Raw genomic sequence first — 90905 nt, forward strand, 5'->3', positions numbered from 1 at the left:
GGCCGCTACCGCTGCTTTTTTGTCATCAACAGGGGCATCAGTTTGTGGCTCTTCACTCACGGTTTGCTCAGCGCCATCTAATGCTTTAGCCGCTTTTTTAGCTTTTGCACGAGCAATGGCCGCCGCTACCGCTGCTTTTTTGTCATCAACAGGGGCATCGCTTTGTGGCTCTTCACTTACTGTTTGTTCAGCGTTATCTAATGCTTGTGCTGCTTTTTTAGCTTTAGCGCGAGCAATGGCTGCAGCGACTGCTGATTTTTTATCATCAACGGGTGCAGTCTCGGCCGATTCATCTGTTTGAGATTTTTGCTCTTTATATTTACGCGCTTGTTCTTTACGTAGTGCGCGCTCTTTTGCTACTTCGCTATTGTCAGGTTCTAATTCAGCAGATTGATCGCCTAGCTTTTTAGCTTTAGCGCGTGCAATAGCAGCTGCAACAGCTGATTTTTCATCGCCGTTATCTGATTTATTTTTAACGCGGGCTAGTGCCTCTGCTACTTTTTGCTTTTCGTCAGAAGATTTAGCGGCAGGTTTACGTTTATGGCGGTTTTGACGTTCTTCTTGCTCGCGATCTAAACGCTCTTTTCGTGCATCAAAACGCTCTTTTGCTCTGTCGGCTTTAATTTTGTCAGCTTGTTGTTCTTTAATTTCAACTTTGGCTATACGGTAGTACTGTACAAGAGGGATTTCGCTTGGGCACACATATGCACAAGCACCACACTCAATACAGTCAAATAAATTATGCTCTTGTAGTTTGTCGTACTCTTTTGATTTAGCAAACCACTGCAATTGCTGTGGTAATAAAGAAGCAGGGCAGGCATCAGCACAAGCGCTACAACGTATACAGGCTTTTTCAGGGCCGGGCTCCGCTAGCTCTTTATGATCAGGCGCTAAAATACAGTTAGTTGTTTTAACTATGCCAATACGCACTGTGGGTAGCGTAAAGCCCATCATTGGGCCGCCCATTACAACACTTTGCTGCGGTACAGGTGAGAAACCTTGGCAATCAAGTAAATGCTTTATTTCAGTGCCAAGTAGTGCCCATACATTCCCAGGCTTATGAATAGTGTTACCTGTTACCGTAACTATACGTTCAATGAGTGGTTTACCTTCATAAACGGCTTGTTGTACGGCAAACAAAGTCCCGGTGTTATGCACTAAAATACCAATATCGGCAGGAATACCAATGCTAGGAACTTCACGGTTAGTAAGTAATTTAATTAATTGCTTTTCACCGCCAGATGGATAAATAGTTGGCACCGTTTGAATAATAATTTTTGAGTTATGCTCAGCTGCTTGCTTCATTGCTGCAATAGCTTCAGGCTTGTTATCTTCTATACCCACAATGCACAGTGTTGGGTTTAAAAGTTGCTGCATTATTTCAATGCCTTGGATAACTTCTTTAGCGTGTTCGCGCATTAAAACGTCATCGGCAGTAATATAAGGTTCGCACTCAACAGCATTTACAATCAAAAATTCGATAGGTTGCTTGGTATCTGCTTTTACATAAGTAGGAAAACCAGCACCACCCATACCGCTAATACCGGCTTGGTGAATAATATTTATCAGCTCATCATGACTAAGCTCAGCAGGATTTTTATTTTTATTTAGAGCTACCCATTCGTCTTTGCCGTCTGGCTCAATAATAACACTTAGTTCAGGTAGGGCCGATGGATGTGCTGATGGCATAGGTGCAATATCAGTAACCACACCAGAGCTCGGTGCATGCACAGGTACCGACCAGTTAGCAGCAGGGGCTGTAAGTGGTTGGCCTTTTAAGACGTGTTGGCCTTTTTCTACCAGTAACTTACCGTTTGCGCCTATGTGTTGCTTAAGCGCAACAATGAGTTTGTCGGGCAAAGGTAGGCGAGTGATACTCGCACTATTAGAGAGTGATTTTTGTTGTGGTGGGTGTATGCCGCCAAGAAATGCCCACACGGTGCCTTTTTTTATTTGTTCAAGTAACTTGTCCACTCAAACCTCTAATCTATTTGTGTAACAGGAATAGCATCTAGCTGCCATTTCCAGTTTTGTTTAGTTTCGGCTACAGGTAGCATATCAATGCAATCTACAGGGCAAGGCTCAACACATAAATCACAGCCAGTACATTCATCAATTAACACAGTGTGCATTTGACGAGTAGCGCCTAAAATAGCGTCAACCGGGCAGGCTTGAATACATTTGGTACAGCCAATACATTCATCTTCGCGAATATAAGCCACTGTTTTTATAGGTTCTGCTTGCTCGCCACCGGCAAGTGGTTTTTCATCAACACCCATTAAGCCGGCAAGCTTTTTCATGGTTGATTCGCCGCCCGGTGGGCATTTATTTATTTCATCGCCATTGGCTATGGCTTCGGCGTAAGGGCGACAACCCGGGTAGCCACATTGTCCGCATTGAGTTTGCGGCAAAATAGTATCAATTTGCTCAACAATAGGATTACCTTCAACGCGAAAGCGAATTGCTGCAAACCCTAAAATAAGTCCAAAAATGAGTGCTAGCGAACCAATCGCTATCAAGGCATAAAACAAGGTCATATTAAAACTTCACTAATCCAGTAAAACCCATAAACGCCATCGACATTAAGCCTGCAGTGATCATTGCAATAGAGGCGCCTTTAAAAGGCGTAGGAACGTCAGCAGCTGCTAAACGTTCTCGTAGTGCTGCAAATAATACAAGCACTAAAGAAAAACCAACCGCAGCACCAAAACCATACACTGCAGATTGTAAAAACGAATGATCTTCTTTGATATTTAATAAAGCCACACCTAATACCGCACAGTTAGTGGTGATCAGCGGTAAAAATATGCCTAATAAACGATATAGAGTAGGGCTTGTTTTACGCACAACCATTTCGGTAAATTGCACTACAACGGCAATCACTAAAATAAAGCTCATGGTGCGTAAAAAGGCGATATCCAGAGGGATTAAAATATATTGATTAACTAAATAGCTAGTTACAGAGGCAAGGGTAAGCACAAACGTGGTTGCCAAAGACATACCAATCGCCGTATCAAGCTTACCTGATACGCCCATAAACGGACATAAGCCTAAAAATTGTACTAATACAAAGTTATTAACCAGAACGGTTCCAATCAATAACAAGACATATTCTGTCATGTGTGCCTCACGCTATAATAAACGTGGGTATTATCCTTTTTTCTTTATCGATTAACAACACATGAGAAGAAAATAAACGACTCAATCAGTAATGATATTAAAGTGACTTAAGATTTCAGGTGTAATTAGAATAGGATCGATATTATATGGCTTTAAAATATCTTTAAATTGATCGTGTTCTTGGTATAAATCTAATAGTGCTTTATTAAATAGGGCAATTTGTTCAGGAGATAATTGAATTTTATTAAAACCAATAAAATAGGGGGATTCGCTTTGTAAAAAGGCCAAATTAACATGATGTAAGTTAAATTGTTTTAGCCTAGCGCGTGCTTGTAAAGTATTGGCAAAGTACCCATCTATACGATTGTTTTCTATCATTTTTACACCCGTACCATTGGCATCGGTGAGTAAAACAATATCAAATTCCCTCAATCCGTCTTTAATCATTTGTTGCTGTATTTTGATTAGTTGAAAAGATGCATTTGAAGGGCCAAAAACAGCAATTTGCATTTTTTGTAGATCATTGAGGCTTTTGATGGTTTTTTTTGCACCCTCAGGTTGAAAAAAGGCATATTGCATTTTCATAAGCGGGATCGAAAAATAAAGCCATTCGTTGCGGTCAAGATTCCAGCCCATAGGAAAGTTTCCTTGAGCTTGCAGGTTTTTTAACATGAGCTTAGAGCGACGATTTGGTACGCTGACAAACTCACATTTATAATTGAGGCGTTTACACGCTAAAGTAAGTATATCAACAAAGGGGCCAGCGGCATTATCGTGTTCATCAACAAATGAAAATGGAGGATAGTTATGAGTGCTAAAAACTAATTCTTTTTGCGGGGCGTTTGCGTACAAACTCAAAGGCATAATAAAAAGTATAATAAAGGTAATTACTCTTTTCATGATGCCTCCAATAGACTATATGTCTTTAGGTTTTTCTATGTAATAACCTTGAACGCCATCTAAACACAACGTTTCTATAATGTGCTTTTCTTCTTGGCTCTCAACGCCCTCAGCAAATACACTAACACCAATGCGGTGGGCTAAATCGACCATTAAGCGCATAAAGTACTGATTGTTTTTATCGTCTTCGAGGCCGCGAGTATAACTTGCATCCATTTTAATAAAATCAGGTTTTAAATCGCGGAAAAACTTAAATGAAGTTAAGCCAACACCAAAACGTTCAACTGTAACGCGTGCGCCAACACGGTGAACCATGTCGATAAAGCGCTTACTAGCCTTGATGTTTTGCTGTAAACCAAACTCACTTACTTCAAATACTAGTTTAGATGCAATATGCGTATCTTTCAATAATCGGCGCTCTAGCCAAATTACAAACTGATCGTTGTGTGCACTAGAAGCTGTCACGTTTAAACCAAAAAACTTTTCAGATAAATTACGGCTTTTAACCTTTTCAAGAGAAGAGTCTATGATCAGGCGATCAATTTCTATTGCCATATCAAGCTTTTCGGCCATCGCTAAAAAAGAAGCGGTAGGCAGTACTTGATTGTCTTCTGTTTTAAATCGAACTTGTACTTCAGCGTAGGCTTTTATGCTTTTACCAAGCGGCATAATGTTTTGCATTACCAAATGCACACGCTTAGATTCAATAACTTCTTTAATAACCTTACGCCAGTTTTGATTACCAAACCCCGCACTTACGTTATTAACTAAATCGGTTTCGCGTTGTACGTGCCATGCGTTTACTTGTTTTGATTGCGCCATGCTCATTGCGTTATCAACAACAGAAAGCAATTCGCCTAACGGCTTACCTTTTTCGTAACCTACAATACCCGTATTAGCTACCGAGCTTAACTCTTGGTTTTGTTGGTACTGCGTGAAGCGCGATTGCAGGTTTTCACCAAAGCGCTCAGCTTCTTTTAAAGGAATGTGGGGTAGTACGACAGCAAAGTCAGAGCTGTTTAATCTAAATACTTGGCTGCCAGTGTAAGTGCCGCTTATGTGCTTAATAATATCGGCAACGCCTTTAACGTACTCATCACCTTTTTGATAACCACGGCTTTGGTTTATAGCTTGTAGTTCGCTACAACGAACCATAGCTAAAGAACCAAATGTACTTTGCTCAGTGTTTTCAATATTTTTTTCGTAATACTCAACAAACATATTACGATTACCAAGGGAGGTAATTACATCTTTGTACGCTTCATGCTTAATAGTCATAGCAGCGCTTTGTATGTCTTCGTTTTTGTTTTTTAAGAAATGTGATAATCGATTAAAGCTAGGTACTAAATCTTTTCCCATTTTTTTCAATCGAGTGCCATCTAGTGCTGTTTCTAAATCATTATCAACTTGGTTTTGATTGATATAAATATCGATAATGTCAGCAACTGTTGTACTTATGTTTTTATTTAAATGGTAAAAAATAGATTTCATTAGAATTATTGGAATAATAACTAAAATGGCAGAAATCAAAATAACAATAAAAAGGGAGGTTTGTAGCTGCGACGCTAAATGCTCAATGTTAAGTACAAATTCAACTTTTATATCTGAGGCGTCATTTACAGCAAATTGAGGGCGCACTGAGTTAAAGTTAGAGAGTACAAAATCAGCAAACATTGGTAATTGAGTAGGGGGGTTAATGCTAAATATTTCAGCCCCTTGGTAATCTCTTAGGGTGAAGCTTGAAAACGTTTTACCATCTGCAATTGATTGTTTTAAATTTTGAGCAGAAATATCGTCTAAAGAAAGGTCATTAATATACTTAGTAACAGTAGTTTGCGCACTTTTTTGTGCATCACTTACCGCAGTATCAAAGCTTATAGATATGAAGTAGCTTCCTGCTGCAACACACAATAACCAAGAGATAATTTGTATAAAAATAAGTTTTTTAAATCCAGCCATGTTTTCAGTCTTTTAATAATTCAAAAGGGAAGGAATCAAGTCCTTGATTAATAAACTAAGTACAGCGCATTAAGGAATAAACTAATGCTTTAGTTATATAAGGAAGAGTAGTGGAATTAGCTTGAGATGTCTATGAAATTCTTAGAATTGGCTCCCCCTCCCCGACTCGAACGGGGGACCTGCGGATTAACAGTCCGTCGCTCTAACCAACTGAGCTAAGGGGGAACTAAAGTAGTGATATTATTATGATGATTTGGCTCCCCCTCCCCGACTCGAACGGGGGACCTGCGGATTAACAGTCCGTCGCTCTAACCAACTGAGCTAAGGGGGAACTACATCATAAACATAAACTTGGCTCCCCCTCCCCGACTCGAACGGGGGACCTGCGGATTAACAGTCCGTCGCTCTAACCAACTGAGCTAAGGGGGAATCGTTTATGGTTGAAAAACTTGGCTCCCCCTCCCCGACTCGAACGGGGGACCTGCGGATTAACAGTCCGTCGCTCTAACCAACTGAGCTAAGGGGGAAGCGTCTTGCCTTTCAACGGGGCGAAATATTAATGACCGCGCCGCAAAGTGTCAACATATAAAAGTCATAAATTGAAAAAAGAGGTTTATTCGTTGTTTTTGTGTTCGATCTGCGTGTTTTATAGCTCTATTAAAGTTACTTTTTTAAAAATTTAAGAATAACAATGTGACTTTTATTATTGCTGAGTCTTCAAATTGGTTAAATTAAACACGGTATTAAAGTGGCTTGTTATTAAAAAACAACTCAAAAACATAAAAACTCATTTTTTACTTAGCGATATTTTTCGTATTTAATTTGTTTTTTGTTTTAATTTTCTAAAAATATACCTATGTGTATATTCGCAGAAATATTTTTTGATCTAAATTGTGATCTAATCACTATGTATAAAATGAGTATTTGTTTTATCCGTTCAAAAATAGAGCAATCAATAACTTAACTTTGTATTAAACGTTTTTTTATACCTAACGTACAACTATGTTAAGAAGAAAAATTGGTGAGCTACAGTTTTTAGCGTGAGTTTATAAAAATGCCACAATTAACAAATGGTCAATTGGTTGGATATCACCGAAAATGGAGGCTCTCTCAAAGCCTTTATAAATGCGGGTTTGAATGAGTTATCCACGGTTTCTGTGGATAACTCTGTTTATGAAACTTTAAGAACATCATCGGCACCAATGGTTTAGGGTGCTACAACGATTTCAAGCTTTTAAATCACTATTTTTAATTCAATATAAAACAATGGGTTATGATTTGATGCTGAATGTATGCAACTCGATGAGGGAATTTTTTCGTAACGATAAACCAAGCAGTACCTTTGTGTAAAAAAGCATCATATATCACTGGGTGTTTGTAATAAAAGTTATAAAAATGTGTTTTAATTGGTTTTTGGTGTGTTTAGGCTCTATTTTAACAAAAAGATGCAAAAACTAAGTTTTACTATTTTTTCGAATCTTTACTTCTTTAATTACTTCAATTGTAGTGATAAATCCGTGGCTTGAACTGCCTTGATGCTTTAAAATGATTCGTTCAGTAAAAGAGGCCTATTTATTTCATGCGCGCAATTTCAAAATCCCAGACTCGCCCAGATTTACTAAACGATCCCATCTTGCCCACATTAAAGACGATGACCATCCCGATGATATTCGGCATGATCACGCTAATGATGTTCAATATTGTCGATACATTTTTTATAAGCTTACTAGGCACTGAGCCGCTTGCAGCGGTGAGCTTTACATTTCCGGTTACCTTTACCGTTATTAGCTTAGCAATAGGGCTGGGGATCGGTACATCGGCAGTAATAGCAAAAGCGCTCGGTAGTAATAAAATAGATGAAGCGCGTTTTGACGCCAGTATTTCTTTAATGGTTGGTGTGGTTCTGGTTATTGTGTTGTCATCCGTTGGGTATTTACTGATTGACCCCATATTTACTTTGCTAGGAGCGGGCGCACAAGTATTGCCGTTAATACACGAATACATGAATATATGGTTTATCGGTAGTGTATTTTTAATAACCCCAATGATTGGTAACTCGGTACTGCGCGCCAGTGGCGATACAAAAACGCCAAGTATAGTAATGGGTGGAGCAGGGCTCATAAACGCCGTACTCGACCCTATATTGATATTTGGTTTTGGGCCAGTACCAGCGTTAGGTATTCAAGGCGCGGCCATAGCAAGCGTTATTGCATGGTCGGTTGCTGTGGTTATTATTTTATATATATTAGCGGTTAAAAAACGCTTGTTGAGCCTAAAAGCAGGCAAGCAAACAGTGACGGGCGCTATTCGTAAAATATTAAAAATTGGTTTGCCTGCTGCCGGCGCAAACATGCTTACACCGGTTGCAATGGCCGTAATGACCGCTATGGTTGCGCATCACGGGCCAGAGGCCGTAGCTGCATTTGGAGTGGGAAGTCGAATAGAATCTATTGCAAGTATATTAGTGCTTGCACTATCGATGACATTACCGCCATTTGTTAGCCAAAACTTTGGCGCTGGCAAATTATGCCGCGTTAAAGAAGCGTATACCGGCACACTAAAATTTGTAATGGTATGGCAATTTGCCATTTACGTATTACTCATTGCATTTTCAGGTGTTATAAGCCAATTATTTGGTAAAGAACAAGCTGTAATAGATGTAATTAAACTCTTTATTTATACCATCCCGCTAAGTTATGGCTTACAAGGGGTGATCATATTATCAAATTCATCGTTTAATGCTTTACACAAACCAATGTACGCATTGGTATTAAGTGTCATTCGGTTATTCATATTTTATGTACCATTTGCTTATGTAGGCAACGAAATAGCCGGATTATTAGGGCTATTTATTGGCGCTGCTTTAGGTAACTTATTTACAGCAATAGTGGCATACAAATGGTTTATGAAAAAACTAGAAGCGCTGAGCGGCGAATCGTTACAGGAGTGCAATAATTGAGCGACCATTTTCAGTTAAAATCACATTTTAAACCAGCAGGCGATCAGCCCACAGCGATTAAGCAGCTATGTGAAGGATTAGAAGCAGGCCTTGCACACCAAACTTTATTAGGTGCCACCGGTACAGGTAAAACCTTTACCATGGCTAATATTATTAACGATTTAAACCGTCCAACAATAATAATGGCGCACAATAAAACGCTTGCCGCGCAGCTATACGGCGAAATGAAAGAGTTTTTCCCTAAAAATGCGGTTGAGTATTTTGTATCGTATTACGATTACTACCAGCCAGAAGCCTATGTTGTATCTAGCGACACATTTATTGAAAAAGATGCCTCGATAAACGAGCATATAGAACAAATGCGTTTAAGTGCAACCAAAGCACTGCTTGAGCGTCGCGACACCATTATTGTGGCGTCGGTATCGGCTATTTATGGTTTGGGCGACCCTAAATCATACATGAAAATGATGCTACTTTTAAAAGTGGGCGAAAAAGTAGACCAACGCGACATGCTGCGTCGCCTAGCTGAAATACAATACACCCGCAACGATATAGATTTTAGCCGTGGTACATATCGTGTACGTGGTGAAGTGGTTGATATATTTCCTGCAGAATCTAGCACCTTCGCAATTCGCGTAGAAATGTTTGATGACGAAATAGAGCGCTTGAGTATTTTTGATCCGCTTACAGGCGCCGTCGAAAAGCATATAATACGCACCACTATCTATCCAAAAACACACTATGTTACCCCGCGTGAAAAAATACTCGGTGCTATCGATAAAATACAAGAAGAACTAAAAGATCGAAGAGCCCAGTTACTCAGTGCTAATAAATTAGTAGAAGAGCAACGCGTAACGCAGCGTACGCAATACGATATAGAAATGATGCGGGAGCTAGGTTATTGCTCTGGTATAGAAAACTACAGCCGCTATTTATCGGGCCGTACGCCGGGCGATCCGCCACCCACATTACTTGATTACCTCCCAGACGACGCATTGATGATTATTGATGAATCGCACGTAACCGTATCGCAAATTGGCGCAATGTATAAAGGCGACAGAAGCCGAAAAGAAAACTTAGTTGAATATGGCTTCAGAATGCCCTCAGCAATGGACAACAGGCCGCTGCGCTTTGAAGAATTTGAAGCTATTTCACCACAAACAATTTATGTATCGGCAACGCCAGGCGACTTTGAGTTAGACCGTTGTGTGGGCGCAATCGCAGAGCAAGTAATTCGTCCAACAGGGCTGCTTGATCCACTTATTGAAGTGCGCCCGGTGGGCGATCAGGTTGATGACTTACTTTCAGAAATTTATAAAAGTGTAGAGAAGGGCGAACGCGTACTTGTAACCACTTTGACCAAACGTATGTCTGAGGATTTAACCGATTACTTAAGTGAGCACGACGTAAAAGTGCGTTACTTACATTCAGACATAGACACGGTTGAACGGGTTGAAATTATTCGTGATTTACGTGCGGGCGTGTTTGATGTGTTAGTGGGTATTAACTTACTTCGGGAAGGCCTGGATATGCCAGAAGTGGCGCTAGTAGCCATACTTGATGCCGATAAAGAAGGCTTTTTACGCTCAGCGCGTTCAATTATTCAAACCATTGGTCGTGCTGCACGTCACTTAGATGGTCGCGCTATTTTATACGGTGATAAAATTACAAAATCGATGGCTAAGGCCATGGACGAAACAGCGCGCAGACGCGAAATTCAGCATGCTTATAATATTGAACACGGTATTGAACCGCATTCACTAGCCAAAAAGATTCTTGATGCGATGGATGTAGGCGAAGAAGCCGGCCCTAAAGATAACCTTAGACTTGTTCGTAAAGACTCTAAAAAGGTACTTAGCGCGAAAGAAATTACCGTGCAAATTAAGCAGCTTGAAACCAAAATGCATGCATACGCAAGCGACCTAGAATTTGAAAAAGCGGGCTCTGTTCGCGATGAAATACATGAACTACAACAACAGTTGATTAATTAAAAATGACAGCAAACTTTACTCCTCTTATTACTGCGCTTGAAGATGCGCCAATTTTAAAAAATGAACTGTGCCGTGTTTTTCATGGCCGTGGCCATAGTGTTGAGGCGTTAAGTCATATTAATTTAGACTTTTATCCGCCAAGTTTGTTTTTGGTTTCGTACGACGAAATTGACGAGCAAACACTAAGCGAGCTTACCGATGTTGTGTGGCAGTGGGTGCAAAAAAACCAGCCAGAGCTTATTAGCTCACTTGTGTATCAGCAACGCGCTGGCGTGCAAAGCCAAAACACCGTGGTTTATGGGCAATTACCTAACCCGCATGTTGTAACCGAAAACGGCATTCGTTTTTTGGTTGATTTACAGAGCCGTCAAAATACCGGAATATTTCCCGATATGCGCAGCGGCCGTGAGTTTGTAATGGCTAATAGTAAGCATGGCAAAGTGCTTAATTTATTTTCGTACACGTGTGGGTTTTCGCTTGCAGCAATGCAAGGCGGAGCAGATCATGTAATGAATATGGATATGAGCAAAGGTGTACTTAAAGTCGGCAAGCAAAACCATCAATTAAATGGTTTTGAGCGTGGCGTAAGTTTTTTACCTCACGATATTTTAAAGTCGTTTGGAAAACTAAAAAAAGCAGCCCCGTTTGACTTAATAATAGTTGATCCGCCAAGCTTTCAAAAAGGCAGCTTTATATTAACTAAAGACTATCAAAAAGTGCTGCGCAGGTTGCCAGAGCTACTTTGTGATACCACACAATTGTTATTGTGCGCTAATAGCCCAGAGCTTAGCGAAGAGGCGTTTAAGGCGTTAATAAACGAGCACACCCAAGGCGCAATTGAATTTGTTGAGCGCCTAGCCCCTACCGAGCGTTTTATTGAAGTAGACAGCGACAGAAGCTTAAAAGCACTTATCTACAAAACGTCACAATCTGCTGATTAAATGAAGCTCAGCAAACGCCTAACTGCCATTGATACATTAATTTCGCAGCATCACGATATTATTTGGGATTGCTGCTGCGACCATGGTTATTTAGGCATGGCGCTATTAAAACGCGCAGCTGCAAACCAGGTTATTTTTGTAGATATAGTCGCCACTTTAATGAACGACCTAGAAGCGCAATTATCATCTATTAATAAATTACAAAAAACCTGTAATAAAAATCCGCAGTGGCAGGTCTTATGTCAGGATGTAGGCAAAATTGAAATTGCTCAAAGTAAAAGCCAAGTAGTTGTAATAGCAGGTGTTGGCGGTGAGCTGTTGTTAAGTTTAATACAACAAATTATTGCTAATAATGCAGTGGAGCATTTAAATAATGTTCGGTTTATTTTATGCCCAGTGCATCACACTTATAAGTTGCGAGTGGGTTTAAAGCAATTAGGTTTAGGGCTTGTAAGTGAGCAAATAGTTTACGACAACAAACGTTTTTATGAAGTGATTGAAGTGAGCTTTAGTAGCAATAATGAGATTAGTCACACCGGTAATAAAATGTGGGATTTTAGTAGTGCAGAGCACGCTATGTACCAGCGGCAACTCATAAATCATTATAATAAAATGCTCAATAAAGATAAGCCATACTATCAAAAAGTTATAACAGACTATCAAGAACTCACCGATAGTTAAAAAAGCCCGAAAGTAGGGCGTACATGTGATCTAATTACGACATTGACGACGTAATGTGTTCATAGTTTATATCGCACAACGCGAGTTTATTTGGTTTATTTATGTCAGATAACAAGAGTCACATTAATCATTTGCTTAGCAATGAGCAAAAATGGCAACACAGCTACGAGCAACCTATTTCTTATGCACCCCTTGTGCAATTGGCTAATAGCAGCTGGGTGGTGCCACAACATTTTTTACGTTACAAGCACACGCTTGAAAGCGTAAACGAAGTGCTTGAGAGTATTGAGTTTTCGGCTCACTTTAGAGTGCTTGCTGCACAAAAAGGTGAAGAAATTTACCTGCAAGTAGCAGTGCTGAGCCCAGATAACTATCAAAAAAGTGCATCTGCAAATGAAGGCAAAGCCAAAAAGCTATTATTTGGCAGACGCTGGATAGTAGAGGAAAACTTACCTACTTCAGAACTTATCCAAACTGCATTTTTAGCGTTAAAAGTAGCGCGTGAACATGAAGTAAGAGAGCTTTTTCAGTTAATGCAAAGCGGCGCAACAAGTACGCCATTTAATAACCATCACGACTTACCGGTAATGGCGCAAAACCCTGAGCTTGTTAAAAGTGAAAGTGCTGAAAGCCGTGTTGATGAAGTGCTTAAACGTATTGTATTTGCAGGAAAAAGTATTGAGCTTAAGAGCCAGCAGCAAATAGCCGAGCAACATTTATATACTGTTGAGCTGTTGTGTGAAGATTGCCAACTTAGCGAGTTTAATAAAAAAACAATCGCGTTTTTAACAGCAGATCCATCCGCTAATAGCTTTTTACACGCCTTAATTACAGCATTAGTAGCCACAAGCAATGATTACGTAAACGAGCAATTTAAGTACAAAGGTTTTGCCCGCTTTAGTAAACACGTTGTGGTTGAGCAAATAGGTAACTTAAGTATCGCTATGCGCTCGCCAAGTACTGTAGGGCTTTGCTCTATGGGTAAGCAACATGCTAACCAGTTAAATTTTGAGATAGACAGCGGGCGAGCGCCACAGGGCTGCGGGCAAGCTATTGGTGGGTTTTTAGCTGCTCATGGCATTGAGCAGCCAGAAAATGCACATTTATATCCAAATTACTTATAACAATTTAAAGCTTATTAATTTCATCTTTAACGCTAAAGCTTGAATCGGTAACAATAGCCTCAAGTGTTTGTACACGCTCTTTTAATGCAAGCACTTGTGCGTTAGTTTCAGCTAATTGTTTATGGGCATCGCTGTTGTTGTTTTGCATTTTATGCTTAAACTCAAGATGCTTTTTATACATATCGTAAACCACTCCTGAGCCAACCGAAATTAGCACAATAAGTACAATCATCGTAGTTCCAGACATAATCTCATTCCTTATCATTTTATTATTCGTTTATGGTTAAAGTATAACCTTTAAGCGCTTATGATAAAGCTGACAATTGTAACTTAATTTGTATACTTTACTTAAGCTCAGATTTGAGCGTGTTCATCATTTATACACTTCAGATATTGTTTAATGGCTGCATAGCCACCATATAATAAACATACTTTAGCCAATACAGTGAGTTGCCATGTTAAATAATAAAATACCTCCCGTTATTGTTGTGCTGTTTTTTGCAGGCATAATGGCGCTTATTGCGCATTACAGTGTTATTGATTTCACCGCATTTATTACCTACTTAGCAGCAAGTTTGGTCATTATAGGGTGTGTTTTTTGTATTGCAGGGGTGGTTAGTTTTAAAATAGCAAACACCACTGTAAACCCTAATAAACCTGAGCAAGCGTCAAAACTTATTACTAGCGGCATTTATCGGATTTCGCGTAACCCAATGTATGTAGGTTTTGCATTTATTTTAGCAGGGTGGGGTATTTGGTTAAGTTCCTTGTGGGCACTTTTATGTATTATAGGGTTTGTTGCATACTTAACGTTTTTTCAAATAATACCCGAGGAGCGTGCGCTCACTAAATTATTTGGCGAAGAGTTTACCGCCTATAAAGCGCGCGTAAAACGCTGGTTGTAATCTCTACGTTAAAATTAAACAAACAAAAAAAGGCTATCGATGATAGCCTTTTTTTGTTTACAGCAATTGTATTACTAATTAATTGGTGCTTATTCGTATTCTAACGGGTCTGTAATGTTATTTAGTGCAAATGCTTCAAGGCGTTCTTGGCACGCGCCACATTTACCACAGGCCTTTTCACGGCCGTTATAACAAGTCCACGTTTGGCTGTAATCTAAACCCATTTCAATACCGTCGGTTAAAATACCAATTTTAGTATTGTTTAAGTATGGGCTAAAAATTTCTACAGCGTCGTAGTTAGCAATACGACACACATCATCCATTTTTTGCACAAATTCAGGACGGCAGTCAGGGTAAATAGCATGATCCCCAGAGTGAGCGCCGTAATAAACTTGGCCAGCTTTAAGTGATACCGCGTAACCAACAGCAAGCGAGAGCAAAATCATATTACGATTAGGTACAATCGTACTTTTCATGCTCTCTTCTTCGTAATGGCCTTCAGGCACATCAATGTCATCAGTAAGTGATGAGCCACCAATAAGTTGGTTAATCGCCGAAATATCAACAATTTTGTGTGGAACGTTTAATTTTTCACACACACTTGCCGCCACTTTAAGCTCTTTTACATGACGCTGACCATAGTCAAATGATAGGGCATATACATCATGGCCTTGTTGCAGGGCTTTATTTAATACGGTAAATGAGTCCATACCGCCGGAATAAATAACAACTACTTTTTGCGTCATATCTGTTTTGCTCTTAGTTTTAATAGAGGTTTATATCAGGGCGCGATATACTACACGGCCGCAGCTTAAATAACAATTTTTGCACAGCGCTTTTTGGTTTTTTAATAGTAGCAATTTGGCTGCTAGGTAGTAAGTGAGATCTCTTTTGTACAAAATTAATGAAGTGTTTGAAACCATTCAAGGTGAAGCTAGCTTTACTGGCACACCCTCAATATTTTTACGCCTGCAAGGCTGCCCAGTAGGCTGCTCTTGGTGCGACACCAAGCAAACGTGGGATGTTGATAATGTATATAAAGTATCACTGGACGAAACCGTAGAAAAAAAAGCCGACTCAGATCATTGGGCTAACGCCAGTGCAGAGCAAATTTTAGCGTTGTTTCAATCACGAGGTTATACCGCAAAACACGTAGTTATTACTGGTGGTGAGCCATGTATGTTTGATTTAAATCCAGTATGTAATTTATTGCACGAGCACGGCTTTAGTACACAAATAGAAACCAGCGGCACGTTTGAAATACTCGCCCCAGAGCAAACATGGGTAACGGTATCGCCTAAAATAAACATGCGCGGCGGTTATGAAGTACTTACCAGCGCAATGAAGCGTGCCAACGAAATTAAACACCCCGTTGCTATGCAAAAGCACGTAGAAGAGCTAGAAGCGTTATTTGCTAAAACAGGCGTTAATCCAAAGCTTGTTTATTTGCAGCCAATTAGCCAAAAAGTATCAGCAACCAAATTAGCAATCGACACCTGCATTGCCAAAAACTGGCGCCTATCAATACAAGTACATAAGTATTTAGGAATTAGTTAAAGAGCAGCTTAAAGTTATAGTACGTAGGTTGGGTAGAGCGTAGCGAAACCCAACAAATCTTCAATTTCACACCGTTTTACAACAACGCTCTATGATATTTAAATACGTAGGTCGGATAAGCGAAGCGCCATCCGACAACCCTGTACTTTATAGCCTGAACTTTATAGCCTTAAATTACATCTATCCTAAAGCTCATATCTTCTTCGTTAATTGTGCTAATTAGTTTACTATGCGCGACTTAAAAATATTCTACTACTTACCACTAGGCTTATATGTCCGCAAACGCGCTTTACACCGACCTTTCTGATTACTACGACTTAATGTGCGCAGATATAGATTATCAAGCCCAAAGCAATTCTATTCACAGGCTGCACCAAATTTTTGGGAATGGCGCAAATACCCATCTCGATTTAGCATGTGGCACCGGCCCGCATGTACGCCACTTTATTGATTACGGCTATAAAAGTAGTGGGCTTGATTTAAACCAGCCAATGCTCGATAAAGCAAAAGTTCGTTGTCCAGAAGCGCAATTTTCGTTGCAAAACATGAGTGAGTTTAAAGTAACCGAGCCCTTGGATTTAATTACCTGCTTTTTGTATTCAATCCATTACTGCGACGGTATTAATAAGTTAAAAGAATGCCTTGCCAGCGTACACAGTGCGTTAAACGTAGGTGGAATATTTTGCTTTAACACGGTTGATAAAAACAAAATCGACAGCGATTCATTTGTAGAGCACACAGCAACAAGCGAAAATAGCTTCTTCACATTTCGCTCTGGTTGGCATTACAGTGGCACTGGCAGCAAACAATTATTAAAACTCAGCATAGAAAAAACCACCGCAGATAAAACACTCGTATGGCACGACGAGCACCCAATGGTTGCTTTTAGTTATACCGAGCTTAAAGAAGCCCTGAAGCCGTACTTTGAAATTCACATATTTGAACATGACTACGACAAAATAACCCCATGGGCAGAGCGCTCAGGCAACGCCATTTTTGTCTGCGTAAAAATTTAAGGCAAACACGTAGGTTGGGTAGAGCGCAGCGAAACCCAACGAACCTCCAATACCCACGGCCAATACCCACACCCAATAAACCCGCATTATATATTTGAAAACGTAGGTCGGATAAGCGAAGCGCCATCCGACGATGCACCGTATTTGAGTTTCGGCGCGTAAAATTCTGTATATTAATTTCAGTTTCATCGACTCAAAAATATATGCTACCTTCAAATAGTGGATTTAATAATGATAAAAGGAATTTAAAATGGAACACTCTGCATCAATTCTCCTCCTAATAATTACCATATTGATTTGTCTTGGTTGGTACAACCATACAAAAAATTTAAAAATACAGTTTAAAAAAAATATTAAGGCATTAAATGATTCTTTAGCTTTAGCGCGAGAAGAAGCTAAAAAGCAATCATTGAAAAATAAAGAGCTAACTGAGAAATATAGCCCAATCATTCAAGCCGAAGCTTACTCTCAAGCTTTATTAGATGAAGCGAAACTAAAAGCAAATGCTATAAAGCAAACTGCTGAAAATTTAGCTAATGAAGTAAAAAATGAATCTATTACTGTAAGTGAGTCATTAAAGGAACAAAGAATAGAGGGGAGCCTAAGACTTCGAGAAGCGAAGGAGAAAGCTGAAAAAATTAGGTCGGATGCTAATCAAGAAGCTGACCGTATTACTTTATTCGCAGAGCAAAGGGCTAAAGAGATTGCGGGTGATGCGTATGAAGCAAAAGAAAAAGCTAATACCTACGAGCAAGCAATAAAAGCAATGCGAAATACTATCGAAGGCTATAAGGACGACTATATCATTCCTAATCACTCAGTTTTAGATGACTTAGCTGAGGATTTTGGTCACAAAGAAGCTGGAGCAGAGCTAAAGTCAATACGTCAAAATATTAGGCAAATGATAAAAGAAGGATTTGCTGGGGATTGTGACTATGTTGAACAACATAGAAAAACATATGCAATCCATTTTGTAGTTGATGCATTTAACGGTAAAGTAGATAGTGCATTATCTAAAGTAAAACACGATAATTTTGGGAAAATAAACCAAGAAATATTAGATGCGTTCGCATTAGTTAACCACAATGGCGTTCCTTTTAGAAAAGCTAGAATTAATGAAAAATATCTTAATGCACGTTTAATTGAACTAAAGTGGGCTGTAGCTACAAGTGAATTAAAAAGAATCGAACGTGAAGAGCAAGCAGAAATTAAGGCTCAAATTAGGGAAGAAGAAAAGGCTTTAAGAGATATTGAGAAAGCAAAGAAAGAAGCCGAAAAAGAAGAACGCTTACTTCAGAAAGCTTTGAAAAAAGCACGAGAAGAACTTTCTACTGCAAATGATGAGCAGCGAGCCGACTATGAAGCGAAATTACTTGATCTAGAAAAGCAATTAAAAGAAGCAGAAGATAAAGGTCAAAGAGCTATGTCGATGGCACAACAAACCCGAAGAGGGCATGTATACGTAATAAGCAATGTAGGCAGTTTTGGTGAAGAGGTATTCAAAATTGGTATGACCCGAAGACTTGAGCCTATGGATCGTGTCAAAGAACTAGGCGATGCATCTGTTCCTTTTTCCTTTGATGTTCATGCGATGATATTTAGTGAAGATGCGCCATCTTTAGAAAAAGAACTTCATCGCCGTTTTGATATTTACTCAGTGAATAAAATAAATTCAAGGAAAGAATTTTTCAAAACTACAATATCAGAAGTTAAGAAAGCTGTAGAGGGCAATGGGATTAAAGATGTTCATTGGACTTTAAAAGCTGAAGCTTCTGAGTATCGTGAGAGTTTAGCAATAGAGAAAAACTTACAATGTAATGCGGTTGCTTAACTCTTTCTTATTTAGTTTCATGTATTAAGACAAAGTAGGTGAATTAGTTTTTTTCATCAATTTCTTTCCCGCAATTATAACAATCGTTAGTGGGAAGCTTATAACTAGAAATAGAGCGCATTACTTGGTTTTTCTTACAGGCAGGGCAGACGTAATTAATTACAGAGATTATAAGCGCAATAGCAAAAACAAAACTACCGATATAAAACGGGTTTGAGTAAAATTGCATACTTGGTTCTGAAAAGTTAAAACCAATAATACAGATGATTAATGCAGTTAAATAAAGTTTAAATTTTAGGCTTTTATTCAAGGTTTAAATATCCAATTGGCAAGGTGCTAATAATAAGTGCTTTGGCAGTTTTAACAAATTATTTACTCAATTACTATTTAAGTTTTTATATAGGCAAATGTATAGGCATAAAAAAAGAGTTGCCCTTGAGCAACGCTTTTCTGTATTTGTCTAATAGCTGGTAGCTAACTTACTTAGCCGCTAGCTTATTCTGCCACAAACTTATTCTGCAGCTAAATAATCTAACACTACTTGATGGTGATCTTTAGTTTTAAACTTATCAAATAGGTGTTTAATTTTACCGTCTTGGCCTACTAAAAACGTTAGGCGGTGTTGGTTTATACCCCATTTTAAATGCACATTCAATTTGAAATAATAGCTTAAGCTTAAATTTATTGACTGTGCAATTCGATTTTTGCACAAACTTTTAATTTTATGAACGCTTTTGTTTTAGGGCTATTTAATATATAAACCAGTTGATAAGTTTAAGAAGTTTTTAAGTTACTCTTGTTTATTAAAAGTTACTGATTCCGCTCGATTTATATGTTAAAAAATAATATTGTATATGTTTTTAAACCTTAGTCGCAGTAGCTCAAAATTTCTGGGGGAGGTTTATTTTCCTCACACAGTGAAAACCTTTTGACTACATTTTGTTCACAATCCCACTAAAATAGTTGATATGTATTATTATGGAAAATCCTGAATTAGATAGCTTTTTCACTAAAAGAAAGAGTAGAAAAGGAATGTATTACCTGCTTGGTATATTCTTATTATTGTGTTCGCCCATACTTCTGTTTATAGGTAACTTTAATTTGGGTTTTTTTGAAAGTGTATCTGATTGGGCTGATGTAGGGTCATTTTTTGGAGGAATATATTCACCCATATTAAGCTTTTTCACACTTTTCATTCTAGTATTCCAGTCTTCAATAATGAAGTCTCAAATGAAATTAATGGAGACTCAAACACAATTGCAAGTAACACAGCTAGAAATCCAAAAAACTATGCAAGAAAAAGAAGATGCTGCACAACGCTCTACAAGAGCTTTAACTTCTTCGTCTAGGATTGATTCAGCGTTACAGCTTGAAATCAATGTTAAAACAGGATTACCTAAAAATACTCGGGAATATTTAATAAGTGCTGTATTGTTATTTGAAAATGCCCCCCAAAAGTTTAATGTAGAGAAGAAAAAGCACCAGAAAGCACTACATGCTGTTTACACGAATTGGGTTTTAGTTCTAGCAAATATTTGGGATATTGATAATGTGGTCAGTGATGAGAATTTAAGGAAGAATAATCAAGAGTCAATCTGTTTAGAGGTTGTTACCTTATTGGGGTTTGAAACATGCCTTTATTTAGATAAGTTTCTTTTTGCTATAGGGCATCCCTATTCAAATAAAGAAAAATACCCTCCTTTTTTTTGGTCCAAGAACTAGTTAAAATTACTGATATTTAATATTAATTTTTAAAACAAAAGTAGAAAGGGATTTCATTGTATGAAATTAGATATATCAGCTTACTCAATAACATATATATTTATTATGCCTGAGATTGAAAAGTCAGATTTAGGCTCACAATCTCCATTCCAAGGTTTCTTATTCGATTTAGTTAGTTCTCCTTATGCAGCTATGATTAGTAAGTTGCTGATTTGCCCACATAGCATTGATGAGGTCACATTAAATAAAGAAGAGCTTTTATCAAAAAGAAAAGGGGCTGTTGAGCAACTTGTTTTTTTGCTTTCACCCTCAGCAATAGAGAGTAAAGAAATGTTATTTCAAAACCCTCTCACGGTTATTGCTTATGATAAAAAGTACCAAAGTTTTTATGAAGGTATTCGCTCTCGATTTGTGTATGAGCCCATAGTTATTACAAATAACACTAAGATGAATCAAGCATTCCAGTTTGATCAGATAGTTGATGCATACAGTATAGATCATGTTTTGTATGAGCGTTTTATTAATTTTTTAAATAGTGTTGGTAATTTAGATTTGAAAGGTAGATTTAAGGCTAAAAAGCTTCGATTAAAGTATCAATATAAAGACGCACCTATTTATAATCATGGTGTAACAAATTCTAATGACTTAGTGCTGTCTAGCTTAGGCGTTGTTGGTAAGTTAGAGGATCTTGAGAATGCGAGTAAAGAAAAGTTTATTAGTTCTCTAATAGATGGCGCTAATTATATAAGTAAATTAAAGGTATCAGAAAGGTCCGGTAATACAGATATGATCTTATTTGTACCAGCCATGTTTTCTTATCTATATGATATTAAAAATAATATATGGAATAAGTTATTTAGGGAAGTTAAAAGTAAAAATGCCAAAGAGTTTATAATAAAGTCAATTATAAGGAATCCAGACTATTCATCATTTACATTTAAAGCTACGGGAGATAAAGGTCTTAAATCTATACTTAGTCATAAATTTACTCAATCAGCTGTAACCATAAGAAGGCAAGAGCTACACCTTTCAACTTTAGCAACAGCTTTGATATCCGTAGCTCACTTTATACCAACTATCAGATTACCTAATAATTTAAACTTCTCCTATAGCTTATTAAATGAAATTGAAAGTCACTCTAAACGTGGTGATCTTAAGGGAAGGTCACTGTTAAAGAAGAGGGTTAAAGAATTAATTATTGAATGGAAATCTATAATTGGTAAAGATTTGCTTACCTATATAAATAGTGAAGCATCAAACTTAAAGCTTTGTACTGATATCCCGTTGGAGTGGATTACATTAGACTGTGTTCCGATAATGATAAGTCATAAAATATCTAAGATTCCTGTCACACCAGGTAATTTATTTTTAAATCAAAGCTCATTTAACATTGATGTGTTAACAAGTGCTACTGAGTTGCGTAAGATATTAATTATTCGTTCCTTTTCGCCACATGATCCTATAAAACCAGAGTTAGAAAATACTATTAAATCGTCAGTTAGTAATATTGAATATATCGAAGTAGTTGACGTAAGTAGTAGTGCAGAGCTTGTAGATGCAATTAACAATTTTAGTGGGCATATAGTGATATTTGACTGTCATGGTAACCACGGAGGCCGGTCATCAAACGGTTGGCTACAAATAGGTAAGGAACAAGTAGATGTTTGGTCATTACCAATTACTTCTCCATTGATTGTTATATTGAGTGCATGTATGACCTCCTCGATTGCTGGTTCACATGCGTCAGTTACTAACGGCTTTATACAAAAAGGTAGTTATAGCGTCTTGGGTACATATCTTCCTGTTGATGCGTACAAGTCGGCCTCGCTAGTCAGTAACTTAATAACGAATATATTCAAAACTTTAAGTACTTTAAAGCAATTTGGTGTAGTAGAAACCACTTGGCAAAATATACTATATATGGCAATTTGCGAAAGTTATATGGTAGAAGTATTTAATGAGTTATTGAAAAAATTTGGTGATGTAGATAGCGAAAGTTTAAAAAAGGTACTTGAACTTGCAAGGACAAAAATATATTCGCTAGAACAAACTTGGCATATATCTTATTTTAAAGAGTTGTCCCAGCTTTTTTCGATAGAGTTAGATTGTTTGCATGAGTTTATACATGATGACTTAGTAATTGTTGAGTCGATGTATTACTCTCAATTTGGGAAAGCAGAAAACATAAGAGTAATTTTGTAGATATTCCTCTTCGATCAACATATATCTCCGATTTGTAAATATAGTAATACCTGAATTAACCTTCTTTAGTTGAATCGAGTGGTTCTCTATTCAACTTTAGGATTAAATCCGCTTTCTCTTTTTCACTCAAATTATCAATTAAGCAACTCAGTTTTGCTGATAGATCTGATTCACAAAAAAAATAAGCTAAAGGGACTCCTAATTCATCCGCCACTCTCTTAAGGGTTGGAATATCAGGGGTATGCCTACCTTTCTCATAGTGGTTCATACGACTGCTCGCAGAGCTTTGGTCAAGCCCAATTCTAATGCCGAGTTCTTTCTGAGAGACTCCCCTAGAAACTCGTGCCTGTTTAATTCGCCCAGGGACTGGGTTAATTGCAATTTCCAAGAATTCATCTTAATTTACAATAATAATACTTAGATTCTCTAAGTTTAGCCTGATAATGTATACTTAGGAATACTAAGTTTATTAAAGGTTGCATTATGAGCAAAAAATATAGTTTTAAGAAGAGAAAGCTAGCGATAGATAAAGTTTTGATTTCTGACCAGACTGTAGCGGAAGTTGCGAGTGAATTGCAGATTTCCATGAGCTCAATATACCGTTGGCTTAAAGAAGAACGAATGGTCAAACCCCAAGATAGATCTTTGTATGAAAAAAATAGTCTTAGGGTACAAGAGGCTTATGACGAGCGTGAAATTTTACTGAAAGCCCTAACAATTTTAGTTCGAGATTTTTCGTGTTAGGGCTCTAAGCATACAACACGCGAGCTTATTGTTCGTGAGTTGTGCGTTAAAGTGACTAATCGAGCTAGCTTATTTAAATATTAGGGGTATTTTGCAGTGTTTAAAACTGAAAACTCGAGCTGATGCCAAGCTCATCTTTGCAGCCATCATTTATACGTTTAAAGCTTTTGTTTAAAGCACTTAACGCTACAGAATACTCATTCTTCGAATGCAACTTAACGATATTGTCAATGGGTAACTGGTTCACTTGAAGAAGTTTTCTTATTTTTATGTTGTCATCACCCAGTAAAATTAAGTTAGCTAAAGCTTTTGTTTCATTCGTTGCTACATCTGGTTTGGACTGACCAACTACAATAAGTGGACGATTATATTTTAAAATTTCTCGTGAGGCGTGGAGGCTCCCTCCTTTCTCGCCACTCTGAGTAAGAAAAACACCAGCGGATAAAGCTGCTTGGATTTTATCTCTTTGAACTAGCAAAGCCCCCCTAACTGATGTTCCATATGAATATTCTGAGATCAAAGCTCCACCCGAATTAATAATATTTTCGGCTAAGCCAATATTTTCCTTAGGGTAGACCTTTGTATCTAGTCCTTGTGCCAAGACAGCAGTCGTTCTCATTCCTAATTTCAAGCAAGTTGTGTGGGCTATGGTATCTATACCTTTAGCTAACCCACTTACTATATTCCACTTATTTTCACATAGCCATGAAGTTATTCTTTCAGCAATTTTTGCTCCATGGATAGTTGGATCCCGAGTTCCTATGACAGCTGCATTTTTTTCGTTTATATAATCAATATTACCAGCGATATACAAGATCAAGGGGCTTGAATTTAGAGTTAAAAGGCTTATTGGATAGCAAGAGTCAAAAACAGAAATAATTCTATGACCAAGTCTATCCGCTATCTCTAGCTCTTTTTTAGCTAAACTTTCTGCATCTGAGTAACTACTTTCATCGATATTATGGTATGTCCTGTTAATCATTTGAATCATATCTTTCTTATCGAGTATAACAAACTCAAGTACATCTCTCAGTGTAGCTGGTCCAACACCCTTTATAAATCTGAGGGCTAAAAGTTTATATGTTAAAACAGACGTATTATTTATCACTCCAATTACCCAACGTTTTCTGTATAGTTACACGTCTTACCATGTAAGTTCCAATCGTGGGATAAGAAATAACCATATGGGCCATTTTTTTTTACCAATCCCATTCCACAGCGGCGACATTTTTTCACTTCAAAAGATAACGAGTGCGTACACCGGTTAGAATGTTCATGATACCCACTACAACTCCAGAAAGGTATATCCTCGTTATTCTGTAATACCCTCATAGGGCGATGACAATTAAAGCAACTCTTCTGAGGCCCAATTGCCTGTACAGTTTTAGCAAGAGATACGCCTACAATACGCTCAACCTTTTCATCATTAATAAGTTCATTCACCCTTTTAAAGGTTGCACCTGTGGTCATTACATCATCAATAACCAGTACTCTTTTGTTACATAACCTATTCGCGTACTTTTCATGATTAAAATGGAGGCTCCGCTTAATTTCTACATTTCTTTCAGCTGCATGACCTTTAGTTTTAAGGCTTGCAGCATCTTCCAAAAAGTAAAATAAATCAGGTATAAACTCATATTCTAATTCACCTCTAAGTTCGACTTTTTTTAGTAATTCTTCTAATCTAGGAGGCTTATTTGGCTTTGATGGAATTACTGTCACAATATCAAAATCTCCATCTTCTTTGTAGATAAACTTCCCTAAGCGGCCCAAAATAAATTGCAATAAATCAGTCCAATATTCAGGTACAGAGTAGGATTCTTGATTTTCTTCAGCATCTTTAGCACTGATGTCTCTCGAAAGCTTGTGCGAAGCTCTCAATGTAGATGTTATTTCTGATTTGTTTGTAAAGTAGCGACCAAAAGTAACCACATCCAACTTATCTCGACCAGGCATAACTACTTCACCATCTAAATTTAAAGGAATGAAATAAAATTCTCGTCCCTTTATCGCATTTAAATTTTCATTATCTGCTGCTGCTTCAGAAAGTAATTTTAGTTCGTGTGGTGAGTCAAGTTTTTCAACGAGTTTACTGGTGCTGATAACACATGCTGGGACTTGCATAATTTTCGTTTTTGCCCAGGTTGGAGCTAATGGAATTACACCTGCAGCATATGAAGCTTCTATATCGACTTGATCATCTCCAACATACAATACGGACTCTTTATTACTTATATTTAAAGCCCCACAAGCCATGTTTATGCCAAGTGCATTGGGTTTTTTACCCGAGCTTCCCACATCATCATAAGTAATTAATACTTCGAAAAAGTGGCTTATTTCGAAGTATTCTAAAACCCGCTCTGCGTACCATCTTTTTGAATTTGTAACAATACCCATCTTGATTTTTTTATCTTTAATACCTTCAAGGATGCGAAGGGTTCCTCGAAAAAGCTTCACTTTTGGGATTAGCTCTTCCAGCGTTGAGGAGCTGCCAGTAATTCGAGCTAGCTCTAATTTGGAGGAGCCCAGTAATGTATTATCTAAATCAAAAAGAACTGCGGAGACCTTGTTCATTATATGTTCCTTATAAATGAAGTTTAAGCGTATGTACCGTGGCACATGGTTATTTAAAGAGTAATTGAAGCTACAGCAGTAAACCTTAATTTAAGTTACCACTTATACACTCTAATATTCAATCCAAAAATGTTTACTTAATTTACTCTGATTTACGAAAAGTTATATGAGTTCAGTACATCTTGAAAGTTTGGTTTATTGTATGTCTAAACCAGAGTTTCTGGTACGATGAACTCAATTTTTCATAGTATCGTTCGAATAATGCAAATAGTTTTACCTGAGATTGAAAGTAATTTGGATTCCTTGGCTTGGGGAGCCTCAGATCAAGAAAAAGGCGAGGTTTTTACAAACCCTCAAATTGTTAACTTTATGCTTAAGACCTCTGGGATTGTTAACGGCATTAAATCAAGGAACGCTCGCATATTAGAACCAGCCTGTGGGCAAGGTGAATTTATTATCGCAATTGCTAAGTTTTTGGTTGAACATATAAAAGATGATCAGGAATGCAATACTATAGAGTTTATTAAAGATCTTGTTAAGGCTTTTGATATTTCAGCTAAAAATATAGCAATAGCTAAGCAGAAAACCAACGAAGTGTTAAAGAAGGCCTTTACGCCTGAAGAGGCTCACGCAATTGTTGAAGGCTGGTTTTATCACGGTGACTTTCTTTTAACTGATTTCACTAAATGCTTCAGCCATGTTATCGGTAACCCGCCATATGTTCGGATTGAGAACATCCCATCACCTTTACTTTCAGCATATAGAGCTCGTTACCACACAATGAAAGAAAGGGCAGATCTATACATTGCTTTTTTCCATAAATGTTTAGAACTACTGGAAAAAAAAGGGGTATTGTCTTTTATCTGCACAGATAGATGGACTAAGAATAGCTACGGTTCATCGTTACGTAAATTTATATCAGCTAATTATCAGCTAGATCTTTACGTAGACCTTTATGGCCAATCTGTATTTCAATCCGAAGTGTTAACCTATCCAGCGATTACTCAGATTTCAAAGAATAAGCATAATTCAACGAAAATATTACATAACCCAAAGATTGACTCTGAGCTTTCCGAGTCAGTATATTTAATGCTCACAGGACAAAAGTTGTGCACGAATGAACTAATCGAAAGAAAAGATATTATCGATGATGAGAAGCCTTGGTTATTTGGCTCTGCAGATGAGCTGAATCTAATAAAAAGACTTGAGAGAGACTTCCCTACGATTGAAGAAGTCGGTTGTAAGGTTTACATAGGGGCTGCAACGGGAAATAATAAAGTATATATTGTTGATGATAATGTGGCTCTAGAGCCTGACCGGAAAGTGCCTTTGGTTACTGCGACTGATATTCGTTCAGGCACATTGGTACCTTCGGGTAAGTTTGTCGTGAACACATATGACGAAAATGGAGTAATCCAACTTACAGACTTTCCAATGCTTGAAGAGTACCTAACTCAGTATCAAGAAGTTTTACAAAAACGACATGTAGCAAAGAAAGTGCCACACCACTGGTTTAAGACAATTGATCGAGTTTATCCAGAACGTGCGACACAAGAAAAACTATTGATACCTGATATCAAGTCTAAATTGACCACTGTGTATGACTCTGGTGTCTATCACCCAAATAACTCCATTTACTATATCTGTTCATCTAGTTGGGATTTGAGGGCTTTACAAGGTGTTCTAATGTCAGGAATTGGACAACTTTTCGTTGAGAATTACTCAACAAAAGTTGCTGGAGGAAATTTGCGGTTTCAAGCTCAACATTTAAGACGAATTTGCTTACCGCGGTGGAAAGAGGTTGATTCTGATTTGGCAGCAGCTTTCTCCGAAGCAGCGATAAATAATGATATTGAGAAATCAATTCTTTTAACCTCCAAACTTTTTAATTTAAATGAACAAGAAATACAACTACTAGGTTAACAAATGAACGAATTAATAAGGGAAGCTGTTAGGCATTTCTGGGCAGTAAGAAGTGATGGTACTGGGGTATTGGGCGGAAAAACGCTTGATGGGTTTGTTTCTGTAATTAGTCAAGTTGTTCAGTCTTCGCATCTTGAGAACTATCAAATCCATACGGGGAAAAACACTTCTCAGTTACCAGGGTATTTCAGACCTCATAAGTCATGGGATATAGTTGTCACTTCGAACGGGTACTTAGTTGCAGCCATTGAGTTGAAGTCTCAAGTAGGCTCTATTGGTAATAATTTCAATAACCGTACAGAAGAAGTTCTAGGTAGTGGGTTGGATCTTAGTACCGCAATCGAAGAAAATGCATTCTTGCCAAGTGTACGGCCATTTATGGGCTACATTATTTTAGTTGAAGACTCAGATGATTCGAGGCGCTCAGCTCGAATCAGTATGGATAACTTCCCTGTGATGTCTGGCTTTTTAGCAGATGAAAATAGTAGACAGGTAAACTATCAACCAGTAAATGGAAAATATCCTCAGACTGTAGGCGTCTCTTATTTAAAACGCTATGAAATTTTGTGTCGTAAACTTATGGCAAGACGTATTTATGATGCGGCTTCGGTTTTGGCTGCATCAATTCAACATAGTGATTCAGGTCACTACCATGATTTAAGCGGTTTAACTAGCGTTGACGCATTTATTCAACAATTGACAAACCACTGTAACTTATTCGCAGAGTTTGGCGATTAAAGTTATCTAGCTCATTAGAGGTTGTAAACCACAATATCTAAGCCTTGCATACGCATGGCTTTCATTCATACCTAAGTGCATGAGATAGATAGCCTACTAGATAAGAAGCTCTCAATATCTCTGGTAACCCTTCGCATGCAAGTACAGACTAAAAGAGAGAGAGGCCTAGCGTCGGCTTCTCGCTTAAATCGAAATATACTGAGTTATAAACTGTCTTATGAAAGTGGAGAGATTTAGTCCAAAATGTAGTGGGTTATTATAACTCACTACATTATTTTTTAAATTTATTGGTTTAAGTAGTTTAAAACCACTTCATGGTGATCTTTGGTTTTAAATTTATTGAAGATATGTTCTATTTCGCCATTTTCATTAACTAGAAATGAAGTACGCACTACCCCCATATTTTCACGGCCCATGAACTTCTTTAGTTGCCAAACACCATAAGCTTCACAAACAGCATGATCTTCATCGGCAAGTAAAGTGAAATTAAGCTCTTGTTTGTTAGTGAAATTAGTCAGCTTTTTGGGTGAATCGGGGCTAATACCCAAAACAACGACATTTAAGTCATTAAGCTCTGATTTAGAGTCTCTTAATGCACATGCTTGAACTGTACAGCCAGGAGTCGATGCTCTTGGGTAAAAATACACTAATACCTTTTTACACTTAAAAGAGGCAAGTGAAACAGATTCATCGTTTTGATCTTGTAACGTAAACTCTGGGGCTTTTTGGCCAACTTCTATCATATTCTTATCCTTCTTTATTTTGCTAAACTTCTTAAGACATCAATACTAAGTAGTATTTAATAGTTGATCTTATGCTAGTAGGAATTTTAATTAGCTCTATGATAACAAGTCACGCATAATATTTAACTGTTTTGTTAGCTCAGTTGTTTTATCACGTTCTTGTTTTAACATCGTTTCATAGTCATTACGGGCTAACGACATTCGTTCTAAGTTTATTTCTAGTTGTTTAATTTGCTTTTCGTTATCAAGATTTTTATTAAACCAATACACAAGCTCATTTTTTGCATTGTCTAATTTTTCTTCCAAAACTTTTATAGGGTTTTTATTTATAGTTGGTTTGGTTTCAGCCTGTTTTTGGGTTTTTCTTTTTTCTTTTATAAGCTTAAGTTTTTGATTTGGCCAGCCTCTATTACTTATAGCATTACGGTGAAGGCCTGTTAATCTAGAAAGCTCAGCTATAGTTGCTGGTAGGGAAGGCGCATTATTTATTTTATCTATTGCAGCAACTAGCTTTTGTGTATTTTCATCAAAGGTACGTTGATTTTTGATGTCAAAGGGATTACTCATTGGGGACTCCATGACCAAGTAGTGTTAAAACACCTTTAGCTTCATTGATGACTTCTTTGATTTGCTCTTTATTGTCTGCAAAACTAGGGTTGTTAAGGTTAGCTAAATTGGTTGAATAAACTTCTCTCCAGTGTGGTGCGTTTGCTTCACTGACTATGGCGTTTGAACACCTTATAGGGTTACATTTTAGTGAGCCTATACAGGGAAGGCTATCATTTGTACTTTCTGAACCATAACAGTAACCTAATCCAACATTTATTACACCGAGTCCTTGCTCAGCCATCGCTTCAAAAATTTCTTCTTTTGAATATCCGCTTGCCATGTAACCTTTAAATGCTAATTTTAATCGCTCTTTATGTTCATTAGCCTTACCACCAAGATAATTACCGTCTGGGTCTGCTGTTGCTTTAATAACTTCAATCTCTGATTGTTTTCTAAGGCTTTGCGCCGTTTGGCTTTCCACAAGGATGTCAGCAATTCCACCATAACCCATTGTTACATCACTTGTTGAACCTCTAGACAAAAATTTGTCTACGGTATTGACTAAATGCTTAAGCTGAAATGAGATTAACGGTAAGCCAGCTTCTAATCTATAAAGTTGATATGCAAGCGTGTGACGCATCATATAATTGCTAAATTCAAGGTTATTATCTGGCAAAGCGAACTTTATAAATATTCTTAACTGATGACTTATCATAACCGAGGTTTGCTGGATTTCTGTCTCGTTTGTTTTCTTTGTATGAACAGAGCTAAACATTAAACTTCTTTGTGTTATTGAGCTTAAAATTTTTAACGCTTTTATTGCATCTTCAATTATTGGAATAGCGACCCACTTATCATCGAAAAGGCCTTTCGAAAAAGTACCTTTACCCTTGAAAACATGAGAGCGCAGAAGCTTTATGCCATTTTCTTCGATGAGACAAGTATTTAAATCTATCACTGATAATTCAGAAGGACGCATTCCGGTATACTGACCTATTAAGTATTTAGCCGCGTAACTTATAAGTGCGGTTTGATTATTGATATTCGTCAGTGTGATTTTTTTGCCTTTCCCTTTATTGACGAATGCTGTCATGTCTTTTAGGTTATATTTATTTTTAGAGTTAATTAGTTCTTCTGGTATACCGTATTTGGATTCTATATATACTTCTGCATAATTTGCGCTTAAAAGACGGTGAGCTCTATAAAGTTTAAATGTATCTTTGGTAATCCCGGCTTTGCTACAGTATTGAGTTTTACTTTGTGATTCATATCTGCTCACATAAGAGTCCAATACTTCTTCTTCCATCGTTTTTAGGAAGTCGTGTACTAGCAAAGAAGCGGTTCTAATGAGTTTCTCAAAAGCCCAGTTCGGCATTACTTGATTTGAGATTTTCTTTTCATAACGCTCTTTCCAACTAAACTGATCGGGATCAAAGGCTGAAATATTTTCACCAAATATATGCTCTGAAGTATATGGGTTTTGAATATAGGAAAAAAATTGTTTCAAGTCATCATTGTACGTATTGGTATGAACTTTTGCGGTTTCTTTGTAATCGATAATTTGGATTTGAGTAAGGGACAAATATATTTTTTCAATATGCTCTTTCCCTAACTTAACTTCCAAAACTGTAAAAAGAGTGTCTAAAAATCGGAGTCCAGACTTAACATGGGCCAAGACTGTACTGGTAGCAAGCCTGTTAGTTGACTTTTTTTTTGCTTTTTTACGATTGTTAATGAATACCTCAGGAGTTAGCAGAATACTCAAGAGCAAACATTTTATTTCAATAATAACCTCTTCAGGAATGCTTTTATATTTTTTGAAATTTATTTTTAGTTTACTACCTCTGATATTTGCAGATACGTTAGGATTTTCTGAGTTGAAATCCCATTCAGTGTCAGAAAAAACAGAGCTAATAGAGGCTGGAAGGCTTAGCAGTTTGGTCAAATATGTCGTGCTTTCATTAGTTGCCACCTTTTTGTGTTCAGCATTTGAGAGGTCTAACTTATATTTTTTGAGATCAGCAATAGTACTTAGCACACTGTAATGTTTTGGTAATCTTTCCATTTTATCTTCCTAAATAAGCTCAGTAGTTTCTATATAGAGAGATAACCCTTCAGCATCGTCAAGCTCACTGAAGCTGAACTCTGAAATTTCAGGATCTAGGATCGAGTTCAACAGCGTTAGGTTACTTTTTATAACATGTCCAAATGGAGTATCTAAGATTCTACTATTTTGAATTTTGACGAGGTAATCACGTTTCATCGCAAAGAGCTTCGGTAAATCTGTTTTGGTTATGATCACATTTGGACAACTGAGACACATATTATAAGTACTACACGGCTTGCCTGGCGTGTAGTTAGGGAGGGCTTTCACAGATTCTGGTGGATCAAAAATATTCTTACACGTTGCTAATGGAGTTGATATGGGAAGTGATTCTTGGCTATTTACCTGGTTTACTTTTTTACGATTTTTTTTACCCACCGAAGAACTTAAATTGCTATGAATTTCTAGCAATTTATCTCTTATTTTTTTTCTTGCTGTCTGCCCAAAATCATGAATATCGAGGTAGCGCATTGTTGTATATAAATTTCTATGACCCATTAATAACTGTATTTCTCTAATTGAAATCCCTTCTTCTACTAGGTCGCTTACAAATGTAGGTCTAAACCTAGTTGTCTCTAATATTTTTTCACCGTTTGTCTGGTCTAACAGTTGATGCTTTTCTCTAAAAGCCTTTAAAGCTTTTGTTACATGACTTTTATGAGGGAGGCTTTTTATTAGTCCATTGTAAGTTTCAAACAACCAAAGTTTGTTTTTATGTTCGGGAGTTGCTTTTTCTCGAATTGTAGATGTAAGTTTAGTAACAGTACTAAAAATATCTTTTACATGAGTGCCTTGGCTATGGGTTAGCCATTGAAGATTAGCTTTAAAAATATCTAAGTGATATAACTTTTGACCATCAGAACGTTCTTTCCAATATCTAAGACAAGGTTTGCCAGTTGCAGGGTGCTTATCTACCAGATCATCCAGTTCAAGAGCATAAATTGACTCTACATTCATACCTGTTATTTGCATGAGTTTGAGCAAAAATGGAAGTAAGTGGTTCATCGTAATTTTGGGTAAAATACCCCAAGACTCATATACATCCTGATAATTTTCATCGTTACTATTGATTATTTTGTAGAAAATACTACCTGCGCGCGTGAGGCGAAAATCATATGAGGTAGTTAGGGGGATACAAGCCATCTTGTTTTCAAAAAGCCAACGAGCATCTTCTAATGTAAGATTGTCGCAGTTCTCTACAAGAAGCTTATCGTTTTCATCAAGAATTTCTCTACCTTTTCCTGATTTTTTATAAGGTTGGAGAAAATTAGAAACTTGGTTAATTTCACTTTCTATTGCTTTTGTGATTTTTTCTTTATCATCTTTATTGTAGGGTTTGTAGCGTTCTGTGACTCTTGTGTAATAACAAAATGGGCTGGGTAAGTAAAACCTTTCAAAATTTGGAGTATTAATATCAATAGCTTTATTTAAAACGTTCTTGTAAGTACTCTGTAAAACGTTTGCATAACGATTATGTATTTTTTCTTCTAACATGCAGTGTTTTAAATAAGCATGAAACTCATCTAATGAAAACTCATTCAACACTTTGGAAAGACATATAGGCTGTTCCCCCAGCTTTTCGCTAATCTGTTTTGAAACATGTTTAAAAGTGGACTTTATATCATTACGATAAGAGTCACTTATTTTAACTTTAAACACTGATGTGAATAAGTGCATTAATTGTCGGTGTGGAGAAGCTTTAGTTGGCTGAACTAAGTCATTAAAGCTATTTAATGGTATGGCGAGTAACTCATCCCACTCTTCGTTAAACCACAAATCATAGGCGCGGTTCATTTTTTGTCCTTAATAGATATTTTGAGTTGTGTTTTCTTTACTAGATGTTCCATTTTTTCCGCTTTCGTAAGTAACTCACCATCGCTATCGGTCATTGTCTTATAAAGTTCTAAAGGTATTTTTGTGTAAATCTCAGTACTGCTTAAGAATGCATGCCCAAGTGACTTTTGTACAACAGCAAGCCTGTCCACATAGGTCGGTCCAATGTCCGGTGATTGAAGCAAATCATAGGCGTAACCATGCCTTAATTTGTGCGGCGACATAGCCTTAGATAGCATACCTCTTTTTAATGCACGCTCTGATAGTCTATCTAATAGTTTAGACAGGCCTTTGGGTGTAATAGGGCCTCCTTCAGCATTAAAGAATGCAGGGGTTTCTGATAAGGATGAGTATTTTCTTGAATACTTTTTGTATAGGGGGGAGGCATGATACTTTATTATACGGTTTAAAACGGCTCGACTTACCAAGGTCATTCTTTGCTTTGTATTGTTATGCCGACCTTTCACACCTTGTATCGAAAGAGGGGCGTAGGGGGATAATACTGGCATATCAGTGTTGTCATATATCAATTTTTGACTATTAAATTCTATAGCATCTTCTATATCTTGTTTAGTTATGTTTTGTAATTCTGATCTTCTAATCCCAGAGTCAAAAATAAATTGAAGAATTAGCCTTTCACGCTCTGAGCTACTTTGTAAAATTAGTTTTGTTAACTCATCTAGCGAACATGATAGAACAAGTTTTTGCTTTACGGGGCCACTGATCAGCCCATTTGCATACGGACTTTGTTCAATGTATGCGGCTCGAAATTCTTGTTCTTGGTATAGAAATTTGTGGATGAATGCTTGAAATGTTGCATCTCTATTTCTAATTGTTGCCGTAGATAAGTTATATGTAGTTCTTAATTCAGCTAAATATTCTTCAATAACAAATTTTGAAACTGAAAGGAATACTTCATCAAGGGATGTATTTTGAAATTCTGGGCGTTTTTTCAGATAAGCCAAAAAGTAAGTCAGATTCTTAGCATATGTTTTTGCTGTGTGCCGGCTTATTTTGTTATTTCTCAGGCCATAAGACAGAAACTCAGAGATTAATGGGAGTATTCTCATTCGATTATTTAATGCAACGACACCAGTATGAAGCTTGTTTATAGACAAACAAACACCTTCATCTTCATTTAACAAAGACTTTGATAGGTCAACGGTTTCGTTAGCAGAAACATAAGAACTGAATTGATCCATAAAAACATGCTTTACTTATTAGGACTGTGCAGTTTTTAAGCGTAGTAGTAAAATGAGGTTTTGAAAAGGAGGGAGTAACTTATTTAAAATGTAGTGTGCAAAGTGTTAATGGGGGTATAAATGAATACCATCGTACTCTTTACCCATAAACTTTTTGTAGCCCCATACGCCAAATGCTTCAGCAATGGCGTGGTCTTCATCGGCTAATAAATCAAAGTTAAGCTCTTTTTTAGTTTCGAAGTTTTTAAGGCGCTTAATTGGGTCTGGGCTAATACCTACAACGCGGGTGTTAAATTTAGCAAGATGTGCTTGCTCATCGCGTAGGTTTTCGGCTTGTACAGTACAACCCGGTGTTGACGCTTTGGGGTAAAAGTACACAAGCACTTGTTGCTCTTTTAACAGTTCGCTTAATGTTACTGTTTCGTCGTTTTGGTTTTGTAGGCTAAAAGCGGGTGCAGTATTGCCAGCTTGTAATGGACTAATTGTGTTCATGTTTAGCATCCTTAACGAATTCGTTTAAAAATATAATCTACGTTTAGCGTGTGAGAAAGGCTCTCAAAACTAATTTTAAATTGATCTATATCTACATCAACAGGTATGTTGAATTCAAGTTCACAACGCATTTTAATGTTGTCTTCTTGGGAATAAGTGTCTGACTTAAGTGAGCAAATACTAATATTATTGTCGGCAAAAAAGCGCGTTACTTTGCTCAATGTGCCTGGGGTGTCTATGCCTGTGTATTCTAGGGTGTAACCTGCACAAAATTCGCTAGGAGTATGACTCGCTGTGCGCTTCATCATGGTTAGCAGGCCAAGTTCCATGGCTTTAGTTGGTAGTACGTGCTCTATGCGGCTTATTGCCGACATGTCGCCGCTAAGTAGCATTATGAAGGTGAATTCGCAGCCTAAAATAGCAATACGGCTGTCAATAATGTTGCAGTGGCAATCGCTAACCAGTTGGGTTAGTTCACTTACAATACCGGGTCTGTCTTCGCCAATCGCTGTTAAAACAATTTGATGATTTGAAAATGCAGTCATGAGTTCAAATACCTTGTTACTTGGATTATATCAACCGAGTTGGCAACACCAAAAATACACACGAGAAGTTGCACGGCGGCGAAGTTTAACACAAAAAGGGCTCTAAACTACAGCACACGCTAATTAAGCGCTTTTAAAGTGCGGTGTTTCTTGTTTTTACTGGCACGGGAAAGTACCATAGCTAAAATTTGCTTATTTGCGCTTAGTTTTATTGCTAAGTTGAAGTGCTGAACTTTATTGCATTTAGGCAGCCAAATAATAAATGTAAAGTTAATATTGATTTTACACTGAACCAAATCGGCATTACCCACTCATATATTTGTTAAAACAATTAAAGGGTATGCTAAGGAGAAATATCTGTGCAGTATTGGATCCCAAAAGCACTTGCAGTAAGTGTATTGGTAAGTTTATCAGGGTGTAGTGTATTTATTAATAAGGCACATGACGAACGTAACTATCGTACGCATGAGCCTGTAAAAGCACCAACGTCGTTATCTCAACCAGCTCAAGACCCAGTTTATAAAATGGATGTAGGTCAATACGACAACAATCCTGAAGCTACAAATTACCGCCCACCGGCACAAGTATTAACAATTGCTAAAGGCAGTTGGGTAGAAGAGACAGATAAACAAGCGCGTATTTATTTTGATAAAAACGATGGCATTGCTGATTTAGATGAATTTCTTTGGGACACGATTCAATCAGTCCTCGCTGATAACAATGCAGGAACCACTAAAGAAGACAAGCTACTAGGTACTATTGAAACTGATTGGTACTCAATCATTAAAACCGAAGAAGGTTTTTGGTGGTGGGGCGATGAAGTTAACGATGACTTAGAAAAATTTAGATTCACTATTGAAGAAAAGTCACATCAGCGTACTGCGTCTTTACGTGTAGAGCTGATTGATTTTAAAGGCGACCATACGCTAACTGATTTGTTAAAACAGCAGTTAGAAGTACGTGCGCTTAACCAAGTAGTGAGCGAGTTTGATTACCGTTACCGTCAACTTGAAGTTGATATGCGTAAACGCCAAGGTATTATTTCTCTTGAAATGGGCTTTGATAACAAAGGTAATGCAGCACTTGTAACTGAGCAATCTTACGAAGCTGTGTTTGACCGTTTCTCTGGATTTTTAGAGCGCTTGTCGTTCACTATTGTTGAAATTAACCCAGATACGGGCTTAATTACTGCTGATTATACTAAACCTGAAACAAGTGTTTGGGATTCAATTTGGGGTGATGACGTAGCTCAACTACCTATTGATGAAGGCCAATACCAAATTTTAGTAAGTAAAACTAAAGAAGGCGGTACTAGCTTAACGTGGATGGATGACAAAGGCGAAACGCTTGAGCCAGGTACTATGAATGGTTTACAACAAGCATTAGAAGCAGCACTCATTCAGCGCGGCATTAAAATTTAAATAATAATAAGTTTTACCACAAAAAGAGCGCTATGCTCTTTTTGTGGTTTTTATAGGTTAATAAATATGTCTCAGCTACCTCATCGTTCACACTACACGTGGCGCACTTGGTTTACTTTTTTGGTTCCTTCGTTAATTGGTGTGTTTTTATTTATGACACCCATTAGTACCTCGCAAGGGATGACCATTCCTATTGCCGTTATGGCAAAAGCGGTTCAAGCAATGATGCTTGGCTCTGCTCAAGCAATTATTACTCTCATTATTTGTATTACAGGGGTTATTTCTGTAATTACTAAAGTGTTTAAACCCGCCGCTATATGTAACTCACCTTTGTTAAAGCATTTATTTGATGTGAGCTGGACATGGCTGGTGGTGCGTTTATTTGGTATGGCGTTTGGTTTAATGACGTACTTAAGCCTAGGCAGCGAGATGATTACCTCGGCCAATACTGGCGCGCTGGTATTAAATGACTTATTGCCAGTGTTGTTTTCGGTATTTATTTTAGCGGGCTTATTACTGCCGCTATTAATTAACTTTGGTCTACTAGAGCTTGCTGGTACGTTAATGACTAAAGTAATGCGCCCTGTATTTGGTGTACCTGGTAGAAGCGCGGTTGACTGTACTGCATCGTGGTTAGGTGATGGTAGTGTGGGTATTTTGATGACTGCAAGGCAGTACGATCAAAAGCACTATACACAACGCGAAGCGGCTATTATTGGTACTACGTTTTCAGCGGTTTCAATTACGTTTAGTTTAGTGGTGCTTGGGCAAGTTAAACTTGAATACCTATTTGCACCGTTTTACGCAACGGTATGTTTAGCCGGTATTGTTGCCGCTATTATTGTGCCGCGATTACCGCCACTGCGCTTTAAAAAAGACTTATTGATTGATGGTACTGAGCCAGATAGAGACGCTGAAACAATTCCGGGTCATAAAACCTTATTTGGTCATTCGTTAGATGTTGCATTAGCTAAAGCAGATAACTCAACGGGTGTTAAAGGTACAATAAAAGAGGGCTTACATAACGCGCTTGATATGGTGTTTGGTGTATTGCCTGTAGTTATGGCGGTAGGTACATTTGCACTGATCATTGCCGAGCATACGCCTATATTTCAGTATTTAGGTATGCCGTTTGTGCCATTTTTAGAGTTATTACAAGTACCCGAAGCGGCAGCAGCGTCGCAAACTATTATGGTTGGTTTTGCTGATATGTTTATTCCGTCAATATTAGCAGCAGGTACAATTGAAAGTGATGTAACGCGCTTTATTATTGCCGCAATGAGTGTAACTCAGCTTATTTATATGTCTGAGGTGGGCGCACTTTTACTTGGCAGTAAAATACCGGTAAATATTTTAGAGTTGTTTATTATATTTATTTTGCGAACGCTAATTACTTTACCTGTTATTGCGCTAATGGCGCATTGGTTAGTAGGCTAAATTAACGAAAATATAATTAAGCGAATCGGTATTGTTAAAAAAGCCCTGATTAATCAGGGCTTTTTTGTGTCTGTTGTATTTTTAATATTGGCGTTGGGCTTTTTAAACTCCGTTTTTGCAGAGAGTCTAATCAGCGCAATATTACCAATGACAATAGCAAAAACAACGGCGACAATAATTACAATATGCCAAGTTTGCATCGCAGTATCACTTAATATTTAGTACGTTTAAGTGTGACCGTTTTACGCTATAACAGCAATTAAATTACTCAAAACATAATCAATAACTTTAAACACAATCAATAACGTTAAACACAATCAATAACCTTAAAAACGTCTAGCTACCGAAAGCGTTAAAAAGTTAAGCCCTGGGTTTGGCTCTTTAAAGCCTGCGTTTGAATAGTGAATAACTCTAAGGGCAACATTAGTATGACCAAAGTCGGCAACAAGGCCTATGCGGTCTTCAAACTGGTAGTGAGTACTTATGTTTTTACCGGCAAACTGCGTTTCATCAATCAGTGATACACCAATGCCTGCTTCTACATAAAATGGGGTGTTGTTAAAACTAAAAGCAGGAAATTGCAGCACAGGTGACATAGCAAGTACTAGGTTTGATTGTGTTTCATCGCCGTGGCGGTATTCCCACATATTTACGCTGGTTTCAAAGTAAAAGCGTGCATCACCAATTATATTTTGCATGCTAGGTGCATGATACTGATACGCAAGCTTAACGCCGTTTACGTTACCTTCGCCTTTGAGAAAATCAACGGCATAACCGTGGTTCGATTGAGCAAAAGCAAGTTTGCCAAAAAGTGAAGCTACTAATACAAAAGAGATAATAAGTGTTTTAAGTGACGTTTTCATAGGTGCCAAATGTTTGTCTGATTCAAGTGATAACTAAATGATAAGGGCGACCTATTAACAATTACAATGAGGACAAAATGCCGGTTGTATATGACCTGTTAATGGAGGTTTCTAACTGCTTGAATTTATTTTAGTTATTTTATTGGTGCGATTTGGGCATTAATAAGTTGCTTATTTGTGCCTTTTTTATTGCGTATAGTTCGCGTAAATTACAGCCATCTTAATCACACAGACATATACAATTATGAAACTCTTTAAACTATTCGTTTTAGCCACTGCTTTTTTTAGTAGTTCGTTATTTGCACAAACTCAGCAATCGCCAGATCAGTTACTTGAATCAGTAGCCGATAAGCTATTTGCAGACATTGGCCAAGTAAATTCAAAAGGCACAGCAAGCAAAGAAGCGATGGCTGCCATTGTTGAAAAACGTTTAATGCCACATATTGATGTTAAGTTTGTGTCGTTTAAATTATTAGGTAAACACATTAAAGGCATTGAGCGCGAGCAGGCTGTTCAATTTATAGATGCAGTAGAGCATTACTTAACAGGCACATACGCTGGTGCACTAATGAAGTACACAGGTCAAAAAGTAGTATTTGAGCGTAATAACGCAAAAAGTGACTCTGAGTACGCAACAGTTAATACACAAATTATTGAGCCAAATGCGCCTACAATCGACTTAAGTTTTAAACTTCGTTTAGGTAAAAATGATGAGTGGAAAGTATACGATATTGTTGCCGAAGGTATTTCACTATTAAGTGCTAAGCAAAAAGAGATTATTCAACGTATTTCTGAAGTGGGTTTAGATCAAGTTATTAGCGAGTTAAAAAGTAAATAGACTATTTGTCTGGCTCTGATTAAGCCCAACTCCAACCTCAAAAACGGCCAATTACTTATGTACTTGGCCGTTTTTATATTTGTAAGTAAAGGATTGTTGTTATTGCGTAATTTTGCGCTAGCAGCAAAACAAAGGTGTGCTAGAATATCGACACTTTGATTAAGCGTGGTGTCAGCTAAAAACTGATATAACTTACCACCCCCAAGCCACACTGGAGTTGTGTTGTTTTAATGGAAAATGTACTGATTTGGCCAAAGGAATACCCATTACTTATTAAAGGACTGGTAGAACAAAACGGTGCCTTTATTTTAGATGCTTTGGAAGCTTGGCCTGCTTGTCGTTCTACAAATGAAGACGATGGTGTATGCACCACCGTGTTACCGCCTATTTATTATTTGGCATGGCTAACCCCGCTAGAACCATTTGAAGAATGTTACTTTCAACATATCTCTGAATATGACGAAGACGCACAAGCGTATATTAGTGCGGTTAAAAGCCATTACTACGATAATGAATACACCCCTGAAAGCTTAGTGCTTATGCTATGCCAACGCCTTGAAAAATACGCAAGTGTGGCGGCACAAAATACCATAGATACGCCACTGTCTTTAGTCGATTTGTTTTTTAGTAAACGCTATTTCACCTTAATTGAACATGCGCTAAATAATAAAAGTAAACTTTCGGCAAAAGATACATTAGCCCTTTGGAAAGAAGTTGATTTTAGAGAGCGCTTAAGTGCGTTTATTCCAGAGTCTATTGCTGATTTAGATACTCTTTCTGAACTTGCCAGCGAAAAAGTAGCAGCGGGTAAAGACTATTTTACGTTGCTTACACAGGTTTCTCCTGATGTTGACTCTGTTGTACTGCTAGAAAAAGCATTATTAACGCACCTGCGTAAAAAAACAGCCAAGCAAACAATGGCAATGCGTTTTATTGAGCAAGGCGCTACAGGTGCTCTTGCTGATGAAAACAATAAAACAGCTTTTATGTGGGCCGCCGAAAAAGGCTTTGTAAATGTGGTTGAAACGCTACTTGCAAAGCAAGACAAAAAAGCGGTTGATAATTTAGGTAACACAGCACTTCATTACGCTGTATTTGCTAAAAATGAATCGTTAATGGTGCTGCTGATTAAAGCGGGCTATAACTTTAGAGCGCGCAATAAAGAAGGTTTAAGTTGTTACCGTTTGGCGGTTAGTATTAAAGCTAATAACTTGGTTAAATGTTTAGAGCGTGACTTTGGTATTAAAGAGCTTTCGCCGGAAGGACAGTTTGATCGTATTAAAAAAGTACATGTGCTGCACGCTATTGTCACTATATTGCTGCCTTTGCAGTTGTTCTTCTTTTTTGATGAAACACTCTCTATTAAAAGTGAGCTGACGCTGAGTTTAACTATGGCGGCAGTGATTTGTTTTTTCTTTGCGACCACTTTAAAACGCTGTGCGTTATATCCACATATTAAACACCCTTGGGGTTTATTTGTGCTTAGAGGCTTTTCGTTTATTAGCTTGATTGCTCAAATAGGGTTGGCGAGTATTGTGGTGCTAGCTGCCTTAAGTGATTTAGTTTAGTCACTTTTAAACAGCTAATAAAAAACGCGCTTAAAGCAATTTAAGCGCGTTTTTTGTATTTATAACCGTTTATGGTTAAGCCTTATTTACCGTGCTCATTTGCTGCTTTTTCCTCAGCTAATTCTTCTTTAAGCTTACGGATTTTTAAACCTTGTTCTTGTCCGCGATGTCTTGCGTAGTAAGTACAACCAATAAACATTGATGATGCAAATACCAGCTCTAACAACACCCAAATTAATTCATCAGGAGCGGCCCACAACATAGTAAGCCCGTGAATAAAATACAGCATTACAACAAAGTTAGCCCACGCATAAGTGTATGTATTATCTTTAATTATGCCTCTTAGCGGCAGTAGTAACGGAATAATAGGCAAAAATAAAGACACTAAACTCGCATTACCATTTAGAGGTGGCACAAAATACATCCACAGTGGAATAAGAACAAGTAAACCTACATAGCCAAATAGTGCGGCACGCTGAAACTTTACTGTAATCGGCTTTTTAGCTGGGTTGTCAGCTGTATTCATTTAAGTTTTCTCGCAATGTGAGTAAGGCGTTTACCAACGCTTTGGCATATTTTAATTTCGTCTTTGCTTAGCTGTGCACTATTAGCGCTTCCGGCAACGTGTGTTGCACCGTATGGTGTTCCACCTGTTTGTGTTGCAAGTAGTTCGGGTACATCGTACGGCACGCCCAGTAGCATCATACCGTGGTGTAATAGTGGCAGAGATAAGTTAAGTAAGGTTGCTTCATTACCACCATGCATACTGCTTGATGACGAAAACACACACGCTGGCTTATCTATTAACTGACCTTTTAACCATAAGTCGCTGGTGGTTTCCCAAAAGCTTTTAGCTTGAGAGGCCATCATGCCAAATCGGGTTGGTGTACCAAATGCTAAACCATCGCAATTTATTAAATCATCTTTGGTGATCACAATGTCGTGCGCATTTTTAGCCACAAAGGTGCGAAGCAGTGCACTAGCACCTTGTTGCTCTATCGACTCTGCTATTTCGTGAGCCATTGCTTCAACTGAGCCATGGCTTGAGTGATAAAGTACCACTATGGTTGCACTCATTATAAAACGCTTAGTACGTTTTCTGGTGGACGACCAATCGCTGCTTTATTGTTATTCACTACAATAGGGCGTTCAATTAGTTTTGGATTTTGTACCATGGCATCTATTAATGCTGATTCACTGCTTTCATCTTTTAAATTAAGTGCTTTGTAGTCATCTTCTTTTGTGCGCATTAATTCACGTACGGATGAAAAACCAAGTTGGATTACAAGCGTTGAAATTTGCTCGTGTGTAAGAGGCGTTTTTAAATACTCTACAACACTTGGCTCTATTGCTTTACTTTGCAGTAGCGCTAGCGTTTCGCGTGATTTAGAACAACGAGGGTTGTGGTAAATAGTAACAGACATAAAATGATTCCAAAGTGTGAATTGCGTCTATTTTAGGGTAACCGCTTGCAGACTTAAAGTCTTGCAAGCTCTTTTTGTAAAAGTCGATACTGGGTAAGTAGTGCTTTTAAACGTTGTTGCTTTACAAGTTGAGTAGGCTCTACAAAGTTTAGTGCTTTTTGTACTTCGTCTGCGGCTTTTAAATAAGCACCATATTGTGCTAATACATCGGCGTTAGCTTCGTGATAAGAGGCTAATTTATCTTGTTTTTTATACGCGTCTGCAAGGAGTTGTTTGCCTAAGTTATGATCTGGCTTTTCGAGTAAAAAACTCTTTAAAATATTTTCAGCAAGCTCATATTGCTCAGCTTCAAGTGCTGAGTTGGCATAGTTAAGTGTAATTACCTGATTATTAGGGCGATACTGATTTAAATCCGCTAAAAACTTAACGGCTTCATCTGCCTTTTTTTGTGCAATAAGTAAATCGGTATGGGTATCTATATAAAATAGGTTTTTAGGATCGTTTTTTAAAAGCTCGTCTAATATTGGCGCTGCTTCATCAAGCTTTTTTTGATCAAGCAAGCTTATGGCTAAGCCATACTTTAATGCAGTGTTGTTGTAGGTATTTTCGCGCAGTAGCTTTCGAAATAGATCTTCTGCGTTTTCTGGTTTGTTGTCATAGCGCGCAAGCACTCGACTTTTTGCTAAATTAAACTCAAGGCTCGCATTCATAAGGCGCACAGGAAATTGCTCTGCACGCAAACGTACATCAGATACTCGGCTCTCTGGTAATGGGTGAGTTAGCAAAAATGCTGGTGGCTTGTATTTATAGCGAATTTGCGCTGCAAGTTTAGTTAAAAACTCACTCGATGCACGGGGATCAAATCCTGCATTATTAAGTGTTTGCATGCCTATGCGGTCAGCTTCTTGCTCAGCTGAGCGGCTATGCGTCAACTGACTAAAAGCAGATTGTGTTTGGCTGGCAGATATAATGGCAATACCCGCGTCGGGTGCAACAACGGTTGCTAATATACCTGCAATCATACCAGCAATGGTCAGCGCGCTGTTATCTTGTTGCTGCTGTATTCTACGTGCTAAGTGGCGCTGTGTTACGTGAGCAATTTCGTGACCAAGTACCGAAGCAAACTGGCTCTCGTTATCGGCTTGAGCTATTAACCCGGTGTGTACACCTACATGCCCGCCATAAAATGCAAATGCATTTATTTCTGAGTTATTTATCCAAAAAAACGAAAACGGAAAACGTACATCGTTAGCATTAGCAACAAGTTTACGGCCAATAGTCGTGAGGTATTCATCTAGCACAGGGTCGTTTATAACTGGCGATGAACCTCGTATTTGCATCATCATTACTTCGCCAATAGCTTGTTCTTTTTCAAGTGGCAGTGCTTGTAATGCAGATGTCCCTAAATCAGGAAGAGTAAAATTGGTTTGCGCTTTCAAAGGTTCGCTTACTAATAAGCTAAACGTAAGCGCGGCACTGCATAAAGTGATAAATGCTGATTTTAGCTGCATTTTATTCCTTGTTAATTTGTTCGCCAATTGCAATTTTGGCTATGTCTATTTCGTCACTGCTTGCACGGCTGTCTTTTTCGCACAATTGATATAGTTCTTTTATTGTGACTCCATCAAGCTTTACAACGTTCAATTCTCGCTGCAAAAAAGTAATAATTTTATGTACTACTTTATGTGCATGTAAAATAATGGCTTTATCTGCTTTGTCGCCCCGTTCAAAATAAAAGCCAATAAACTTATGTAACTGACTTATTCTGATCAGGTTTTTCATTGAATGTGGATCCCACACTCTAAACTCCATAAAGCGATTATTTTTTATGTATTGGTCAACAATAACATCTTTAGCATAAGGCTGTGCCCATAGCTCAAAGCCTCTGTCGGTAAAAACTTGGTGCAGCGCAATACGTGGCTTATGTTTAGTGTGTATTACACCAAGGCTGTCTTCATGGCCTTCTAATAAATCTAAGTTCCAATTGCGTTTATCTATAAGTTGTTTAACTGCATTATCGAATCCATGATCTAAAATCCCTTCTGATTCGCTTATTGATGAGGCAACAAGGTGATAAAAAGGAGGTAGTTCGCCCCAATTAATTTGCTTTTTAAACCAATTAATCTCTTTGAGTGTTGGATTACTGGGTAGTTGCGCTTTATTATGCGTGCCAGGCATTAACTTATCCTTACTGCTAGTTATGTTATAAGGATAAACTATTGCAGGTATTGTTTTAACAAAAAGTTACAACGGTTTGGGTATATAAGTATATTGACCGTAAATATGCGACTTATTATTCATTTACTATACGGATAAAGTAGTTATGGTAGAGCGCGATTTAAAAGAGTTTAAATGCCCTCAGCAATTTGTGCAGTTTAAACTTGCGCTACGAAGTGCGCAATCTTCAAAACAACGTATCACTTTTAGTCTTAATAAAGGTGAAAGTGCGAACGATATTGAACGTTTTTTGCAAAAAAATGCTTATAGTTACAATTTTGATAAACAACGTGGGTTGTTATTAGTGGAGCCATTACATGTTTGAATACGTAAAAACATGGTACGAAAGGAAGTTCTCGGATCCTCATTCGTCTACCTTATTATTTTTATTATTAGCCTCAGTGGCCTTACTTTACTTTTTTGGCTCGTTAATTGTTCCTGTGCTTGTAGCATTGGTTATTGCTTATTTACTTGATTGGCCGGTTGTTCATTTAGAGCGCGTTGGCTTAAAACGTTTTACTGCAACGATTATTGTAATGTTGATATTTATTAGCATTATGCTCACCCTTATTTTGGTTATTGGCCCAGTGCTTTGGAAGCAAACCAGTAACTTAGTGCAAGAAACCCCGCATATGTTAGAACAAGGGAAGTCTTATTTAATGGCTTTACCTGAACAATACCCAAGTTTAATTAACATAGATCAAGTACAAGCTATTGTTGCAACGGTAGAAGCTAAAATCATTGAATTTGGTCAAACTGTATTGTCGTTTTCACTTACGTCATTAAAAGATGTTGTTGCGTGGCTTATATATTTAGTACTTGTGCCGTTACTGGTGTTTTTTATGCTTAAAGATAAGCTGGAGCTAACGGGAAGTATTGCTAAACTGATCCCGCAGCAACGACGCTTGATTTTGCAAGTGTGGCACGAAATGAATCAACAAATTATGAATTACATTCGCGGTAAAGTGTTTGAAATTTTAATTGTTGGTGGTGTGTCTTTTATTGCATTTACTGTTTTAGATTTACGCTACGCCGTATTACTTGGTGTGCTTGTTGGCTTGTCGGTATTAATTCCATTTATTGGCGCGGCACTCGTCACTATTCCGGTAGCGGCAGTTGCGCTGTTTCAATTTGGATTAGAAACACAGTTTTGGACCATTTTAATTATTTACGGAATTATTCAGGCGCTTGATGGCAACGTACTTGTACCACTGCTGTTTTCTGAGGCGGTTGATTTAAATCCGGTATTTATAATTGTCGCTGTATTATTTTTTGGTGGCTTGTGGGGATTTTGGGGCGTATTTTTTGCCATCCCGTTGGCCTCATTAGTAAAAGCGTTAATAACAGCTTGGTCGTCAACGCATGAAGAGATAAGTAAAGAGGTCAGTGAATAATTAAGTAAACAGACTTTTAGTCTAAAAAAGCATAGTAAACGCACCTCTAGTGCTAATTGATTATTACTCATTACCTGTAAATTTATGTACTATTGGTAATAAGATATATTTTTTAGTAATAAGGTGCGTTTTTTAATGTCTGAGTTTTTATTGCACGATGAGCCAGTAAAACAAGTTTACCTTGATGCAAACGCAACGACCCCTGTGTTGCCTTGTATTGCTGATGTTGTTTCTCATACCATGCAAATATGTTTTGGTAATCCTTCAAGCCCGCACATTACAGGTATTCAAGCCAAGCATTTATTAGAACAAACACGTCAAAAAGCACACACGGTTATTGGCGCAAGTAATGGCGATATTTTATTTACCTCTGGCGCAACAGAAGGCATTCAAACTGCGGTGGTTTCTACGTTAATTGATGCTAAAAAACACCCGATTAAAAACCCCGTATTGTTATATGGCGCTACTGAGCACAAAGCGGTGCCAAATACACTTAAACACTGGAATAGCGTACTTGACGTTAATGCTGAGGTGCTTGCTATTCCGGTTGATAGTAACGGTATTTTAGATTTAAATTTTATAGCTAAACATATAGATAACGCTTTGATGATTTGCACCATGGCCGTTAATAACGAAACCGGTGTATATCAAGATTTACCTGCTATTGAGCAGGTAATTCGTAGCCGTAATAAAAATGTATCGTGGATGGTGGATTGCGTGCAGGCGCTCGGTAAACAAGCGCTCGCGCTGAGTGATACAACAATAGACTACGCACCTTTTTCGGGGCATAAGCTTTATGCACCTAAAGGTATTGGCTTTTTATATATTCGTAGTGGCAGTGCGTACACACCTTTTATAGCGGGTGGCGGTCAAGAAAGTGGAATGCGCTCAGGCACCGAAAATCTACCCGGTATTGCAGGGTTAAATAAGCTATTTAGTATGTTGCTTGATAAATCAGACAACACGTTTAAGTCTGTTAGCGTACTTAATTCTTATCGAAGCCAGTTACAAAGCGCGATAAAAGACACCTTTGGCGATATTACATTCAATCATGATCTTGCTTATAGCGTGCCTACCACACTTAACTTTGCTGTTAACGATTTAACGAGCAAAGAAGTGATTGATTTATTTGACGCTGCGGGCATTCGCGTGAGTGGTGGTTCTGCTTGTAGTACAGGCGCATTAACAAGTTTTGTTTTAGATGCAATGGGTGCAAGTAAGTGGCAAAGCGAAAACGCGATCAGGCTATCGTTTGGACCTGCTGCAACACAACACGATATTGATGATGCTTGTGTGCGTATTCGCGCTCTAAAAGCAATACTACAGGCAAACTGTTTAATCGTATCTGACAGCACCACGCCACAACAAGAAGTATGCGCACTGGGCCTTACTCAATTTAGGCACCAAGGTGCATGTAGTTGGCTTTATGTAAGCGATGATAAATACGCTGTAATTATTGATCCTATTATTGAGCTTATTCCGCGCTTTGAAAAAATAGCTAATACACAAAACTTAACTATATCGGCGGTGCTTAATACTCATCTGCATCAAGAGCGAGAGTCAGCGACTAATTTACTAACCAGCGTTCTTGCATTAAGAGTTGTAAAAGGTGAGGTTGATGCTTTAGGTTGGCCGCTAAATACAGCAAGTATTAACTTGGCAAACGACGTACTTGAAAAAGTAGTTACACCTGGGCACAGCAAAGACAGTGTAAGTTATTTATTAAAAAACAGTAATGGCGAAACGCGTTACTGTTTTTGTGGTGATTTAATACTGCCTGCAGGGCTTGGCAATACATCGCTTATAGGTGGGGATGCAAAAGCAATGGCACGCTCTATTTTAGCAATGAGCGAGCAACTTAATAGCACCAGCATTATTTGCTCAGGGCACGACTACCAACAATGTTTTGCCATGAACTGGGCTGTACAGCAAAACCAAACGCCATTACTTGATGCGTTAGTGAGCGGCAGTATTTCAGTTGATGAATTTGCAATACAAAAACAGCAGTACGACGCTTCAAAACAAGTAGATAACACGCAATTGTGTGGTTATGTAAATGCGTTACCTGAGGTTGATACACAGCAATTAAATTTTGATGACGCTAAAGTAATGTTAAACACCAGCGATACATATTTAATAGATACTCGGGAGCCGTATGAGCATGGAGCAAATAATGTTGCTCAGTTATTTAATACGCTAGATGAAAAAACATTAAATATACCACTTAGCAGAATGGCAAATGCGGTATTTGAAGGGCAATTAAACAAAAATAACAAGTACATTTTATTATGCCGTAGTGGTAACCGCTCAAAAATTGCAGCAACTAATTTAATGCAACTAGGATACAAAACGGTTTATAACCTAAGTGGCGGGTTAGCGCTTAGTAATTAAACAAAGATTGTAATTTATACAAAATCGGCTTTAGGGCCGTTTTTTTTGTTTTTAAGGTTTATTTGCTCGCAAGGTAAACAAGCCCTAGGGCCTGTTGACCTTTCAGGATTAAAATTTGTTCAATCTAGGGGCTATTTAATCGCGGCGTGAGGTTTGTAACCTAGTGGGCTAAGTAAAAACCGAGTAACAAAGAGTAAATTGCCCCTAGGCAGAACCCTTCGGGCAGCGCATGTTTGGCATTTATTCCACGTTATCGCCTATTTATGGGGAATAACCACACTACATAGGCTCTGCCTTGCCTAAATGCCAAACACACTGCTGCAAATTTAACTTCGAAAGATAAACAGGCCCTAATAATTAGTGAATAACTATAAAAAGTAATTATTGTGCTGATAAAAATTCATTAATATTTCATTTTGATTGATTAAGCTATCCCGTTGCCTTTAAAATTGCGGGTAAATTAATTTATAAAATTTTTATGATACCGGTGTCAAAAGCTAAAAATTGCGTTATCATCGGCATCTAAAATTATAAAAACAGCACTTTTTTTGCATTTTTAGTTATACTATCGGCGCTTTATTTTAGTGTAAATAAGCAGTGTTAAGAGTTTTGCTTTTATAAAAAACATTTTTAAATCAATTGATTGAAAAAACTAGAGGATATTTCCATGTCTAACCGAACGCAACTAGCAAGTTGGCAAGCACTAGAACTAAGTGCAGCTAAGATGAAACAAACACATCTGAAAACGTTATTTGCACAAGACGACACGCGCTTTTCTCAGTTTTCGACTCAAGTACCTGGCGTATTATTCGACTATTCTAAGCAACTTATTGATAACGATGTTTTTGCTAACTTAATGTCGCTTGCTAAAGAATGCGATATTGCATCGTGGCGCGATAAAATGTTTAGCGGTGAAAAAATAAATATCACCGAGGATCGCTCAGTACTACATACGGCACTTCGTAATCGTGCTCACACTCCATTAATAGTGGATGGCGAAAACGTAACACAAGCCGTAGACAACGAATTAGCTAAAATTAAAGTGTTTGTAGAAAAAGTTCGTAGCGGTAAATGGTTAGGCTATACCGGTAAAGCGGTAAAAGATGTTGTAAGTATTGGTGTAGGTGGTTCTAACCTTGGCCCACAAATGGCAACCGAGGCATTAAAAGCACTTGCTGATGATACGTTAAATGTTCATTACGTATCTAATGCTGACGGTGTACAGATTTCATCTATATTAAAAGCCATTGACCCTGAAACAACATTATTTGTTATTTCGTCAAAAACATTTACTACGTCAGAAACCATGACAAATGCTAAAACAGCGGTTGACTGGTTTTTACAAACAACAAAAGATGAAAGTACAATTGCAAAGCACTTTGTTGCAGTAAGTACAAATTTAGAAAAAACGGCAGCCTTTGGTATCAGCGACGAAAACGTATTCACTATGTGGGATTGGGTTGGCGGTCGCTTTTCACTTTGGAGTGCGATAGGCTTACCAATTGCTTTATATTTAGGCTACGACGCCTTTGAAGCAATTTTAGAAGGTGCGTTTGAAATAGACGAGCACTTTAAATCTGCGCCGTTTGAGCAAAATATACCATTAATTATGGCATTGCTTAGTGTATGGAATACGAGCTTTTTAGGCTACACAGCGCAAGCTATATTACCGTACGACCAAGCACTGCATATGTTGCCTGCGTATTTACAGCAAGGCGAAATGGAAAGTAACGGTAAACACGTTAACTTTGCAGGCGAAACGGTACCTTATACTACAGTTCCAATTATTTGGGGCATGACGGGTATTAATGGTCAGCACGCGTTTTATCAGTGTTTACACCAAGGTAATGTAATTGTACCTGCAGATTTTATTGCATCAGTTAAACCACAAGTGAATGTTGATAAGCATCACGATATTTTATTATCAAACTTCTTTGCACAAACAGAAGCGATGATGAGTGGTGTAGATGCAGCGCAAGTTACTGCTGATTTAACCGCTAAGGGTAAATCGCAAGCAGAGATTGATGAGTTATTAAATCATAAAATTCATCAAGGCAATCGTCCTACAACGTCTATGCTATTAGATACAGTAGATGCTAAAACAGTGGGCAGTTTAATTGCACTGTATGAGCATAAGATATTTTGCCAAGGCATTATTTTAGAAATATGTTCGTTTGACCAATGGGGTGTAGAACTGGGTAAAGGTTTAGCATCTAAAATTGAGAGTGAACTCACTGATGAAAGCGTTAAACATGCTCATGATAGTTCTACAAACGGCTTAATGGCGTACTACAAACAAAACCGTACGCAGTAAAAAATTCGCTTACGCAAGTAAGTAAACCGAGTACCTTTGAACGGGTAGCGCTGGAGTGCTTAGGGTCTGTATTTTTGTGAGAGGAGATACAGGGCCCCTAAGGCTCATTTAATAAGCGCAATGATAAAAATAATAATAAATCATCGATACAGAACAATTCAGCAGGCTTTTATTTAAATACAGCTATAAAAGCCATCTAATCTAGCAATAAATAGGCATACCCGCGCATTTATAAAGTGTACTGGGTATCACAACGTAGAGAGTAACTATGCTTAATCCTTTTGATATTATAATTTTTGGGGGCGGTGGTGATCTTGCGTTACGCAAATTGCTACCTGCAATGTACAGAGCATATCAAGAAGGTAACTTACCTGAAGGCTCACGTATCCTACCAACAGTACGCGAAGAATCGAAACGTGCTGAATACATAGAAACAGCGCATAAAGCATTACAAGGATTTTTAAGCAAAGGTGAGTTTAACGCTAAAGATTGGAAAGCATTTTCTACTTTTTTAGTGCCAGTGGTAAGTAATGTTACAGAAGCAGACGACAACTGGGATGTGCTAAAAGGCATTTTAGATGAGCACGAAAGCACTAAGTCTCGTGTGTTTTATTTATCGCTTCCGCCTGCTGTTTACGGCACATGTTGTGAAATATTATCGACTAAAGGTTTAATTACACCTACATCACGCGTTGTTGTTGAAAAGCCTATTGGTTATTGCGGTGATTCTGCTGAAGCAATTAATGGAAAAATTGCGGAATTTTTTAATGAAGAGCAAATTTTCCGTATTGACCATTACTTAGGTAAAGAAACAGTACAAAACTTAATGGCGCTACGTTTTTCAAACTCATTGTTTGAAAATATGTGGGATGCTAAATCTATTGATAACATCCAAATTAGCTTATCAGAAACTGTTGGCCTTGAAAGCCGTGCTGGTTTCTACGATAAAGCCGGTGCACTTCGTGACATGGTTCAAAACCATTTATTACAACTACTTTGTTTAGTTGCAATGGAGTCGCCTAATAAGCTTAACGCTAACAGTATTCGTAACGAAAAATTAAAAGTATTAGAAGCACTTCGCCCGCTTGTAGATGGCGATGTTGATGAAAATATTGTTCGTGGTCAATACGTGCCAGGTGACTTAAACGGTAAAATTGTACCGGGTTACTTAGAAGAGCTAAATGAAGGTTCTAGTAAAACAGAAACGTTTGTAGCTATTCGTGCGCATATTGATAACTGGCGCTGGGCGGGGGTTCCATTTTACCTTCGTACGGGTAAACGTATGGCTAAGCGCTGTGCAGAAATTGTGGTTGAATACAAAAAAGTATCTCACAATATCTACGAAGATAACGTGGGTAATATCGAGCCAAATCGTCTTGTTATTCGTTTGCAGCCAGAGGAAACAATTCAACTAACGCTTATGTCTAAGCGTCTTGATAACCTTCAAATGCAACTTGAACCAGTAACAATGAATATTGAGCTTTCACAAGCTTACAGCAATGGCTTCCATTCAGATGCGTACAAGCGTTTAATGCTTGATGCCGCTGCAAATAACCCATCATTATTTATTCACCGTGATGAAGTTCGTCAAGCGTGGAAATGGATTGATCCAATCATTGACCGTTGGCAAGACAAAGGCAAGCCTGCGCTTTACCGTGCTGGTAGCTGGGGTCCTGAGGATGCTGATGAATTATTGGCAGAAAAAAGCCACGTGTGGTTTAACACAGGCGATAAGGTATAAGCATGGCAACACTAGTTGAAAAATTTTTTGACGATAAAGACGCGTTAACAGCTGAGCTTTCTGCAACGCTTGAGCAATCATTACGTGATGGTATTAAAAACGATGGCCGTGCTGTATTAATGGTGTCGGGTGGCTCGTCTCCTGCGCCCGCTTATAAGCATTTATCAACGCTTGATTTAGATTGGCAACATGTTGATGTTGCTATGGTTGATGAACGCTGGGTAGACCCAAGCCATGAAAAAAGTAACGAAGCATTTATTAAAAGTACGTTATTACAAAATTTTGGCAGTGCTGCAAACTTTATAACCATGAAAAACGATGCTGCAACCGCGCAGCAAGGCAGTGAAGTGTGTGAAGCCGCTTACAGTGCTTTAAAAGCGCCATACGATGTAACTATTCTAGGCATGGGCCCAGATGGCCATACAGCGTCGTTGTTCCCAAATGCAGAAGGTTTAGACCACGGTTTAACAACTGAGCAAACAGTATGTGCAATTAATGCGATACAAAGTGATGTGACGGGTAGTATTACTGAGCGAATGACACTTACGTTAAATGCCATTGCGCAATCTAAAGTGGTTAAGCTTTTAATTAGCGGTGAAGAAAAACTCGCTGTTTATAAGCAAGCAAAAGCGGGAGGCGATGTGAATGACATGCCACTACGCGCTGTGCTTAATCACCCAAGTATAAATATTGAAGTATATTGGGCGCCTTAATTTAGGTGCTAATTTAACTTTTAAAGGCCGCTTATATAAGCGGCCTTTTTTATTTGCTCAAATTTAAGCCTAAACACTGCAAAAAAACAGTCCTGAACTGTTAACCAATGTTAATGAATAACTTTGGTTTGTATTAAAATCAACCACGGAGTGTGTTGTTTTTGAACAAAAATTATGAGTTTGAGCTGTATGTTTTTTAGCAACGTTCAGATTTAGTTAAATTTTATTTTTTCATGGTCGTTGTCATAAAAGTTTCCCTTCCTTTTTTAGCTCAAAAGCATTAGCCTAAAGGTATTAACAATGAAACATATAAATTAAAATAAACGGAGCAGTAACATGGCGGAGCAACAAGTACAGCCTTTACACAACGAAAAACATGCCAACACTAAAATTCAAAACGGCATCAATGTAGAATTCATGAAAACTCAACATTTAGTGCCAGTAGTTGCACATGAGTTTGCACGCGTAGCAAACGAGTTTCCAATGTCATTCGTTAAAAACAACGAAAGCGGCACTTTTCAAGCTGTTGCTATGTTTGGCTTAGAGCCAGGCGAAAACCTTTTTGTAGAAGATGGTAAATGGACTGCAGCATTTGCACCTATGGCATCTACTCGTTACCCACTGGGCTTAGTTAAACACCCAGATCAAGATCAATACGGTATCGTAATTGACGAAGCAAGTACGCTTGTTGGTGAAGACGAAGGTAATGCATTATTTGAAAACGGCGAAGAAACAGATTACCTAAAACGTCGTAAAGAAGCGCTTGTATCTTTCATTGAGTTTTCTCAAGTAACTGAAGCGTTCACTAAATTCCTTGCTGATAAAGAGCTACTAATTGCGCAAACGCTTACAGTAGACATTAAAGGCGAGAAAAAAGACATCAACGGTATTTACCTTATCGATGAGAAAAAGCTAAACGAGTTAAGCGATGCTGATTTCTTAGAGCTTCGTAAACGTGGTTACTTAGCACCAATTTATTCTTTCTTAACGTCTACTCATCAAGTAGCACGTTTAGCGCGTTTAAAAGCTAAACAAGCTTAATTATACCAATTGCATTAAATTAGTGATCTATTATAGCGATAAGAAAATGGCTCAATAACAAGGCTAAAATTATGATACATAGTTGTTCTATATAAATAATTTTCAACGTAGTTAGTGAGCTATTTAATACGCTAGAATGACCATGTTTTTAATAAAATTGGTATTACAAACACGTAAAATTTTAAAAAGCGCCTTAAGGCGCTTTTTTTATGCCATTAAACTCACTTTAGTTGAAATTAAGCCCGCAACCATTCACATTAGTTTATAACTTTCCCATAAAAGAGCTCATTATGAAAACACCCTTATTAGCAATTCTTGCGAGCAGCCTTTTTGCTTTAAGTAATAGCGTATTCGCTGCAGAGACTCCTTTTGCCATTGCGATTCATGGTGGGGCAGGGACAATAGAAAAAGCACGATTTACACCCGCCCAAGAAAAGCAGTACCGCGCTAAATTAACAGAGGCTGTAGAGACAGGTTATAAAGTATTGCACCAAGGCGGTGAAAGTTTAGATGCGGTAACTGCGGCAATTACAGTATTAGAGCAATCGCCTTATTTTAATGCAGGGCGTGGAGCGGTATACACTTACGATGGCGGGCATGAGCTTGATGCATCCATAATGGATGGTCGAAACCGTGAAGCAGGCGCCGTTGCGGGTGTAAAGCATATTGAGAGCCCGATTAAATTAGCGCGTTTGGTCATGGATAACTCTGTACACGTAATGCTTAGTGGGCAAGGCGCTGAGGAGTTTGCTAAAGAGCAAGGTGTTGAACTTGTCGAAAATAACTTATTTGATACCGAGCCTCGTTACAAAGCGCTTTTAAAAGCAAAACAAAAATTAGATAAAGCCAAAGCAACCAGTAAAGAGTACCAAGCCGCGCACAAAGCATTGCCTAACTCTTACAAAATGGGCACGGTTGGCGCAGTGGCGCTTGATAAAAACGGTAATTTAGCGGCAGGTACATCCACAGGTGGTATGACGGCAAAACGTTATGGCCGTGTAGGTGACGCGCCGGTAATTGGTGCTGGGACATTTGCTGAAAACGAATCGTGCGCAGTATCAGCAACAGGGCACGGTGAATATTTTATTCGCTATAACGTAGCGAGCGATATATGTGCGCGTGTTAAGTATCAAGGTAAAACCATAGCTGAAGCTGGAGATGAAGTTATAAACGGTGTGCTTAAGCCAATTGGTGGCACTGGTGGCGTTATTATTATTGATACTAAGGGGAATATTAGCTTGCCGTTTAATACCTCTGGCATGTATCGGGCAAGTAAATCGAATACGCAAGCGACCTACGTGGGCATTTTTAACGACGAATAAGCCAAAGTAATTTAATTAACCTCAACTCTGGTTAAGAGATTTACTAACATATTGAACCACAATGATATTTTAATTCATTTATTGCTAGCCAGTTATTTTCAGTGCAGTTAGCGCTGAAAATAACTGCTTGAGATAGATTTATTATTCGCAGTTTAGGTGAATCGCAGCGTTTATATAACAAACAACCCCGTGTTATGCATTTTGTAGGATTAACCCCGGCCGTTTAATTTGATACAATTATGGCTCTTTAACTAATTTTATAAGGTATGCGGGTGGTAAACCTAGGTCAGTTGTTTGGCGAGCTAAAAACGTGCTTGAAAAAAGATCAATTCATTTTCAAAAAACGCTTACATGGCGTAAAAAAAATAACGGATGAAAACAAGCATGCCAACGCGCTTGAAAAAATAGCGGCTGATATAACCCGTAGCCAAGAATTACGTGATAAACGCTTAGCGGGCCTTCCTAAAGTGACTTACCCTGAGCAATTGCCAGTAAGTCAAAAAAAGGAAACAATTAAAGACGCCATTGCAAATAACCAAGTGGTTATTATTGCCGGTGAGACGGGCTCAGGTAAAACAACTCAAATACCTAAAATGTGTTTAGAGCTTGGCCGTGGTGTTGATGGCTTAATAGGCCATACTCAACCACGCCGATTAGCAGCGCGAACGGTGGCTAACCGTATTGCTGAAGAGATGAAGTGCGAACTTGGTCAGCAAGTCGGTTTTAAAATTCGTTTTAGCGATCAGGTTTCTAATAATACGTACGTTAAACTAATGACTGACGGTATTTTACTGGCAGAAATTCAGCAAGATCGTTTTTTAAACCAATACGACACCATAATTATAGATGAAGCGCACGAGCGTAGTTTAAACATCGACTTTATTTTAGGTTACTTAAAAAACCTACTTCCAAAACGTCCCGATCTAAAAATAATAATTACGTCTGCAACCATCGATCCTGAGCGCTTTTCAAAGCATTTTGATGATGCGCCTATTATAGAAGTATCGGGTCGTACTTTCCCTGTTGATGTGCGTTACAACCCAACGGCCGATATTAATAAAGAAGATATGGAAGCCGAGGGCGATCAGCTACAAGGTATTTTTGATGCTGTTGATGAATTGTGCGCGGAAGGTCCTGGCGACATACTGATATTTTTAAACGGTGAGCGTGAAATACGCGATACCGCTGATGCACTTAGCAAGCGTAATTTAAAACACACAGATGTATTGCCACTTTACTCGCGCTTATCTAACGCAGAGCAAAACCGTATATTTGCGCCACATTCTCGTCGTCATATTATTTTATCGACCAACGTAGCCGAAACGTCACTAACTGTGCCGGGTATTCGTTATGTAATAGACCCAGGTACTGCGCGTATAAGCCGCTACAGTTATCGTACAAAAGTTCAGCGCCTGCCAATAGAACCTATATCGCAAGCAAGTGCTAATCAGCGTATGGGTCGTTGTGGACGTGTTGAAGCGGGTATTTGTATTCGCTTGTACTCTGAGGATGATTTTTTATCGCGCCCAGAGTTTACCGACCCTGAAATACTGCGTACTAATCTTGCCTCAGTTATTTTGCAAATGTTGGCACTCGGGCTTGGTGATATGGCGCAATTTCCGTTTGTGCAAGCGCCAGATAGCCGTAATATAAGTGATGGTTTATCGTTATTAGAAGAACTACAAGCAGTAAAACCAGACAAACGTGATAGTAAAACGAGTTTAACCGCTTCAGGTAGAGAACTCAGCCGATTACCGGTAGACCCTCGTTTAGCTAAAATGGTGCTCACAGCTCACAAACTTGGCGCATTGCGTGAAGTGATTGTTATTGTGGCGGCGTTGTCGATTCAAGATCCACGCGAACGCCCGCAAGAAAAACGTGCTGCAGCCAATGAAAAACACGGTCGCTTTGACGACCCAGATTCAGACTTTATCGCTTTTTTGAACTTATGGAATTACTTAGAAGAGCAGCAAAGCGAGCTGACTAACGGCCAGTTTAGAAAGCTGTGTCAAAAAGATTTCCTAGCCTATATGCGTCTGCGTGAGTGGCAAGATATTGTTTATCAAATAAGTACTGTGTGTAACGAAATGGGCATGAAAGCAACCAGCCAAGCGGCTGATGGCGAACTTGTTCATAAAGCGTTATTAAGCGGAATGCTGAGCCATATTGGCTTTAAAGATGAGAAGCAAATATACAAAGGTGCACGTAATAGTCAGTTTCATATTTTTCCGGGTTCAGGTTTATTTAAAAAGAGCCCTAAATGGATTATGTCGGCAGAGCTGGTAGAAACCAGTAAATTATATGCCCGCACAAATGCAAAAATAGACATTAACTGGGTAGAACCATTAGCGCAGCATTTAGTAAAACGTAGCTATACAGAGCCACATTGGGAGAAAAAGCCAGGTGCGGTAATCGCGTTTGAGCAGCAAACTTTGTACGGCCTACTTGTTGTAAATAAACGCCGCTGTGTTTATAGCAATATTGACCCTAAAGTGAGTCGAGAGCTTTTTGTACGCACCGCATTAGTTGAGCAAGAGCTGGGCTTAAATGAGAGCTTTTTAGCGTTTAACCGTGAGCTTATTGAGGATATTCAAGTACTGGAAAATAAGTCTCGTCGTCGTGATATTTTAGTTGATGAGCAAACGTTATTTGAGTTTTACGATAAAAAAATACCCAAAGAAATTAATAACCGCGCTGCATTTTTAAAATGGTATAAAACACAAAAACAACAAAATAAACATTACTTACACATGACCCGTGAAGAGCTAATGCAGCATGGTGCAAGTAATATCACTGAGTTTGACTACCCTGACACATGGCAGCAAGACAATATTATATTACCGCTTGCTTATCATTTTGACCCAGGGCAAGCGGTTGATGGTGTTGCGGTGCAAATACCGGTAGCACTGTTGAATCAAGTACAAGAGATTGGTTTTGACTGGCATATACCTGCATTTAGACATGAGCTAATAAGTGGGCTTATAAAGTCATTGCCTAAATCGCTTCGCCGTAATTTTGTGCCAGCACCAAATTACGCAGATGCAGTACTTGCAGCTATTGAGCCAATGCAAGGTAGCTTAATTGATGCTTTAGCTACGCGTTTATTAAGAATGACAGGTGTGAGAGTTGATGCAGAAGCGTGGGATTTAACCGCGCTTGCACCGCATTTACGATTGCAGTTTGAAGTACGTGATGAACACGATAAGTTACTTGCTCGTGGACTTGATTTAGCCAAACTTAAAGCAGAGCTGCAAGGTGAAGTAACCGAAACACTGTCTAAAGTAGCCGATAAAGGCATTGAAAAATCAGACCTAACACAATGGGACTTTGGTGAGCTGCCAGCTTCATATGTTAAAAAACAAGGTCAATACGAAATAAAAGCATACCCTGCGCTGGTGGATAAAAAATCAGTCGCTGCAGTGGAGCTTTTTGATAGTGAAGCAAAAGCGCAGCAAGCACATCAACAAGGTTTGCGCCGTTTAGTATTGTTAAATGTGCCGTCGCCAATTAAGTACTTACAACAAAACTTACCGAATAAGGCAAAGCTGGGTTTGTACTTTAACCCATTTGGTAAAATAGCTGATTTAATTGATGACTGTATTGCCGCAGGTGTTGATAGCTTATTAGTGAAACACGGCGATATACGCGATGAAAAAGCATTTGAAACAGTAAAAGAGCAAATACGAGGTGAGCTCGGTGATGCCGTTGTATCGATTGCAACGCAAGTTGAGCAAGTATTAAGTATTGCGCACGCACTGCATAAAAAAATGAAAGGGCGCGTTGATTTAACCATGATAACTGCGCATGGCGATATAAAATCACAGCTTGAGTCACTTATATTTAAAGGTTTTGTGAGCGCGCATGGCGCAGATAAAATAACGGATTTAATTCGTTATTTAAAAGCGATTCAAAAACGTTTAGAGAAGCTGCCTGTGGATCCAAATCGTGATAGGTTATGCGTACTAGAGTTGGATAAAGTTGCTCAAGAGTACAAAAAAGTAGTTAATAAAACGCCTAAAGGCTTGCCTATTCCACAAGAAGTAACCGCTATTTTTTGGATGCAACAAGAGCTTAGAGTGTCGTTATTTGCTCAAACGCTTGGAACTCCTTACCCAATTTCGGCTAAGCGAGTACTTAATGCGATAAAAGAGATAGAATAAAACTTGCATTTTCTATTAAGCTTAGTACCTTAATAGGAGGATTTATTTTTGTTTTGAAAAGGAAGTGACATAGTTATGTCCTCATCGATTGAACATAAAACAAAGCGACTTTTAGTGGTAGACGACGAGTATTTTAATTTTGAAATGCTCAAAGCAGCACTCGCGTCGAAATTTGATGTTAGTTATGCAGATTCAGGGCAAAGCTGTCTTGCATCGGCAATTGCGAGTCCGCCAGATATAATTTTGCTTGATGTTTGTATGCCTGGTCTTGATGGTTATGATACATGCCGAATGCTAAAACACACACCTGAAACAAAAAATATTCCTGTTGTTATGGTATCGGGCCTAGAGTCTCCATCTGAAAAACAAGCAGGGTTTGACGCTGGTTGTAACGCATATGTTGTAAAGCCATTTTCAGTGGGTGCTTTGTTGGAAGAAATTAACACGGTTTTTTAGAGGTAACGTATGTTTACTGATGATAAGCGAAATTTTAGACGCATGCAGATCAATACACCTGCAAATTTAACAACGATAGAACCAATAGCGGGTTTAAGTTTTGCCGCAGAGTGCGTGGATTTAAGCGCAACAGGTTTATCAATTCATTTAGATGAATTACTTGAACCTAATACATTACTGACGGTGAACATTGATTCGACTCACCCAAGTATTGCGCCTTTAAATGCAACAGCAAAAGTAATACGTGCCAGCAAAGAAGATGATGGCACGGTAACAGCAGGTCTTGAAATCATTCAGTTTAACTAACTTGAATCCAGTTAAACTCAATAGTAGATATTAAAAAACCTTACAGATTAAGCCTTTTAAGTAAAAGCCTTCAGGGTAGCTGCCAGCAATTGGGTGATCAGCTGCCTGGTTTAATCGCTCCATTATAAGTAGGTCTTTACCTGCATCAAGTGCTGCATCGGCTACTACTTTTTGAAATAAGTTTTGTTCCATTAAACCAGAGCATGAGAACGTTAGTAATGTTCCACCTGGTTTTAGTATTTGCATGGCAATCATATTGATATCTTTATAACCACGACACGCACCGGTTAGCTGCGCTTTATTATCAGCAAACTTTGGTGGGTCCATTACGATGGTATCAAACTGTCTACCTTCGTCGCGGTATTGGCGTAGTAACTTAAATACGTCCTGCTTAACAAAACTTACTTTATTTAAATCTAAGTTATTATGTTCAACATTACGTTTTGCTGTATCTAAAGCGGGTTGAGATACATCTACGTTAGTTACATGCTCACATCCACCACGCAGGGCGTACAACGAAAATGTACCTGTATAACTAAAACAGTTAAGTACCGTTTTACCCTTTGAAAAACGCTCAAGTGCGGCGCGGCTATCGCGTTGGTCTAAATAAAAGCCCGTTTTATGTCCATCAATTATATCGACTTCAATTTTAAAACCGTTTTCCTCAATAAGTACCGGCTGTGTTGGTTCATTACCCCAAAGAGCGCCTTTTATTGGCTCTAAGCCTTCTTTAGTGCGTACTTCTACGTCTGAGCGCTCGTATATGCTAGAGCCTGGGAAAATAGACATCAACGCGCCAACAATCTCGCCTTTATGACGCTCGGCACCCGCACTTAGTAGCTGACACACTAACACGTTATCAAACTTATCGATTGTAACGCCTGGTAAGTAATCAGACTCCGCAGCACATAATCTAAAGCCTGTGAGCCCGCCTTCTTCAATTACTTGGCTACGTGCTTCTAATGAGCGGCGTAAACGGCGTTCAAAAAAGTTTTGATCGATGACTTCTTTTTCGTCAAAGCTCCAAACACGTGCGCGAATTTGTGAGTGAGGGCTGTAAGCAGCAGTTGCTAAAAACTTACCTTCGCTATCGTGAATCGTTACTGTGTCGCCTAATCCAGGTTTACCTTTAATTTTTTTGATGGCTTTTGAAAATAACCAAGGGTGTTTTCTTTTTAATGATTTATCGCGACCAGCTTGTAGGTAAACGGCAGATGACATAAGGCTTCTCAGTAGTAATAAATAAGCGCTGTATTTTAGTCAAGCAAGGAGCAACATACAATGAATGTTTTGCAAGGTGGGCATAAAGCACGGTAAAGTACGGATAATTTATCGATTCATTAGCTTTTGGAACCTAATAGTGCCTGACGCCGTTTTAAGCCCCGATTTAAAAATACTTAATTCACAATGTAGAGAATTTATAACCTCTTTAGTGCATGCCGATGTAGCTCACGATATTACTCATATAGAGCGAGTGGTGCGCGTTGCAATACAGTTATGTAATGCGGAGCAGGCAAACATGTCAGTAGTACTCCCTGCAGCGTGGATGCATGACTGTGTGGCGGTGGCTAAAAATCATCCTGATCGTGCAAAAGCCTCTACTATGGCAGCCGATAAGGCATTGGAATTTTTAAAATCTATTAATTATGACGAGTCACTTTTTGATGAGATTCATCATGCCATTGCCGCTCATAGTTTCAGCGCAAATATAAAAATTAAAACAGTTGAAGCGCAAATAGTACAAGATGCTGACAGAATGGATGCATTGGGCGCTATTGGAGTGAGTCGATGCATGAAAGTAGGCGGATCAATTTCTCGGTTATTGTATAACCCAGAAGACCCTTTTTGTATTGAACGCGAGGCTGATGATAAAACATACACGCTTGATCACTTTTTTATAAAGTTATTACATATTGCCGATAGTATGAATACGCCATCTGCTAAAGCAGAAGCGAATAGACGTACAAGGTATATGCATGACTTTTTAGAGCAATTAAAGTCAGAAATAGGTGAGTAACGTGAATAATACAAGCATACCTAAATTATCTGGGATTGATCATTGCCATTTAAATGTTGATAACTTGATTGATGCCGTTAAGTGGTATGAGCGTGTTTTAGGTTTTAGTGTAGTACCCGAGCTTGCCTTTTGGGATGAGGACGGACGCGGCCCTTTAACACTTGAAGATACTAGTTCAACAACTCGTTTAGCACTTTTTGAAGGTGAGGGGCGTAGTAAAGGGATTGCATTTTTGGCCTCAGGGGATCAATTTATTCAATGGCGTAATCATCTTGAGGGTTTAAATACAAAAGTAGTTTTAGCAGATCATGGTGTAACGTTTTCTATGTACTTTAAAGATGAAAGCGGTAATAGCCATGAAATTACGTCACATGACTATCGTTATATAAAGTCTTACTATCCAAATGTTGAGCTTGGCTCTCACAGCGCTAAAAAGAATTAGCTTTCTTGATTTGAATTTTTTATAGCAAGAATATCGTCTAATTTTTTCACAAATAGTTCGATTAGAGCGGGATCAAAATGAGCTCCTGCTTGCTCTTGCATATGCAAAACTGTTTTCTCTACACTCCATGCCTCTTTATAAGGGCGTTTTGAAGTCAGAGCATCAAAAACGTCAGCAACGGCAACAATTCTACCTTCAATTGATATTTCTTCGCCTTTGATCCCGTTAGGATAGCCTGAACCATCCCATTTTTCGTGGTGTTCAATAGCAAGTTTATGAGCGAGTTGTAATAATGGCGATGAAGAATTTGCTAATATTTGTGCACCAATTATGGCGTGTTTCTTCATATGTTCAAACTCTTCAGAAGTTAACTTTCCTGGCTTGAGTAAGATAGCATCAGGGATACCTATTTTCCCAACATCGTGCATTGGGGCGGCTTGGCGTAAAAGCTCTGCACTTTGCTCATCCATACCTAGCGCTAATGCTAATACTTTGCTGTATTGGCTCATACGCACTATATGTTCGCCAGTGTCAGTATCTTTATATTCAGCAGCACGGCCTAGACGTTGTACTAAATCTACATGTGCTTGTTTTAATTGCTCAGCTTGCACTAGCGATAAGTGAGTTTTAACTCTAGCTCTTACAATAGCAGGGCTTATTGGCTTAGTAATATAATCTACGGCACCAAGTTCAAAACCTTTAAATTCATCATTTTCGTCCCCCAAAGCTGTCACAAAAATAATGGGGATATGAGACGTTTTAGGATTGTTTTTTACCCGCTGGCAGACTTCAAACCCATTCATATCTGGCATCATTATGTCGAGCAAAATTAGCTTTGGTAGTTCTTTTTCAAGTAGTGCCAATGCGGCATCACCCGATTTAGCAAACGACATACGATATTGATTACCTAACACTTCGCGCATTACTTTTAGATTTGCAGGCTCATCGTCAACAATTAATACTCGTGGCCTATCTGTTGTAAAATCCATTAATTAATACTCATTGTTTGTTAGTTTTTCAAGTAAGGTTTCTAGTATTACGTGTGCTTTATCAAAATCAAATTCATCAAAGGCCTCGGCTATAGCATCAACATCATCTTGACAGTTAGCAGGTGCGCCGCGTTGCAGCTTTGCTAATAGCTCATCATTTAGCTCTGCGTTTTGTGCATCTTGATAAAGCGTCTTACACAGTGACTTAATTTCATCAATTGATAGCGTGTCAGAACTATTATCTTCAGGCTTACTACTTGGCTTATCGCAAGTATTAGATGACAGCAGTTGTGAGATGACAAGTAGCTCGTTTTTTATATCGTCTAAAGTACTAATAACTTTAGCGTCACTTTGTTTTTGCTCTAAATCGGTTAATAACTTCATTAATGTTATTAGGCCTAAGTTACCAGCAACACCTTTAAGTGTGTGAATGGTGCTATCGACATCTTTTATATTTGATAATTTATCACTGAATAATGTTTCGAACCGTTTATTACTGTCACTAATAAATTTAGTAATCTCTGTAAGTTGCTTACATTTAGAACCCCAAAGGGCTAACCCTTTTTCAAAATCTATATGCTGCGCTTTAGGATCGCTTTGCGATATAACCATTTCTTTTGCAATACCAAGACCAAGCACTTGTGCTATTTCTTGGTTTAGCTGATTTATATCGACGGGTTTATTTGCAAAGCCATTCATGCCTGCTTTTTTAGCCGTAAGCTTATCTTGTTGTAATACACTGGCTGTGAGCGCGATAATTGGCGTGTATTTAATTTGTCTTTGATTTTCTATTGCTCTTATTTTTTGTGTTGCCTCTATGCCATCACACAATGGCATATGTATATCCATTAAAATGACATCAAAGTCTTGTTCTTCAAATACTTTAATCGCTTCAAGTCCGTTAGATGCCTTGGTAACTGCATGTTGATCGCGTGACAGGAGTAAAGAAAGTAGTTCTGTATTTTGCTCTATATCGTCAACTACTAACACCCTAAGTGCAGGCAGTTGTGTGTGTAGACCATCAAAATGATCTATTTTAGTTTCGTCACCTAAAGTAAGCGGCAATGAAAAGTAAAAGCAGGTGCCTTTACCTAGCTCACTTACTAAGTTTATTGTTCCGCCCATAAGCTCTACAAGTTGTTTGCTTATGGTAGTACCAAGACCTGTACCACCAAAACGGCGAGTAGTAGTACCATCGGCTTGTTCGAAAGGTTGAAACACTGCTTGAATACGATCTTTTGCAATACCAATACCGGTATCTTGCACTTCAAAAAACAGATGCTGATTTTGTGTTATAGCAACAGTTACGGTAACAGAGCCTTTTTCGGTAAACTTAATAGCATTACCAATTAAATTAGTAAGTACTTGCCTGAGTCGATCTGGGTCACCGTAATAAGTAGCACTTACTGATTCTTTAATATGAAGTTTAAGTTCTAAATCTTTCTTTTTAGCTTCTAACCAAAAAGTAGAAATAATACTGTCTATTACTGGCTTTAAACTAAAGTGTATTGGCTCAATAGTGAGCTTACCGCGCTCTAGTTTTGCGGAATCGAGAATTTCATTTAATAATCTAAGTAATGAACGCGCTGCATTATTTACGGTAACTAAATGCTTTTGTTGTTCTTGATCAAGTGGGGTATCCATTAATAGATCGCTAAAACCTATTATAGAATTCATTGGGGTGCGTATTTCATGGCTCATATTAGCCATAAAAGATTGCTTTGCATAAGCAGCTTCTTCAGCTTTGAATTTAGCTTGCTCTAGTTTTTCTTCATATTCTTTGCGTTCTGTAATATCAACTAAAACACCATCAATCCACTTTGCTTGGCCTTGGGTATCAAAGTCGATGCTGCCTTTATCTAAAAGCCATAAGATTTTACCGCTTCTGTGGCGAATTCTGTATTCGATTGAATACTGACGTTTCTCTTCTACGGCTTTTGTGACGGCATCTACAATAGGTTGCTGGTCTGATTTTAAAACTAGATCGTTAAATTCAATGCAATGTTCAGTAAATTCATTAGGGTTATAACCCGTTAACTCGTTGATGCTCGGGCTGATAAAAAGCATGGTCCAGTTATCATCAAATTTACACCTAAAAGCCACACCTGGCATGTTATCCATTAAAGAGCGATACTTTTGCTCTTTTTCTTCAAGGCTTTTTTGTAAAGCTCGTTGCTCTGATAAGTCTGTTATGAAGCCTACGTATAGAGGATTTTGCCCTGGCTGATTAACTTCTCCAATCCCCAAACGAATCGGGAATAAGTGGCCATTTTTATGCTTTGCAAAAATTTCACGGTTAACACCGATTACTTTACCTAAATCAATATTTTTAGCTTTAGAAAGGTAGCTATCGTGATGCATCGCGATAGCATCATCCATTAGCATTTTAATATTATGATTTTGTACTTCATTTTCGTGCCAGCCAAAAATTTTACTGGCTGATTCGTTAAAGCTCAAAATAATGCCGGTGTGATCAATCGTTACGATTCCATCAATGGCTGTGCCTAAAATTGCGTTTAAGCGAGACTCGTCGGCTGACTTTTCTTCAAGTAACATTTTATATCTGACCATGCCATTAAGTACCGCTACTACGCTTGTAATGGCAATCGTTGCAGTTGCAACCGCGATGGCTACAAAAGTGAGCCCAGCAGAAGCATTTGCGTCGTCATATAAAAGAGGGGATGTTGCAACAAAGCGTGTAGATGCCATGCCCATATAATGCATAGCAGCAACAGCAAAGCCTAATATAATAGCGCTGATGGCTCTATTTTGTAGGTATGATAATTTTGGAAAAAATTTTTCAAGATTAAAGCGGCTATATAACGCTATAAACGAAAGAGCGACGGCAACTAAAATTGAAAGGCCAAAGGTCAGTGGGTCATAGCGCAACATTGGGGAAAGCTCCATTGCAGCCATACCGCTGTAATGCATTGTACCAATACCAGCCCCAAGTAAGATGGAGCAAATGCTGAGCACTCTAAAGTTTCCATCACTATTTACAAGTATTGATACCGCATACTGACATGCTAATAAAGCAGGAAGAAAAGAGAGTAGTGTGATTGTTGGATCGTAGCTTATATTAGTACATAGCGAAAAAGCTAACATACCTATAAAGTGCATACTCCAAATACCAGAAGAAAATACAGTTGCTGCAGTTATATTTGCTAAACGTTGATAACGAGGGAATTTAGTCTCTTTTGCTAAATCAATGAGCTTAGTAGTAAAAAAAGCAGCAAAAATGGCTATTAATACAGACATTGAGACTAGAAGAGGGTCGTAAACCCCATTAAGTATTAGGCTTGGATCTTGGTCTGTAATGAAGAAAGCTGATAGCATAACGGCTCGAAATATAATCTTTATTTTACAAGTTTAATCTAATTTACTAATAAATGAACCGTTATTTCTAATCGCGCTATAAAGTGACGAATTTTAAGCAAATTTATTTATTGTTTTGTTATTGAAGTAAATAAAGTGATTTAACTTTCAATTCAAAGAAAACAGACGGCTCAATCTCTAGCTTATTATAATAAAGCGGATTAGGAGTTAAGTGCGACTTTATGCTTAAGAGTTTAAAATTGATGGTAATATGGATTATATAAACGGATGCAATATTTAGAGTTTAAGTCGTGTTTGAATATCAACTAAAAAAGAGTACTAGACGCAAAACAGTCGCAATAAAAGTGCATAGTCAAAAGGTAACTGTGTATGCGCCACATTTTGTTGCAAAAAAACACATTGATACTTGGTTATTTGACAAACAAGAGTGGGTTGCAGAACAATTAAAAAAACAATCGTCAATTGATGACACTAAGCAGTACCCCTTTGAGTCTAAAAAAATAAGTGTTTTTTCAGAAACTATTTATTTGAAATTGGACTCAGGCCAAGATTCCAAAGTAACCCCGTATGATGACCACTTACTTATTACAATATCTCCTCGAGTTAAAAACACTAATCAAAAGTATCGACAGCTATTAGAGACTTATTTAAAAGAGCAGCTTATTGCTTACATAGAAATGCGTTTAGCGTATTTCTGTACTCAAATGGGTGAAGAGTTGCCAAATGATTTAAAAATAGGTGTTTATAAACGAAAGTGGGGGAGTTGTAATAGCAAGCGAGAACTCACTTTTAATTTACATCTTATAGGTGCTCCTTACCACGCTATAGATTATGTGATTGTTCATGAGCTTGCCCATTTAAAGTATTTAAATCATAGCAAAGCTTTTTGGCAGCGAGTAGAGGCGTTTTTCCCCGATTACAAAACATCATCTAATTGGTTAAAACAAAATGGTATGAGTTTACAGTGGGTGTTTTGATGTTACTGAATATAGGAATATAGGAATATAGGAATATAGGAATATAGGAATATAGGAATATAGGAATATAGGAATATAGGAATATAGGAATATAGGAATATAGGAATATAGGAATAGTAGAGAAGTGGTGGAGGGAGCTGGATTCGAACCAGCGAAGGCTGAGCCGTCAGATTTACAGTCTGATCCCTTTGGCCGCTCGGGAACCCCTCCACACTAATTTTATTGCATTTGGCCCCACTTAACTTAGCGGTAAGAAAAGTGGTGGAGGGAGCTGGATTCGAACCAGCGAAGGCTGAGCCGTCAGATTTACAGTCTGATCCCTTTGGCCGCTCGGGAACCCCTCCAATGCAACGGCGCTGATAATAGCAAATTGCGTATTTAAGTAAAGAAAAAAGCTAAAGAAAATTGAAATAAAGCCGATAAATATCTATCAGTTACCACAATCGGCTAAAGACTATGCAAATAGATGATTTGTTAATCACAGAGAGTCAGTTAAACAGTAGACTCAATAATAGTGTGCATGAAAATCGCCGTGGCGAATTTGCACTATTATTAGCGATGCTGTCACATGACGCACTCGACTTTAGTCAATTTCATTTACCAAAAACTGAAATAGATAATTTAGTTATAGAAGAAGAGGCGTTAAGAAAGCAATTTGGCGCAGGTCCAAAGCAACTTTTAGCCCCTGATGAATATAATATGTTGGTTGGACAATTTAATGCATCATTAATGTCTCAAGAAGGAGCGCGCTGCGGTATGACAAGTATTAAGTTAAGACAATGCTTAAGCCCTGAACCACTTGCGATTAGAAATGATGACAAGCATATTCCACTTAATATAATAGATAACTGTGAGCTTGCCGTCAGAAGAAGAATTAAAAGCGAACAAACCCAACTAGCTAATCCCCCTATAGATGCAGCTGCTTTTTACGACAGCCTTAATAATGATGCATTACACCAACCACTTCAGCTCATTGCGGTGTGATATATGATTGTAATAATCACCAGTTAATATATGCTTTATAACGGGTCTGCTTTATATATTTGCTAATAATTGATTTAATGAAAAAAAAGCATCCAAAAATTAAATGCAATTGCTATAATGGCGTCAAATGGTATGACATGAAATGCCATTATCATTAAACCAAGGTAATTAGGAACGTAATGAAGAAAACATTCACGCTAAATCACGAGAAAATCAAATACCCTCGTATGGTTGATGCTGCAAAGCACGAAGTGAAAAAATATTTGAAAAGAGAGCGTAATAAAACGCTACCTGAAGATGCTGACTATTGGGCATTTGACTGTAAGTTTGGTAACACAGCTGAAGATGCGCAAGTTGTGCACGTTGCTGAATTAAGTAACCAAATTGGCGAAATTGAAAAGCAAGGTTTGACCTCTTTCTATGTAGAGATTTTAGCTCGACCTGCTCAACGTCAACAGTTAGATTTAGATGATGACGAATAACACCTAATTTAATTAAGTGTTCGAAGTTTTAAAATGAGCCCAAGTGGCTCATTTTTTGTTTTTATGCATTAAAGATTCACCATAAATCATTTTTATTAGTAACTAATAAGTATAATTTTAATTTATTAACATTTGCATAACAAAATATAGTGATATAGGGTGTGTTTAATTAAAAAAATAAAACAGTTGTACCATGCCTATAAATTACTCTGACCACCAATTGAAATTAAGCTTAAAGAGCTCTAAGGTACTTGTCGTTGACGATCAGCTATTAAGCTTAATTGTATTAAAAAAAATATTATCAGAGCATTTTAGTGTAACAACAACGAGCTGTGGTGAGGATGCGATTGAAATTTGTAAACATAATCCGCCAGATATAATACTACTCGATATTAATATGGAAGGAATGAGTGGTATTGAAACATGTCTAAAATTAAAAAATATATCTGAAACACAAGATATCCCCGTTATTTTTGTAACCTCTTCTGAAAATCAAGAAGAAGAGTGCTGGGAAGCAGGGGCTGTAGATTTTATAAAGAAACCAACTAACTCGGAAACTTTATATAGAAGAGTGCGCGCCCATATCACGATGAAACTTCAACATGACTTACTCAATCAAAAAGTATTTCTAGATGATTTAACAAAGGTATTCAATCGTCGTTATTTTGATGCGCATTTTTCTAAAATGGAACGAAGCGCCTTACGAGAAAAAGTCGACTATGCACTATTACTCATCGATATAGACTACTTTAAGCAATACAACGATCTTTATGGTCATGTGCAAGGCGATACGGTTTTAAACCTTGTTGCACAAACTATTACTAATAGTTTGCAAAGGCCAACCGATTTTGTTGCGCGTTACGGCGGCGAAGAGTTTGTAGTTGTTCTACCGCATACAAGCACTGAAGGTGCAATTTGTGTTGCTGATAAAATTAAACAAAATGTGGTCGATTTAGGAATATTACACAGATATTCAGAATATGACTTTGTTACTATTAGTATTGGCGGTGCAACCCTACAACCGTATGTAAATAACAAAAACACCTTGCAGATCGCAGATGAAAAAATGTATGAGTCCAAAATGCAAGGTCGTAACCAAGTGTGTTTTTAAGTTTAGCTAGCTAATAAATCACTTTGCCACTTAAAAACACCTTGTAGGTGATAAATATTAAATAAGATTATTTATTACACGCTATGACATTTTTTGTACTTTTTATTGCTACCACATGGGCAGTCATCATTTCTGCCCACTTTAATATCTTCAACAGGATATATAGTGCCATCTAAATAACGCCATTGAGTGTTTTCTTTAATAAACTGCGATTTTTCGTGAAGCTCACAAAATAAGTTTTGATAAAAATATTGGGCTTTAAATTCTACAGTGCCGGTATCGCCATCATGGCTTGACCCAATTACATCAAGATTTATAAATCGACAGCTGTTAGCAAAATCATTGATTTCTTTAACCGGATTTTCAGCTTGTTTTTCTTTTGCGTAGGTTTGATAAACATATTCTGCATTTTTAATAACATAAGCACTGAATCGTGAGCGCATAAGTTGTTCAGGAGAGTCAGCTTGCTTAACAGATAAGTGAAGCGGCTCGCAGCAATCGGCATAATTGTGCCCACTGCTGCAAAAACATAATGTGGTATTGAGTGAAGTCATAATAATAATACAAAGTCTAAAACATTAGTTTAACAAGCTTATTGGGCGAGTGATATCTCTGTTGTTTGAGACTTTTTAGTAAAACAGTATAGTTTTGTATTCGTTTTACTTAAATCGAACGATAGATTCGTAAGTAGTTGGTTATTAACTATATCGGTCCAGGTAATTACCGCTGCAAAGTTTCCGTTATGTAATGCAGAATTTAATACATACTCTAAATTTACTAGGTGCTTCTGTCTAATAACAAGTAATTTACTTGTATCAATAGAGCATGAGTCAAGTAAAGCTTTGCTAGGTACGTGATCTGGAGCAATTAGTAACGTCCATGCATTAGAGCTATTGTATTGGTGTAATACTTTTAAAAGCTCAAAGGTCGCTGAAATTTCATCTTCAATTTGAATCAAATTCACGCAATCGCTTTGCTCATCTTGTTGGTAACTTTTAACTGTTCTTACGGTAATAGGCTGTAACATAATTTCACTCACTGGGTTTTTATACAGTATTCATATACAGTAGTTTATACAGTGCTTTCGTGCAAGCCTTTTATGCTATTTATTTGTACAGTTATTCAGCTTTTGATCATTGTTTTTATTTTTTGAATTTATAATTCTTTATTAATCAGATTGTTATGGAATTATTTTTGAGAAGGTATTCTAAAAATAAATTTTTGAGCAGTGTCTTCATTTTGGGGTTTTATACTGTATAGGATTATCTTTGTAACCATATACAGTATTTTTTACACTGCATACAGTACTTCTGCTATAGCTAGCTTATGTGTTTTCACTCGTGCGAGGGATCATATGAGAAAACTGGAGTTGGTGGATTTGTTCGTACAAACTTGCCGCATAACATTGAGCATCTTTAAATCGCTTAGTTTCGATATGTTTGCGTATATCTGTAACCGCTGCAGTGGCAGGGGCGTACCCTTGGCTACTTGCTAAGCTTAACCAAGCTACAGCATGAAATACACTTTGTGGCACGCCTTCACCTTTCACAAAAAATAAACCTAAATAAAACTGTGCTCTATGGTTTCCCGCCATTGCAGCAAGTCGCATCCATTTTGCAGCCAATGGAGCTTGATTATTTTTTAAATAATATAGGGCTTTATTTAACGTACTTTGCTCATCTTTTTTATTATCAACGGGCACAGAGGTATTTTCGGGTTGAGTAACAAAACCTAAAATATTATCTAGCTGTTGCTCTAAGTCTTGCTCACAAGGTGTTGTTTTAAGCATATTGGTTCATTTATTATTTTAACTACTTTAACAGTTTAGTATATAGCAAGGTAAAATGTCCTGTAAAAGATAATTTTTATGTTAAAATCTCGCCACTTTTTACTATCACAAGTTTATTATGTTCGAAGCCTTATTTAAACTGAGCGAAAATAATTCAACAGTTAAACGCGAATGCGTTGCTGGCCTAACTACCTTTATAACTATGGTATACATTGTATTTGTAAACCCGGCTATGCTCGCAGAGGCTGGGATGGATCAAGGGGCTGCATTTGTAGCGACATGTATAGCAGCTGCGATAGGCTGTTTTATAATGGGTTTATGGGCTAACTATCCATTAGCATTAGCGCCTGGTATGGGACTAAATGCCTTTTTTACGTATGGTGTCGTATTAGGAATGGGTTATACCTGGCAAGCCGCGTTAGGGGCTGTATTTATGTCGGGTTGTATATTTTTGTTTTTAAGCTTATTTAAAGTCAGAGAGTGGATTATTAATGCCATACCTCTGGTGCTCAAGCGAGCAATCGCAACGGGTATAGGTGCTTTTTTAGCATTAATTGCCCTTAAAAATGCAGGCATTATTGTCTCAAGCCCGGCAACATTAGTACAGTTGGGCGACATTACTTCTCCAGGACCGTTATTGGCTATATTAAGCTTTTTTGTAATTGCAGCGCTTTTATACCGCGATTTTAAAAGTGGCGTGCTTATTAGTATCTTATTAGTGACTGGCATTGCTTTAAGTTTGGGGCTTGTTGAATATCACGGTGTTATGGCTATGCCACCATCAATAATGCCTACTTTTATGCAGCTAGATTTTGCAGCCGCTTTTGATATATCAATGATGAGTGTTATTTTTGCTTTCTTGTTTGTCGATCTTTTTGATACTTCGGGTACATTAGTTGCGGTAACTCAAAAAGCAGGTTTAGCTGATGAAAAAGGTAACATGCCTCGTTTAGGGCGCGCATTAAGTGCTGACAGCTCAGCAACAATTGCAGGTGCGATGCTAGGTACTTCTACGACTACATCGTATATAGAATCGGTCGCTGGTGTATCTGTTGGCGGACGTACTGGCTTAACGGCTGTAGTTGTAGGCATTTGCTTTTTACTAATGATGTTTTTTGCACCGCTTGCACAAATGGTACCGGCTTATGCTACGGCAGGTGCTATTTTATATGTCGCTGTTCTGATGCTGCAAAATTTAAAGTTTGTAAACTGGGATGATATGACCGATGCAATTCCTGTTACTGTGGTATTACTAATGACACCATTAACGTTTTCGATTGCGCACGGTATTGCACTTGGTTTTATATCTTATACGGCGGTTAAAGTCTTGTGCGGTAAGCAAGATCAAGTCAGTATTAGTGTTTGGATATTAACAGCCTTGTTTGTTTTCAAGTTTGCATTTTTGTCTTAATAGCTAACAAAAAATACAAAAAAGCCTGCACAAATTTTAATTTGTGCAGGCTTTTTTAATGCTTTTATAAAAGCACTACCATTTCTTTTTAGGAGCAAACAGTATATCTAAGTCGTCTTGCTCTTCTTCTGTTTTCTTTTTAAGTGCGCTTGCATTAGAAGCTCTCAGTTCAACACTAATTGCTTCTAAGTAACCCTCAACTTCTAGCCGTTTTGAAGTTACGTATTCATCAGAGTAGGTGACTGCACTGAGTGTTGCCTGCGCTTTTTCAAAGTACTGTCTTGCAGAGCCAACCATACTGGCTGAACGGGCAGATAGGCCCCGTTTTATTTGGCTTTCAATATTAATACGCAGTTGTAGTTTTTCGAGACGTTTATCTTCAAGAACAAAAACTTGGCTATCAATACGACCTTTGCTGTGTTCAGAGCGTAAAATTGAGCGTAATTTTTTAATACCTTGAATTAGGCCTACAAGTTGTTTGTCATTACTCGGTAGCGTTAAAGCTTCACTGCTATTATCTTGAACTGGATTAGATAAGTGCGTTTTTGCTTCACTTAAGCGGCTTTTAAGTGCTTTAGATGTTTGCGAGTTAGTAACCATTGTATTTAAGGCTTCGTAAATACGGCGCTGTAATGTACGAATTAGATTTTCAGAAAGGGGGATGTTAGCACTATTCATTAGCGCTTCTTCTGTTTCTTCTATTATAGCTTTTTGTTTTGTAAGCTCTTTACGGCGTTCTGCCTCTTGTTTTTCTTTGTGTTGTTGTACAGCACTTACCCAAAGTGCAATCACAATCAATGCAACTATAAGCACTATTATAATAGAAACGATCATGGTGTAATTCTCGGATATATAACCTAATTATTTAATCTTACATTAAATATACGTTAACAGGGTAGCTTTGCGCCGATTAACTTAAAAAATATACCAAAAAATTGATAGGTTGAGCTCTTTATAAACTGCAGTAAGCCTAAGGGCTTATAAATTAAAGCTGAATAATCATCGCTACCTGAAGCATATTTATTATGCTAGCCTTGAGCTCTAATCAGATAATTGCACACCTAAAGACCTAAAGTGCTATTTTACGTAAATAACACTTGGTTTTAAGCGGTATTGCCTTTATAAATAATATGAATAATAACGTTAAAATTTGCAGCCATGAAATTACAACAACTCAGATACATCGTAGAAGTACAAAATCATAAATTAAATGTTTCAGCGACTGCTGAGAGTTTATTTACCTCGCAGCCAGGAATTTCTAAACAAGTACGCATGTTAGAAGATGAGTTGGGTGTGCAAATTTTTGGTCGCAGTGGTAAGCATTTAACGCATGTAACCGGTGCCGGCGAAGATATTATTAATATTTCTCGTGAAATACTCTCTAAAGTAGAAGGTATTAAGGCCGTTGCTAATGAGCATACGCTACCTGATCAAGGTAAGTTAAATATTGCTACAACACATACCCAAGCTCGTTATGCTTTGCCTAACGTAATTCAAGGGTTTATGAAAAAATACCCTGCGGTATCGCTTCACATGCACCAAGGTACTCCACAGCAAATATCGGATGCTGCAGCACGCGGTGATGCCGATTTTGCTATTGCGACAGAAGCACTGCATTTGTATTCAGATTTAGTTATGCTGCCTTGCTACCATTGGAATCGCAGTATTGTTGTCGCTAAAGACCATCCGTTGGCTAAAAAGGCAAATAGTTTAACTGTGGCTGATATTGCTCAATATCCACTTATTACATATGTATTTGGTTTTACGGGCCGCTCAGAGTTAGATAAAGCGTTTAGCGCACACGGGCTTGAACCACACATTGTATTTACCGCAACCGATGCTGATGTTATAAAAACATACGTACGACTGGGTTTAGGAGTTGGTGTTGTTGCCTCAATGGCGATAGATCAAGTGAGCGATACCGATTTAGTGTGTATTGATGCAAGCCACTTATTTGAAGCTAGCACGACCAAAATTGGTTTTAGAAAGGGCAGCTTTTTACGTACTTATATGTATGATTTTATCGAACGTTTTGCACCGCATTTAACTAAAGAGCGCGTGGAGCGAGCAAGCTTATTACGTAACCAAGATGACGTAGATAAGCTATTTGCAGATATAGAGTTACCCGTTAAATAATGTCACTACATTAAACGAATAATAAAAAAGCCGCCTATTTTAAAAATAGGCGGCTTTTTCTTTTTATAGCGAGCTGATTAACATTCGATAATATTAACAGCCAATCCACCGCGAGCGGTTTCTTTATATTTAGTTTTCATATCGTTACCAGTTTCAAGCATGGTTTTAATCACTTTATCAAGTGATACCTTTTGCTCGCCACTGCCACGTATAGCTAAACGTGAAGCGTTAATTGCTTTAATAGCGCCCATTGCATTACGTTCAATACACGGCACCTGTACTAAGCCACCAACAGGGTCGCACGTTAGGCCTAAATTATGTTCCATACCAATTTCTGCTGCGTTTTCTACTTGCACAACATTGCCACCAACAATTTCTGTTAATGCGCCTGCAGCCATAGAGCACGCAACGCCCACTTCACCTTGGCAACCTACTTCGGCACCCGATATAGAGGCATTCTTTTTATATAAAATACCAATAGCAGCAGCGGTTAATAAATAACGCGTGGCTATATCGCGGTCTACTTCTTTCACAAATGTGTGATAGTACATAAGCACAGCTGGTAAAATACCCGCAGCACCATTAGTTGGTGCGGTAACTACACGGCCACCTGCCGCATTTTCTTCGTTTACGGCAAGGGCAAATAAATCAACCCAGTCCATTGCACGAAGCGGGTCGTTACTGACCTCTATATTTAGTTTTAAGTATAAGCTGGGCGCACGGCGCTTTACTTTTAAGCCGCCAGGTAAAATACCTTCGGTGCGCATACCTCGGTCAATACAAGCCATCATTACTTTCCAAATATGGAACAATGTGTCTTTTACTTCGTCTTCAGTGCGCAGTGTTTTTTCGTTTTTCATCATCAAGGTAGAAACACTAAACCCAGACTCTTTACACATCTCTAGTAGTTCTTTTGCGCTACCAAATGGGAAAGGGGCTGGATTTTCTTCTCTAATATCGAGGGCCGCCTGTTTTTCGTTTTCAAACTCTTCGTCGGTAACAATGAAGCCACCGCCAATAGAGTAATATACTTTGCTGTAAACTTTTTCGCCGTTGTTTGAGGCGATAATTTCCATTGCATTAGAATGCTTAGGCAGTGTTTTACGACGATGAAAAACAATAGCACCTTGTTTTGGGAATTTGGCTTTGTGTGTTTTGTTTAGATAAATAACCTGATCTTTTTCAATGGTTGCTAAAATATCGTCGACTAAATCGGCATCAATTGTTTCAGGATCGTAACCGGCTAAACCAAGAATTACGGCTTTACCCGAGCCATGGCCAACACCTGTTTGACCAAGAGAGCCATAAAGCTCTACTTTAATATCGGTAACATTTGCTAATAATTGTTGTTCTTGTAGGTCATTAACAAATAAGCGTGATGCGCGCATTGGGCCAACGGTGTGTGATGACGAAGGGCCAATACCAATACTAAACATATCAAATGCACTGATCATAATGTGTGTGTCTCTACTTTGTTTTATCAGCACGAAGCTGCTCTTTGAACGGTCGAGCATGATAACGTGGAATTGTGATTGTGTAACTACTAATAACGAAGATTTAAACTGGTAAGGCGAGTTGTTTTGTAAAGTTTTTTATAATGCTTGCAGTCGCACCCCAAAGTAAACCATGCGGTGTTTTAAAACCTTGCAAAATAACCGTTTTCCCAAATCGTTGAAAAGGTAAGGGTTGCCAGTTAGCTTCGTTATTTAATTCAGTAACAGAGAGCAAAAAGCTCGCTTGTACTTCATTATAGTCATTTTCCCAGGTGGTGTTTTTTTTGAGTAAACCCACATAGGGGCTAATACTAAAACCCGTTAAGGTTGAATACTCAGGTAAGTGACCTAATACATTAACGTTGCTTTGGGCAATATTTAGCTCTTCTTTTAGTTCGCGAAGTGCTGTGGTGCGAAGGGTAATGTCGCTTACTTCAAACTTGCCTCCGGGCAAACAAATCTCCCCAGGGTGATGGTGTAAATAAGTAGGGCGTTTACACAGTAAAATATGTGCATGGTTATCTATATCAATAATTGGCAGCATAACAGCGCTAGCGCGTTTTTTACGTGTGTCTTTTAACTGATTTGGCGCAGCTGTAGGGCTTAACAGAAACCGCGCCATAATGTGTTCACTATTCAAAGCGACCTACTGTTTTAATAAAGGGAGGATTTTATTTACTTTATCGTAAGTTTCTTGATATTCCAATTCGACTTTAGAATCAGCGACTATTCCGCCACCTGCCCAGCAGTAAATTTGCGCTTTGTGGCACACCAATGTGCGAATAGTGATACTCGTATCCATATTTCCACATGCACTTAAATAACCAATTGAACCACAATAAATGCTGCGGCGATGCGGTTCTAATTCTTCAATTATTTCCATCGCTCTAATTTTTGGCGCACCGGTGATTGAGCCACCCGGAAAAGCCGCTTTTAGCTGATCGACCGCTGTTTTACCTTCATCAAGTTCTGAGGTGACCGTGCTTACTAAATGATGCACTGCCGGAAAGCTTTCAATAGCAAAAAGCGAAGGGACGTGAACGCTGCCAGGTTTTGCTACTTTGCCTAAGTCGTTACGTAGTAAATCAACAATCATTACATTTTCAGCGCGATCTTTAGCTGATGCTGCGAGTATTTTCGCTTGTTGTTGATCCTCTAGTGCATCTGCTTTTCTCGGCAGTGTTCCTTTAATAGGCTTGGTTTCTACAACGTTATTGTTTACAGATATAAAGCGCTCAGGAGAAATTGATAAAATAGCTCCTTGAGGGTGATTTATAAAGCTTGAAAACGGCGCTTTATTTGCCTCACGCAGTTTAATATAAGCTGCCCAAGGGGAGCCTTCAAACTGAGCGTTAAAGCGCTGCGCTAAATTAATTTGGTAACAATCGCCACTTTTTAAATACTCCTCAATTTGGGCAAACTTTGCAGCGTATTCCGTTTCGCTCATATTTGATTGCCAGTCGCTGTTTAGGGCAAAGGACTGCGTATTAACTTGGGAGTTAGCGTGTGTATTTAAGTATTGCTCATAAAGCGCTAATCGATCGGTGTTTGGCTGCGATACATAAAACCAGCTTTGTTGCTGCTTGTCGTAAATAAGGGCATCTAAGTAAAGGCCAATAGCCATTTGGGGAAGATTAATATCTTCGATAGCACGAGTGGGGATGTTTTCAATTGTACGGCCTAGGTCGTAGCCAAAGTAGCCAAGCCAGCCGCCGTTAAAGGGTAAATCGTAATCGGCTTTTGTTTTATCAAGATGCGAAAGCTCATTATTCATAATTTCAAAGCAGTTATCACTACTTTCCATATTATTTAAAAAGCTTTTATTATTTTTTACTTCAAGGGTACTTTGCGGCTCAATGGCAATAATATCAAAACGGCTGTTTATATGATTACTATTTGCAGAATCTAATAGAATTGCATAAGGCAAATGTGAAAAATGCGCAAAAACGTCAATGCAGTTTTGTGTTATGCCTAATTTAATACAATTTTTTTTATTGTTTAGCATTTACTGCCCCTTTAAGAACTGGCTCGAAACGGGCTGGGAGGGTATCATAAGTCAAATTTTTTGGCAGCACTAAGCTGTAAAAAACAGTGCAAACCACCGTCACCGGTTTGATTTAGATTACGCGACAACGCGTAACGGTAACTTAAGGAACCACTATGAGTACAATTTGTCAGCAAGACTTTATTGATAGCATTGAAGATGCATTGCAATATATTTCGTTCTATCACCCACTTGATTTTGTTCAAGCTCTCGAAAAAGCTTACAACAAAGAACAAAGTAAAGCGGCTAAAGACGCCATTGCACAAATTTTAATTAACTCACGCATGTCGGCTGAAGGCAAGCGTCCACTTTGCCAAGATACCGGTATTATTACCTGTTTTGTTAAAGTAGGTATGGATGTTAAGTGGGATAAAACAGATTTAACCGTTCAACAAATGGTTGATGAAGGTACTCGTCGTGCATATTTGAATCCAGATAACCCTTTACGTGCATCTATTGTTGCAGACCCTGCTGGCACGCGTAAAAACACGAAAGATAATACGCCTTCGGTTGTGCATATTGATTTAGTGGCTGGTGGTAAAGTAGAAGTAATGGTTGCGGCTAAAGGCGGCGGCTCTGAAAACAAAAGTAAAATGGTTATGTTAAACCCGTCAGATGATGTTGCTGAATGGGTAGAAAAAACACTACCAACAATGGGTGCTGGTTGGTGTCCGCCAGGCATGCTAGGTATAGGTATTGGTGGTACGGCTGAAAAAGCGGCAGTAATGGCTAAAGAGTCGTTAATGGATCCGGTTGATATCCATGAACTAATGGAACGCGGCGCAGAAACGACTGAAGAAAAACTGCGTTTAGAAATTTTTGACCGTGCTAATAAATTAGGTATTGGCGCACAAGGCTTAGGCGGTTTAACAACGGTTGTTGATGTTAAAATTAAAACAGCACCAACGCATGCAGCTTCAAAACCTGTAGTAATGATCCCTAACTGTGCGGCAACTCGCCATGTACATTTTACACTTGACGGTTCTGGCCCTGCTAATTTAAAAGCACCTAAGCTAGAAGATTGGCCACAAGTAACATTTGAAGTGGGCGAAGGCACACGTCGTGTTGACTTAAATACACTGACTAAAAAAGATGTTCAAGAATGGAAAATGGGTGAAACTGTTTTACTTTCGGGCACTATTTTAACAGGTCGTGATGCAGCGCATAAACGTCTGCAAGATATGATCAATTCAGGTGAAGGTTTACCTGAGGGCGTAGACTTTGATAATAAATTTATTTATTACGTAGGCCCAGTGGATGCGGTACGCGATGAAGCAGTAGGTCCTGCTGGCCCTACAACAGCCACTCGCATGGATAAATTTACCGATATGATGCTAGAAAAAACAGGCATTGTAGGCATGATTGGTAAAGCTGAACGTGGCCCTGCAACGGTTGAGTCTATTAAAGAGCATAAATCTGTTTATTTAATAGCTGTAGGCGGCGCAGCTTACTTAGTATCTAAAGCGATTAAAAAAGCACGCGTAGTTGCTTTTGAAGATTTAGGTATGGAAGCTATTTACGAATTTGAAGTTGAAGATATGCCAGTGACCGTTGCAGTAGACAGTGAAGGCGCCAATGCGCATACACAAGGCCCTGCTATCTGGAAAGCTAAAATTGAAGAGCTTGATAGCAAGCTAAAATAACGTACGTTTTGTATTTTTAAAAAGCGAGCCTAGTGCTCGCTTTTTTGTTTTTTTAAATAGAGTTATTAGTAAGTTTACAGCTCTGACCAGTTTGCGAAAAAGCTTACTTTTTACTGGAAACCTATAGGCAGCGGTACGTAGCGGCCAGGTAGCACTTGTATATTAAACTTTACATGCAACAATTGTATTACGTTCACGTAAACGTAAGTCGGTGTGGTTCTTATATTTATAGTATTTAAAACTTACAAATGACGGTTTTGTGAATTTTTTATCTATATAAAGGTTTTAATTGGGTTATTTAATTTAAGCTTAATGTTTTCATTGGTTTTATCATCTGTGAGTATAGCGAACACGTATATGAAGTGATAAAGTCTCGACAATTTCCAGCGCGCATACCCTCTCACGGGTTAACTATTTCGGAGTATTTTAAGTGGCTGTGTTTAATCGAGTTGAATTTGATAACCATGAACAAGTGGTTTTTTGTTCTGATGAAGAGTCGGGTTTAAAAGCAATTATTGCTGTACATAATACTAACCTAGGTCCTGCAGTTGGCGGATGTAGAATGTGGGATTATGCAAACGACGAAGATGCTGTTTATGACGTGCTACGTTTATCAAAGGGCATGACTTATAAAAATGCAGTTGCGCGCTTACCGTTTGGTGGCGGTAAATCTGTAATTATAGGTAATGCGAAAGAAATTAAATCTGAGCAATTATTTCGTGCATTTGGCCGTCAGTTAGAGCGATTAAATGGCAGCTATTACTCAGCAGAAGATGTAAACATCACATGTGCTGATGTAGCTATCATGAATAAAGAAACTAATTACGTACTGGGTCTTGAAGGTAAAAGCGGTAACCCATCGCCATTTACAGCATACGGTACTTTTTTAGGAATTAAAGCAGCGCTACAGCATCAACGTGGCCATCAAAATTTTGCAGGTGTGAAAGTGGCTGTTCAAGGTCTAGGTGCTGTTGCTTATGGTTTATGTAAACATTTACATGATGCGGGCGCTGAGTTGTTTGTAACTGATATTAACCAAGCCGCCATTGATCGTGTAGTAAGTGATTTTGGCGCAACTGCGGTTGGCATTGATGACATTTACGACTTAGATGTTGATGTTTATGCACCTTGTGCATTAGGTGCAACCGTTAACGATTTAACGATACCGCGTTTAAAAGCGACTATTATTGCAGGCTGTGCTAATAATCAGCTGGCAGAATCTCGCCACGGTGAAGTTATTCGTGAAAAAGGCATTTTATATGCACCAGATTACGTAATTAACGCCGGTGGTATTATTAATGTTTATTACGAAACAGCGCCAGAAGGTTACAGTGCAGCAGCGTCTAATAAGCATGTTGAAGGTATTTTTAATACGTTAACTGAAATTTTTGCTCGCAGCGAAAAAGAGCAAAAATCAACGCATTTAATTGCTGACGAATTAGCGCAAGAGATCATTAAAAACGGTCTGTAATTTAAGTTCTAATTTACATAAAGGTGTGCAATTGCACACCTTTTGTTTATCTGTAAGTTAAGGGGTGTTGATCTTTGCGGATTTAACCTTGAAAGATTAACAGACCCTAATGCAATTATTATTGAACAGCGGTACACTTTATTTTTAATTTTGTGCGGCAAATTATGACTCCCTCAACTTCTCTCATGCAGCCTATCGATTTAGATAATTGGCCTAGAAAGCAACACTTTGAATTATTTAAACACTTTTCTCAGCCTTATTTTAATGTGTGTGTGCGTTTAGATGCTCAAGCACTTTACGACTATTGCAAAACCAATCAATTTTCTTTTTTTCAAGCGTATGTATATTGCACCTTAAAAGCGTGCCATGAGTACGATTCAATAATGCTACGTATAATAGATAATCAACCATGGTTACTTAATAGTGTTCGCGCAAGTGTGGTTGAGCTGTCTGAAAACGATACATTTGTTTTTAGTTATTTTAATAGCGCAAGCGATTTTAAAGAGTTTGCAAATCATGCAAGTGACGTAAGCAAAAAAGCGAAACAACAGCCGTTATTTTCTGATGCATTTGCTCAAACAGAAGGGCAGGCCGACTTAATTCATATATCTGTTTTGCCGTGGCTGAATTTTAGTGCGTTTTCGCATGCATTTAGTGAAGGGCAGAGTTTAGGCATTCCTAAATTTGTATTTGGTCAGTTTGATAAACACACAGGTACAATGCCTTTAGCTATCGATGTACACCACTCATTAATGGATGGTTTGCACGTAGCGAAATTTATAAACACATTGCAGGGTACATTTGACTCCTTTTGCAAAGGTTAACTTAAACACGTCATTTAACGGCAGTGCAAAGCAGTAAACAATTTATAAGTAATCTATAAGTAATCTATAAGTAATCTATAAGTAATCTATAAGCAATGCGATGTGAATTACTTTTTATTCAAATACATAACCTTATATGCTTGAAAAGCACGTGTGCTGGACATATTTATATACCATACCTTAGCTCAGGAAATCCCCATGATAAATGGACTGTTAATTGTTGTTTTAATTCTTTTTGTGGTGATTTTCTGGCGTTGGCCATCAATTCAAAACCGATTATGGCGCAGTAAATATAAAGACTTTGCTTTAAATTCGCAGCAAAAAGATATTTTACTGCGTTGCATGCCCATCTATAAAAAAATGACCGATGCCGACAGAGAAAAGTTAGAGCGACATATTACGTGGTTTTTAAATGAAAAACGCTTTGTCGGTTGTGATGGCTTAAAGCTAACGTCTGCAATGAAGTTAATTGTTGCCGCCGATGCGTGTGTATTAGTGCTTAATAAACCGTGGCCGTTATATAGAAATGTAAAAGAAATTTTATTATACCCCAGTGCTTATTACGCCCCACAATCAACTCGCGATAGTGCAGGACTTGTGAGTTACCACAATACGGTAAGACTAGGCGAGTCATGGCCTGGCGGCACGCTTGTACTCAGTTGGCATGATGTGCTTGAGGGTAACCGCTTGCCAAGTGATGGACATAATTTAGTTTTTCATGAGTTTGCGCATCAACTCGATCAAGAAACAGGTAAAACAACGGGCACACCCATTTTAAAAAGCTCAGCAGATTACAAAGAGTGGGGCCGAGTATTTAGCCGTGCTTTCACCCAGTTAAAAAGTCACGTTGCTTATAGCATGCCGCATGTTATTCACAGCTATGGTGCGACTAACGAAGCTGAGTTTTTTGCTGTACTCACCGAAACCTTCCTCGAAAAACCCGCAGAGCTTCGCCGATACGATCCTGAAATTTACAGTATGTTAGTTAATTACTATCAATTTGACCCTATTGTTTGGCATTAAACCTACATAAACCGCGCTTTATCATATAACGCTGGCAAGTTGCGTTTGTTTTTGTTGCAATCATGTGAAATAGTTTTTACTGCAACAATAACAAGCGAGAAACGCATGAAAAAAATGCTTCATACAGTATTAGCATTGTCGGTGTCATTAGCGATAGGGCAGGTAAATGCCGCCGAAAAAGACGAACAAAAATGGCAAGTAGATTCACCTAAGGGGCAATTTGTTGACGCTGCAATTAGCGTTGAGCAAGGCACATGGATGAATATAGATGTTAGCCCTGATGGTAAAACCGTGGTGTTTGACTTACTTGGCGATATTTACACTATGCCAATGAGTGGTGGTACAGCTACAAAGCTCACCTCTGATATTGCATGGCAAATGCAACCTCGTTTTAGTCCTAGCGGCAAAAGTATTGCGTTTACCTCCGATCAAGGTGGTGGCGATAACATTTGGATAATGGACTTAAATGGCGAAAACCAACACGCTGTTACCGATGAAACCTTTAGATTACTAAATAGCCCTGCATGGAGTCCTGATGGCGACTACTTAGTTGCGCGTAAACACTTTACAGCTAGCCGCTCATTGGGAGCAGGTGAAGTGTGGTTGTATCACAAAGCGGGTGGCAAGGGCGTACAGCTTACAAAACGCGAGAACGATCAAAAAGATTTAGGTGAGCCAATGTTTTCACCTGATGGTCGTTATGTATACTTTTCGCATGATGCAACACCCGGTAAAACCTTTCATTATTCAAAGGATTCTGTAGCGGGCATTTATAAAATTAAGCGCTACGACCGTGAAACGGGTGAAATTGAAACCATAATCGATACGATGGGCGGTGCTATTAGGCCTACACCGTCAACTGATGGAAAAAAACTGGCGTATATAAAGCGTGATGATTTTCAAACTAGTCTTTATTTATATGACTTAACCAGCGGTGAGCACACTAAGCTTTACGATAAGCTTGAGCGAGATATGCAAGAAACATGGGCTATTCATGGTGTATACCCAACCATTGCATGGACACCAGATAACGAAGAACTGGTGTTTTGGGCTGGTGGCACAATTCACAAGCTAGATGTTGCAGACAAATCTGTAAAAACCATTCCTTTTAAAGTGCAAACAAGTAAAAAAATTCAAAAAGCGGTGCGCTTTACACAAAACTTAGATACTGATGAGTTTGATGTAAAAATGCTGCGTAATGTGCAAGTAAGCCCAGATGGCGAAACGGCAATTTTTGAAGCGCTTGGACATATTTATAAACGTGATTTAGAGTCGGGTAAAATTAAGCGTTTAACAAAGCAAACTGATCATTACGAATTATTTCCACAGTACTCTCGCGATGGTAAAAAAATAGTTTACACCACATGGGATGATAACAAACAAGGGTCAGTGAGAGTTGTGTCTGCGCGCAGTGGTCGTGGTGATACAGTTACTAAAGAGCCTGGCAAGTACGTAGAGCCAACGTTTAGCCCAGATGGTAAAACGGTTGTTTATCGAAAAGCCACTGGCGGCAGTATTTTAAACCCTAAGTGGTCACTTAATCCGGGGGTTTATAGCGTAAGCGAAAAAGGCGGTAAAAGTGAGCTTATTTCAAAAAGTGGTTATCAACCACAATTTGGAGATGCAAACGATCGCGTTTTTATAATGAGTCCTTGGCCAAAACCAACGCTTAGCGTAGTTGAGCTTGAAAGTAAAAAAGTTCGCAAACTGTACGAGTCAGAACATGCGACAGAATTTAGAGTATCACCAGATGGGCAATACCTCGCTTTTGCTGAGCGATTTAAAGTATTTGTAACGCCGTTTGTTCAAAGTGGTAAAACAATTAATATTGGGCCTAAAGACAGTCAATTTCCAATAGAGCAGTTATCGGTACGTGCTGGTGAAAACATTAGCTGGAGTGCTAAGAGCAACAAACTTTATTGGACATTAGGGCCTGAGCTTTATCATGCAAGCCTTGAGGGGATGTTTGCCATTAACAAAGCCGAAGATGCCGACTTTAAAGTGAAAAGTGGCGATAATATCGGTTTCAGTAAAAAAATGGCAGAGCCTAAAGGCATGATTGCGCTCACTGGTGCAAAAATTATTACTATGGACGGCGAAAAGGTTATTGAAAATGGTGTTATTATCACCGATGGCAAGCATATCAAAGCAATTGGTACAGCCAGCGAGATAAGCATCCCTAAAGGTGCTGAGGTTATTGATGTAACAGGCAAAACAATTATGCCTGGTATTGTTGATGCTCATGCACATGGCTCGCAAGCAAGCGGTGAAATTATACCTGAGCAAAACTGGAAAAACTTTGCAGGTTTAGCGCTGGGTGTAACTACAATTCACGATCCATCAAACGATACCTCTGAAATATTTACCGCAAGCGAAATGCAAAAGGCAGGCATGATTGTTGGCCCGCGTATTTTCTCAACGGGTACTATTTTATATGGCGCAAATATGCCAGGTTATACGTCGCATATTGACTCGTTAGACGATGCTAAATTTCATTTAGAGCGCCTTAAAAAAGTAGGGGCGTTTAGTGTTAAATCGTATAACCAGCCACGCCGAGAGCAGCGCCAACAAGTTATTGAAGCAGGTCGTGAACTTGAAATGATGGTAGTACCAGAAGGCGGCTCATTATTACAACATAACTTAAGTATGATTGTAGATGGACACACAGGTATTGAGCATTCAATCCCTGTAGAGCACATATACGACGATATAAAGCAGTTATGGTCGCAAAGTGATGTTGGCTATACACCTACGCTTGTAGTGGCTTATGGTGGTATTTGGGGTGAAAATTACTGGTACGATAAAACTGATGTATGGAATCATCCGCGTTTAAGTAAATTTGTGCCTAAAAACCAATTATTACCGCGTTCTATGCGCCGCATTAAAGCGCCCGATCATCACTATAATCACTTTAATAACGCACGAGTTGCTGCTGAACTGCAAGACTTAGGTGTTTTGGTTAACTTAGGTGCACACGGTCAGCGTGAAGGATTAGGTGCACACTGGGAAATGTGGATGTTTGCACAAGGCGGTATGACATCACTTGAAGCTATACGTGCATCAACACTCGATCCGGCTAAGTATTTAGGGCTTGATAAAAACGTAGGATCACTTGAAGTTGGCAAGCTTGCTGATTTAATGGTTATTGATGGCGATCCACTTAAAAACATTCGAGATTCGGATAAAGTAGATTACACCATGATCAATGGTCGCTTATTCAATGCCGAAACAATGAATGAAGTAGGTAAAAAAGAACGCGAACCACTTTACTTCGAAAAGTTATAATTTATTTTGATCTTTTGAAAGCGGCTACATAGCCGCTTTTTTTAGTCTTACTCAACTTATAAGGCTCTATTTTTTTGATTAAATGGTGCAATTAAGGTTGGAAGACGATAATTAATATAATTTTTAGATATTTTTTAGCAAATCGCGCACATAAAAAAACCGCTTAAACGCGGTTTCTTTTAAAAATCATAAATGTTGATTAAACAACACCGCGCGGTAAGCGACAGTCATGATCTTTACGAGCTAAAATTACAATCCAAAGTTCTTCCGCTGTGTAACCTTCTTCGTTTTCGGTAACGACAGTGAATGGCGCTTTTTTCTGTGCTTTAACAGGCGCAGCTGCTTTTGGTTTTTTCGTTTTAGTTGTTTTACCAGAGTTTAACTTTTTAGTAAGCTCTGCTACGTCAGCTAGGCGTAAATTTTTACCGCCATCAATGCTGTACCAACCAGGTTTAGTTGTGATTTCAGGTTTTTTACCATTGGCAGTTTCGTACGCTGCTTCAAAGGCAGATAACACTTCTGTTTTGTCTAGTTTGCTCATCAGAGACCCTATACGTTGTGAACACAGATAAAGAAGAGGTATTTATACCTATTTTAAAACAGTTTTTCAATTTTTTGCGATTTTCCTTCCATTTTAGGGCTATAAACGCCAAAATTTGCACAAAATTCAGTGCTAAGTAAGGTAAGTTATATGCAACGTAGAGAATTTAACCAACTCCTAAATGACATTTTAAAACCTCAATTAATTAAAGATTTTTGCCCAAATGGCTTACAAGTTGAAGGTAAAAACGAAATTAAAAAAATTGTGACGGGTGTAACCGCAAGTCAAGCATTAATAGATGCTGCCATTGAGCAACAAGCAGATGCTATTTTAGTTCACCATGGATTTTTTTGGAAAGGGGAATCCCAACCAATAACGGGAATGAAAAAGCGTCGTATAGGTGCGTTATTAGCACACGATATTAATTTATTTGGCTATCACTTACCACTCGATATTCATCCAGCAGTTGGCAATAACGCGCAACTTGCAAAGTTATTGGATATTGAAATTGAAACAGGGCTAGAGCCAACTTCAAATAGCGTAGCAATGAAAGGGCGTTTAAAAACACCATTAAGTGGTGAAGATTTTGCAGATAAAATTGCAAAAGTGCTAAATCGAACCCCACTCACAAGTTTAGTACGTTCAACAAAAATTGAAACCATTGCACTGTGCACCGGTGGTGGGCAAGGGTATATTGATTTAGCTGCAGAGCAAGGCATTGATGCTTATTTAACGGGTGAGGCATCGGAGCAAACAATTCATAGTTCTCGTGAGCAAAACATTGATTTTTTTGCTGCAGGGCATCATGCAACAGAGCGCTATGGTGTAAAAGCTCTGGGTGAGTTACTTGCTCAAGAGCATGGTTTTGATGTGACATTTATAGATATAGATAACCCAGTTTAACTAGGCTATCTATTAGTTAACCTGAACGCTACTTGAGATAGAT

77 protein-coding genes, 6 tRNA genes and 2 pseudogenes are annotated in these 90905 nt (G+C 38.3%); 43 read left to right on the plus strand and 42 right to left on the minus strand.

Features of this window, described 5'->3' with window-relative positions:
- From rsxC to CXF64_RS14830, 9 genes are all read right to left on the minus strand, one after another.
- Positions 1 to 1974 (minus strand): electron transport complex subunit RsxC (gene rsxC / locus CXF64_RS14790; RefSeq protein WP_101217389.1); only part of this gene is annotated, 1974 nt, incomplete at its 3' end.
- Between the two features lie 8 nt (positions 1975 to 1982).
- A complete protein-coding gene (gene rsxB, locus CXF64_RS14795) occupies positions 1983 to 2537 on the minus strand; it encodes an electron transport complex subunit RsxB (protein ID WP_007585357.1) in 555 nt (184 codons plus the stop codon).
- 1 nt (position 2538) lies between these two features.
- A complete protein-coding gene (gene rsxA / locus CXF64_RS14800) occupies positions 2539 to 3120 on the minus strand; it encodes an electron transport complex subunit RsxA (RefSeq protein WP_008172491.1) in 582 nt (193 codons plus the stop codon).
- An 81-nt stretch (positions 3121 to 3201) separates the two neighbouring features.
- Positions 3202 to 4020 carry a substrate-binding periplasmic protein gene (locus tag CXF64_RS14805; RefSeq protein WP_101217390.1) on the minus strand — a complete coding sequence of 273 codons (819 nt, stop codon included), beginning with the start codon at positions 4018 to 4020 and terminating at the stop codon, positions 3202 to 3204.
- 15 nt (positions 4021 to 4035) lie between these two features.
- Positions 4036 to 5979 (minus strand): EAL domain-containing protein, encoded by a 1944-nt coding sequence (locus CXF64_RS14810; protein ID WP_007585367.1) that lies wholly within the window; start codon positions 5977 to 5979, stop codon positions 4036 to 4038.
- 148 nt (positions 5980 to 6127) lie between these two features.
- Positions 6128 to 6204, minus strand: a tRNA-Asn gene (locus CXF64_RS14815).
- A gap of 29 nt (positions 6205 to 6233) precedes the next feature.
- Positions 6234 to 6310, minus strand: a tRNA-Asn gene (locus CXF64_RS14820).
- Positions 6311 to 6331: 21 nt separating this feature from the next.
- Positions 6332 to 6408: transfer RNA gene (locus CXF64_RS14825), tRNA-Asn, on the minus strand.
- 21 nt (positions 6409 to 6429) lie between these two features.
- Positions 6430 to 6506, minus strand: a tRNA-Asn gene (locus CXF64_RS14830).
- A gap of 1052 nt (positions 6507 to 7558) precedes the next feature.
- Between CXF64_RS14830 and CXF64_RS14835 the strand changes: the two genes are divergently transcribed.
- The 5 genes from CXF64_RS14835 to CXF64_RS14855 all read left to right on the plus strand — a co-directional run bounded on the left by CXF64_RS14835 (position 7559) and on the right by CXF64_RS14855 (position 13675).
- Positions 7559 to 8938, plus strand: a complete 1380-nt coding sequence (locus tag CXF64_RS14835; protein ID WP_024591018.1) for an MATE family efflux transporter — start codon at positions 7559 to 7561, stop codon at positions 8936 to 8938.
- Positions 8935 to 10929, plus strand: coding sequence for an excinuclease ABC subunit UvrB (uvrB, locus tag CXF64_RS14840; RefSeq protein WP_007583893.1), 1995 nt, complete (start codon positions 8935 to 8937; stop codon positions 10927 to 10929). The genes CXF64_RS14835 and uvrB overlap by 4 nt, the downstream gene beginning before the upstream one ends.
- 2 nt (positions 10930 to 10931) lie before the next feature.
- The gene (locus tag CXF64_RS14845) at positions 10932 to 11870 is read left to right on the plus strand and encodes a class I SAM-dependent methyltransferase (protein WP_101217391.1); all 939 of its coding nucleotides are present in this window, start codon (positions 10932 to 10934) and stop codon (positions 11868 to 11870) included.
- Positions 11871 to 12551: a tRNA (adenine(22)-N(1))-methyltransferase gene (locus tag CXF64_RS14850; RefSeq protein ID WP_010553670.1), complete on the plus strand. Its 681-nt coding sequence runs from the start codon at positions 11871 to 11873 to the stop codon at positions 12549 to 12551.
- Positions 12552 to 12652: 101 nt separating this feature from the next.
- On the plus strand, positions 12653 to 13675 hold the full coding sequence (locus CXF64_RS14855; protein WP_101217392.1) for a hypothetical protein: 1023 nt from the start codon (positions 12653 to 12655) through the stop codon (positions 13673 to 13675).
- 4 nt (positions 13676 to 13679) lie between these two features.
- Here CXF64_RS14855 and CXF64_RS14860 read toward each other — a convergent pair whose 3' ends face one another.
- The gene (locus CXF64_RS14860) at positions 13680 to 13922 is read right to left on the minus strand and encodes a hypothetical protein (protein WP_007583900.1); all 243 of its coding nucleotides are present in this window, start codon (positions 13920 to 13922) and stop codon (positions 13680 to 13682) included.
- Between the two features lie 208 nt (positions 13923 to 14130).
- On the opposite strand from CXF64_RS14860, the gene CXF64_RS14865 reads away from it, so the two are divergent.
- Positions 14131 to 14580, plus strand: a complete 450-nt coding sequence (locus CXF64_RS14865) for a methyltransferase family protein (RefSeq protein ID WP_101217393.1) — start codon at positions 14131 to 14133, stop codon at positions 14578 to 14580.
- Between the two features lie 89 nt (positions 14581 to 14669).
- On the opposite strand, the gene queC is transcribed toward CXF64_RS14865, so the two are convergent.
- On the minus strand, positions 14670 to 15326 hold the full coding sequence (gene queC, locus CXF64_RS14870; protein WP_007583902.1) for a 7-cyano-7-deazaguanine synthase QueC: 657 nt from the start codon (positions 15324 to 15326) through the stop codon (positions 14670 to 14672).
- A gap of 145 nt (positions 15327 to 15471) precedes the next feature.
- Here queC and queE point away from each other — a divergent pair, with 145 nt between their 5' ends.
- The 3 genes from queE (at position 15472) to CXF64_RS14885 (ending at position 18984) form a co-directional block, all read left to right on the plus strand.
- The gene (gene queE / locus CXF64_RS14875; protein WP_101217394.1) at positions 15472 to 16137 is read left to right on the plus strand and encodes a 7-carboxy-7-deazaguanine synthase QueE; all 666 of its coding nucleotides are present in this window, start codon (positions 15472 to 15474) and stop codon (positions 16135 to 16137) included.
- A gap of 272 nt (positions 16138 to 16409) precedes the next feature.
- Positions 16410 to 17153, plus strand: a complete 744-nt coding sequence (locus tag CXF64_RS14880) for a class I SAM-dependent DNA methyltransferase (protein ID WP_101217395.1) — start codon at positions 16410 to 16412, stop codon at positions 17151 to 17153.
- Between the two features lie 250 nt (positions 17154 to 17403).
- Positions 17404 to 18984: a DUF4041 domain-containing protein gene (locus CXF64_RS14885; RefSeq protein WP_101217396.1), complete on the plus strand. Its 1581-nt coding sequence runs from the start codon at positions 17404 to 17406 to the stop codon at positions 18982 to 18984.
- Positions 18985 to 19495: 511 nt separating this feature from the next.
- Here CXF64_RS14885 and CXF64_RS14895 read toward each other — a convergent pair.
- A pseudogene (locus tag CXF64_RS14895) lies at positions 19496 to 19606 on the minus strand (thioredoxin-dependent thiol peroxidase); the annotation flags it as partial.
- A 356-nt stretch (positions 19607 to 19962) separates the two neighbouring features.
- On the opposite strand from CXF64_RS14895, the gene CXF64_RS14900 reads away from it, so the two are divergent.
- Together CXF64_RS14900 and CXF64_RS14905 are read left to right on the plus strand one after the other, a co-directional pair.
- The gene (locus CXF64_RS14900) at positions 19963 to 20706 is read left to right on the plus strand and encodes a hypothetical protein (protein WP_101217397.1); all 744 of its coding nucleotides are present in this window, start codon (positions 19963 to 19965) and stop codon (positions 20704 to 20706) included.
- A 60-nt stretch (positions 20707 to 20766) separates the two neighbouring features.
- Complete coding sequence (locus CXF64_RS14905; RefSeq protein ID WP_101217398.1) at positions 20767 to 22908, plus strand: hypothetical protein; 2142 nt, start codon at positions 20767 to 20769, stop codon at positions 22906 to 22908.
- 55 nt (positions 22909 to 22963) lie between these two features.
- On the opposite strand, the gene CXF64_RS14910 is transcribed toward CXF64_RS14905, so the two are convergent.
- Entirely contained in the window at positions 22964 to 23290 is a 327-nt protein-coding gene (locus CXF64_RS14910; protein ID WP_101217423.1) for a helix-turn-helix domain-containing protein, read from the minus strand.
- Positions 23291 to 23391: 101 nt separating this feature from the next.
- Here CXF64_RS14910 and CXF64_RS14915 point away from each other — a divergent pair, with 101 nt between their 5' ends.
- Complete coding sequence (locus CXF64_RS14915; protein WP_101217399.1) at positions 23392 to 23652, plus strand: transposase; 261 nt, start codon at positions 23392 to 23394, stop codon at positions 23650 to 23652.
- A gap of 100 nt (positions 23653 to 23752) precedes the next feature.
- Here the strand turns inward: CXF64_RS14915 and CXF64_RS14920 are convergent, their stop codons facing one another.
- Positions 23753 to 24760, minus strand: coding sequence for a DNA-processing protein DprA (locus tag CXF64_RS14920; RefSeq protein ID WP_101217400.1), 1008 nt, complete (start codon positions 24758 to 24760; stop codon positions 23753 to 23755).
- 5 nt (positions 24761 to 24765) lie between these two features.
- Positions 24766 to 26226 (minus strand): HAD-IA family hydrolase, encoded by a 1461-nt coding sequence (locus CXF64_RS14925; protein WP_101217401.1) that lies wholly within the window; start codon positions 26224 to 26226, stop codon positions 24766 to 24768.
- A gap of 261 nt (positions 26227 to 26487) precedes the next feature.
- On the opposite strand from CXF64_RS14925, the gene CXF64_RS14930 reads away from it, so the two are divergent.
- Both CXF64_RS14930 and CXF64_RS14935 read left to right on the plus strand, forming a co-directional pair.
- Positions 26488 to 28149, plus strand: coding sequence for an Eco57I restriction-modification methylase domain-containing protein (locus CXF64_RS14930; protein WP_165783607.1), 1662 nt, complete (start codon positions 26488 to 26490; stop codon positions 28147 to 28149).
- Between the two features lie 3 nt (positions 28150 to 28152).
- Positions 28153 to 28887 (plus strand): PaeR7I family type II restriction endonuclease, encoded by a 735-nt coding sequence (locus tag CXF64_RS14935; RefSeq protein ID WP_101217403.1) that lies wholly within the window; start codon positions 28153 to 28155, stop codon positions 28885 to 28887.
- 284 nt (positions 28888 to 29171) lie between these two features.
- Here the strand turns inward: CXF64_RS14935 and bcp (CXF64_RS14940) are convergent, their stop codons facing one another.
- The 7 genes and pseudogenes from bcp (CXF64_RS14940) to CXF64_RS14970 all read right to left on the minus strand — a co-directional run bounded on the left by bcp (CXF64_RS14940) (position 29172) and on the right by CXF64_RS14970 (position 36355).
- Complete coding sequence (gene bcp, locus CXF64_RS14940) at positions 29172 to 29630, minus strand: thioredoxin-dependent thiol peroxidase (protein WP_101217404.1); 459 nt, start codon at positions 29628 to 29630, stop codon at positions 29172 to 29174.
- Between the two features lie 96 nt (positions 29631 to 29726).
- Positions 29727 to 30197, minus strand: coding sequence for a hypothetical protein (locus CXF64_RS14945; RefSeq protein ID WP_101217405.1), 471 nt, complete (start codon positions 30195 to 30197; stop codon positions 29727 to 29729).
- Complete coding sequence (locus CXF64_RS14950; RefSeq protein WP_101217406.1) at positions 30190 to 32244, minus strand: site-specific integrase; 2055 nt, start codon at positions 32242 to 32244, stop codon at positions 30190 to 30192. Before CXF64_RS14950 ends, CXF64_RS14945 begins: the two co-directional genes overlap by 8 nt.
- A 9-nt stretch (positions 32245 to 32253) precedes the next feature.
- Positions 32254 to 34077 carry a tyrosine-type recombinase/integrase gene (locus CXF64_RS14955; protein ID WP_101217407.1) on the minus strand — a complete coding sequence of 608 codons (1824 nt, stop codon included), beginning with the start codon at positions 34075 to 34077 and terminating at the stop codon, positions 32254 to 32256.
- Positions 34074 to 35318 (minus strand): tyrosine-type recombinase/integrase, encoded by a 1245-nt coding sequence (locus CXF64_RS14960; protein ID WP_101217408.1) that lies wholly within the window; start codon positions 35316 to 35318, stop codon positions 34074 to 34076. The genes CXF64_RS14955 and CXF64_RS14960 overlap by 4 nt, the downstream gene beginning before the upstream one ends.
- Before the next feature lie 120 nt (positions 35319 to 35438).
- A pseudogene (gene bcp, locus CXF64_RS14965) lies at positions 35439 to 35810 on the minus strand (thioredoxin-dependent thiol peroxidase); the annotation flags it as partial.
- An 11-nt stretch (positions 35811 to 35821) separates the two neighbouring features.
- Positions 35822 to 36355, minus strand: a complete 534-nt coding sequence (locus tag CXF64_RS14970) for a glycine cleavage system protein R (protein WP_007583906.1) — start codon at positions 36353 to 36355, stop codon at positions 35822 to 35824.
- Positions 36356 to 36714: 359 nt separating this feature from the next.
- On the opposite strand from CXF64_RS14970, the gene bamC reads away from it, so the two are divergent.
- Together bamC and CXF64_RS14985 are read left to right on the plus strand one after the other, a co-directional pair.
- On the plus strand, positions 36715 to 37776 hold the full coding sequence (gene bamC, locus CXF64_RS14980) for an outer membrane protein assembly factor BamC (RefSeq protein WP_024591010.1): 1062 nt from the start codon (positions 36715 to 36717) through the stop codon (positions 37774 to 37776).
- A gap of 66 nt (positions 37777 to 37842) precedes the next feature.
- Complete coding sequence (locus CXF64_RS14985; protein ID WP_007583911.1) at positions 37843 to 39213, plus strand: YjiH family protein; 1371 nt, start codon at positions 37843 to 37845, stop codon at positions 39211 to 39213.
- A gap of 53 nt (positions 39214 to 39266) precedes the next feature.
- On the opposite strand, the gene CXF64_RS14990 is transcribed toward CXF64_RS14985, so the two are convergent.
- The gene (locus tag CXF64_RS14990; RefSeq protein ID WP_007583912.1) at positions 39267 to 39413 is read right to left on the minus strand and encodes a DUF2897 family protein; all 147 of its coding nucleotides are present in this window, start codon (positions 39411 to 39413) and stop codon (positions 39267 to 39269) included.
- A 126-nt stretch (positions 39414 to 39539) separates the two neighbouring features.
- Positions 39540 to 40076 carry an acyloxyacyl hydrolase gene (locus tag CXF64_RS14995; RefSeq protein ID WP_101217409.1) on the minus strand — a complete coding sequence of 179 codons (537 nt, stop codon included), beginning with the start codon at positions 40074 to 40076 and terminating at the stop codon, positions 39540 to 39542.
- 244 nt (positions 40077 to 40320) lie between these two features.
- Between CXF64_RS14995 and CXF64_RS15000 the strand changes: the two genes are divergently transcribed.
- Complete coding sequence (locus CXF64_RS15000) at positions 40321 to 40914, plus strand: MlaC/ttg2D family ABC transporter substrate-binding protein (RefSeq protein ID WP_007583914.1); 594 nt, start codon at positions 40321 to 40323, stop codon at positions 40912 to 40914.
- A gap of 230 nt (positions 40915 to 41144) precedes the next feature.
- A complete protein-coding gene (locus CXF64_RS15005) occupies positions 41145 to 42482 on the plus strand; it encodes an ankyrin repeat domain-containing protein (RefSeq protein ID WP_101217410.1) in 1338 nt (445 codons plus the stop codon).
- A gap of 82 nt (positions 42483 to 42564) precedes the next feature.
- Here the strand turns inward: CXF64_RS15005 and CXF64_RS15010 are convergent, their stop codons facing one another.
- From CXF64_RS15010 to CXF64_RS15030, 5 genes are read right to left on the minus strand one after another with little or no spacing between them, the layout of a single operon-like run.
- The gene (locus tag CXF64_RS15010; protein WP_007581036.1) at positions 42565 to 43008 is read right to left on the minus strand and encodes a DUF2069 domain-containing protein; all 444 of its coding nucleotides are present in this window, start codon (positions 43006 to 43008) and stop codon (positions 42565 to 42567) included.
- Positions 43005 to 43559: an NAD(P)H:quinone oxidoreductase gene (gene wrbA / locus CXF64_RS15015; RefSeq protein ID WP_010555076.1), complete on the minus strand. Its 555-nt coding sequence runs from the start codon at positions 43557 to 43559 to the stop codon at positions 43005 to 43007. Before wrbA ends, CXF64_RS15010 begins: the two co-directional genes overlap by 4 nt.
- The gene (gene arsC / locus CXF64_RS15020; protein WP_007581040.1) at positions 43559 to 43906 is read right to left on the minus strand and encodes an arsenate reductase (glutaredoxin); all 348 of its coding nucleotides are present in this window, start codon (positions 43904 to 43906) and stop codon (positions 43559 to 43561) included. Before arsC ends, wrbA begins: the two co-directional genes overlap by 1 nt.
- A gap of 53 nt (positions 43907 to 43959) precedes the next feature.
- On the minus strand, positions 43960 to 45417 hold the full coding sequence (locus CXF64_RS15025; RefSeq protein ID WP_007581042.1) for a M48 family metalloprotease: 1458 nt from the start codon (positions 45415 to 45417) through the stop codon (positions 43960 to 43962).
- Between the two features lies 1 nt (position 45418).
- Positions 45419 to 46084, minus strand: coding sequence for a hypothetical protein (locus CXF64_RS15030; RefSeq protein WP_007581045.1), 666 nt, complete (start codon positions 46082 to 46084; stop codon positions 45419 to 45421).
- 145 nt (positions 46085 to 46229) lie between these two features.
- Between CXF64_RS15030 and CXF64_RS15035 the strand changes: the two genes are divergently transcribed.
- The 11 genes from CXF64_RS15035 to CXF64_RS15085 all read left to right on the plus strand — a co-directional run bounded on the left by CXF64_RS15035 (position 46230) and on the right by CXF64_RS15085 (position 61961).
- The gene (locus CXF64_RS15035; protein WP_002961455.1) at positions 46230 to 46448 is read left to right on the plus strand and encodes a sulfurtransferase TusA family protein; all 219 of its coding nucleotides are present in this window, start codon (positions 46230 to 46232) and stop codon (positions 46446 to 46448) included.
- Positions 46441 to 47517: an AI-2E family transporter gene (locus tag CXF64_RS15040; RefSeq protein ID WP_101217411.1), complete on the plus strand. Its 1077-nt coding sequence runs from the start codon at positions 46441 to 46443 to the stop codon at positions 47515 to 47517. The genes CXF64_RS15035 and CXF64_RS15040 overlap by 8 nt, the downstream gene beginning before the upstream one ends.
- Positions 47518 to 47652: 135 nt before the next feature.
- Complete coding sequence (locus CXF64_RS15045; protein WP_101217412.1) at positions 47653 to 49908, plus strand: aminotransferase class V-fold PLP-dependent enzyme; 2256 nt, start codon at positions 47653 to 47655, stop codon at positions 49906 to 49908.
- Between the two features lie 667 nt (positions 49909 to 50575).
- A complete protein-coding gene (gene pgi / locus CXF64_RS15050; RefSeq protein WP_101217413.1) occupies positions 50576 to 52222 on the plus strand; it encodes a glucose-6-phosphate isomerase in 1647 nt (548 codons plus the stop codon).
- 268 nt (positions 52223 to 52490) lie between these two features.
- Positions 52491 to 53963, plus strand: coding sequence for a glucose-6-phosphate dehydrogenase (zwf, locus tag CXF64_RS15055; protein WP_101217414.1), 1473 nt, complete (start codon positions 52491 to 52493; stop codon positions 53961 to 53963).
- A 2-nt stretch (positions 53964 to 53965) separates the two neighbouring features.
- Positions 53966 to 54676, plus strand: a complete 711-nt coding sequence (pgl, locus tag CXF64_RS15060) for a 6-phosphogluconolactonase (protein WP_024591001.1) — start codon at positions 53966 to 53968, stop codon at positions 54674 to 54676.
- 336 nt (positions 54677 to 55012) lie between these two features.
- Complete coding sequence (locus CXF64_RS15065; protein WP_024591000.1) at positions 55013 to 55717, plus strand: SapC family protein; 705 nt, start codon at positions 55013 to 55015, stop codon at positions 55715 to 55717.
- A 290-nt stretch (positions 55718 to 56007) separates the two neighbouring features.
- On the plus strand, positions 56008 to 57039 hold the full coding sequence (locus CXF64_RS15070; protein WP_101217415.1) for an isoaspartyl peptidase/L-asparaginase family protein: 1032 nt from the start codon (positions 56008 to 56010) through the stop codon (positions 57037 to 57039).
- 272 nt (positions 57040 to 57311) lie between these two features.
- Positions 57312 to 61199: an ATP-dependent RNA helicase HrpA gene (hrpA, locus tag CXF64_RS15075; RefSeq protein ID WP_198551146.1), complete on the plus strand. Its 3888-nt coding sequence runs from the start codon at positions 57312 to 57314 to the stop codon at positions 61197 to 61199.
- 75 nt (positions 61200 to 61274) lie between these two features.
- Positions 61275 to 61655: a response regulator gene (locus CXF64_RS15080; protein ID WP_007581064.1), complete on the plus strand. Its 381-nt coding sequence runs from the start codon at positions 61275 to 61277 to the stop codon at positions 61653 to 61655.
- Positions 61656 to 61664: 9 nt separating this feature from the next.
- Positions 61665 to 61961: a PilZ domain-containing protein gene (locus tag CXF64_RS15085; RefSeq protein ID WP_007581065.1), complete on the plus strand. Its 297-nt coding sequence runs from the start codon at positions 61665 to 61667 to the stop codon at positions 61959 to 61961.
- A gap of 30 nt (positions 61962 to 61991) precedes the next feature.
- Here the strand turns inward: CXF64_RS15085 and CXF64_RS15090 are convergent, their stop codons facing one another.
- A complete protein-coding gene (locus CXF64_RS15090) occupies positions 61992 to 63182 on the minus strand; it encodes a class I SAM-dependent methyltransferase (protein ID WP_007581068.1) in 1191 nt (396 codons plus the stop codon).
- Positions 63183 to 63246: 64 nt separating this feature from the next.
- Between CXF64_RS15090 and CXF64_RS15095 the strand changes: the two genes are divergently transcribed.
- Both CXF64_RS15095 and CXF64_RS15100 read left to right on the plus strand, forming a co-directional pair.
- Positions 63247 to 63978 carry an HD domain-containing protein gene (locus CXF64_RS15095; protein WP_206007901.1) on the plus strand — a complete coding sequence of 244 codons (732 nt, stop codon included), beginning with the start codon at positions 63247 to 63249 and terminating at the stop codon, positions 63976 to 63978.
- Between the two features lies 1 nt (position 63979).
- The gene (locus CXF64_RS15100; RefSeq protein WP_101217417.1) at positions 63980 to 64420 is read left to right on the plus strand and encodes a VOC family protein; all 441 of its coding nucleotides are present in this window, start codon (positions 63980 to 63982) and stop codon (positions 64418 to 64420) included.
- Here CXF64_RS15100 and CXF64_RS15105 read toward each other — a convergent pair.
- Positions 64417 to 65409: a response regulator gene (locus CXF64_RS15105; protein ID WP_007581075.1), complete on the minus strand. Its 993-nt coding sequence runs from the start codon at positions 65407 to 65409 to the stop codon at positions 64417 to 64419. The two genes, CXF64_RS15100 and CXF64_RS15105, sit on opposite strands and share 4 nt — an antisense overlap.
- 3 nt (positions 65410 to 65412) lie before the next feature.
- The gene (locus tag CXF64_RS15110) at positions 65413 to 68745 is read right to left on the minus strand and encodes an MHYT domain-containing protein (RefSeq protein WP_033012540.1); all 3333 of its coding nucleotides are present in this window, start codon (positions 68743 to 68745) and stop codon (positions 65413 to 65415) included.
- A gap of 344 nt (positions 68746 to 69089) precedes the next feature.
- On the opposite strand from CXF64_RS15110, the gene CXF64_RS15115 reads away from it, so the two are divergent.
- Positions 69090 to 69722, plus strand: coding sequence for a M48 family metallopeptidase (locus CXF64_RS15115; RefSeq protein WP_232783805.1), 633 nt, complete (start codon positions 69090 to 69092; stop codon positions 69720 to 69722).
- 125 nt (positions 69723 to 69847) lie between these two features.
- On the opposite strand, the gene CXF64_RS15120 is transcribed toward CXF64_RS15115, so the two are convergent.
- Positions 69848 to 69932, minus strand: a tRNA-Tyr gene (locus CXF64_RS15120).
- Positions 69933 to 69981: 49 nt separating this feature from the next.
- Positions 69982 to 70066: transfer RNA gene (locus tag CXF64_RS15125), tRNA-Tyr, on the minus strand.
- Between the two features lie 112 nt (positions 70067 to 70178).
- Here CXF64_RS15125 and CXF64_RS15130 point away from each other — a divergent pair.
- The 3 genes from CXF64_RS15130 to CXF64_RS15140 all read left to right on the plus strand — a co-directional run bounded on the left by CXF64_RS15130 (position 70179) and on the right by CXF64_RS15140 (position 72299).
- Positions 70179 to 70706: a VC2046/SO_2500 family protein gene (locus CXF64_RS15130; protein ID WP_101217418.1), complete on the plus strand. Its 528-nt coding sequence runs from the start codon at positions 70179 to 70181 to the stop codon at positions 70704 to 70706.
- Between the two features lie 179 nt (positions 70707 to 70885).
- Positions 70886 to 71188 carry a DUF6172 family protein gene (locus CXF64_RS15135; protein WP_002961433.1) on the plus strand — a complete coding sequence of 101 codons (303 nt, stop codon included), beginning with the start codon at positions 70886 to 70888 and terminating at the stop codon, positions 71186 to 71188.
- Positions 71189 to 71381: 193 nt separating this feature from the next.
- Positions 71382 to 72299: a GGDEF domain-containing response regulator gene (locus tag CXF64_RS15140; RefSeq protein ID WP_024598317.1), complete on the plus strand. Its 918-nt coding sequence runs from the start codon at positions 71382 to 71384 to the stop codon at positions 72297 to 72299.
- 74 nt (positions 72300 to 72373) lie between these two features.
- On the opposite strand, the gene CXF64_RS15145 is transcribed toward CXF64_RS15140, so the two are convergent.
- From CXF64_RS15145 to CXF64_RS15155, 3 genes are all read right to left on the minus strand, one after another.
- Positions 72374 to 72853: a YchJ family protein gene (locus CXF64_RS15145; protein ID WP_010555087.1), complete on the minus strand. Its 480-nt coding sequence runs from the start codon at positions 72851 to 72853 to the stop codon at positions 72374 to 72376.
- A 38-nt stretch (positions 72854 to 72891) separates the two neighbouring features.
- Positions 72892 to 73326 (minus strand): SulA-like leucine-rich domain-containing protein, encoded by a 435-nt coding sequence (locus CXF64_RS15150; protein WP_007583705.1) that lies wholly within the window; start codon positions 73324 to 73326, stop codon positions 72892 to 72894.
- A 297-nt stretch (positions 73327 to 73623) separates the two neighbouring features.
- Positions 73624 to 74088, minus strand: a complete 465-nt coding sequence (locus tag CXF64_RS15155; RefSeq protein ID WP_007583707.1) for a tetratricopeptide repeat protein — start codon at positions 74086 to 74088, stop codon at positions 73624 to 73626.
- 118 nt (positions 74089 to 74206) lie between these two features.
- Here CXF64_RS15155 and CXF64_RS15160 point away from each other — a divergent pair, with 118 nt between their 5' ends.
- A complete protein-coding gene (locus tag CXF64_RS15160) occupies positions 74207 to 75499 on the plus strand; it encodes an NCS2 family permease (protein WP_010555089.1) in 1293 nt (430 codons plus the stop codon).
- A gap of 75 nt (positions 75500 to 75574) precedes the next feature.
- On the opposite strand, the gene CXF64_RS15165 is transcribed toward CXF64_RS15160, so the two are convergent.
- Positions 75575 to 76333 carry a hypothetical protein gene (locus CXF64_RS15165; RefSeq protein ID WP_101217419.1) on the minus strand — a complete coding sequence of 253 codons (759 nt, stop codon included), beginning with the start codon at positions 76331 to 76333 and terminating at the stop codon, positions 75575 to 75577.
- A gap of 324 nt (positions 76334 to 76657) precedes the next feature.
- Here CXF64_RS15165 and cysB point away from each other — a divergent pair, with 324 nt between their 5' ends.
- Positions 76658 to 77635: an HTH-type transcriptional regulator CysB gene (gene cysB, locus CXF64_RS15170; protein ID WP_002961670.1), complete on the plus strand. Its 978-nt coding sequence runs from the start codon at positions 76658 to 76660 to the stop codon at positions 77633 to 77635.
- 77 nt (positions 77636 to 77712) lie between these two features.
- On the opposite strand, the gene CXF64_RS15175 is transcribed toward cysB, so the two are convergent.
- The 3 genes from CXF64_RS15175 to pabB all read right to left on the minus strand — a co-directional run bounded on the left by CXF64_RS15175 (position 77713) and on the right by pabB (position 81133).
- Complete coding sequence (locus CXF64_RS15175) at positions 77713 to 79089, minus strand: L-serine ammonia-lyase (protein ID WP_010555091.1); 1377 nt, start codon at positions 79087 to 79089, stop codon at positions 77713 to 77715.
- 103 nt (positions 79090 to 79192) lie between these two features.
- On the minus strand, positions 79193 to 79768 hold the full coding sequence (locus tag CXF64_RS15180; RefSeq protein ID WP_024590991.1) for an NUDIX hydrolase: 576 nt from the start codon (positions 79766 to 79768) through the stop codon (positions 79193 to 79195).
- Between the two features lie 6 nt (positions 79769 to 79774).
- Positions 79775 to 81133, minus strand: coding sequence for an aminodeoxychorismate synthase component I (gene pabB / locus CXF64_RS15185; RefSeq protein WP_024590990.1), 1359 nt, complete (start codon positions 81131 to 81133; stop codon positions 79775 to 79777).
- A 155-nt stretch (positions 81134 to 81288) separates the two neighbouring features.
- Here pabB and CXF64_RS15190 point away from each other — a divergent pair, with 155 nt between their 5' ends.
- The 5 genes from CXF64_RS15190 to CXF64_RS15210 all read left to right on the plus strand — a co-directional run bounded on the left by CXF64_RS15190 (position 81289) and on the right by CXF64_RS15210 (position 89418).
- Positions 81289 to 82815 carry a fumarate hydratase gene (locus CXF64_RS15190; protein WP_101217420.1) on the plus strand — a complete coding sequence of 509 codons (1527 nt, stop codon included), beginning with the start codon at positions 81289 to 81291 and terminating at the stop codon, positions 82813 to 82815.
- Positions 82816 to 83245: 430 nt separating this feature from the next.
- Positions 83246 to 84286 (plus strand): Leu/Phe/Val dehydrogenase, encoded by a 1041-nt coding sequence (locus tag CXF64_RS15195; RefSeq protein WP_008138453.1) that lies wholly within the window; start codon positions 83246 to 83248, stop codon positions 84284 to 84286.
- A gap of 185 nt (positions 84287 to 84471) precedes the next feature.
- Positions 84472 to 85110 carry a chloramphenicol acetyltransferase gene (locus CXF64_RS15200; protein WP_101217421.1) on the plus strand — a complete coding sequence of 213 codons (639 nt, stop codon included), beginning with the start codon at positions 84472 to 84474 and terminating at the stop codon, positions 85108 to 85110.
- Between the two features lie 198 nt (positions 85111 to 85308).
- Complete coding sequence (locus tag CXF64_RS15205) at positions 85309 to 86133, plus strand: M90 family metallopeptidase (protein ID WP_024595522.1); 825 nt, start codon at positions 85309 to 85311, stop codon at positions 86131 to 86133.
- Positions 86134 to 86238: 105 nt separating this feature from the next.
- Positions 86239 to 89418 carry an amidohydrolase family protein gene (locus CXF64_RS15210; protein ID WP_101217422.1) on the plus strand — a complete coding sequence of 1060 codons (3180 nt, stop codon included), beginning with the start codon at positions 86239 to 86241 and terminating at the stop codon, positions 89416 to 89418.
- A 199-nt stretch (positions 89419 to 89617) separates the two neighbouring features.
- Here the strand turns inward: CXF64_RS15210 and CXF64_RS15215 are convergent, their stop codons facing one another.
- Entirely contained in the window at positions 89618 to 89959 is a 342-nt protein-coding gene (locus CXF64_RS15215) for a hypothetical protein (RefSeq protein WP_002961684.1), read from the minus strand.
- A gap of 150 nt (positions 89960 to 90109) precedes the next feature.
- Here CXF64_RS15215 and CXF64_RS15220 point away from each other — a divergent pair, with 150 nt between their 5' ends.
- Complete coding sequence (locus tag CXF64_RS15220) at positions 90110 to 90862, plus strand: Nif3-like dinuclear metal center hexameric protein (RefSeq protein ID WP_010555099.1); 753 nt, start codon at positions 90110 to 90112, stop codon at positions 90860 to 90862.
- Positions 90863 to 90905 lie beyond the last annotated feature (43 nt).

The sequence above is a fragment of the Pseudoalteromonas sp. GutCa3 genome, assembly GCF_002836155.1.
GTDB lineage: Bacteria > Pseudomonadota > Gammaproteobacteria > Enterobacterales > Alteromonadaceae > Pseudoalteromonas > Pseudoalteromonas arctica.

Coding starts and splice junctions, on each gene's coding strand:
- rsxB (WP_007585357.1), bottom strand. CDS start 2,537: ATGACCTTGTTTTATGCCTTGATAGCGATTGGTTCGCTAGCACTCATT.
- rsxA (WP_008172491.1), bottom strand. CDS start 3,120: ATGACAGAATATGTCTTGTTATTGATTGGAACCGTTCTGGTTAATAAC.
- CXF64_RS14805 (WP_101217390.1), bottom strand. CDS start 4,020: ATGAAAAGAGTAATTACCTTTATTATACTTTTTATTATGCCTTTGAGT.
- CXF64_RS14810 (WP_007585367.1), bottom strand. CDS start 5,979: ATGGCTGGATTTAAAAAACTTATTTTTATACAAATTATCTCTTGGTTA.
- CXF64_RS14835 (WP_024591018.1), top strand. CDS start 7,559: ATGCGCGCAATTTCAAAATCCCAGACTCGCCCAGATTTACTAAACGAT.
- CXF64_RS14845 (WP_101217391.1), top strand. CDS start 10,932: ATGACAGCAAACTTTACTCCTCTTATTACTGCGCTTGAAGATGCGCCA.
- CXF64_RS14850 (WP_010553670.1), top strand. CDS start 11,871: ATGAAGCTCAGCAAACGCCTAACTGCCATTGATACATTAATTTCGCAG.
- CXF64_RS14855 (WP_101217392.1), top strand. CDS start 12,653: ATGTCAGATAACAAGAGTCACATTAATCATTTGCTTAGCAATGAGCAA.
- CXF64_RS14860 (WP_007583900.1), bottom strand. CDS start 13,922: ATGTCTGGAACTACGATGATTGTACTTATTGTGCTAATTTCGGTTGGC.
- CXF64_RS14865 (WP_101217393.1), top strand. CDS start 14,131: ATGTTAAATAATAAAATACCTCCCGTTATTGTTGTGCTGTTTTTTGCA.
- queC (WP_007583902.1), bottom strand. CDS start 15,326: ATGACGCAAAAAGTAGTTGTTATTTATTCCGGCGGTATGGACTCATTT.
- CXF64_RS14880 (WP_101217395.1), top strand. CDS start 16,410: ATGTCCGCAAACGCGCTTTACACCGACCTTTCTGATTACTACGACTTA.
- CXF64_RS14885 (WP_101217396.1), top strand. CDS start 17,404: ATGGAACACTCTGCATCAATTCTCCTCCTAATAATTACCATATTGATT.
- CXF64_RS14900 (WP_101217397.1), top strand. CDS start 19,963: ATGGAAAATCCTGAATTAGATAGCTTTTTCACTAAAAGAAAGAGTAGA.
- CXF64_RS14905 (WP_101217398.1), top strand. CDS start 20,767: ATGAAATTAGATATATCAGCTTACTCAATAACATATATATTTATTATG.
- CXF64_RS14915 (WP_101217399.1), top strand. CDS start 23,392: ATGAGCAAAAAATATAGTTTTAAGAAGAGAAAGCTAGCGATAGATAAA.
- CXF64_RS14925 (WP_101217401.1), bottom strand. CDS start 26,226: ATGAACAAGGTCTCCGCAGTTCTTTTTGATTTAGATAATACATTACTG.
- CXF64_RS14930 (WP_165783607.1), top strand. CDS start 26,488: ATGCAAATAGTTTTACCTGAGATTGAAAGTAATTTGGATTCCTTGGCT.
- CXF64_RS14935 (WP_101217403.1), top strand. CDS start 28,153: ATGAACGAATTAATAAGGGAAGCTGTTAGGCATTTCTGGGCAGTAAGA.
- bcp (WP_101217404.1), bottom strand. CDS start 29,630: ATGATAGAAGTTGGCCAAAAAGCCCCAGAGTTTACGTTACAAGATCAA.
- CXF64_RS14945 (WP_101217405.1), bottom strand. CDS start 30,197: ATGAGTAATCCCTTTGACATCAAAAATCAACGTACCTTTGATGAAAAT.
- CXF64_RS14950 (WP_101217406.1), bottom strand. CDS start 32,244: ATGGAAAGATTACCAAAACATTACAGTGTGCTAAGTACTATTGCTGAT.
- CXF64_RS14955 (WP_101217407.1), bottom strand. CDS start 34,077: ATGAACCGCGCCTATGATTTGTGGTTTAACGAAGAGTGGGATGAGTTA.
- CXF64_RS14960 (WP_101217408.1), bottom strand. CDS start 35,318: ATGGATCAATTCAGTTCTTATGTTTCTGCTAACGAAACCGTTGACCTA.
- CXF64_RS14970 (WP_007583906.1), bottom strand. CDS start 36,355: ATGACTGCATTTTCAAATCATCAAATTGTTTTAACAGCGATTGGCGAA.
- CXF64_RS14985 (WP_007583911.1), top strand. CDS start 37,843: ATGTCTCAGCTACCTCATCGTTCACACTACACGTGGCGCACTTGGTTT.
- CXF64_RS14990 (WP_007583912.1), bottom strand. CDS start 39,413: ATGCAAACTTGGCATATTGTAATTATTGTCGCCGTTGTTTTTGCTATT.
- CXF64_RS14995 (WP_101217409.1), bottom strand. CDS start 40,076: ATGAAAACGTCACTTAAAACACTTATTATCTCTTTTGTATTAGTAGCT.
- CXF64_RS15000 (WP_007583914.1), top strand. CDS start 40,321: ATGAAACTCTTTAAACTATTCGTTTTAGCCACTGCTTTTTTTAGTAGT.
- CXF64_RS15005 (WP_101217410.1), top strand. CDS start 41,145: ATGGAAAATGTACTGATTTGGCCAAAGGAATACCCATTACTTATTAAA.
- CXF64_RS15010 (WP_007581036.1), bottom strand. CDS start 43,008: ATGAATACAGCTGACAACCCAGCTAAAAAGCCGATTACAGTAAAGTTT.
- wrbA (WP_010555076.1), bottom strand. CDS start 43,559: ATGAGTGCAACCATAGTGGTACTTTATCACTCAAGCCATGGCTCAGTT.
- arsC (WP_007581040.1), bottom strand. CDS start 43,906: ATGTCTGTTACTATTTACCACAACCCTCGTTGTTCTAAATCACGCGAA.
- CXF64_RS15025 (WP_007581042.1), bottom strand. CDS start 45,417: ATGCAGCTAAAATCAGCATTTATCACTTTATGCAGTGCCGCGCTTACG.
- CXF64_RS15030 (WP_007581045.1), bottom strand. CDS start 46,084: ATGCCTGGCACGCATAATAAAGCGCAACTACCCAGTAATCCAACACTC.
- CXF64_RS15035 (WP_002961455.1), top strand. CDS start 46,230: ATGGTAGAGCGCGATTTAAAAGAGTTTAAATGCCCTCAGCAATTTGTG.
- CXF64_RS15040 (WP_101217411.1), top strand. CDS start 46,441: ATGTTTGAATACGTAAAAACATGGTACGAAAGGAAGTTCTCGGATCCT.
- CXF64_RS15045 (WP_101217412.1), top strand. CDS start 47,653: ATGTCTGAGTTTTTATTGCACGATGAGCCAGTAAAACAAGTTTACCTT.
- pgi (WP_101217413.1), top strand. CDS start 50,576: ATGTCTAACCGAACGCAACTAGCAAGTTGGCAAGCACTAGAACTAAGT.
- zwf (WP_101217414.1), top strand. CDS start 52,491: ATGCTTAATCCTTTTGATATTATAATTTTTGGGGGCGGTGGTGATCTT.
- pgl (WP_024591001.1), top strand. CDS start 53,966: ATGGCAACACTAGTTGAAAAATTTTTTGACGATAAAGACGCGTTAACA.
- CXF64_RS15065 (WP_024591000.1), top strand. CDS start 55,013: ATGGCGGAGCAACAAGTACAGCCTTTACACAACGAAAAACATGCCAAC.
- CXF64_RS15070 (WP_101217415.1), top strand. CDS start 56,008: ATGAAAACACCCTTATTAGCAATTCTTGCGAGCAGCCTTTTTGCTTTA.
- CXF64_RS15080 (WP_007581064.1), top strand. CDS start 61,275: ATGTCCTCATCGATTGAACATAAAACAAAGCGACTTTTAGTGGTAGAC.
- CXF64_RS15085 (WP_007581065.1), top strand. CDS start 61,665: ATGTTTACTGATGATAAGCGAAATTTTAGACGCATGCAGATCAATACA.
- CXF64_RS15090 (WP_007581068.1), bottom strand. CDS start 63,182: ATGTCATCTGCCGTTTACCTACAAGCTGGTCGCGATAAATCATTAAAA.
- CXF64_RS15095 (WP_206007901.1), top strand. CDS start 63,247: ATGTTTTGCAAGGTGGGCATAAAGCACGGTAAAGTACGGATAATTTAT.
- CXF64_RS15105 (WP_007581075.1), bottom strand. CDS start 65,409: ATGGATTTTACAACAGATAGGCCACGAGTATTAATTGTTGACGATGAG.
- CXF64_RS15110 (WP_033012540.1), bottom strand. CDS start 68,745: ATGCTATCAGCTTTCTTCATTACAGACCAAGATCCAAGCCTAATACTT.
- CXF64_RS15130 (WP_101217418.1), top strand. CDS start 70,179: ATGCAAATAGATGATTTGTTAATCACAGAGAGTCAGTTAAACAGTAGA.
- CXF64_RS15135 (WP_002961433.1), top strand. CDS start 70,886: ATGAAGAAAACATTCACGCTAAATCACGAGAAAATCAAATACCCTCGT.
- CXF64_RS15140 (WP_024598317.1), top strand. CDS start 71,382: ATGCCTATAAATTACTCTGACCACCAATTGAAATTAAGCTTAAAGAGC.
- CXF64_RS15145 (WP_010555087.1), bottom strand. CDS start 72,853: ATGACTTCACTCAATACCACATTATGTTTTTGCAGCAGTGGGCACAAT.
- CXF64_RS15150 (WP_007583705.1), bottom strand. CDS start 73,326: ATGTTACAGCCTATTACCGTAAGAACAGTTAAAAGTTACCAACAAGAT.
- CXF64_RS15155 (WP_007583707.1), bottom strand. CDS start 74,088: ATGCTTAAAACAACACCTTGTGAGCAAGACTTAGAGCAACAGCTAGAT.
- CXF64_RS15160 (WP_010555089.1), top strand. CDS start 74,207: ATGTTCGAAGCCTTATTTAAACTGAGCGAAAATAATTCAACAGTTAAA.
- CXF64_RS15165 (WP_101217419.1), bottom strand. CDS start 76,333: ATGATCGTTTCTATTATAATAGTGCTTATAGTTGCATTGATTGTGATT.
- cysB (WP_002961670.1), top strand. CDS start 76,658: ATGAAATTACAACAACTCAGATACATCGTAGAAGTACAAAATCATAAA.
- CXF64_RS15175 (WP_010555091.1), bottom strand. CDS start 79,089: ATGATCAGTGCATTTGATATGTTTAGTATTGGTATTGGCCCTTCGTCA.
- pabB (WP_024590990.1), bottom strand. CDS start 81,133: ATGCTAAACAATAAAAAAAATTGTATTAAATTAGGCATAACACAAAAC.
- CXF64_RS15190 (WP_101217420.1), top strand. CDS start 81,289: ATGAGTACAATTTGTCAGCAAGACTTTATTGATAGCATTGAAGATGCA.
- CXF64_RS15200 (WP_101217421.1), top strand. CDS start 84,472: ATGCAGCCTATCGATTTAGATAATTGGCCTAGAAAGCAACACTTTGAA.
- CXF64_RS15205 (WP_024595522.1), top strand. CDS start 85,309: ATGATAAATGGACTGTTAATTGTTGTTTTAATTCTTTTTGTGGTGATT.
- CXF64_RS15210 (WP_101217422.1), top strand. CDS start 86,239: ATGAAAAAAATGCTTCATACAGTATTAGCATTGTCGGTGTCATTAGCG.
- CXF64_RS15215 (WP_002961684.1), bottom strand. CDS start 89,959: ATGAGCAAACTAGACAAAACAGAAGTGTTATCTGCCTTTGAAGCAGCG.
- CXF64_RS15220 (WP_010555099.1), top strand. CDS start 90,110: ATGCAACGTAGAGAATTTAACCAACTCCTAAATGACATTTTAAAACCT.